The following is a 97,960-nucleotide window of genomic DNA, read 5'->3' as shown; positions in this document are numbered from 1 at the left end:
GCTATACCTGTCGGCTATACCTGTCGGCTATACCTGTCGGCTATACCTGTCGGCTATACCTGTCGGCTATACCTGTCGGCTATACCTGTCGGCTATACCTGTCGGCTAATACTCAAAAGCTTGGCTAGTTTTTTTTGTTACGATTCACCCACTCTTTTTTGGTAAAGCCTTTAGAGCCAAATAAACTACCAGCCCCAAAATCATTATTCCCAATGTCTATTAATTCTCCTCGAAAGCCGCTACCAAGAATAAATTTGACCTTTAAACCGAAGACTGTTGCAAGTTCCAAAGCATTATCAGGGAAGTTAAAGACAATCTCATTAATAAAGTGATTGTCCTTAAATGTATCGTCTATTCCCTCTAGTTGAATGTCTTTTACACCATGTAATTTGAGTAAAGATATTTTGCCACCAAAGGTGGTGCTTGACCAAAATAAGAATTTCTTCCTTTTTACATTCTCAAAGCATCGTCTTTCTAGTTTAAGCTCAATCGGGCTATCTATACTTAACTTTTCAAGGTCTTCGAACTCAACACTAGCGTCAAAGATTAAGTGGTTTAAGCTTTCTAAATCTTGCAAGTCAATTTGGTAAACCATTTCTATACTTTTATTACCATCTCTTCTCTTCTCAGCTATACCTTACTGATACTGAATATAAAGTGGCTTCGGGTCTAGCTTGAGTATCTCCTCGGGTGTCATCAGGCGGGAGTTGTTGCGCGTGTCGTTCTTGTAAAATACTTTGAAACCTGTAAACTGCACTGGCTCTTTGACGATAAAGCGGCGGTAAGTGTCTCTTTTAAGCGCCGGCGGTCCCCAGCCATCCATGTGCATCACTACCTGTACTTCGGGTCTTAATTTAATGTCTTGGGAGTTCTGAATCATGCGCTGTGTAAAGCGATGCACGATCAGCAATTTAGGTGGCAGGTTATGCTCCTTGGCAATGTCAGCCAGCAGGCCGGTGGCGTAGTTGATATCCTCTGCGTCAAAGCTACCGATCTTCTTGCCGGGTACTTCGCCCTCTTTCATCGCAAATTCGGCGTCTATACCCAAGTGCACGTTCGGAAGCTTCAGAAACTGTGTCAGGCGAGGAAGTTCCTCAGGCAGGGTGCTGCGGCCTACCTGCACATCCAGAAACACAATGGCATCGCGCTGCCTGGCCATCTCCAGCACATCCTCAATCATTTTGTCGGTCATGCGCAGGCGGTATTTGTCGCCACGGCCCGGGTGGCCCTGCGCGGTTACCACAATGGCATGCAGGGCGGGTTGTACAGGCGTCAGCGAGTCGGCTTTGGCCCAGTTGGCTACTTCCTCATCCAGACGGTTTAGCATTTCCTCCACCGGATACTCGCCCAGTATACCCATGCGCTTGGACAGCGGGTTGCCGTAATAGGCCAGTATGCGCTTGTGTGGCAGGATGGCGCCAGGTAGCGGCTCAGGCCCCGGGTATACGGTGGGTGCTTCAGTGGCAGGAGTTAGCGTCGGTTCAGCTGTTGGTGCCTGTGTTGCTACTGTGTCGGCAGAGGCGGTGCTGGTGCTGTCAGTTGACTGCCCTGGCAATTCGTAGTTCTCTGTCGTGGCTGGCAGTGTAGCGGAGTGAGCTTCTTTGTCCTGGGTGCAGGAAGCGGAGCCCAGCAGCAGTACAGCCGCCAGTACGGCAGTAGCGGGTTTCAGGCTTTTTTTGAGGTAGTAGGGTGATAAGTTCTTCAGCATGAAGCTTTTGATCGCTTCATGTGTGCGGGGTAAAAAGGAGTTCATGGCCAGGTATGGGTATTCGGTGTAATACAGTCTATGAAAGTATGGATATTTCGTGAGGATACAGCGCCTGAGCCTCCTTTTTTAGTAAAAAACTTATTCGTGCGTATAGTGGCGCTTCAGCCATTGGCTTAGTCCCTGTAATCCTGGGAAGAGCACCCGCTCGGTGATGTTGGCCTGGTCCAGCTTATCCCGGATCTCCCACTTCAGTCCGGCCGGTATAATGACTTTGAAAAACAGTTCCGGATGCTGCTCCAACCATTGGCTCATATTGGCCTGCGCATTCGACATAAGCGAAAAAAGGGCATACTGGTGCACAATGCGCTCATCCAGCGATGGCGGCTCCAGAAACACCACAAATTCCTCGTTCTGCAGCAAGGAGAGCTCTTTAAGGGATGAGCAGACCGGCTGCAGAATCTCGGGTGTAAACACGTTGGAGCCTTCTTCCTTGATAGCGGTCTGAAGTTTTAACGGCAGGAAGTCATTCGCTTTTACGTAATCCACGCACCAGATTGCCCCGTCTTCGTTGTAGCTGGCCAGGTTTTGAGTGGCAAAGTGCAGTGCTACATAAGGGGAGTAGGTCCAGTCCAGCAGACGGGTCGGGAGGCCATGGTGCTGCGCCACGGCCAGCCAGTTCCATACCGAGTCGCCGGGCGCGGCATTGCTGTGTGCGTACTTCCGGAAGTTGCGCAGAATATGGGGTTCCAGTTCGTAATAGCGGCTCCCGAGTCGGGTTAGGCTGGTGCTCAGGTCATACTCCTTGCTCCAACTGCCGCGGTAAACGTGAGAGGAGCGAAACCGCTTGATGTTCTCGTTCCAGCTATGGTCAAACAAAGCCGACTGTACCTCAGCCCAACTGTTTACTGTAATATCGTTTCCGTGTTCCATGCAATCGTTTTGCTGTCGTGAAATAGCAGGCGGCGGGGTGTCGTAAATGTATACCTGACGTACGGTTTAAATGTTATACCCCTCAATAATAGCGAGGGCACATTGTAATTACAAGTACATCGGGCTATACTTTTGTGGTAATTTGCTTATCTGTCCATTTGGTAAGATACAGATCATGTTATCTTCAACTTTTAAAAGAGGTTCATCTGTATACCTGCCCTGGTACAGAAGTGCTTATAGTTGTAGGGTTTCATGCTGCGGCCGGCCATATAGCGGTTGTGGCTCATCCGGAAAAGTTTGTTGATGGCCTCTGCAAATTTGCCCTCGCCGCGCATGCGTGTGCCAAACCGACTGTCGTTGAGCCGACCTCCATGGCAGTCAGCAATCTGGCTCAGCACTTTGTCGGCGCGGTCGGGAAAAGCTTCTCTGATCCAGTCTTCGAAGATGGGACCGATGCTGCCGTTGAGTCGCACAATGGTATAGGCCGCGCTACTGGCGCCCGCCTCAGCAGCACTTTTGATGATGGCCGGAATTTCGGAGTCGTTGAGGCCAGGTATAATGGGGGCCACCATCACATTGACAGGTATACCTACCTCTGTCAGCTGCTTCACCACCTGCAGGCGTCTGGCTCCCGTGGCGGTGCGGGGTTCCAGCTTCTGGCGTAGTTTCTCATCGAGGGTGGTGATGCTGATGTTCACGTGCACCAGATCCAGTTTGTTGAGCTGTTGCAAGAGGTCTAGGTCGCGCAAAATAAGAGCGTTCTTGGTAATGATGCTGACCGGGTGGCGGTACTCCAACAACACCTCCAGCATGCGGCGGGTGAGTTGTTTCTTTGCCTCAATGGGCTGGTAACAGTCGGTATTGCCGGCCAGCATGATGGGCATTACCTGCCAGTTCTTGCTTTCCAGTTGCCGGGCCAGCACCTCAGGGGCGTTTTCTTTAATAATGATCTTGCGCTCAAAATCCAGGCCGGCGCCGTAGCCCCAATATTGGTGCGTGTTGCGGGCATAGCAGTACACGCAGCCGTGCTCACAGCCCTGATACGGGTTCATGGAGTAGGATAAACCCAGATCCGGGCTATCGATCTTGTTTACAATTTTCCTGGGGTGCTCGGCAAAAAACTCGGTTTTGGTGTTGGAGAGCATCGCTTCATCCAGCCCCTCGATGTGCTCAGCCACATACTCCTGCTTCAGGTAGGGGTTGGCGGGGTTGTACTGTGCGCCGCGGCCTTTCAAAAATTCTTCTGCTTTCATAGTCTTAAAATACTTTTCCTGTTATGTCGAACGCTGGTGAAAATCTAGGTTAGCTGCCTGGCGCTTTGGTAATCTGTGTTGTTTCATAGCTTCGCCTGTGCGGCGGGCAAGTGGTATTGCTGCTGCCGTTGCAGGTATAGCGGCCTGTCTTATTTCATAGCTTGCCCTGGCCGGGCGGGCCCTACTTTTTTCCTTGATGAAAAGGAGGAGGGCCCCTACCCCCAGTAGGCAAAAAAATCAAGACGCTCCAAACTCGCTGACCGCTCAAACACAAAATCGTCGTTTTTGCATCTGGCCGGTGTGATTTGTTCCATCGCTTCCGGGGCAAGTTACTCTTGCTATACCTGCCAGGGATATGTGACAGTAACTACAACGCCTATATCTGTAAAGTAGTAGCTTCAGATTCCCCGCCTTAGACAAGGAGGGGTTAGGGGTGGTTGGACCCGGTATAGAAACTGAAACTACAGCGCTTGTACCTGTGAAATGACAACTGCTGAAACTCCCCTCTGGGGGTAGGGGCCCTCTTTGAAGTGAGGGGCAGAGGTGTGTTACAGCAACTGCCTGCCCTCCCTTCAACCAGGATCCTTTCAGGATGACAGAAAGAATAAGATATAGCAGAGTCCCCTTCGAAGGGGGCGGGGGGATGACAATCGTTCCCCAATTCCCCTCCTCTAAAAGGAGACAGCGAGGAGGTGCCTACCCAATACATAGCAATTCCTCCAACTGCGTAGTATAGCAGGGCGACTTTTTCTCGCACTTGAGCTGCCAGGGGCGGGTAGTGCCCTGGGCGGCACTAGTGACCGTATCGCGGCCCCATGCGCTGTTGAGTTTGTCCATAATCTGCATCAGGCGCTGGTGCTTGTCGCGGTCTACGGTGTCGAGGAGGCTGGTCTGTACCTGGTTCTGGGGTCGCAACTCCGACACGATCACGCCGCTCTTTTTGTAGCGGTAGCCTTCGCGGTAGAGCGCCTGCATGGCCAGGCTGGCATAGTGCAGCAGTTCCAGGGTGCTGTTGGTGGCCGTGGGAAGCGCGATGGTCTTGCTGTTGAAGTATTGTGCGTCCGTTTCCCGGAAACGGTTTGTCTCCAGAAACACTGTAATGGCGCCCGCACAGCTTTTCTGGCGCCGCAGCTTGGCCGCGCAACGCGAAGCATAATTGGCGGTAGCCTCCTGCAACTGCGACAGTGACGTGACGGCATACCCAAAAGAGCGGGAAGTACAGATATGCTGCTTATTGGGCGCTATCATTTCCAGATCCTGGCAAGGCTCCCCGCGCAGCTCCCGCACGGTACGCAGGCCCACCACAGTCAGGTGCTGTTTCACGAAGGCATCGGAAGCGTTGCGCAGATCCAGGGCGGTATGGATGCCAAAGCCGGCCAGCTTGCGGGCATAGCGCCGACCAATGCCCCACACATCACCTACCTCGGTGCGCCGCAGTGCCTCCTGTATGTGTCGCTCGTCAGTTAGTACCAGTACGCCATCCGCTTTCTTCGATTTTTTAGAAAGCCGGTTCGCCAGTTTAGCCAGTGTCTTGGTCGGGGCCACACCCACCGACACAGGTATACCTGTCCAGATCCTGACGGTGTTCCGAAGCTCTCCGGCGTACTGGTTCAGGTCGCGGCCATAGAAGTTACCTAAATCCAGAAAAGCCTCGTCGATAGAGTATACCTCCAGGTTGGGTGTGAACTGCGCCAGCGTCTGCATCACCCGTGCCGACATATCGCCATACAAGGTATAGTTGCTGCTGAAGACGTGCACGTTATGCTGCTCTACTATATCTTTTACTTTAAAGGCTGGTTCACCCATTTGTATACCTAGTGCCTTGGCCTCGTTGGACCGTGCGATGATGCAGCCATCGTTGTTGGAGAGCACCACAATGGGCTTTCCTTCCAGCTTTGGATCGAAGACCCGCTCGCAGGAGGCGTAGAAGTTGTTGCAGTCCACGAGGGCGAAAAGGCTAGTCATGGCCGCCGTTTACTTTATGAAGCGACCATACCACGACGCCCCAGGGTTTAAAATCCATCTCTTCCGTGATCTCCACGGGCGGGTAGAGTTCGTTGGCCGGCTGCAGGTATAGCCGGGGGCCTTTTTGCAGCAGCCGTTTTACTGTGAACTCGCCATCTACCACACCAATGATGATGTGCCCGTGGCCGGGCTTGAGGGAGCGGTCTACTACGATTATGTCGCCGTCGTGCAGGCGGGCATCGCGCATCGACTCACCCCGCACCCGCAGCAGGTAAGTGGCGGTCGGGTTCCGGATCAGGACCTGCTGCAGGTTAATCTTGTCTTCTAAATAATCCTCTGCCGGCGATGGGAAACCTGCCGCTACGTAACTCTGGCTGATCGGGAGTTCCAGCAGATCGGGTAAGTCCAGCGGCACAATCTCCAGGTGGTCGGGCAGGGTGTTCAAGGTATAGGCTTTTTTCATAGTGCTGTTTCGTAAAATATCGCTCAAATATATATAGTATTTGCTAATATAGTTGTCATTTGTACTAATTTTTTTAGCATTTGGTTGTGCCCGGAGGTTAAATGCTCAAGGCAGTTATCAGTAACAGGCTGGAGGTCAGGTGATGATTAGGCAGTGGGATAGCGTGATGTCAGTCGATTAGGATATCCTGTGTTGTATGATTCAGGTGAAGTGTTGCGCTCTGTTAAGAGCAACTGGATGGAGAAATACCTGGACAAACCCGGCGGTATCATTCTGAAGCAGGCTGCCATCCCGGCGCCCGGCAAAAGTGCCTACACGGCACAATACCTAGCGGGCATTGAGGAAAAGTGCCGCACCGAGTACACCCCGCCTGATACGATCGCGGTCTATTTCTTCTTTGCCGACAGCAGGTATGCAGAGGATACCAACAACAGCAAGGTGCTGGGGGTGGCTTACCGCAATACGTCCATGGCCTTGTTTGAGCATACGATCTGCGGTATGTCAGGGGGTATCGGCCAGCCAGACAGAACAAAGCTTGAGAGTGTTGTGATGCAGCATGAGTTGGGGCATATCCTGGGCCTGGTAAATGCCGGCACACCCATACAGCAGAACCACCAGGACGCGCCGCACGGGTGGCATTGCGATAATAGCAAATGCCTGATGCACTATACTGTGGAGACCGGTAGCGTGGTGCAGAATCTGCTGGGTGGCTATACCCCGGTACTGGACCAGAACTGTATCAATGATCTGAAAACCAGTGGGTAAAAGTGATTTTAGTGAAGTATGGCTCCAAGTACGACCCCTGACTTATGCACAGGAGCCGTACTTGTTTTCAGGCCTCTGGGAAGAGGGTAATATCCTGCCCACCCGCAATTATTCAACTGGTAGATACACCCATATTTTTTAAGGAGACTCCTGGCTTGGAATACCGGACGAACTCTTAAATTTGAGAAAATTTAAGCGATTATGATACAACGCAGCACGCGGCTCGATGCGGTTCATTACGAACTGTGCGGGCCCATATACGAGAAGGCAAAAGAACTGGAGTTGGAGGGGCACCGTATCACGAAGCTCAACATCGGCAATCCGGCTCCCTTTGGCTTTGACGCACCCGAGGCGGTCACCCGAAGCATTATGGATAACCTGCGCTATGCCCAAGGCTATTCCGACCACAAAGGCATTCTGCCTGCCCGCGAAGCGATCCGGGACTACTACACGGCCAAGGGTATAGCCGGCATCCATACAGATGATATTTCACTCGGCAACGGGGTGAGCGAGCTGATCCTGCAGGCGGTGCAAGCGCTGCTCAACAACGGCGACGAGGTGCTGGTGCCTTCGCCGGACTACCCGCTCTGGACAGCGGCCGTGCGCTTTTCGGGCGGCAAAGCTGTGCACTACCTTTGCGACGAAGCCTCCGACTGGAATCCCGACCTGGCCGACATCAAAAATAAAATCACGAGCCGTACCAAGGCCATTGTCATCATCAATCCTAACAACCCGACTGGCGCGGTATACGCCCCGGAACTGCTGCAGGAGCTGGTAGAACTGGCCGCTGCACACAACCTGGTGGTTTTCTCAGACGAGATCTACGACAAGATACTGTACGATGAAGTGGAATACTGCTCTACGGCCACTTTTTCAGACGAGGTGCTGACCGTCACTTTCAGCGGGCTTTCCAAGAACTACCTGGTGGCCGGTTTCAGGGCGGGCTGGATGTTGGTGAGCGGCAACAAAGCCAAAGCCAGGAACTACATCGATGGGCTGAACACCATGGCCAGCCTGCGGGTGTGCAGCAACGTGCCGGCGCAGTACGGCATAAGGACGGCGCTGGAGGGGTATCAGGAGATGCAGGACCTGGTATTACCAACGGGCAGACTAAGGCAGCAGCGGGATATCTGCTACGAGAAACTGACGGCTATACCTGGTATTACCTGCGTGAAGCCAAAAGGCGCTTTCTATCTGTTTCCGAAAATTGATGTGAAGAAGTACGCCATTGCCGACGATCAGGCTTTTGTGCTGGATTTTCTGCAGGATCAATACGTGCTGCTGGTGCAGGGGAGCGGCTTTAACTGGCAGCAGCCCGACCATTTCCGCATCGTATACCTGCCAGAGCCACAGGAACTGAGCCAGACCATGGACAAACTGGCGCTGTTTCTGCAGCACTATAAAGGGACAAGTATAGCCGCTCCGCAGCAGCTAACGGAGTCGCTCTAGGTATAGCCGATTGATAGAAATCAGAAAAGGCTCCCGCTACAGGAGCCTTTTCTGATTTATGGGGTTACCTGTCAGGTATAGCGCGGAGGTAACTTGTCAGGTATAGCTTATTCTGCTAAGCAGGCTTCCTGCTGGTAGGCTTTCAAATCCGCGAGTAATGGGATCAGGCGATCAATAGTCACGTGGTCCATCACCACCACCTTATACCAATTGGCGTGATGGTGATTATCCGGCACAAGGCCATATTTGCTGGCGATGCCCCTGTTAAGGTACTCGCTGCGGATCGTGATGATGTTGGAGTATGGGTCGCGGTAGTAGGCTATACCTGACTTGTCGAGCTCAGCGGCCAGCCAGGCGGCGCGGTTGAGCAGGGTGGTGGTCTTCTCCTCCCAGCCGTAGCGTCCGTAGGTCATCAGGATCATCCAGACGGCAATGGCGTTGGCGCCGGAGCGACTACCGATCAGCGTAAAATCTTCTCCCTCCACGTAGCTGGCTTCCTTGGTATTTGCGTGTTGCATAAAGCCTTTCCGGATAAGAAAAATACCCGTGCCGTAGGGCGCCTGCACCATCTTGTGCGCATCCAGCGTCACGGAAGTGATGTGCTTGTTCTGGAAGTTAAGCGTGTTATTGGGGTTAGTGAAAGGGTAGATGAAGCCGCCGAAAGCCGCATCCACATGGATCATGAATTGACAGTTGTCGGCTTCAAGTGCTGCTGCATATAACTCAGCGTTATCTACTGATCCAAACATAGTTGTCATCATGTTAGCGATCACAATAAAGTGGCTTTTGCCTTTCGCTTTCTGAGTGGCGATCACTTCCTGTAGGTGCCCTTCGTCAATGGCGCGTGTGTCGCTGTCCACCTGCACTGTGGCGATGTCGAGGTCGAAGACGTTGGCAGCCTTGCTCATGGAGTAGTGGCTGTCGCGGGAGCACAGAATGCAGATGCTCTCGTTGCGCGCACCGTCGCGGTTGCGGAAGTAGTTGCGGTAAATCCAGATGGCCTGCAGGTTGGCCTCGGTGCCGCCGGCTGCTACATAGCCGTCGCAGCTGCCGGGCTCGGCTTTCAGGATCTGCTCAGCGCACAGACCTATCAGTTCGCGCTCGATCTGGTGCGTGCCCCTGAAAAAAGATTCGGAAGCGCCCAGGGTATGGCAGCCAATGTGGTTGGGGTTATGGATGAGCGCTGTCAGGAAGGGGGCGTCTTTCAGGAAAGGGGCATCCTGGTAAAATACTTTATTGTCGAGATGCGAGCCAGGTATACCCAGTATGTTCTCGTCATAGAAATTCACGTTCTCGGCCAGGGCGTTGAAGACAATCGTCTGAATGGTGTCCTTGCTGAGTTTGTTCCACTGTTGCATACTCGTAAGCGGGGTTTAATGATAAATAAAAGGGCTTTGCCGGTACACTGCTGCCCAATGGCAGAGGCAGGCAAATATACAACTCTCAACAGACATGCTTCCTGCGGGGCAGTACCGGCTCCTCCCTTCCAGATTGCGATTTACGAGTGTCTGCTCCTGAAAACAATGATATAAATCATACAGCCGGTAATAAAAATCACGAAAAAAACTGGCAACAGAAATGTGTGTGGCTTTACTTTGTAGTATTATAGTAAAACTATCGTATTAAGGTTATGAGCCTATACCTTAAACAGAATTTGCTATAATTACCGTTAATTACTATGTGGCGTAATGTCCGGTCTACCTCTGTCTCCCGGCACTATTGCCGCTTTCGCAGGGGGCATAATCGGCATCGGCAGTAATGGGTCCGTGCTCAGGCTATACCTGCGAGCAGGTATAGCCTGAGCACCTCCAGTTGGAAATTGCCGGGTTGTGCCCAGCTGCTTAGGCCCGGATATGCCCCCAACGGATTGAGAACTATAGAGAAATGACCGCAGCAAAGACAGCCACCTGAAAATAAAGGACACGACTGGGAGTGAAAAATTGAAATACGAAGAGAGGAAGTTCTAAAAACATCCGAACTTTGCCGGGCAGGTTGCTCGAAAGATTACCCAATGATTCAAAAAATAGTAAAACCCATGAGAACGCAAAACAGAGAAACACAGGCAGAGCTAACCCCACAGCGCGCAAAAGAGATTCTGTTGGAAGGCAACAAGCGCTTTGTGAGCAACCTGAAAGTGAACCGCAACCTGCTGCAGCAGGTCAACGAAACGTCAGAAGATCAGTTTCCGTTTGCCATCGTGTTGAGCTGCATCGACTCACGCACCTCAGCTGAGTTGATCTTTGACCAGGGCTTAGGTGATATCTTTAGTACCCGCGTTGCCGGCAATGTGGTGAACGAGGACATACTGGGGAGCATGGAGTTTGCCTGCAAAGTGGCCGGTTCCAAGCTGATCGTGGTGTTGGGACACAGCAGGTGCGGCGCCATAAAAGGAGCCTGCGACCACATAGAGATGGGCAACCTGAGCACACTGCTGCACAAGATAGCGCCAGCCGTAAACGCTGTGGAGTATGCCGGTGAGCGGAGCTCCAAAAACAACGAATTTGTAGAGAAAGTGGCCGAAACCAACGTGGTGTGGGCCATCGGTGAGATAAAGAAAAATAGCCCGATCCTTCGCGAAATGATAGAAAAAGGCGAGATTGGCATCGTAGGCGGAATGTATAACGTGGAAACCGGCGTGGTGAACTTTTACAATGACGCTGAAAACCTGACGGAGACACTTCATGAAGAACTTGCTGGCAAATATTAAGATCAAAGTAGAGGAGAAGGTATACCTCAAAGACCCGGAGGGATCCGAAAAAGGGCGTGACATCGTCAAGCACGGCATTCTCCTGATTGATGAACTGGGGCTGGAGGCCTTCACCTTTAAAAAACTGGCGGAGCGCATCAATAGTACGGAGGCAACCATCTACAGGTACTTCGACAGTAAACACATGTTGCTCTCGTACCTGATCTCGTGGTACTGGAACTGGCTGGAGTACAGGCTGGTGTTCGCTATTAACAACATTGAGTCGCCGGAGGAGCGCCTGCGCATTGCGATTAGCATCTTGTCAGGTAGAATCGAAAACGATATGGATTTTGAGCACATTGACGAGGTAACGCTGCAGCGCATTGTGGTGGCGGAGTCGGCCAAAGCTTACCTTACCAAGACGGTGGATGCCAACAACAAGGAGGGTTTCTTTTTGAGCTACAAGCGCCTTTGCAAGCGTATAGCCGGCATCGTGCACGAAATCAACCCGGATTATATGTACCCGGCCTCCCTGGTCTCCACAATAGCGGAGAGTGCGCATTACCAGAAGTTCTTTGCGCTGCATCTGCCCTCGCTGACGAACATACACGAAGACGGCAATGGCGAGCTGGAAGATTTTCTGACACACATGATATTTAAAACGATCGAGAAATAAGCAACAGTAGTACATCATAGTGAAGGATGCTATCGGCAACAGGGCCGGTAGCATCCTTTTTTCGTTTAAGGCCGCCTGATGCAAGTATAATTATAACCCACAGGGCCAATTTTGCATACACTAATAGGTATAACAAACATAGCCTATGAAAACCAGAAGCATTTTATTGAAAAGCCGTCCGCAGGGCATGCCTACGGAGGAGAACTTTGAGTTTAGAGAAGAAGAACTTCCCGGCTTGCAAGAGGGACAGCTGCTACTGAAGTCGCTCTACATATCGGTGGACCCCTACATGCGCGGCCGCATGAGTGATGCCAAATCTTATGTGGCGCCCTATAACCTGAACGAGCCCATAGCCGGGGGTGTGGTGGCGGAAGTAGTGGAAAGCCGCAACGAGAGGTATAAGTCAGGTGCCGTTGTGCTGGGCAACCTCCCCTGGCAAACTTACAGCATCTCCGACGGCAAGGGCCTCAATTCGCTGGATCCGGACCTGGCTCCGCTGAGTTACCACCTGGGTATACTGGGCATGCCGGGTATGACGGCCTACTGCGGTCTGCTATTCATCGGAGAGCCGAAGGAAGGAGAGACGGTTGTGGTGTCCGGCGCGGCGGGGGCGGTGGGTACCGTGGTCGGGCAGATCGCCAAACTGAAAGGCTGCCGCGTGGTAGGTATAGCCGGCTCTGACGATAAGACAGCGTATCTCAAAAACGAGCTTGGCTTTGACGAGGCCATCAACTACAAAACCACTTCCAACATGCGCGAGGCGCTGGCAACAGCCTGTCCTGATGGGGTGGACGTTTACTTCGACAATGTGGGTGGGGAGATTTCGGACGCTGTGTATAGCCTGTTAAACAAATTCGCCCGCATTGCGGTTTGCGGACAGATCGCGCTGTACAATGCCACCTCAGTACCGACTGGCCCACGGGTGGAGCCTGTCCTGCTCAAAAAGAGCGCCCTGATGAAAGGCTTTATCGTAAGCGACTATGCCGCCCGCTTTCCGGAAGCAGCAACTGAAATGGTAAGCTGGGTAAAGGCTGGTAAACTGCAGTACGAAGAGCACATTGTAGAAGGCTTTGATCAACTGCCACAGGCCTTCTTTGGGTTGTTCAGAGGCGAAAACACGGGCAAGCTACTTGTGAAAGAGGCAGATTATAACACCAATTAATTAGCAGAATTTAATTTATGAACAATTTCACTTTTTATAACCCCGTTAAGATCCTGTTCGGAAAGGGGCAGATCGCAGCCCTGGCTACTGAAGTACCGGCTAATGCAAGCGTGCTGATGGCTTATGGCGGCGGGAGTATTAAGAAAAACGGCGTATACGAACAGGTTATGGCCGCTTTAAAAGGGTATGAGGTGGTAGAGTTTGGCGGCATAGAGGCCAACCCGCGCTACGAAACTCTGATGAGGGCAGTAGACCTGGCAAAACAGGAGCAAGTGGATTACATCTTGGCCGTAGGCGGCGGCTCTGTCATCGACGGGGTTAAATTCATCGCAGCGGCTATACCTTTCGAAGGTGGCGATCCCTGGAAAATATGTTCCGAGAAAGTGCCCGTGACCAAAGCCATTCCTTTTGGAGCCGTGCTGACCTTGCCGGCCACAGGTTCTGAGATGAACTCCGGTTCTGTGATCACGCGGGAAGAAACCAGACAGAAACTTTCGTTCGGCTCGCCGCTTACGTTTCCTAAGTTTTCCATCCTTGATCCGGAGACTACTTTCTCGCTGCCTCTGCGCCAACTCAGTAATGGTGTGGTAGATGCCTTCACACATGTGCTGGAGCAGTACCTGACCTATCCGGTTAATGCGCCGCTGCAGGACCGTCTGGCGGAATCCATTTTGATCACGCTGAAGGAGGAGGGGCCGAAAGCGCTGCAAAACCCAACTGATTACGACACGGCTGCCAACATCATGTGGTGCGCGACTATGGCGCTAAACGGAGTGATCCGGGTAGGTGTCCCGACTGATTGGGCCACGCACATGATCGGTCACGAACTGACTGCCCTGCACGGCATCGACCATGCGCGCACCCTGGCCATTGTGTTACCGTCGTTGCTGCGCTACAAGCGCGATACGAAAAGAGAAAAGTTGCTGCAGTATGGTGAGCGGGTATGGGGCATCAGGCAGGGTAGTGAGGACGAGCGCATCGAAGCCACAGTGCAGGCCACCGTCGATTTCTTTGAGTCGCTGGGTATCCGTACCAGACTCAAGGACTACGAGGTAGACAAAAGCACAATCCAGCAAATTGTGAAACGTTTTGAAGAGCGCGGCGTGAAGAATCTGGGAGAGCGGGCCGATATTCAGGTGCCAGATGTAGAGCAGATTCTCACCATGAGCCTGTAGCAGGTATAGGTATACAGTCTGAAAAGAAAGAGCGCCTCTGTTTTTGCAGAGGCGCTCTTTTGGTTTTATAGCAATGCAAACAGGCTTAGGCAGCGATTTGCGGGCTTTTTGCTTGTTCCGCTTCCTCAAAAGACTTAGCCTTTTCAAAAAGCGAGTCGAGGCGGAGGAGGCGGAACAGGCGCTCGGTGGTAGCATTCATGTCGCAGAGCACCACCTTTACATCGTGTTTCCGGATCTTGAGCAGTTCGCTTACAAAAGAGCAGATGCTGCTATTGGTCAGGTGCAGGCGGCCTACGTGCGAGCAGTCGATCCAGAGTTCTTTCTTATGATCCGTTGGCGCTTCAGCAATTTTCTGGCGGATTTGATCAAGCGCCTGTTCTTTCACAAGGCCCTTTACAAAGAAGATATGACGATTATGGTGCGAGGTGTGGTTGGTTATTTCCATGGCGACGTCCCTTAAAAAGATTTAAAAAATAAAGGAGGGTGCTTTAATAGCGGGAAAGTCCTTTATTAAATTCCATAAAATTTAAAACAAGCTACTGGGTGATTATTGTATTTTTAAAGTACGAGGTAATTGGTATATAGTTATTTTGTTTTCAATTAAATTAGCTAAACAGTCAGAGAGCTATTTTTTTATTGGACTAAAGCTTACGATTACTTATAAAGGAATGTAGCTGTAATAGGATTCATCCTGTGCGCCTTTGTTCTGGTGGATTATTGTTAAAATGAAAAAATAGTGTGGTGTGTTGTTGCAGGTTGCTAAGAAATGTACCTGAACATGCGTAACTAATGCTGAAAGGGCTTTTGGCAATCAGGCATAAGAATATACTATTTTTAGTATATTGATAGGGAATTGACCCCACCGCTATGCTAAAACAACTACTGCTGCTTGCCTGTATTTTCTTGTGTTCCGTGCCTGCCTTCGCGCAGGGGCGTCTGGCTAACTCTCAGCTGCGCAGTCCTTATACCTATATCTATAAAATTACCGACGAGCAGGCCCTCAGTATTTATGAAAAGGGGCCGGATGTGGTGAAAAACAACTTCTTCCACACCGTCATCGATTCATTTGCGATCGGGAAGTCCTACACAAAGCCGCTGCCTCACGGTCACTACCTCTACATGCACGCCCAAGGTCCCGATCTGATTTACTGGCTCGAGACAAAGAGCCCACTGCAGGCGAAGCTCCTGCATCTGCAACCGGAACTTGCCCTGCTGGTGCACGACAGTCTGGGACAGCTGGTAACGAATGCAACAGTAATGGCCGGTAAAAAGCGCGTGCCCTTCGATAGCAAAACAAACACTTACCGGCTGAAGAAAGGACCCAAGAAGGGAATTATTAGCGTAAGCCACCAGGACCATACCTTTTATGAAGAACTCGCGCAGCAGCAGCATCAGTATCATTACAAACCAAAGTGGTGGCAACGACTGATCAACACCTGGCCGATCCGCTATACTTGGCAGCCCTTTCGGGATGTGTACAGAACCATTCAATGGGGGCATCCGGAAGGCTGGATCCGCAGTGTGGCTGCTATTTTTGACGAAGACTATCGTCGCGAGAAACCTGAAAAATACAAAGGCTACCTGGTCACCAATAAGCCACTATATCTACCCGGTGATACGGTCAGGTATAAGGCGTATGTGGTGAACAGGAATGGCAAGCCGGTACCGTACGAGGCGCAGCTGATACTGTATGGTTATGATAGCAAGCGAAAAAAACTGGGGGAGCTCAAGCCTTACCGCAAAAGAGCATACGAAGGTTGGTTTGTGTTGCACGACAGCCTGAACCTGCGGCTGGATGCCACCTATAACTTATTGCTGGAAAGAACCAATAAGCGGGAGGATGTGCTGGTACGCCACTCGTTCACCTACGAAGACTATGAGCTAAAGGAAAACAAGTATACCCTGCGACTGGCGCACGAGGAGCACCAGGCTGGTGTGGAGAACCAGGTACACGTGCGCGGCACCGACGCCAACGGACTCAATCTGCTCGACGCCCGGGTGGAAGTTGTGGTGCTTACCCGGCAGGTGTTCGGGTCGCGGGAGCAGCAGGTGTTCGTGCCCGACACGCTTTGGAAGTACAGTCTGCCGCTGGAAGCTACCGGCGAAACAAGCATTTCCATACCTGCCACTTCTTTCCCGAAAGCCTCCTTGCGCTATCAGGTGAGGGCTGATTTTCTGAACAGCAGCAACGAACGCAGTTTCCAGTCCGCTGAGGCCAGCTATACCTATACCCCGGGGCAGCTGAAACTCTCGCTCTCGCAGGATAGTCTGCTGGCTAAGTATCTGGAAGGGGACAAGCCCGTGTCGCAAAAGGCGCAGCTGATTGCCGTAGACGCAAAAGACAACAAAGTGCTGGAGCAGCAGGTGCAGTTGCCTTACCTTTTGCCTGTGAACCCCTATGTGCGACGTTACATTCTGCAGACTCCGGAGCAGGAGGCATCACTTGCCCTCAATACCGAAAATGCACAGCTACAGGCCTATACCGACCGAAGCAAGGACTCGCTTTACTTTGTGCTCGACAATCCGCGCAAGCTGCCTTACTGGTATTTTGTGTATCGGGGAGATAAGCTGGTGGAGCAGGGCAAAGGGCAGGAGCGGGAACTGCGCTATACCCGCGCACTCCGAAGCAACGATCCTTATTTTGTGACGTTGCGCTACATGTGGGGCGGTGAGATCCGTTCAGATGAAAAAGTGGCTCCGCACCGCAGGTATACCCTGAACCTGGAAGTGGAAGCGCCACAGGTTGTCTACCCGGGCCAGCAGAGCGACCTGACCGTGACCGTGCGTGATGCCAAAGGCAAGCCAGTACCCAACGCTGACCTCACTGCCTATGCCATCACCTCCAAATTCACGGCGCAGGGTGTGCCCACACTGCCGTCATGGGACAGGTATAAAGGGCGCAAATCATACCAGAAACTGAAGCTTAACAACGAGGCCAAAGCTACCTCGCAGCTGATGGACTGGCAGGTATGGAGCCGCCGCATGGGGCTGGACAGCATAGCCTACTACAATTTCCTATACCCGAAGCAGGGCATTTTTAAAGAATACAGCCTTTCCCGCGACAGCCTCACGCAATTCTCGCCTTTTGTAGTGGACTCCGGCCGTGTGGTCCCGGTGCATGTGGTATACCTGGATCGGGTGCCGGTGTATTTCTCCGGGACGGACGTGATGCCCGCCTATTCCTTTGCGGCTGATAGTGGCTATCATACCATCATGATGCGCACGGCCGACAAGCTGATCAAACTGGACAGCATATACCTGCGACCTTATCACAAACTGGTGCTGAGTGCCGACATTACAAAGTCTGATATACCCTATGCGGCAAAAGCTGAAAAAGAACATGCGCTCTCAACCCGGGAGCGCAACAACCTGCACGGCTACCTGCTGCAGGTGGAGGAAAACTTCGGCAGCGATCTGGCTTACCTGAAGCAGGGCCGCCGGGTGTTGCGCATTCAGGACAACCCTGCCCGGAACAACCATTATTACTCGTCTACAAAGTCCCTGCTGGCGGGGCCGTTCTCTCCCGGATTTTTGCAGTTTACAAGGTATAACCGCTTCAACACCACCTTCGACATGGAGCCGGGCTATACCTATACCTTTGAGCGGGAGCTGCTCAAAATGCGTGAGCGTCAGCTCCTGCCCGAGCATGTTCATCTTGGCAACTGGAACAAGAAGGAGCGCAATGCGGTGCCACTTTATGATAAAGCCTCAACTGAACAACAACTGCAGCAGGAGTGGGAGGATTTGAACCGGGAATTCTGGTTACAGAAAGCCTTGGGTAATAATCCGCGCTACGACGACTACCTCCCCAAAGGCCGTGCAGGCTGGCGACTTGACAGCGCCTTTACACAAAGGCCTACCATTGCCCTACTGCACAAGGCCGGTCAACCCGACTCCGCGCGCCTCTACAGCGGCAACACACTGCTGGTGTCAGGTATACCGGTTGGCAAATACCAGCTAACACTACTGTTCCCGGACAGCAGCTACGTTACTACCGACCTGCAGGTGCAGGCAAACGGACAGGTGCAGCTATACCTGACACCAGCCGCTCAGAAACATGCCGACAGGTATAGCCAGACGCTGCAGCAGTTGATCAACAGAAGAATCAGAGAAGCTCAGCGTAGTGTAAGTATCGAGGTGCAGCAGCAGGTGATCCGGCAGATGCGCAATGACAACTATACCTCTGGTCTGAACGAATACAGTACTACTGTATCAGGTATAGTCGTGGATGCAGGGTCGGGCGAGCCGCTGCCGGGTGTGGCCGTGCTGGTGAAGGGAACACACATTGGAACGGCTACCGATGCGAACGGCTATTACCAGCTTGGTGTGCCCTCTAATGCTGTGCTGGTATTCCGCTTTCTCGGGTTTGCAACCTCCGAAGTTCCTACAGAGGGCAGGAGAGTGGTAGACACCTCTTTGAGTCCGGATATGAAACAACTCTCAGAAGTAGTGGTGGTAGGCTATGGGGCGCAGCGGAAAAGTGAGGTGACTTATGCTAATCAGTTAGCTGGAATTGCTCCGGGAGTCCAAATAGCGCATGATGGAGTCATACGCATCAGAGGTAACGCCTCCATCCAAAGCGCCAGTTCGCCGCTTATTATAGTGAACGGCATGCCTTACAGCGGTGAACTAGCCGACCTGGATCCGGCTTTGGTCGCTTCGATGACGAAGCTGGACGCAGCGGCTGGGATAGCGATTTATGGCTCCGTTGCGGCGGGTGGTGTGATCATCATCGGTGGCAAAACTGGTCCCGGAGGGCTCACCGCAGAGTTGCCGGTAGATGAGGCAGGTGCCATCCGCGAGAACTTCTCGGACTTCGCCTTCTGGCAGCCACGCCTGCTCACCGACCGCAAAGGCCAGGCAACCTTCCCGGTCACTTTCCCGGGCGATATTACCAGCTGGAACACCTACGTACTAGGCATGGATGGCAGGAAACGCACGGGCATCTACAGCACCAGCATCAAATCCTTTAAAGCAGTGATGGCCACGCTGGCGATGCCGCGCTTTTTGGTGGAGGGCGACAAAACGCAGGTTATCGGCAAGGCGCTCAATTACCTGCCGGATTCCGCCAACGTCAGCACCCGCTTCGAAGTGGCAGGCAAGCAGGTACGTGAAAGCCAGATTTTGCTCAAGCGCGCCTATACTGATACCCTCACTTTTACGGCTCCGTCTGTGGCTCCTGACTCAGTGGAAGTGCTCTTTGCCTTGCGGTCAGCTGAAGGTATGGCCGACGGCGAGCGACGCCACATCCGGGTATACCCGAAAGGCACCGAAGAAACTACCGGCCACTTTCTGGCTTTGCACGCTGACACGACTTTGACGCTGGACTTCGACCCGGCCAAAGGCCCTGTGAAGCTGCATGCAAAAGGCAATTTGCTGGAGGTGATGCTCGAGGAAATCGACTACCTGCATAAATATGAATACTGGTGCAGCGAGCAGGCAGCCTCCAAACTCAAGGCGCTACTGCTGGAGAAACGCATACGGGAGCAGCTAGGCGAAAAATTCACACACGAACGTATGGTTCGCCGGTTGGTACGTCATCTCGAAAAGACACAGTTGCCGGAAGGCGCCTGGACCTGGTGGCAGTCTGGTCCGGCCTATACCTGGATCACGAGTCACGTAGTAGAAGCGCTGTCGCTGGCCAAAGCGGAAGGTTACGCACCGAAATACGACGAGCAGAAGCTGCAGGATTTTATGGTCTACCGGCTGGAACAGGCCCGCTTCACGGACAAACTGCTGATGCTCGAAACGCTACACAAACTACAAGCCAGGGTTGACTACAATCGCTACGTGCAAGAGCTCTCGAAGCGGGAGGGCTTATCTTTAGAAGAACAGCTGCGCCTCACGCGCATGCGGCAGTTGCTCAAACTGGAGGCCCCGCTCGATACGTTGCAGAAATATAAGAAAGTAACCACGCTCGGGGGGCTGCACTGGGGCGAGAACAGGTATAGCCTCTTTAATAACCACATTTCCAATACCCTGCTGGCCTATGACATTCTGAAAGCAGCTGGTGGTCACGGGCAGGAACTGGCCAGTATCCGCGCCTATTTATTGAGCGAGCGCCGCAACGGTCACTGGCGCAATACTTATGAGTCGGCCCGCATACTGGAAACGCTACTGCCTGACCTGCTTAATAAGAAAGAAGGCGATCAGCCACTCCAAAACACCCTGCAATTGACGGGGCCCTTGCGATTGGAAGCAAGTAAATTTCCGGTAGATACCACGTTTCTGCCGGGCCAGCCGCTGGTCATCCATAAAACCGGTAAGTTGCCGCTATACCTGACTGCCTACCAGACTCACTGGAACGCCAGCCCGGAGCCGGTACAGAAAGATTTTATCGTGACAACCTCCTTTAAAGGTATAGTAGACCAAGCCGTTTTAACAGCTGGCAAGCCAATTGAACTGGTAATAGAAGTAGAGGCCAAAACCGATGCCGACTATGTGCTGATTGAAGTGCCTATACCTGCCGGCTGCTCTTACGACGAGAAAACAGGCAGGGGTGCTTACGAGGTTCACCGGGAATATTTCCGGCACAAAGTCGGCATTTTCGCTGACCGTCTGCCTAAAGGCAGGCATACCTATACCATTAAACTATTGCCGCGCTACAGCGGCGTGTACACAGTAAATCCTGCTAAGGCAGAACTGATGTATTTTCCGGTGTATTATGGCCGCACCGGGCTGAAGGATGTGAGAATCAGATAAGTTAAATAAATGCGCTGCAATGGCTTGTTTTTTTTCGGGATAAGGCAGGTTTTGATTTGGTCCTTTCGGAATACAAGTAGCTAGTTATGAAGATCTTATCATTTATAAATGCTTTATTCAGGCCCCGAAAAAGCCATTTTGTTGTACTGTTAATATATTGTTAAATATTTTTACAACAATTATTGTGATTTAAAAGAATGTCGCCTAAATTGCACTATGCTGTTTAAATATAAACACATATATAATTCTATCCTGACATAAAAAACACACAACCTGATTTGAACTAAAATGTGTACTTTTCGGCTTTATACCCTGAATGCTACACTTCTTGGGAAGAATCAAAAACCAACATTTAACTTTTAGCCAATGTTAGATATCATCAATTTTATTGCGCTTGCCGGCATCTTTAATATCTGTTTTTTCTGGTATGCATCTACCAAAATGAAGACAAAGCCTGATCCGGTTAAGACGCTTGTTGTGTCTTTTGTATTCTCTATCCCACTTAGCTTTTTGTTGATTGCCGTTTACACAACCATGCTGCTTTATGCGGCGAAGATCGGCGCCAGCGAAGACGCCATGTGGGAATACATGGAGCAGGAAGAATTGCAGTAACACCTACAGGTATAGCAACAGCTAACCTGTTCTCTTAAACGCATCGCGGGCACTTGTCAGAAACAGGTGCCCGCGATGCATTTGTAGCTTATAGGTTTTTCTGACTTCGATTCCCGGCAAAATGAAGGAAGTTATGATAAAAAAGAGAAACACTACACAGGTAGATTGCTGTCTCGTTAAGCAAAATTGAGAAAAGCGGAAACCTATTAAGGTATAGACTACAGGCCTCCCGCTTAAAGCTTAACTCAAAATCCGTAACTCGTCACGCTTGATGAGCGGAGAGCCTGCATAGCGGTCTTCACGTGGGCCATTCTCCAATTTCAGCACACCACGCGGACAAACGTGTGCGCAAATGCCGCAGCCCACACACGAAGCCCGGATGATCGGCTCACCCTGCTGCGCATACCAGCGCACATCGATGCCCATTTCGCAGTAAGTAGAACAGTTGCCGCAGGAGATGCACTGTCCGCCATTGGTGCTGATGCGAAAGCGGGAGAAATGCTTTTGCAGCAAACCCAGGTATGCCGCCATCGGACAGCCAAAACGGCACCACACCCGGTTGCCCATCAGCGGGTAGAAGCCCACGCCAACTACGCCAGAGAACATCGCCCCGATAAAAAAGCCATACGTACTGGCAAAGCCTCCGGACAAATCACCCAGCAAACGGCCTTCGCTCCACGAGTTGATCCAGAGAAAAAGCGTTGTAAGAATGACAAATCCCAGGATCGGGTAGATGATGGCCACTTCCCAGCGCCAGGCTTTGCGGCTCTTGTCGGAGAGGTGCCTGTAGGGATCGCCGGCAGTTTCGGCTAGTCCGCCGCAGCCGCATACCCAGGAGCAGTACCAGCGCTTGCCATAGAAATAAGTGAGCACCGGCGTAGCCAGAAAAGAGAAAATGGCTCCCCAGAACACCATAAATACGCCCAACGCGGCGCCGTCGCGCACCAGATAGTCTATGGTGCCCGGGAAAAGATAATCGTACTTGAGTGGCCAGAAGTAACTGAAGTAGTATTCTGGTTTGTTAAGCATGAGCAGCAGGCCCGGCAGCAGAAAGGCAAAACCCAACTGGAAAAACATGACCGAGATGGTCCGAATGATGTGGTAGCGGCTGTTGCGGTACTTGAGCAGGGCGTATACCCCCATAACGAGAATGGCCAGGGTATAGAAAGTGCCATACAGGAACCACTGATCGCTTGGTCTGCCGCGTAGCCACTGACTCAGGGGCTCCGTGGCCTGAATCAATCCTTGCAATGTGTCCGGGAACCAGTAGAGCAGCACGTAAAAACCGGTGAGCACAAAGCCAATGACCCAGGCCGAAGGCCCTCGGGAGGTGGCCTCCTGTTGCCAGCGTCCGTGGTTTTGCTCGGCAGGTGATTTGTACCACCTGCTTTGCCAGATGTAAAGCAAAGCGCCAATCGTTAAGACAAGCGTACCACCCAGTCCGGTGAGAACAGGGGAGATATAATTAGCGCCTACGGCAGCCACGAGTATACCCAATAGCCCGATACTGATAAGCAGCAGACTCACCATCTTAAGCACATTTTGTGAAGTGTTGGAAGTCGTGGAGGCAGTTTCGGAAATGACGGCAGTTTGCATCAGTATGGTCGGTAATTAACAGGAAGTAGAATCAGAAAACAGCCCGAAGCGCTTGCGCAGCTCCCACCAGTTGCTGTGTTTAACTGGCGGTTGCCGGTCCGGGAAGCGGGTATAGTACTGGTGAAGAAGCTCTTCTTCGTAGCGCTGGAAAAACTCGGGATCGAAGTTGACGGCTGGCAGCTCCTGCAAGGCCGCGTGTAAGGTATAGCCTTGCTGCAACCAGTGGTGACACAAGTCGTGGCGGTAGCGGATGCCAAGTAGATTTATACCTAACAGCTTGTCTGTCCCCTTTTCGTAGAGGAAGCGGATTGCCTTTGTCGCCTCTTTATTCTGCCAGTAAAGTGATTCCTGCTGCTCCGTGAATTGCGCGGGAACGGTGCCATAAGTCTGATATTCAATATCGAAGAACTTGGCTGAGTTGAACCAGGGACCCCGTTGGTAAGCCTTACGATTACCGAGCAGGGTAGAAGCCAGCGCCTCGGCGTGCAGCCGACCGGTATACCAGAGTTGCTCCATCATCGGCTGGCCCGGCGCCGGATTTCGGAACTGGGTGCAGTCGCTGAGAGCGTATACATTGGGTTGGTTAGTTTCGAAAAACTCGTTTACCAGGATGCCCCGGTCGATGTCTATACCTGAACCTTTTAGGAAATCCACGTTCGGCTTCACGCCGGTGGTGATGCCCACAAACTGGCAGGACAACTCTTTGCCGGCGCGCGTCCGTATACCGCGCACCCTACCTGCGTCATCAGCCAAAATCTCCTGCAGTTCTTCCTGTAACAACAGTTCGATGCCGTGTTGTCGGATGTGGTCAGTCACGAGTTGGGCCTCTTGCTGGGGCAGCACGTTGTGCCAGTACAGCTTGTCTCGGATTAGCATGGTCACGACTATGCCACGACTCCGGAGCATCTCAGCCATCTCCACACCGATCAATCCTCCACCTACGATCACTGCCTGTGCTATACCTGCGGTGTTGGTTTCCATCATCTCCAGATCCTGCAGCGAGACAAGGCCCTGCACACCTTTCAGTGCTTGACCGGGCCAGTCGTAATAGGCGGCGCTAGATCCGGTAGCCAGCACCAGTTTATCGTAGGGCAGAGGAGCGCCATCACGCAACACCAGCTTTTTGTCGCTCGTATCCACCCGTTCCACAAAGTCATGCACCAGCTCGATCTGCTGTTCCTGCCAGTACCAGTCGGCATAGGGCACGATGTCCTGAAAGCGCATATGGCCCATATACACGTACATGAGGGCTGTGCGGGAAAAATGCAACGGCGACTCTGCCGACACCATCGTAATGCGGCAGTCGCTCCCTTGCCGCACGCGCTGCGCCAAAGTAACGCCCGCAATGCCGTTGCCGATAATGACTAAGTGCTCCTGTGAGTTGATCTTCTCCATTGAAAAAGCCTGTACCGAGTAAACGGCTATACCTGTTATACTTTACTGTGGCAAACAAGGTATAGCCAAATATACGAAATAAGGGCAGGCATAAAAAAGAAGGCCGGGTCATCCCCAGCCTTCCTCTTTGCAAATCCATTTAAATGTTAGCGGCTGCCAGCACTGCTGCCGACATCCTGTCCGCCGTCTTCCACACTTTTACCGCCCTGACGTCCGCCGCTGCGGGGCTCGTTGCCCATACTGCGACCGGCCTGGTCACTCTCCTCTGAACGGGAGATTTGCTCCGAGGAATCCTTTCTGGCAGTAGGGTGAATGTTCGGTACTTTGTTTCCCTCGTTTATTTTGCTTTTGTTTTGATCTTTGTTCTGGTCTTTATTCTTATCTGCGTTCATCTTTTAGCTGTTTTAGTTGTCTTAAGTTTTACTCTGTATTAGCTTCAGGGTTATGGCTATACCTTAATAGCGGTCATAATCCGGATTGGAAGCGGTGTTATCCGGTGGACCATAGCGGCGTGGCTGCCGCTGCTCGTAGCTGCCCTGGCGTTGGCGCAACTCACCGGTCAGGGGATTGTAACGACGGTTATAGTCCGGATCGGAGTTGTAGCCGCCGTCGTAGCCGTAGCTCAGGGAGCCGGCCATGTTGCCATAGTTCTCGCCAGGATGATGCTGGAAATGGTCAGGACGGTAGTCGGCGTCGAAGTTGCTGGAATGGTGGCTGTAATAATCACCGTTCTGCTGATCGCTACCACGCATACGCCCGCTGCTGTAGTCTGATCGGCTGTCGCGCATACCTGCGCTGCCACCATAGCGTCCACCAAAGTCATTTTCAATTCCTTGTCGTGAACTTCCACCGCGGTAGCTTTGCTGGTACTGGCGCTCGGTATAGCCATCGTTGTCCTGCAGGTTGCGGCTGCGGCGGTATACGTAGTCACCTCCGTGGTTATCGTGGTTGCGGTCTCTCTCACCCAGGTCGCCATGGCGGGAGCGGTTGTAGGTGGTGTAGTGACTGTCTTCGTCTAAGCGGTAGGCGCCCCTGTACTGCGATTCGTCTAATCGACGGTTGTCGTGTGTGCGATCATCGCGTCGGTCCTGCCAGTTATTATGTCTGTCCATAGTTTTATCTTGATTGGTACACCCTCTATTAACGCACAATCCGGTTGGGAGTTTAGTACTTGTCATTAACCCAAAGCGGGGGCATGCCCGTAAACAGTAGCTGAATTATGTAGGAACTAAAACACAACGCTATGAGAAACAACCGAGAAGAAAACCGTGAAAATCGTAACGTAGAGCCACGCTGGGCGCACAGCCACCACCATGGCGAGAACTCAGACCGCGGCAACTACACCGTGGATTCGCGCTTCAACAGCGGCTACGGTGCGCAGGAAGACGACTACTATGACACCAGATCTTTCAACACCAACATTGACCACGAATACGGCTCAAGGCAGGGACGCTTTCAGCCGGGCGGGGCTCAATACAGCGGCGAAGATTATACTTCGAGCAGACGCAGAAGAAACGACAACCCCTATGGCATGAGTTATGTGCCAAACGACGATTACAACTCAGACCGACACTACGATCCGCAGGCCGACTACAGCAACCGCGACTATGACGACCTGCGTCGTCCGGGCAGCTCATGGACACGTACGGGTTTGGGTGATGAACGCTTTGGACATGATGTAGGCCGAGGAGATCGTAATTTCCAGGGCCACTCTTCCATAGGAGACTATGAGTCATATCGTCGCTACGAGTTGGACAACCGGATGTATGACAACGATTACAGCGGTGGTTTTGCCGGACGTAACCACACCGAGGGCCGCGACCACTTTGGTGAGGACAGCCATTACAGCAACCTCGGCCGGTGGGGACAGGAGAGCCGCACGCAGCGCCGCTCTGAAGATCGACACAACCGACACTAATTTGTAAAACCATGCGGCCGCAGGAGAGTGCTCTTCTGCGGCTGTCATTTAAGAGATATAACTATGAGAAACTACAGAGATCAAAATTATAATGATTACAGCCGCCAGTACGAGCAGGAGTATCCGCGCCAGCAGTACTACCGCGAGGAGCGCCACGACTGGGACAGAAGACCAGAAGACGAGGGGGCTGGCCGGCAGTACCGCGCAAGGTATGAGAAGCCACGCATGCCCGAAGGCAACTACCGCGGTGACATGGAGGATTACTACAACACCACCTATGAAACCAACACCTATAGTGGTGTGCCTAGACATGAAGAGTACGGCTTGCCGCACGGTTCCGAAAACGATCTGGGAAGAGTAAGCCGGGGTAATCCGCAATTCTACAACCCCGACAGCTTCGAGAGGACCCGCTACCGCTACAGTTCAGGGTATAATCCGAATTACGACAACCCCGAGGAAGGTGACCTGTACCGCAACTTCGACAGCAGGGGAAACCATGGCTATCGCCACGACGCTTCTTACGGCACGGCCGATGAGTTCCGCGATTTCGGCGATGATCACTATGGCTCGTCTGAGCAAAGTGGCAGGTACTATTAAGAGCGGCCCGGCGAAATGATATTACGCGCTTGTATACTTTTTTTAACTCTTGCGTATAAGTCACTATACATTAGTATTGAATTTCCATCTGAGAAAGGCCACAGCGTAACAGCTGTGGTTTTTTTCATTTCTTACGACATTTTGAAAATTGTATTAAATTAATTTGGATTGATAAGAATTTACGTTTACCATAAACTTATATGCATGTATTAAAATCTTTACTGCTAGGAGCCGCCACGTTAATCGCTATTCTGGGCATCATTTCGATTAGCCTGCCCCGTCAGATCCATTTGCAACGCGATATCATCATTGATGCCCCTGCTGAAGTGGCTTTTGAGCAACTCAGTGATTTGCGTAACTGGCCAAAATGGCTGCCAGGACACCACCTTGACCCAGCTGAGGAGCTTAATGCCGGCCCGGCCATAGGCGCGCGCTACAACTGGAAGAGCCAGCGGAGGAGCATTGGGCAGAGCGTGGTTACGATTGTAGAAGTCGAGCCACCAAGCCGGCTTGTCACCAACCTCGAATTCGAAGAAAACGATAAAGCAAACAGCACCTTTGTATTAGAAGAGACAGAAGAGGGCACGAAACTTACCTGGCATTTTGAACAATACATAGGAGACAACCCAGTCCGGAAGTTTTCGAGTCTGCTGATTGATAGTACTGTAGGAGAGGAGTTTGAGGATGGCCTCAATAATATCAAAAAAGAAGTGGAGTCCAGGTATGCGCTGACCGACAACTAAGCAAGAAACCTACACACTGTATACCAGTAGGTATAGCAAGGTATAGCCTGAAAAAGCTATATCTTTTTTTATTTCCTTCTTTTACTGTTCTTTCGGGATGATGGTGATCCTGCCGTCTTTTTCCAGAATGGCGTACTTGATCTGATCAAGCCGTTGCAGCCCTTGCAGATCCCGTGCCGACTCCATGATATCTGCCTCGTCTACCCGCACTTTCTTCAGCCGGTCGTGCAGCAGTTTGCCATCGTCCAGGAGAATGACCGGCACGCCGTCCAGCACCTTTCCAAAGTATTTGAATTTCTGCTTCAGAAGCGAAAGGCTGATGTCGGTAAGCAAAAGCGTAACGATCAGCAAAAAGCTATTGGTAATAGACTTGTCCTCGCCACCGAGCGCCTGCTCTGCCGTTTCGGCAATGATCAGCAAGAGCACAAAGTCAAAGACCGTAGCCTCGTACAGGGTTCTTTTACCGCTTATCCTGAAAATAATCATCAGGAACACATACAAGATTAATCCTCTGATAACGGTTTCCATAGCGTAGACTTAAGGGTATATGAATGGTGTGATACGAACAGCCTTTTCGGAAGTCGAGAATTGCAAAGGCAGGGAGCCCATGCCATCAGGCTTCACGTAAAAGATGACTAAAAACGGCTGGTTTGCGGAAGCAAAACGATACGTAATGCCCTGCTCGTGGGTAAATTGCTCCGAAGGTTCAGGAAGGATCCTTTCTACATGGAATTTCTCGTAAAAATCTTTGTTGAGTCGCAGGTCCATGAGGGAGTCTCCGCCGGAGGGGACCAGGTTTACTTTGATTTCGGCCGGGGCACCGCGTCTCAGGAACCGTTCATATTCGATCTCAAGCCCATCGGCACTGCTGCCGGCTTTTAATCTCTGTAGGTTGCCAATGCCACCATTGCCGGTAAAACCTAGCAAAGCGGCAATTACGACTAAGACCATCAGGACCCAGGCTACCCGCTGGACTTTCCAGTTGGCGCTTTCCAGTTTAATATCCTCGTCTATTTCGAGTTCACCCTTGTGTTTTTTCACGGCTATACCTTGCTTTTGCAGGTATATAACGCTTGCACAACTTTATGGTTTTACCAGGCTGTCAGGACTGGCGATTTCGGGGTAGGCTTCTGTTTTAAAATCGGCCACTTGCTTGTAAAGTTTCCCTTTATCGGCGAGAGAAGACAGGAAAAGCGTAACCTTAGTGGCGTTAAAGTGGTTGGACAGATCGGCCAGCAGATCAGGTATACCATCGCGGTCCAAATCGCCTACCCAGAGGAGCACATAAATGGCACTCTCAAAATTCTCATCAGATGCCAGTTCCTGCGAAATCCTGCGTCCGTTCTTAGTACCTGACACCGTCCACTTATAGTTCTGCACCGAGTAGGATTCGGATCCTTCCTGCTGTATGCTGTCGCCGCTGGCCGACAGGGTATAGGTCTCGCCTTTATATCGGAGGTCGATGGCTGTATTCGGCAAAATGACCTGATTGGAGTAGCCCACTGTGTCTATTTCACTCTCCTGTAGTTTGGCTATACCTGTCACGAAGAAAAGTGTATTCTGGTGTTCACCTCGCACTTCACGACCGGATTGTACCTGCCGTCCTTTGTCATAAACCGGATCGAAAAAAGTAGTGACCTGCAGGTGACTGGGCTGCAGCCGGAAAATACTGTCTTGCTGCACCAGCGCCATCCAGGACTTTTGCTCCGCACCCTGCCATACCTCATGCTTATGGAAACGCCCCTCGATCATGATCTTAGCGGCCGTGTTGGGTTCAGGGCTTAAATCGGCTGTGTCGGGGATATAGTGCTGCAGTTCCTCGTCGTGGGGCAACTTAGCGGAGTCGGGTGCCTCTGCCAGGCTGGTGTCGGTTTCCACCAGATGCGCATGATCCGTTTTATCGGCCTGTGACTGGTCCGGAGAGCTATTGCATGCCACCATGCTCAGGGCTAGAAACAGGATCGCAGGTATGCGCATTGTGGTAGGGTATTAGGATAGAAGAAAACGAATATAGCGAAAATATCTTTGTTCGAACAAAAAAGGAAGGCTGACCATCGCCAACCTTCCTGCTCTGTTTGCTATACCTTGCGCAGCTGACTACAGTTGCTTGTAAAGTCTGTCTTTGAGACCGGCAGAAGCCTCCACCAACGGAAGACGCACCGCGCCGCCGCATACGCCAAAGCGCTCCAGCAATGCTTTTACGCCCACCGGATTACTTTCTTCATACATCATCGGGTTGATATCCACGAAATCGAAAAGCAAGTCAGATGCTTCTTTGAATTGATTGGATAAGCCAAGACGGACCATGTTGCTGAATTTCTCAGGGAATGCGTTCGCTAGCACGGAAATCACGCCCACGGCACCGAAAGCGATCATCGGCAGCGTAAGCATATCGTCGCCACTGATCAGCAAAAAGTCGGCTGGCTTGTGCTTGGCAATGTACATGCACTGTTCCAGGTTGCCGGAAGCTTCTTTAATGCCGATGATGTTCTTATGTGCAGCCAATCGCACGGTGGTTTCAGGGGACATATTGCTGCCCGTGCGGCCCGGCACATTGTATAGGATCACCGGCACAGGGCAGGCGTCGGCTATCTGGGTATAGTGCTGGATAATACCCTGTTGCGAAGGCTTGTTGTAGTAGGGACTCACCGAAAGCATGGCAGCTATACCTTCCAAGTCTGTTTTCTGGATCGCGTCGAGCACCTCCCGTGTGTTGTTGCCACCCAAACCGTATACCAGCGGTACACGGCCGTTGACATGCTTCTTTACGAAGGCCAGAATTCCGGCTTTCTCTTCAGTTGTAGTAGTCACGGACTCACCCGTGGTTCCGTTCACCACGAGGTACTCCACGCCACCTTCTATGGTGAAATCGAGCAACTGACGCAGCCCATCATAGTCCACGTCCTGGTTACTGGCAAAAGGCGTTATCAGGGCAACACCTGTTCCTTTAAATGTATCTTGTATCATGCGCTGTTTTTCTAAAGCACGAAGTTCGAATTATCCGATGGATTCTGCAAGTGTTGTGGCCTAGCACGACTTCTGGTGATTAGGGTAAATTTGTTTGACAAAAAACAGGAGATGGAATAGGTATAGCGTAAGCATTTTTCGAAAAGACCTTTATCCATTGTAGAGCAGTCCTTTGTACAATCATCTCTAAAGAAGTCGTGATACGTAAATGTGCTATACAAAAAACTTACTGTATATTATTTTCCTCCACCCAATGCAGAAAGTGGTCTTTGTATACCTCACCGATCGGGATTTCTTTGTTGCCGATGCGGATACGGCCTTTTTCGATGCTGTCGATCTTGTGCAGGGCCACGATAAAGGAGCGGTGTACGCGCATGAACTTTGACTCCGGGAGTTTCTCCATGGCCTTGTTCATGCTTAGGAGGGTGATGATCTTTTGGTCTTTGGTCTGGATAATGATGTAGTCCTTCAAACCTTCTATCCAGAGGATGTCGGCAAAGCCGACGCGGACGGTCTTGTAGTCTGCCTTCACGAACATGAAATCTTGCTCGGGTGCTTGTGGAGCAGGGGCGGTTACCTGAGCCTCCGGTGCTTTGTTGCTGCGCTGCAGACGTTCCTGCGCCTTGTTCACAGCTTTCAGAAAACGGTCGAAGGGAATTGGCTTGAGGAGGTAGTCCACGGCGTCGTGGTTAAAACCCTCCAGCGCATAATTTGGGTAGGCCGTCGTGAAGATGATGAGCGGCTGGTGTTTGAGTATGTTCAGAAACTGTATACCTGTCAGTTCGGGCATTTCAATGTCCAGAAACATCAGGTCGATGTGCTCTTGCTGCAATACCTGCATGGCCTCGGTGGCGCTGGAGCAGGTTTTCACAAGTTGAAGAAAAGGCAATTTGCTTACATAGCTCTCAATAATATCGAGGGCTAGCGGTTCGTCGTCAACGGCAAGGCAGCGGATGGTCATAGGTTTATTTTTTTGGTTGGAAATACAGTTTCAGCGAGGCAAAAAAAGTATCGTCTTTATCTTCCAGGTGAAGTTCGTGTTGGTGGGCGTAGAGCAAGTTAAGGCGTTGCTTTAGATTTTGCAAACCAATGCCGCCAAAGTCCTTTTTTTTGTGACTACTGCTGTTGTTCACCGTCGAGAATTGCAGCCATTCGTCCGTCACGACCAGGTTGAGCGTGATGCCCACCTCGTTGCGACTCACCAGTCCGTGTTTAAACGCATTCTCCACCAACGTCATCAGCAGCATCGGAGCGATCTGTTTTCCGGTCAGGTCGCCTTCTGCGTTCAGCCGGATGCTGGTTTGCTCGCGCAGGCGCAACTTCTGCAGGTCAATAAAGTTCTGGATGTGCTCCACTTCCTTCTCCAGACTCACCAGCGTGTCGTTACTTTCATACAGCATGTAGCGCATCAGGAGTGAGAGTTTCATGATGGCGTCCGGCGTTTCAGGCGACTGCTTGTATGCCAGCGAGTAAATGTTGTTGAGCGTGTTGAAAAGAAAATGCGGATTCACCTGCGACTTCAGGAAATTTAGTTCAGCTGCCAGTTTCTGGTTCTCGAGCTCTTTGTTGCGCCGCTCATTGCGGATGTAGTTGCCGGTTACCTTCAATGCCGAGCTGATAAACACGACAATCAAACCGGCCAGTACATAGTTGAGAATGCGGTCCGAGGAGTAGAGCACCTTCATACCCGGGTTGAACTCCCGGAACACATAAAAGTCGAGCGGGGAGCGTACTAGCGCTACCACTGTGAGTGTGAGTAAAACAACCCCGAGGTAGGCAAAAATCCGGTTTTTGGCCAGAAACCGGGGAATCAGTACATACCAGTTCAGGTAGAAGATCATCATGGCAAAACTCAGTCCCACCAGCGAGTCAACCGCCTTGTTGAAGGTAAGGCCGCGCTGAAACTGGATGTAGAAGATCCAGGCCCCAAAAAATGCCCAGGCTGCCACGTGTATGGCTAATTTGTACCGCTTCTTCATGGTAAATGGTGGTAGGGCTATCAAGTTCAAGGCTGTGTTGGGAATGGGTCGAGAATGCAAGAGTAATATCTGTCTTTTACTGAAGTTAAGCAATATTACGACGCGCTCATATAAACACAGCCATATACTATACAGAAGGGCAAGCCTGCCCCATCAATTCCGCTTTTTAAAAGATCAAACCTGAAAAGGAAGGGAAACGGTTGTTCGTATATCCTTTTCGGCTGTTCGTCTATTTCATTTTTTTTTGTCCACTTAATTGACTCCATTTGCAGCATGCTTCCTGGCTTTCAAGCTGTGTCGGGAAGAAGGGCCTTGCGGCCTATACCCAAGTTTAATTGTTTTATTGTTTGTTTGTAAATCAATAAGCGCCGGCCTCTTGTAGACCGGCGCTTATTTTTTTGTAATATGTTCTGATTAGATACTTACCATACCTAAGAACTCGTCTTCAGAAAGAATGGTGATGCCGAGCTTGTTGGCTTTCTCGAGTTTGGAAGGCCCCATTTTATCGCCGGCTACCAGGTATGAGAGCTTGGCTGAAATAGAGCTCACCACCTTGCCGCCGTGGCTGATGATGATACGCTGCAACTCGTCGCGGCTCACGCTTTCAAATACGCCCGAAATAACAAAGGTCTTACCCTCTAACTTATCGCTTTCCATTTCAGGCACTGTGTTCTCAGATTTGAACTGAAGACCAGCTGCTTTCAGGCGCTCGATCAGTTCCTGGTGCTCGGCTCTGCTGAAATAATGGATCAGCGACTGCGCAATGCGGTCACCGATCTCGTTCACGGCAATCAACTCTTCGTACAGGGCACCACGCAACGCTTCGATATCCGGGAACTGCTCAGCCAGTTTTCTAGCCACGGTGCTGCCCACGTAGCGTATTCCCAGCGCAAAGAGCACGCGGTCGTAAGGAGTCTGCTTCGATTTTTCCAGACTATTGAGAATGTTGTTGGCCGATTTCTCGCCCATGCGCTCCAGGTTTACCAGATGCTCAAATTTGAGATCATAAAGATCGGCTACATTGTGCACCAGTCCGGCTTTGTACAACTGCTCGATCGTCTTGGGGCCGAGCTCATCGATGTTCATGGCTTTGCGGGAAATGAAGTGCTCCAGCTTGGCCTGGATCTGCGGCGCACAGCCTTCTTCATTCGGACAGTAAAAGTTCGCTTCGCCTTCGGTGCGCACCAACTCAGAGCCGCAGGCAGGGCAGTGGCTCGGGTAAATGATCGGCATGGAGTCGGCAGGACGCTGACTGATGTCCACACCCGTGATCTTAGGTATAATTTCGCCGCCTTTTTCTACGTGCACAATATCACCCAAGCGTAAGTCGAGGCGCTGGATCTCGTTGGCATTGTGTACCGAGGCGCGTTTCACAACGGTTCCGGCCAGGAGCACTGGCTCCATGATAGCGACAGGCGTAACAGCTCCGGTGCGGCCGATCTGGTACTGAATTTCGAGCAGGCGGCTCATAGCGCTCATGGCCGGATACTTGTAGGCAATTGCCCAGCGCGGGCTTTTAGAGGTATAGCCGAGCTCTTCCTGCAGGGCATAGCTGTTCACTTTCACTACCACACCGTCGGTCGCGATGGGCAGTTCGTGGCGTTTCTGTTCCCACTCGTTGATGTAGTCGAGCACGGTATCGATGGAACTGCATTTACGCCAGGTGTCAGATACTTTAAAACCCCATTTCTGAATGGCCTGTAGGCTTTCGGAGTGCGTGTCAAACGGACTGGAGGAGCTCATGAAACCATAGGAAAAACAACCTAACTTGCGGCTGGCAACAATGGCCGAGTCCTGCTGCTTGAGCGTTCCGGAAGCGGCATTGCGTGGATTGGCTAAGAGCTGTTCACCTGCTTCTTCGCGGTCGGCATTGAGTTGCTCAAACACCTGCAGGGGCAGAAAGACCTCGCCACGTACCTCAAAGCTATCCGGGTAATCTTTGCCGTGTACCTGCAACGGAATATCCCGGATCGTACGCACGTTGGCAGTGATATCATCGCCCCGTGTACCATCGCCGCGGGTGGCGCCCTGCACAAACTCGCCGTTCTCGTAAGTCAGGCTGATGGCTACGCCGTCGAACTTCTGCTCGCACACATACTCCACTTCGTCGCCCACGATCTTGCGCACACGCCTGTCAAACTCGCGCAGGTCCTCCTCCGAGTAAGTGTTGCTGAGCGAAAGCATCGGGAATTTGTGGTATACCGTCTTGAAACTCTTGGTCACCGTACCGCCCACGCGCTGGGTAGGGGAGTTGGGCTGACGCAGTTCCGGGTGCTGCTGCTCCAGTTGCTGTAGCCGCTCGAGCATCATGTCAAACTCGTAGTCAGAGACTTCGGAGACGCTATTCTGGTAGTATTGGTAGTTGAGGTAGTTGATGCGTTGGGTGAGCTCCTGAATCTCAGTGGCCGGATCGTGTGCTAAGTCCATAGGGTATTTTGTTTGGTCTGTAAAAATACAGAACGGACCGCAGCTTGCCAAGATACATCAGCGCATATACCTGCGAAGATGCCTGATAAATCACAAGTCGGAGTTTTATGTATCAGACAACCTGGCACATTGCTTCTGGCGGGAGGCAAAGCGGTTTGATCAGGTATAGGGTAGGTATAGCAGCGGAAAACAAAGCGGCTGTTCTTCCGGAAAAACAGCCGCTCAGGTAAAGGTATAGCGTAATCGTCTATTTCAGTTTCACGCCGTCGGCCACGAAGCGCAACTCTTCTCTTGGCTCGGTGATGGCGGCAATCTCCTCAGCAGACTTCCCTGCATCCTCGGCAAAATGGCGCTGGTCTTCTACCGAGATCACTTCATGCTTGGCTATACCTGTAAACACGGCCGTTTTGCCAGACAGATCTTCTACCGGCAGGAAAAAACCGTAGTCACGGAAAGTCACTTTCATCGTGCTACCATCTTCCAGCTTCACATCCATCCAGCAACCCTTTGACTGGCAGCTTTCCGCAATTTCAGCAGCAACGGTAGCCTGTATGGAATCATTACCACTAACAGCTTGCTGCAATTGACCAGCTGAGAGTACGTTTTGCTCTTCGAAGGAAGCGCCATATGCGTTAGTTTCAGCAATAGTTTCAGTGGTTTCCTGAGCTTCAGTTGTGGCGTTATTTTGTGAGCAGGCCTGCAGCACAGCGGCAGTCAATAGCAATGCAAATAGTTTTTTCATGGAGGTATAGACTTTTCGTGATTTCAAATATAGAGATTATCCACTAAGTGCAAAAGTATAACGAACCGTTCCTGTCAAAAAGCAGGTATACGCCGCCAGACAGATTATAAAGCACTGCCCACTTACTCCAGCGCTCGGTTCTGAAACAGCAGGAATCCCAGGTGAAAAAGCACGCCCCATTCCTTGGACTTATCGTTGTAATAATTCAGGCTCAGTGCAGCGGGACCCAGTATGCCATGGTAGACGACAGCTGCTGTGGCCGCCACACCTGTGCCAGTGAGTTTTTTTCCGTAATAGGCCTGCTGTCTGTCATTTTGCAGGATCGGCCGGTAGGGCTGGAACAGGTAACCCTCTGTGCGAGCCTCCAGCCGGGGAGTAATCAGGTAGACGTATTGCAAGCCTCCGGCTACAAATTCGTGTGCACGGAAGCGATCGAGGAACAGCGTACGGCTATCTGAAAGCGGATGAAATGCCGGTGCCATGGTGAGGGTAGAGCGGTAATTGCTGAAAAAGGGCTGCGTCGAGATCACGCCTTCGAGCCTGTAGCCGAACCGGTGACTGCCATTACCCAGAAAATCCTCAAAAGCCAGCCGGCCATAAAACCAGCTGTGATCCGCTGAAAGGTTCTGGGATTCAATAGCCGTTGAGCCGGGCCTATACCTTTCTGTTGCGTTTACCATACGGCCTGTGACTGCAAACGAGCGCCCGCCGGAAGGATATTGCTTTCGGTTGAGCCTCCCGCGTCTAAAAGTAGCGCCCACCGTCAGCCCGCTCGTGGCGGTGCGGTCGAGGGTGTCAGAACGCTGTATCTCCAGGCGGTTGCTATACCTGTCGATGTGCTGCGCATAGGCTGCGCTGAGCACCAGCCTGCCTTTGTAAGTGTTGGTAAAGCCCAGGTTGAGGCCAAAATTACGGTCGGTCTGCTCCAGTAGGGGCAGATTATTGCGCTCTAGCAGCAAGCCGGTGGTGGAAAGAAAATTCCAGTGATTGTACGTGAAGGCAGGCTCAATGTAATAAGGCAGACTGGCAGGCACGTCGATGCGGGTGCGAAGCTGAGCACCCTGGTAAAACCGGCCCGTCTGAAAGCTTCCGGCAAAGGTATAGAGCTGCCGACCAAGCACGCTGTACTCCATACCGGCGTAGATGTTGTCGATCGGGCGCGAAGCGATTACGCCGCCCAACGCTATTTTCAGGCCGTCTTCTTTTTTCACGTTCAGGAGCAGGTCGTAGGTCTTCGCCTTGGCATCGTAGCGCATGGTCGGGTACAGGCTGCGGAAATTGTCGATCGCGGCCAGGCGGTAGTAGCCGGTTTTTACATCCTGCATAGTATAGCCTTCTTCCTGCTCGCTCCTGAAAAAGCGCTGCACAAAGTCCTGCTGATTTTTTTTCAGCCCCTGAATTTCCACCTTGCGGAAAGCGTGAGGCTGAAACCCACCTCTGAATTTCTCCCGCTTGGACCCAAGCACCTCGGCACTCACCCTGCGCTTTATTTTTCCCTGAATCTGATCCATGTTGTCATTCGTCACCTTATACCCAGCCGCGAAAAAGTCTTCCACGTTTTTGAAATCCAGCGAATTGAGGTTGCCCAGGTCAGGCTGCAGGTATACGTCCTTATCTGTCAGGGCTGTGGAGTCTGAGTTTGACATCATGGCGTAGAGCAGTGTATAGGCCAGGTCAAAGTCATCGTTGTCGTAGGGGTATTCGCTGTAGGTTTTAGAAGACACGTTCACCCCGATGATGATGTCCGGGTTAAAGTCTTTGCGGGCGACATCCACCGGAAAGTTGTTGTACAGACCACCGTCAAACAGTAGTCGCTTCTCAATCCTGATAGGCTTGTAGAAGAGCGGTACCGTGAGTGTGGCCCGCACGGCGTCTGCCAACTGTCCTTTGCGGAGAATCACCTGCTGCTGCGTGAAGATGTCGGCAGCAACGCAGCGGTAAGGCACCATCAGCTTGTCGAAGTCGTAGCCGGCGTGCGCAGCAGGCTGGGAGAGGAGCTGCGCAAGGGCAAAATTGAGCGAAGCATCGTTCACCAGGTTGGAAGTGAGCTTGGCCTGGAAAGCCGAGTCAAGCGCCACATGCAGCTTGAGCAGGGCAGGGTTGGGGTCAGGCGACGCAAAGTTATAGGTATAGTTCTGCTCCGGCTTGCCGGTGGCCCAAGCCTGAAAAGCTTCGGTATGTATCAGATACTCGATTTCGGCAGGTGAATAGCCGGCTGCGTACAGCGCCCCAACGATGCCTCCCATGGAGGTGCCAACGATATAGTCGATCGGGATGTTGTTTTCTTCCAGTGCTTTGAGTACGCCCACATGCGCTATACCTTTTGCACCGCCACCGCTGAGCACGAGCGCCACTTTTTGGGCATAGCTCACCCCGGACCCGCTGAGCAGCAGGACGAGCAGGAGCAGGTAGGTGCGGGTGTTTCGGTATACCTGTATGTGTAAAAGATGGCGGGCAGCCTGCAATAGGCGCATAACTTGTGTTTTATCAGTTTCTAAGGTCAGCCCAGCGCGCACTGTGTATCGTGAACAGCATGCGACCCGTCAGCCTGGACGTGTAGCGGGCTGGTACCCGCAGGCGCAGATCCTGCAGCATCAGTTCAAAACTGGTGCTAAAGGTGATCGCGTTACGATCGGGCGTGAAAGTGACCGGGATAACCATTTCCTTGATGATGCCTTGTATGTTAACGAAAACCCTGCTGTTGAGCGTCTGTCTGTTTCTATTCCTGGCATTGATCTGTTCAATCGGCGCTTCGATCTCAATATACAGCTCTGGGTAACGGGATGCAAAAAAGATGTCCTGCACCATGGCTACCGGACTTGAATCGTTGGCTGGCAGCAGGTTTTCGATGGGCAGGAGGCACTCTATTTTGCGGGTATTCTGATCGTAGCGCACCAGCATCTTGATTGACTGAAAATCGTAGGTGCTGCGCGCCCCCTCCAGGCTGATCTGCATGCTGTTATTGGCCGTGTAAGGTGTCCGGTTCTGCTGGGCTTGCACCGGTACAGCCATCAGTAAAAAACAAAGTACAGGCAGTAGAAATTTAATCATAATGGGGCATGTAGTAGCGTGTACTCCTGCTAACGCAAATCAGGGGTGAAAGGTAAAGTAGCGGCTAAGCTTTTATGCAAGGAAGCTTTCCTGAAATAAGCTGCATGCTGTCCTTCACAGGTCAAAACTGTCCCAAGTGATAAATAAGACCGGTAAATCTTATTTTTTGTGAGGCATTTACAAAACTATAACCCCCACTAGTTGGTATACAGAATAAGATAAATTACCCGCAATTCAATTGAATAGAGGAGGCCCGTAGCCATAAGCCGGGAATGCTCGGGGGATGACTCGACATGAACCAGGACAGAAAGAATAAGGTAGGCGCACGCCAGGGCTCAGCGTTTGGCAAGATCGAGCATCTGCACCCGATCCGGATGCTGCTATACCTGAGTATGGTCGGTATTGGCGTGCTGTTCTTTGTGCTGGTGGTGGCTTTTGTTCGGACAGGCGGTTTCGGCAGCGAACAATTCTCGCTTCCAAAGTTCTTCAGCGTCAGTACCCTTATCCTGCTTTTCAGCAGCTATACCATCAGCAAGGTTCCCCGCATCTACAAAAAAGACAAACTCCGCAAAATGACCCGCTACCTGGCTTTTACTTTCATGCTGGGAGTAGCCTTTATCGGGGCACAGATTCTGGGCTGGCGCGAACTGACACTATCCGGTGCTTACTTTACCGGCAAGGCCTCGGGAAGCTACCTATACCTGATCACAGCGCTGCACCTGCTGCACTTGCTGGGCGGTATGATTTTTCTGGCTTTCCTGCTCATCAAAACGGCCCACATGGCTAACGATGGGGTGCGAAGTCTGATCTTTATCCGCGACCCGTACCGCCGCCTGCAGCTGGCCATGCTCAACACTTACTGGCACTTCCTGGGAGCCCTATGGCTCATGCTATACCTGGTGATCCTCTTTATGGCCTAAGCCACTAGCGCACCAGCGTCACGGAGCCCCTGAACTTATCCGCTCCGTAATCGATCACGTAGTAATACACGCCGTCATTAACGTCCTTGCCATCCCACTTAAAGTTGTGGGCTGTGCTTGAGAACACCTCTTTGCCCCAGCGGTTGTAGATGCGGATGTGCTGAAAAGCACTCGTGCAGACGTCTGCCGGCATACCTGGAATTTCAAAAAAATCATTCAGGCCATCGGCGTTTGGTGTAAAAATATTCGGAGGGATGAAATTCTTGTAATCGGGCACCTTTACCTTAAACTCCATGGTGATCTGCTGCGGAGGGGAAGGAGCACAGGCATCTTCCTGTAAGATAAAATCGACCCGTAACACACCCTGCTGAAAGGCATCGCAGTTGGCCGTCCAGTTAAACTTGCCTGCAGCTGTACCCGATCCACCGGTGGACGTGAAGGCCATGCCTAAACTGGCCAGGTCGAAATTCTCGCCCCTCGCCTGCATGCTCAGCAGGTGTTTATCCAGGTCGGTGCCCGTAAAGTTGGCCTCAAAAGGTTCGTTCAGATCCAACTCAAATACCAGTACCTGCTTGTCTGTTGTGAGCACTGGCGGCTGATTCGGATAGTCCGTCCTGACCTCAATGACTTCTGTCATTGTCGACTCCTTTCCGCATACCATAGACGTGGCCGTGAATTCAATTTGATAGGAATCCTGCCGGAGCGTTTCGCAGTCAATCAGCCAACGGAAAGGGGACTGTACCTGCCCGATGCCGCTGCTGTTCTGGAAATTGATCGGCACAGAATTGATATCGAAGTTCAGCCCTTTAGCAGAAATGGTCACCTCATCGTTGTCGGCGTCAAAGCCGAGCACGTTAAAGTCAATCACATCGCCCTCCATGACAGTATACACCTTGTCAGGACGAGAGAGTTGGATGGAGGGAGGTTCGTTGGGGATGGGGTCAATGACGAAACTCACCTGCAGTGTATCCTGCCTTGGCAGGCTGCAGCCATTGTCTTTTACGATCAGGTTCAGTTTAAAGACTTGGCCCTCCGTGTCGAAACACTCATCAAAGCAGACATTAGCTGTTAGCGATTCCTGTCCTCCTGGAGTGTTTACTACGCCGGTGGTCGTGCCGGTGAAGGTATAGAGGTCGCTGCTGAAATTAACAGGGCGTGCATAGAGCGTAATCCTGGAGTTAGGGTCCGGGTCTGTGAACTCCACGTTCAGGCAGCGGGCATCCGTCGGGCTGATCCGGATTACCTCGCCTTGCTTGTAGTTGGTGGTCTGGCCGTTTACTTTTGCTTGTACAACCGGACTTTCGTTGCGCGGACAGTCTTTTACAAGAAGCTGAAAGTCTCGTCGAACCTCCCCGAGCTTCACACCGCCTCGGTATTCCTGCACGCGCACAGCAAACACAAAGAGGCCTACGCGGTCAGGCCTTACTGTTAGTCTACCCGTCTGCTTTTCAATGATGATCGGTGGAGATCCCTGTATCTGATTGTCGCGGTTATATCCGGGTAGCCATCTGACTTCGGGGTATGGCGCAGGTCTAGCGATCGGTGCGGCATTGGTCGGATCTGCGGTGGCATAGCCATTCAGTGGGGTCACCATATCATACACCAGGGAGTCGCCGTCGGCGTCAGTACCACTAAAATCGTAGTAAAACAGCTCATTGGCGCAGGCATAGTCGCTCAGCGGTGGAAACAGGCGGGGAGAGGAATTGACAAACTGAATTCCGTTTTTGGTGACAGGTGGAAACTCCATGTAAAAGACCTGTCCGGCCGCGTCCGGCATCACAATGTTGTTGATCGTGCGGTTGCGGCAGCAGCGCTCCCAGGCCATGTAGTAGCCCTGCTGGTTGTTAAACACGTTAGGGGACAGGACAACATCCTGAGAGTACACAATGCGGCGGGTGCGCAGCTCCCCGATCGTGCAGGCGATATCGGTGTAGTTCACAAAGGTATCACTACGCAGGGGCAGCTGCACGTCCATCATAAAGCGGTTGTTCCCCTTATCGAAAATCCGGATATTGGCAGAGGGGTCGCGTGCGCCAGGTGTGCCGTTCACGTCATCGAAGTAGAGGTTCATCGTGATGCGGTAGGTATAGCCCGAGCGGTGCTCTATTTCGAGTTCGCCACCTACAATGTGTGAGGCTTTAGCCTGCAGGCAAAACACCAGAAGGGACATCAAAAGAAGTAAAGCGTGTTTCATGAAAGGCGGCGTTTTGGGGTTTCCTTCAAATTCCGGTGGTACAGCATGCGTAGTGGGGTATAAGTTACACGAAATCCTGAAACTTCGCTATATAGCCCAAAACTTTATAGTTATTGTAGCCAACATTCGGGCAAGTTCTGCGTTATATGGCTTCTGGGAATCAGCTTAATATTTCAATCGCGAGTAAAAATATTACTGTTTATACGCAGCCAGAACAATCCACGCCCATTGGAGTTATAAGCAGGAACAGAATTTTTTGTGCCCTTCTAAATTGATCGTTTACCGGATAATGTATATACCATGATGACGCTAACACAAGAACTAGAACTGAAGAAAAAACTGCTGCAGGAGTCTACCAAACTACTTAACAGGCAAATTCAGGCAGCCAAAGAGGCCATGGACGAGGCGCAGGAGAGTGCCAACGAGCACCACGGCGCCATTGAGGACAAATTTGAATCCTTCAGGGAGGCCTGCCAGATACAGCGCGACATGTATGCGCGGCAACTGGACGAACTGATGACCACCATGGGCGTGCTGAAAAGGGTGAATTCTACGAAGGAGAATAAGGAAGTGTCGTTTGGGGCGGTAGTGATGACGGAGCTCCAGAACTATTTTATAGGTGTGAGCCTGGGCGAGATCAAAATCGACGGAGAGTCGTTCTATGCCATTTCAGGCTTGTCGCCACTATACAAAGCAATGGAAGGCAAAAGCAGTGAAGAGAGCTTTGAGTTTCGTGGCAAATCTTATAAAGTACTGCAAGTATTTTAATACTGACCAACAGTATAGTAAACCTTTTGCCAAAAAATCAGTTTAATAAAACAGTAAAGGGTTGAAAACATAAAAGGTTGGCTTTAGGGCCAACCTTTTATGCTATATAGGCGAAGTGACAACACTTACTCTACACGCGTCCAGTTCTGCGTTCTACCTATCAGGGAAATACCAATGTAGCCTTTAACTTCCATTTTGTCTTTGCCTGTCATTTTCATGTAGCAGGAGTAGGTTTTGCCGCTTTCCGGATCGTAGATGGTCCCATCATCCCACTTGTTACTGCCATCGTACTTAAAGTCCTTCATGAACACCATGCCCTGCAACGGACGGTTGCGCATTTTCTTTTCCGGGTTGTTCTCGTCCAGTTTTGGTTTTCCATTTCTGAGCGGCTCCTTCAATTGCACGATCTTACCATACAGTTTATCGCCTGACTGGTAAATCTCAAAACGAGCTTTGCCTTCTTCGTTGGTCCACATTCCAATAGGAGAAAGTTTCTGAGCCCACGCTACGGTAGAAAACAGCATTAGCGCTACAAGGGTTAGCAGGTGTTTTTTCATGATTAGGTTTTTGTTTGATAAGATTAGTAACGAAATATAGCTAAAATAATTCATTTTTCAACTAAAATACGGCACGGGTCGATTTTAAGGCCAGGACAGCGTATTTATGCTTATTTTTCAGCGAAAATAACAGAAGGCGCTTGGTTTACTTATACCAGAACACAACCTGTTCAGAAATAGCACTTGCTTTATTTTGAGCGACTTAAGAATACAGTATGCAATTTAGGGTCCATAATGTATGCTCCGAAAAGAAAAGATGACAAAATAAGTGCAGAACCTTGTGAACTAATCGGCGTTATTTTAACTTTATAAATCAGTGAAAGCGGCGAGTGCTGCGGCTTTGCGTATGACTGCTCCGTGCAGCGGCGCAAGGTTTATGTCGGACTAAAGAGAAAGGAGGTGCTATGTCTAATCCATCAGTCGTCTTAGTAAGCCTTGGTAATAGTGTTCACCTCAACGGTGAGCAGGCTTAGTAAGCAGTGAGTATCTACTGCTTGCGCAGTAAATATTACCTTTGGTCTTGAGTGATGGTGCTGCTGCAAAACAGGGCGCCGCTTGTTAAGATTTGAAGGATTCTTAAGGCGCTTGGTGTAACTTGACGGGCTACACCAAGCGCTTTTTCTTTTTACCCACCTCTATGATCTGTTCGGCAGAAGTCTACAGGTCGTCTTTGTAAATGGTATTATTGCGCAGCCTGCGTTCCCGTAAAAAAGAAGCAACAAAGGAGAATACCGCCAAGAAGCAGCTTATACCCATTAGTAAGGTAAAGAAATGTCTGGCGTCCCACACAAAGGTATCCGGATCAATTTGCAGAATCAGCAGGAAGCCGGCCAATAGGGTGAGGGCAGTAACAGTGTGAAACACAAACCGATTATGGCGCTTTAGATGATACGTGGTAGCAAGTAACAAAATTCCCAACATCGGAGCCAGCAGAGCGACTAGTGGACGGGAGGGAGATAGAAAATAAACTGCAATACCGGCGAGGATCAATACCAGGGCGTTGATGGAGTTGGCTATGTAGGGATGCACCATATCTATTTCTTTTAGCTGAAAATTGCCCGACCAGCGAATGCCAGTCGGGCTATATAGTGTGTCTTACGTAATTACCGCGATTTTATGTTTAGCCTATACCTTACATTACGCGTCTAACATCCAGGAAACGGACATCATACCCTGTGCCTTCTACCTGGCTGATTTTAACACCGCCGTTAGAAGAGGAGTGCACAAAACTAATGGTGTCCCCTGGTTCAGAGATAACAATACCCACATGACCTGGTTCACGTACCTTCGGATCTGTACCCGTAAATATAACCAGATCTCCCGGTCGCGCCTCATCCCTCGATACCGATTGACCATCCTCAGACTGTGTAGTTGAAGAACGCGTCACCAGCACATCAAACTCCTGGTAAACATGCGATGTAAAACCGGAGCAGTCAAAACCGCTGTCGCTTGTGCCGCCATATTTATAAGGGGTTCCCATTAAGGTCAAGGCATAAGCGATTAAGTCATCTGTCGGGGTGGTGCCACGTGCGTTTATCCACTCAGCTTCAGTAGCTTTCTTCGATGAAGTTCTTTCAGCTTTGATAGCTGCAATAGGCTCTACTGAACTAGCGTTATTTATTCCGGGTTCTGGTTTGTCAGTTCTTACACTGGCAAAATGCATCCGGTTTGTTTCTTCAGTTGGAGATGCTGCCCGATCACCATCCGCTGACATGAGAATCAACAATAGTACGACTGGGGCAAGCATTAAGGCAAATATCTTTTTCATAGCAGTAGGGTTTAGGTTTCTTAACATAACCTATGGAAATATCGTGCCATAATTCCCGGATAGTTGATGGTAACAGCCTCGTAGACATGAGCTAAACTTATCATAGTCAAGCAGTCATGCTGATTTAACAGGAAATTAAAGGCCGTTAATCGGCTAATTTAGGCTATTCATATAATAAAGATCTCTTAATAAAAACATTTTGGTATAATTGTTTTAAAAATTATAATATAATTAATAATATTGTAGACAGTTTAAATCTTAGAGGATGGAATTGTTTAAGGCGGATACTTGTGAAGTAAGATTTGTAGCAGACAGGTTGGAGTTACGGTTCGACCGGAATATGCAGTCACAGGATTTTAGGGGGGGATTGCTCAAGGCGTTGCAGTTTGCCAAGGATCATCGGATCAAGTTATGGTTATTTGACCTTCGCAGCATTGGAAAGCTTAGCGAAGAAGAGGAAACCTGGTTGCAGGTGCAGATTTTTCCCCAGATCATGATGCACTTGGGCACAGACAATCATGTAGCCTTGGTGGTAGACGAGCGTTGTTACGGTGACATGATCAGAGAATCGGGGCTGTTGGGGCTGAAAAGCTATAATTCCTTCATTATCATGAATACTTTTTGCGACTTGCAGGGGGCCATCGAATGGCTCGATCATCGCCAGTCGGAGTGTGCCTAAGCCGATCAGTCGGGCTATACCTGGATTATGCGGATTTTGAAAAGCAGGCTTTTTATCGTAAAATGCCGGATAGCTTTTAAACATCAATCCAACTAAACCGCATGTATCACCCAAGGCATTCTATCCTATACCTTTTCTTATCCTTCTGCTTCTTTTTCATAACCGTTCTCCCGGCACTCGCAGCCGACCTGCGCTATACCTTGTCGATGCCGGAGCCGTATACCCATTATTTTGAGGTAGAGGTGGAGCTAAGCGGTGCCCGACTAAATTACATCGATTATAAAATGCCGGTTTGGGCTCCGGGCTCATACCTGGTGCGGGAGTTCGCTAAAAATGTGGAGGGCTTCAGCGCCACTGACAAATCAGGTAAGGCACTGCGGCACGAGAAGATCAGCAAAAACACCTGGCGTGTGTACAGCAATAAGGCGGATGCCGTGCGGGTGCACTATAAGGTATACGCTTTTGAGATGAGTGTGCGTACCAGTTTTCTGGATGCATCCCATGGCTATGTGAACGGTACCAGCATGTTCATGTACCCGGAAGGCTATCAAAAGCAACAGGGCACACTCGTGGTGCAACCTTATAAAGACTGGAAAACTGTTTCTACTGGCCTCAAGAGTACCGGCAACTTTACCTATACCTTTCCTGACTACGACGTGCTGGCTGACTCTCCGCTGGAGATTGGCAACCATGAAGTTCTGCGTTTTGAAGCGGGTGGTGTGCCCCACGAAGTAGCCATGTACGGCGAAGGCAACTACGAGCCAGCGCGTTTGCTGGCCGACATGAAAAAAGTGGTGGAGGAGTGCATCAGCCTGATGGGCAAGCTGCCTGTTGACCGCTACGTGTTCATTGTGCATAACCTGCACCGCGGAGGCGGCGGACTGGAACACCTCAATTCTACTACACTACAGACAAGCCGTTGGAACTATGGCACCGAGCAGGGCTATACCGGATTTATGGCGCTGGTTGCCCACGAATACTTCCACCTCTGGAATGTGAAGCGTATGCGTCCGGCCCCGCTTGGCCCCTTCGATTACGACAAAGAAAACTATACCCGTTTGTTATGGGTTTCTGAGGGCATTACCAGCTATTACGACGATCTGCTCACCCAGCGGGCCGGACTGATGAGTACACAACGCTACCTGGATGTAGTGGCGGGCAGCATCACCTCAGTGGAGAACATGCCGGGCAACCAGGTACAGACAGTGGCAGAATCCAGCTTCGATGCCTGGATCAAGTACTACCGACGCAATGAGAACACGAACAATGCAGAAGTATCCTATTATACCAAAGGCGGTGTGCTTGGGCAGTTGCTCAACATGGAGATCATGAAAAATACCAAAGGTGACAAGAGCCTGGACGATGTGATGCGCTACATGTACGACCGCTACTACACGAAGCTGAACCGTGGCTTTACCGAGCAGGAATTTAAAGAGGCGCTGGAACGCTTTGCAGGTCGCAAGCTGGATGATTTCTTCCAGAATTATGTACACGGCACCAAAACACCCGATTACAATCAGTATTTCGAGGCAGCCGGTCTGCGCCTTGTCAACCAAAATGAAGGCGTGCTCAACCTGAACTGGGGCGCCGGTACAGCCTTGGAAAACGGCCGCACTATTGTAAAAACCGTGGCTCGCAGCAGCAGTACCTATGAGGGCGGCCTGAACGTAAACGACGAGCTGATCGCTATTGACGGATACAGAGTGGAAAGCGACATTTCTCCGTTGATCAGTGGGCGCGCGATTGGTGATCAAGTACCGGTAACTGTTGTGCGCGATGGGAAGCTGCTGGAGCTGCAAATTCCGATCTTGGCAGACAAAAGCGTTCGCTATAAATTTGAGCGGATGGAGAAACCAACAGCCCTGCAACAAAAAATCTACAATAAGTGGCTGAAGCAGGGTTAAGCTTCTAAAGTCTTCAAGTACTTTAAAAAGGCGACGCTTTATAACGAGCGTCGCCTTTTAATTAGATATCTGTCACAGTGTTGCCTCAGTCAGGTGAAGCTAATTTACACTTCCGGAGAAGCTAGTGGCATCATCCGCTTAAGTGAATAGCAGGAACAGGTTAAGTGAGATTTGTGGAAAAAGAATATAAATATGGCAATTCCATTATGGATAATTAAAATAGCATCATTTTCGAGGAATATGTCAGAGTTGAAATAGGACTGGTATTAGTAAATTTTTAAGGGTTAGTAGTTGCACAGAATTAAATAACATATTATATTTCGAATATAAATACCAGAAACCAAGCAGTTTACTCTATGGTTATCAGTGATTCGTCCTATGCATTTGTTCACTATTCGAAGGAAGCCAACGTACTGTGCATAAGTTGGAAATTGAATCCGGGTATGGAGCAGTTCAGAAATCTATACTGGCAGGTGCTGCAATTTGTAAAGACCAATCCAAAGATCTGCTATTATACCACTGACATATCACGCATTGGTCCTCTGGATGCGGAGCAGGAGGCCTGGCTGAGCCGTGAGTACTACCCGCAGGTATCCGACATAATCGGCGAAGACATCTACGCAGCCGTTATCTTCTCAGAATGTCATTTTAAGGCGCTGGTCAACAACTACATCGCATCGCCGCTGCTACCGGTGCATGATTTCATTCACTTCAATTACTTCACGGACAAGGAGGAAGCGATGGATTGGTTGATGTATATGCAAAAAGGCCAGGACCTTGTCATAGCGACAAAATCCTGACCTCTGGTTCTGCGTTTACGCTAACCTGATTAAGGGAAAATTCCGAGTGCTTCGTAGCTTACCCCAATCTTTTCGATAGCGGAAAGGAAAGCGGCCGTCCGCATGTCTTCAATGTCTTTTCTGTTCATCACCCCTCTGATCTCGTGATAGGCGTTGATCATGGTGTCCTCCAGTCCGGAGCGCACCAGGCTGATCTCGTCAGAGCCCTGTATAAGCAGGTTGCGCTCGTGTGTTGACATGCTCTTACCGGAGGCGCTTTCAATCGCGTTAACCAATCGGCGGTGGCTGGCTTCTTCTGCCCGCTTGCCCATACGCCCAAAGCGCACGTTTGACAGGTTCTTGAGCCACTCGAAGTAAGAAACCGTTACGCCGCCCGCATTGATGTACAGGTCAGGTATAATGATGATGCCTTTCTGAAGCAAAATTTTCTCAGCATCGCGGGTAACGGGTCCGTTAGCACCTTCCGCCACTATTTTGGCTTTGATGCGGGCGGCATTGTTCGCGTTGATCTGGTTTTCAAGCGCAGCAGGCAGCAGCACGTCGCACTCTTCTTCCAGCAAATCGGCAGAGTTTTCGAAGTTCTTGCACTGTCCGAAGTTCAGGATAGAGCCCGTTTCGCTACGATGTTTAAAGGCCTCGGCCACATCAATGCCATTGGAGTTATAAATGCCCCCTTCGCGCTCGGCTATACCGATGATGATGGCGCCGTCCTGCTGGCAGAAATTGGCAGCATTGTAGCCCACATTGCCCAGGCCTTGCACAATAATGCGCTTGCCTTCCATGGTATTGCCTTCTATACCTGCTTTTTTCATCAGGTCCGTATCGCTGAAAGCTTCGCGTATACCATAGAATATACCTAAGCCAGTGGCTTCTGCACGACCACGTATACCTCCCTGCCCAACGGGTTTACCTGTTACGCAGCCTAGCGCATTGGTTTCGCCATACTTGAGAGCCTGGTATGTATCAGCGATCCAGGCCATTTCACGGCTACCCGTGCCATAGTCAGGAGCCGGCACGTCCATACCTGGTCCGATCAGGTTTCTTTTGATTAGTTCAGCAGCATAACGGCGTGTTACCTTCTCAAGTGTTTTCACAGAGCTGGTGCGCGGGTTGATCTTAACGCCACCTTTGGCACCACCAAAGGGAACGTCTACTACGGCGCACTTAAATGTCATGATAGTTGCAAGTGCCTTCACCTCGTCCTCATCTACCTGCATGCTAAATCGGATACCGCCTTTAGACGGAAGCTTGTGGTGGCTGTGCTGTACCCTGATGCCTTCGAACACTTCTACACGGCCGTCAATCTCTACCGGAAACGACACTTTATAAACGCTGTTGCAGGTCTTGATCTGTGCCAGAATACCAGGATCTAGTTTTGAATAACTGGCAGCGTGGTCGAAGAACTGGTGCACGCTCTCCAGAAATTTTCTGCCCTCATTGTCGGTGTTTGCCATACGAGTATATGTTTTTTGGTGAATGCATTAAATGTGTTTAGAACGTCTGCCGGGGTAATTTGTTTGCTTAAAGGCTTTTGTTTCAGTATCCGGTTATGATTAAGGCAAAATAATTTAGTGGTTTAGCTACTTGTTAATAAGCCAGTTAGACAAGTCTACTATATGAATCCAATAAAATATTTAACTATATTTTGTTAATGATATATAAATATTACATCTTTGTTTATAATATAATCCTTGTCAGCTGGGTTTCGTTAAATTAATTCACTCATGCTTACTACTTAATGGCCAATCGCCGCATAACCTGATCCTACCATGTACAGAGACAATTTGATTGGTGCCAATGCTTTTAGCAGACATTTTTCGGTAAAGGACAAGAGCCGGCGTGTGTTGCAGGAGCAGCTTGTACTTAAGTACAATCATGAAGAGCAAACACTTTATATTAAGTGGGAAGGAGAGGTAAGCTCCAATGAGCTGCGTCAGGGATACGCCCACATCATGTACATGGTCCTGACCTACAAGCCCCAAAAGTGGATTATGGACCTCCAAAACAGGCTATCCATCGAAAAAGAGGATCAGCAGTGGGTGTTCAAGTATATTTTTCCGCAGGTGCTGCGCGCTGTAAACAAAAATGTGTTCGTGGCGATCGTGATGCCGGTGTTTGCTTACAACAGCCTGGTAAATGAAATAAACGGAGACGAGTTGATAGACGGTGATAACTTTATGATCATCCACCATTTTCTGTACCAGGAGGAGAGTCGACGCTGGCTGCACGAGATGGCGGAAACGGATCTGAAGACGGCCTAGGTATAGCGTAATCTAAAAAAGAAGAGGTCCGGCAGTGCGTTTATCACGCGGCCGGACCTCTTTATTATTATATGCCCTGCAAGGACTAGTGTACGGAGATCAGTTCCACGTCAAAAATAAGGGTTGTGTTTGGCCCGATGGCTTCACCGGCACCTTGTGACCCGTAGGCCAGTTCCGATGGAATGAACAGTCTCCACTTGGCACCTTCTTTCATCAGTTGAAGTGCCTCTGTCCAGCCTGCGATCACGCCATTTACCGGGAAGGTAGCCGGCTGTCCGCGCTCGTAGCTTGAGTCGAACACGGTGCCGTCAATCAAAGTGCCATGATAATGCGTCGTTACTTTGTCGGAGGCAGCTGGCGACTTGCCCGTGCCTTCCTCCAGCACCTGGTACTGCAGACCGCTTGGCAGTGTCTTGATACCTTCCTTGTTTTTATTTTCAGCTAAAAAGGCCTCACCGGTTTTCTGGTTCTCACCGCCTTTGGCACCCTGTTTCTGTTGCATTTCCTGCTGCAGCGCCATCATGGCCATCTGAATTTCCTGATCAGACAAAGAGGAAGGCTGGCCGGCAATGACTTCTTTCAGGCCTTTCATGAATGCCTCCGCTTCGATCTCGATACCCTGTTTTTTAAGGTTGGCAGCCATGTCGCGGCCAATAATGTAGCTTATTTTTTCGTGTTGTATCATGTACAATGGTATAAATGATAGGATTTATTTTCGGGTGCTAAAGGTACGCGTAATGGGGCGATTAACCTACTGGAACTGTACGATGATAAAAAAGCAGGTCGTAAAACCTGCTTTGTAATTTATCAAAACAATAGTCGCAAGTCTAGAGATACAGGTGTATGTCTTCTTCGTGGAGGTCCATTTGGAGTTGCTCCGGTGACATCCAGCCTTTCATGAAAAAGCCAAATGTGGTACCGATAAGCAGGAGAGAGGAGATTTTCGTAAAGCGCATCATGTTTGTTAGCCTGAAGAGTTAAACTTAAGTTTCTTAACGCTATATAGAGATTAAGGTTATACCCGTTATAGGCTTATGAATTGTATTTTAGAAATAAAACGTAAAGTTGGTTCGTTGTCCTGCAATTGGAGCCAAAATACGGCGACTTATAATTATTAGTGGCTGATTTTTGTGTTTTCTCCTTTTCTTTCCGCTAACTTTGCAGTATCAATCATAAAGATTATGAGGCCATCTGGCAGATACCTTTCTTTTTGGCTTGCTATACCTGCTTCGGGACTTGTAGCAGCTTCTCATCATGTCGCAATGTGTGATGAATTGAACGGCTATTGCCTTAACTTTCTTTCCTCCCCCAAGGCCTTTAACTAGTAAGCCGGAGCTTACAGCTCTGGCCTCCTGCAAACAAAACTGGCAATTATATATTTCTGGTTTAACAAATTCCCTTTATTTAACTCATTTTCACTTATTTTTTATCATGGCAAGTAAGGTCAGTGTAAGGCAGTCCATGGGATATGCCTTTTTATCAGCTTATCTGATTACCTTGTTTTTATCGGTATTCGAACGGCAGTACCTGTGGCTATTGGTGGCCATATTACCGCTTCACATGCTATACCTGGCTAACGTCCGACAGGGCAGGCATTCTATTCTGCGCAACTACCCGCTAGTGGGGTACCTGCGCTATTTCTTTGAGAGCATCCGCCCGGAAATCCGGCAGTATTTCTTTGAGTCCGACCTGGATGGAAAGCCTTTCAGCCGACGGCAGCGCTCCATTGTGTACCAGCGTGCTAAAAACGTGCGCCAAACGGTGCCATTCGGGATGCAGGCCAACAGCCAGGAAGCCGGTTTTGAGTGGATCGCCCATACCATGTTCCCGGCGCATGTGCAGGCCCAGGACCTGCGCGTGACGGTAGGGGGTAGCCGCTGCAAGCAGCCCTACAGCGCCTCTATTTATAACATTTCGGCCATGAGTTACGGTTCGTTGAGCAAAACTGCCGTGACTGCCCTGAGTGCTGGTGCCAAACTGGGCGGCTTTGCACATAACACCGGCGAGGGTGGCGTAAGTCCCTTCCACATAGAGGGAGGCGGTGACCTGATCTGGCAGATCGGTACAGGCTATTTCGGCTGCCGCGACAAAGAAGGTAACTTCTCTGAAAAGCTGTTTCAGGAGCAGGTGTCCCATCCGCACATCAAAATGGTGGAGATTAAGTTGTCGCAGGGTGCCAAGCCAGGGCACGGCGGTATACTGCCGGCCGCTAAAAACACGCCTGAGATTGCGGCCATCCGCAAGGTGGAGCCTCATACGACGGTAGCTTCTCCGCCGGCGCACTCTGCTTTCAGCGACCAGTTCACCATGTTGCTCTTTATCGAGCAATTGCGTGTACTGTCAGAGGGTAAACCTATTGGCATCAAGCTCTGTATAGGAAATAAGCAGGAGTTTGAGCTATTGTGCATGGAGATGAAGCACAACCGCATCTACCCGGACTTCATCACGATTGACGGGGCAGAGGGTGGCACCGGCGCGGCGCCGCTGGAGTTTACCGACAGCCTGGGCATGCCGCTTTACGATGCGCTGGCTTACGTGCAGCACATGCTGGAGGTATACGGACTGCGTGACGAGATCAAGTTGATCGCGGCGGGCAAGATCATCACGGGGGTGGATATTATTAAGGCCATTTCATTGGGAGCCGATATATGTTACAGTGCCCGCGGCATGATGTTCGCGCTGGGCTGTATACAAGCCCTGCAGTGCGACTCCGGTCGCTGCCCGGTAGGTATAGCCACACAGGATAAGAACCTGTATCAGGGGCTGGACGTAGCTGATAAAAAAGTGCGTGTGGCCAACTTCCACGGCAACACCATTAAGTCGACTATCGAGGTGATGGAGGCCTGTGGATTTGCTGCGCTGGAAGGCATTACACCTGACAAAATATTCAGACGAGTGGAGCAGGGACAAACAAAGAGTTTCCGGGATATTTATTTTCCGAAACAGCCTTCATCCAGTCCTATCAGCAAAAATTACGTACTAAATTGATATGGAAAATGTGATCTATCTTACGGAGCAGGACTACAAGCGCCTGATTGAACTGGTGCAGCAGCAGCGGCAGGGGCCAGGTATGCAGGCAAACATTGCCAAGCTGGGAGAAGAACTGAAGCGAGCCAAAAGAGTCGCTTCGAATGAGATCCCGGCTGAGGTGGTGACCATGAACTCCAGTGTACTGCTGCGGGACATGAAAAGCGGCAAGGAGATGGAAATCACGCTGGTATACCCGAAGGACGCCGATGTGAATGCACGAAAGATCTCGATCTTTGCACCGGTAGGCACCGCCATTATCGGCTGCAAAGAAGGCGATGAGGTAGAGTGGCCAGTACCATCCGGCACCATCAACTATAAGATAGAGAAAGTAACTTTCCAACCGGAGGCATCCGGCAACTTCGCATTATAAGGATAAGCTATACCTGTAAAAAAAGCCAGTTCGCAACCTGACAAGGTATAGCGGACTGGCTTTTTGTTATTTATCTTTAGAGCTAATTCAATCTATTATAGACGACCTATACCTATACCTGTACCTGATCAGGCGTAATTGCTGACGTCTTCGTCCCAAAGATCAAAATTGATGTCATCTTCTTCGATCCGTGTGCTAAGGTATACATAAGTGGCCAGGCCTAAAAATAGGAGAGCAGAGCCAACCAGCATAAATGGGAAATCTTCTAAGTCTTTGTTTTTTGTTTTCATAAATGCGTTGCTTGTTTGTTGTCCTATAATACCTTGCAAAGCAGCAATTAGTTGTCAAGTTGCTTACTGTCAGCAGGTATAAAAAAGGAAGGCCGGACAATTGTCGGGCCTTCCTTTTTTATTAACGCCAGCAGGAGCGGGCATCTTATAATTCAGTGCTTACATATTTCTGCGGTACTGTCCGCCTACCTCAAACAGGGCATTGGTGATCTGGCCTAGCGAGCAGTATTTAACGGCTTCCATCATCTCTTCGAAAATGTTGCCGTTGGCGATGGCCACTTGCTGGAGGCGCTTCAACATCTCAGGCGTTCTGTCAGCATTGCGCTGCTGTAAGGTCTGCAGCATCGCGATCTGGTACTGCTTTTCTTCTTCTGTCGCCCGGATCACTTCGGTAGGCAGCACGGTAGGAGAGCCGGTAGACGACAGGAAGGTATTCACGCCGATGATCGGGTACTCGCCCGTGTGCTTCAGCGTTTCGTAGTACAGACTTTCTTCCTGAATCTTGCCGCGCTGATACATCGTCTCCATGGCACCCAACACGCCGCCACGCTCCGTAATGCGGTCAAACTCCAGCAATACAGCTTCTTCCACCAAATCCGTCAGCTCTTCGATGATGAAGGATCCCTGCAGCGGGTTCTCGTTTTTGGCCAGACCCAGCTCACGGTTGATGATCAACTGAATCGCCATGGCACGACGAACTGAAGCCTCTGTAGGGGTTGTGATCGCCTCGTCGTAAGCGTTGGTGTGCAGCGAGTTACAGTTGTCGTAGATCGCGTATAGTGCCTGCAACGTGGTGCGGATGTCGTTGAAATCGATCTCTTGGGCGTGCAGCGAACGGCCGGACGTCTGGATGTGGTACTTTAACATCTGTGAACGGGCATCGGCATTGTACTTGTGCTTCATCGCCTTCGCCCAGATTCTGCGGGCCACACGACCAATCACCGCGTACTCTGGATCGATGCCGTTGGAGAAGAAGAAGCTCAGGTTCGGGGCAAACTTGTTGATGTCCATGCCGCGGCTCACGTAGTACTCCACAAACGTAAAACCGTTGGCCAGCGTGAAGGCCAGCTGCGAAATAGGATTGGCACCTGCCTCTGCAATGTGGTAACCGGAGATGGACACCGAATAGAAGTTACGCACGTTCTTATCGATGAAGTAGGCCTGCACGTCACCCATCAAACGCAGTGAAAACTCTGTGGAGAAGATGCAGGTGTTCTGCGCCTGGTCTTCTTTCAGGATGTCGGCCTGCACCGTACCGCGCACTGCTGCCAGCGTGCGGGTCTTGATTGGCTCGTACACCTCAGCCGGCAACACCTGGTCACCGGTCACGCCAAGTAGCATCAGGCCAAGGCCGTCGTTGCCCTGTGGCAGTTCGCCCTGGTACTGCGGACGCTCTATACCTTTCTCTTGGTAGATGGCTTCAATTTTCTGATTCACCTCATCTTCCAGTCCGTGCTCTTTAATATAAAGCTCACACTGCTGATCAATCGCAGCATTCATAAAGAAGCCGGTCAGGATCGCAGCTGGTCCGTTGATGGTCATGGAAACTGACGTCATCGGGTCGGCCAGGTTGAAACCGGAGTACAGTTTCTTGGCATCATCGAGGCAGCAGATACTCACGCCAGAGTTACCAATTTTACCATAAATATCTGGTCTGAAATCCGGGTCTTCACCGTAGAGCGTAACCGAGTCGAAGGCTGTTGACAGACGCTTAGCTGGCATACCTAGGCTTACATAATGGAAGCGACGGTTCGTACGCTCCGGTCCGCCTTCACCGGCAAACATACGGGTTGGATCTTCGCCTTCGCGCTTGAACGGGAATACACCCGCGGTGTAAGGGAACTCGCCCGGCACGTTCTCCTGCAGGTTCCACTTCAATAGATCACCCCATGCTTCGTAGCGCGGCGTCGATACTTTCGGTATCTGCAGGTGTGACAGCGACTCGGTGTGCGTCTTTATTTTGAGTTCTTTGTCACGCACCTTGAAGACGTAGAACTCATTCTTGTAGGCCTGTACTTTGTCTTTCCAGTTCTCAAGAATTTTCTTGTTCTGCCCGTCCAAACTCAGCTCCACCTCGGCATAAGCCTGCTCAAGCTGTTTGATCAAACGATCTTTGTCTTCAACCTCTATACCTCGCACCGCCTCAATCGACTTCTTTATGCCGTAGAGTTTTTGAGCAATCTCGCCCTGATCCTTCGTCCACTTGTCGTAGATGCGGATGGTCTCGGAGATCTCAGACAGGTAGCGGGTGCGGGCAGGAGGGATGATGTATACCTTCTCAGACATCTCTTTGGAAGTCTGCAGGTTGGAGTCGAATGCTATACCTGTTTTCTCCGACAGCTTGGCCATCACGGCACGGTATAGCTGGTTCATGCCCGGGTCGTTGAACTGTGAAGCGATAGTGCCGAACACCGGAATCTCATCGTCGCTCACATCCCAGAGCTGGTGGTTGCGCTTGTATTGTTTTTTCACGTCACGCAGCGCGTCAAGGGCACCGCGCTTGTCAAATTTGTTCAAGGCGATCACGTCGGCAAAGTCGAGCATGTCAATTTTCTCGAGCTGCGTGGCGGCACCATACTCCGGCGTCATCACATACAAACTCATATCAGAGTGCTCAATGATCTCGGTGTCGGACTGGCCTATACCTGAGGTCTCCAGGATGATCATGTCAAAATCAGCCGCCTTCACGATGTCCACCGCGTCCTGCACGTATTTGCTCAGGGCGAGGTTGCTTTGGCGGGTAGCCAGCGAGCGCATGTATACCCGCTCGTTCGAGATCGAGTTCATGCGAATGCGGTCACCTAACAGAGCGCCGCCTGTCTTACGCTTCGACGGGTCTACGGAGATGATGGCAATCTTCTTTTGAGGGAAGTCGATCAGGAAACGACGCACCAGTTCGTCCACGAGGGAAGATTTACCGGCTCCACCTGTACCGGTTATACCCAGCACCGGCGTTTTTACTTCTTTGGCGTGCTCTCTCACTTCGTTCAGGATGCTGCGGGCTTCCTCCGGGAAGTTCTCGGCCGCCGAGATCAGGCGGGCGATGGCTTTCGGATCCTTGTCACGCAGGTGTTTGGCCTCGCCGTTCAGGTCTTTGCCGGTCGGGAAGTCGCATTTCTCCAGCATGTCGTTGATCATACCTTGCAGACCCATGGCGCGTCCATCGTCCGGGGAGTAGATGCGGGCAACCCCGTATTCGTGCAGTTCCTCGATCTCAGTAGGCAGAATTACCCCGCCGCCGCCGCCGAAAATACGGATATGGCCACAGCCGCGCTCGTTGAGCAGGTCGTACATGTATTTGAAGTACTCCAGGTGTCCACCCTGGTACGAGGTAATGGCGATGGCCTGCGCATCTTCCTGCACGGCGCAATCCACGATTTCCTGCACGGAGCGGTTGTGGCCCAGGTGAATAACCTCGGCGCCGGAGGCCTGTATGATGCGGCGCATGATGTTAATCGAAGCGTCATGCCCGTCGAACAGCGAGGCTGCCGTCACGATACGAATATGGTTAACGGGCTTATATGGCTCTATTTTAGTAACTTGCATAATTTACTAACAAGGATTTTTCAAATTTGATGCGAATATAGTCATTTTCGCGCAGGATTGACAGGGTTGAGCATACACTGGAAGTCCAAACCGGTATTCGCTTCAACGGAAGGAAATGGATTCTGTTATCCACTCTGACGGGCCTTGTGGCCAATAGCGATCTGGCCTGAATAAGCGTATTGGCCGGCTTTTAAAAAAGGGACTGCTAGTAAGTGCTATATCAGATCGAAAGCACGTGCGTATTGGGCCAGTTCGTAAGATGTTGTGGCATTTAACTTGGCTTTGATGTTGCGCCGGTGGGTTTCGACGGTGGATGTGGCAATGAATAACTCATCGGCAATCTCGGAGGAGCTTTTGCCCAGCGCAGTCAGCTTTAGGATATCCCGTTCGCGCCCGGACAGTTGGGAGAAGGTAGACATGTTTTTTCGAAGGAACATATTTTCTTCCAGTAGTTTGCCCACCTTCGGCGTTACATGGTGATCCGGATCCACAGGTATAGACACCGTGATAGACAACAGGGGCATGCCTTCCTCGTCCCGCATAAAAATTTTGGAACTGCTCAAATGCCACACATAATCCTGCTGCTGCAACAGCCGCACCTGCTGGAAGTAAGTGACAAACTCATTTATATCATTGCGCTTTATCAATCCGAGTAGCTTGGGTACATAGTATTCAGCATCTTCGGGGTTGAAGTATCTTTTGTAGTAATCCAGGCCCATCGCCTTTATTTCTTCCTGGGTAGTGCCTAATGCTTTTGCTCCTCGTTCAGATAAATATTCCACCAGTCCGCTGTCGAGCCAGTGAATAATGACCACCCCCGGTATTTCTTCGTTCAGCGCCTCTACTTCCTTAATTTTCTCTCTTACTTTCTCGTGGATGCTGTTGTTGCCGGTCATTGTGTTGTTTTATATAGACATATATAGACTTTTACAATATAGTATGTTCTGAAGATGAAAGCAACTCCGGGACTCACACTAAAGAGAAAAAAATTGTACTGTAGTTCAGGCATATAGCTGTGGGAAGTATGCTTGGGCTTGCAATTAAACGCTGAGAACCAATGTCGGGATGAGAACTGTGGAAACGGAGCTGGAGGGTTTCAAGACGAGTTTGCTGACGTGTATAACAGATTTAGTTCGTGCTGTCAGCACTTAGTTGAATTAAATTGACAGGAATATTATTAACTTTGTTCTCGTATTAAACTTATATGAAGAACATTCGCAATTTCTGCATCATCGCCCACATCGACCATGGTAAAAGTACCCTGGCTGACCGCCTGTTAGAGTTTACCTCGACGGTGGCAGAGCGTGAAATGCAAAACCAGCTGCTCGACAACATGGACCTGGAGCGGGAGCGCGGCATCACCATCAAGAGCCACGCCATCCAGATGAACTACCGTTACAAGGGAGAAGACTATGTGCTGAACTTGATCGACACTCCTGGCCACGTCGACTTTTCCTATGAAGTGTCCCGTTCTATTGCCGCTTGCGAGGGTGCGCTGCTGATCGTGGACTCTTCGCAAGGTATAGAGGCGCAGACGATTTCGAACCTATACCTGGCCATCGGCTCTGACCTGGAGATTATACCTGTGCTGAACAAGATCGACCTGCCGCACGCCATGCCAGAGGAGGTAAGTGACCAGATCATCGACCTGATCGGCTGCGACAGAGAGGACATAATTCATGCCTCAGGTAAGGCAGGCATCGGTATAGAGGATATACTGAGCGCCATTTGCGATCGCGTGCCGGCTCCGAAAGGAGACCCTGCCGCTCCACTGCAGGCCCTCATCTTCGACTCGGTTTTCAACTCCTATAGAGGTATTGAGGTATATTTCCGAATTTATAATGGAACACTCAAGAAGGGGGAGAAGGTAAAGTTCATCAACACCGGCAAGACCTACGAAGCAGACGAAATCGGGGTGCTGAAACTTAACCAGGAACCGCGCCAGGAGATGGCTGCCGGCAACGTGGGCTACCTGATCTCAGGCATCAAGAATGCAAAAGAGGTAAAAGTTGGCGATACGATTACGCACGTCGACCGTCCCGCAGTAGGTATACAGGGCTTCGAAGACGTGAAACCGATGGTATTTGCCGGTATATACCCAGTAGAGACTAGCGAGTACGAAGAACTGCGAGCCTCTATGGAGAAGCTACAGCTGAACGACGCTTCATTGGTATGGGAGCCGGAAACATCCGCCGCCCTCGGCTTTGGTTTCCGTTGCGGCTTCCTGGGAATGCTGCACATGGAAATCGTGCAGGAGCGTCTGGAGCGTGAGTTCGACATGACGGTGATCACCACGGTGCCGTCGGTGCAGTTCCACGCCTATTCTACCAAGGGCGAGTTGCTGAAGGTGAATGCCCCTTCCGAAATGCCGGAGCCGAACTACATCGACCGCATCGAGGAACCATTCATCAAGGCACAGATCATTTCGAAGGCCGAGTATGTGGGTCCGATTATCTCGCTCTGCATGGACAAACGCGGTATTCTGAAGAACCAGACCTACCTGACCAGCGACCGCGTAGAGCTTTCGTTTGAAATGCCGCTTGCTGAGATCGTGTTCGACTTTTTTGATAAACTGAAGACTATTTCCAGAGGCTACGCCTCGCTTGACTACGAGCTGATCGGTTTCCGTCAGTCGAACATGGTGAAGCTTGACGTAATGCTGAACGGCGAGAAGGTGGATGCCTTGAGTGCCATTGTGCACCGTGACAAGGCTTACGACTGGGGCAAACGCCTCTGCGAAAAGCTACGGGAGCTGCTACCGCGTCAGATGTTCGAGATCGCTATACAGGCGGCTATTGGGCAGAAAATCATTGCCCGTGAGACAGTAAAGGCTTTGCGCAAGAACGTATTGGCTAAGTGCTACGGCGGTGATATTTCCCGTAAACGCAAGCTCCTCGAGAAACAGAAGAAAGGTAAGAAACGCATGCGCCAGGTAGGCAACGTGGAAATTCCACAAGAAGCCTTCTTAGCCGTGCTCAAACTCGACTAACATTAGCAAGCCCCGACGTGCCTCCGCGCGCCGGGGCTTGTCGCTTAAAATGCATAGACCAAAGACATATTGACAAAAGACATATTGACAAAAGACAAATGACTTCATGATGATGAATCGATTTTGTATTTAGTCCAAATTGCCTTTGTCAAAAAAACTCAGAACGCTTAACTCATAACTTTTAACTATAACCATGATTCTGCTCGACGGTAAAAAAACATCCGAAGCCATTCAGCAAGAAATTGCTGCTGAAGTTGCCGAAATTAAAGCCCATGGTGGCAAGGTGCCGCACCTGGCGGCCATATTGGTAGGCAATGACGGTGGTTCTGTTACGTACGTGAACAACAAGGTGCTGGCCTGCGACCGTGTTGGTTTCGGCTCTACCCTGGTGCGCTACGAGGACGATGTAACCGAGGAAGAACTGCTTAACAAGATACAGGAGCTGAACGAGAGCGAAGAAGTGGATGGCTTTATTGTGCAACTGCCGCTGCCAAAACACATTAATACCCAGAAAGTACTGGAAGCGGTAGACCCGAAGAAGGACGTGGATGGCTTTCACCCGGCGAACGTGGGCCGCATGGTGGCCGGCCTGACTTCTTTCCTGCCTGCCACCCCATATGGCATCCTGCAACTGATTGAACGCTACGGCATCGAAACAAGCGGCAGACACTGTGTGGTGATCGGCCGCAGCAACATTGTGGGCTCCCCCATGAGTATCCTGATGGCCAAAGCCGCTTACCCGGGCAATGCCACAGTGACCCTCTGCCACCGCAACACCTACGATCTGGCTTACCATACCCGGCAGGCGGATATCATCATCGCCGCTGTAGGTATACCTGGTCTTATAACAGCCGACATGGTAAAAGAAGGGGCTGTGGTGATCGATGTGGGCACAACCCGTGTACCGGACCCTACCCGCAAGTCTGGCTACAGACTGCGCGGCGACGTAGATTTTGACAATGTGGCACCAAAATGCAGCTACATTACGCCGGTTCCAGGTGGTGTTGGTCCATTGACGATTGCCATGCTACTGAAAAACACGCTGAGAGCGGCAAGAAAAGAAGTATACGCGTAAACTATCGTTTGCCCTCTACCTTAATGAAGGCCCCTTGCCCCTCCAAAACGGGCAGGGGGCTTTTTTAGAATTAGATCAGCTGTTTCTTGCTTATAAGCATATTGCGACCTACTCTATGGAGGCTTTCAATTGATCATATAGCAGGTTCGGTTATACCTTTCTCTGAATCACAACAGAGGGTGCCTGTTCTCAGCTGTGATAAGTCTGCATACAAACGAAATCCACACACGGGGATGTGGACATCCCCAATAGATGGCTTTCGGACACGGATGTCCGAAAGAGCGTTTACTTAACTTTACCTGAAATAGCCGGCACTTCTTCAATCTCCAATCTGCAAGTTCTTTCGCACGTTTCGGACAGGTCGCGACCTGTCCCTACAACTGCCTGACTACAGAAGTTTATGTTCCTCTAAGGTATAGCGGAACATAAGTTGATCTCTACCTTGTTGCTTTTTTAACTAACTTTGCAAGTTCGGTAACGCTTACACTTTGTGTAGGTATAGCCGGGCTTTAATTTAATGAAGGTCTATACCTGAGTGATCAGGTAAAGCCGATGGAATACAGAATTGGAAACGACAAAAGCATACAAGACTGCCTCGATTCATACAGTGCCTAAAGATGGCAGTGAACTTCCGTTGATGGAAGCTTTTTATACCATACAGGGGGAGGGTGGCAACACCGGCACGGCCGCTTACTTTATCAGGTTGGGAGGCTGCGATGTGGGCTGCCATTGGTGCGATGTGAAGGAGAGCTGGGACGCTGAACAGCATCCGCTCACGCCTGTACCTGAGATCGTGGATACTGCCAAAACCTTTCCGGGCAAAACCGTCGTAGTAACAGGAGGCGAACCTTTGCTGTACAATCTCCACCCGTTAACAGCCGGATTGCAGGAGGCAGGTATACGCACCATGATCGAAACTTCCGGGGCTTACCCGCTGAGCGGTTACTGGGATTGGGTGTGTTTGTCTCCTAAAAAATTCAAGGCACCAGATGCTTCTGTATATCCTTTTGCAGATGAGCTAAAAGTCATTATATTTAACAAATCGGATTTTGCGTGGGCAGAAGAGCATGCGGAAAGGGTAGGGACCAGTTGTAAGCTATACCTGCAACCAGAGTGGAGCAAAGCCGGGCAGTTAATGCCGCTTATTGTCGAATACGTTAAAAACAACCCCCAATGGCGTGTGTCCTTACAGACGCACAAGTACATGGATATTCCGTAAAGCTATGCTTAAGCCGCTGCTTCTTCTGACTCTGATTACCCTTAGTATAGCAACCACTTGCCTGGCACAGGACAGACCAGCCTCCAATTCCAGAAAAGCAGTAACACTTTACTACAAAGCCGAAGAAGCAGCTCAGGCACGTGATTTTAACAAGGCACTCACTTACCTTGATGAGGCTATTGAACGTGACCCAAAATATGCTGACGCTTACCTGAAAATTGCGAGTCTGCACCGGGCCATGGGCAACAAGCCCGAGGTGTTTGAAAACCTGCAGAAAGGCTTGACCCTCAAGCCTTTTAACGCCGGACTGATGAACAGCTATTTTGATCTGGCAGACCTGTATTTTGAACGGGGTGATTATGAGAATGCCCGCAAGAACTTTGAGCTTTTCCTGCGCGGTAAGCCCCGCAACGGCCGCATGACAGACTTTGCCCGTCAGCAGATCCAGTCCGCTGAGTTTGCTGCCGAGGCCATGAAGAAACCGGTGAGCTTCAACCCGGTCAGACTACCAGGCAACGTCAACCGGTTCGAACTGCAGTACTTTCCATCCACTACTGCCGATCAGCGCCACCTGATCTTTACCGCAAGGGCCGGCCACCGCCCTGATCAGGACGAAAACATATTTGTCAGCCAGTACCGCGACAACCAGTGGAGTCCACCAAACTCTATCTCACCATCCATCAACACGACGGCCAACGAAGGAGCCGCTACCATTTCCGGTGACGGCAAAACCATTGTGTTCACCTCCTGCAACCGCTCTGACAGCCAGGGCGATTGCGATCTGTACATATCGTTCAGGAGCGGGGATGAATGGAGCAAACCCAAGAACATGGGTACGGTTGTGAACTCCAAAGCATGGGACTCTCAACCTAGCCTTTCAGCTGATGGGCGCACCTTATACTTCACGTCCACACGGCCGGGAGGTATAGGCAAAGAAGACATCTGGGTGACCCGGCTGAATGAAGACGGCTCGTGGCAGAAGCCTGAGAACATGGGCGAGTCCGTGAATTCAAAAGGCCGTGATATGGCGCCTTTCATCCACGTGAGTGGGAGTACGCTTTATTTTGTAAGCGACGGGCACCTGGGCATGGGCGGCCTCGATGTTTTTATGACTTCGCAGGATAACAAAAGCAAATGGAGTGCACCCGAAAACATGGGGTATCCGCTTAACACCCACGCCGATGAAGGCTCGCTCTTCATCACAGCCGACAATAAAAAAGGCTATTACTCCCGCCAGGAAATGACGGAAGCTGGCGCCGCCACGATCCAACTGTACGAGCTGGACGTGCCTGAAAACTGGCGCAGCAAAGTAAAAAGTACTTATGCCCAGGGCCGAGTATTTCACGCCGATACAAAAAAGCCAATTGCTGCGGTCGTGCAGCTCTACGACGTAAGCGCCGACTCGCTGGTACAGCAGGTGAACTCCGACCAGGTGTCGGGCGAGTATACCATTGTGTTATCAGAAGGGCAGCAGTATGCACTCTACGTATCAGCGCCCGGTTTCCTGATGAACAGCCTGAGCTTTGACTATACCTCACGCAAGTCGCTTGACCCGGTGGCGCTCGACGTATACCTGAAACCGATCAAGTCCGGAGCGGCGATTGTGCTCAATAACCTGTTTTTCGACACGGGGCAGTATAAGCTGGAGCGTGAGTCGAAAACAGAGCTCGATAAGCTCATCACTTTCATGCAGCAAAACCATGCTATTAAGATCGAGATCTCGGGCCACACCGATGATGTTGGTTCTGATGCTGATAACAAGGTGCTCTCCGAGCGGCGCGCCCGTTCCGTAGCTGAATACCTGCGCAGCAACAAAGTGCCGAAGGAACGCATCACCTCCGTAGGTCATGGCGAGAACCGCCCTGTTAAGCCAAACTCTTCAGACGAAAACCGCAGCCAGAACCGCCGCATCGAAATGCGCGTGCTTTAGGAGGGAAGCTCGTGCCACTGCCACTGATCAGGTATAACTACTGTAGCTGCGGTTTCATATGCACGATTAACATCCCCCTGCCCCCTTCAAAGGGGGACTTTTCCTCAACTGCCTGAATCAGGTATAAGCTCTGTCGTTACTCTAAAATATCACTGACAGTTATAACAAGACTAGCTTGCCCCTTCAGCAATGAAACAGATCACTTCAGCCGGGTGCACTTAAATGACTACCCACTGTCTGAGCGTTCAGCGAGTGGGGGTAGGGGCCCTCGAGTTTGGGGAGTCATGACTTTTTTGCTTACTGGGGGTAGGGGGCCTCGATTTTTGTGTCAAGACAAAAAGTGAGTGCCCGCCGCACAGGCAAAGCTATAAAACATTACAGTTTGTTATACCTGTATTTGCAGTTGCTAGAAAACAACAGTAAGCTATACCTATACCACCAGCCCCACTAAACCTGACACGAGTGAAGCTACTCGCGCTATACCTGCAAATGCAATAAAACAAAACGGCCTGCAACTTTACAGTAGCAGGCCGTTCCCTTAAATAACATTATAATATTATCTCTTCTCGATATCGATGTAGTTACGCTCTGTTTCGCCAGTGTAGATCTGACGCGGACGGCCGATCGGCTCTTTCTGCTCGCGCATTTCTTTCCATTGTGCGATCCAGCCTGGCAGACGGCCAAGGGCGAACATTACCGTGAACATGTCGGTTGGGATGCCGAGCGCACGGTAGATGATACCGGAGTAGAAGTCTACGTTCGGGTATAGCTTGCGCTCCACGAAATACGGATCGTTCAGTGCTGCTTCTTCAAGTTCCATTGCGATGGTCAGGATCGGGTCGTTGATGCCAAGAGCAGTTAGTACCTCGTCAGCAGCTTTCTTGATGATGCGGGCACGTGGGTCGAAGTTCTTGTAAACGCGGTGACCAAAGCCCATCAGGCGGAAAGGATCGTCTTTGTCTTTTGCTTTAGCGATGAATTTCTTCGAGTCGCCACCATCCGCTTTTATCTGCTCCAGCATTTCAATTACGGCCTGATTAGCACCACCGTGCAGCGGACCCCACAGGGCACTGATACCGGCAGACACAGAAGAGTAGAGGCTGGCGTTGGCAGAACCTACCAGACGTACAGTAGACGTAGAGCAGTTTTGCTCGTGGTCAGCGTGCAGGATAAGTAGTTTGTTGATCGCATCTACTACCACCGGGTTGATCTCGTAATCCTCCGTTGGGAAGGCGAACATCATATGGAGGAAGTTAGAGCAATAGTCCAGCTTGTTTTTAGGGTAGTTTACCGGATGCCCTACCGAGTTTTTATAAGACCAGGCGGCAATAGTAGAAATCTTGGCCATCACGCGAATGATAGACAGGTCCATCTCTTCTTTTGACTGGTTTGGATTAAGCGACTCCGGATAAAAAGCTGTCAGGGAGCTGATCATGGCAGAAAGGATACCCATTGGGTGTGCCGTGGACGGGAAGCCGTCCAAAATCTTGCGCATGTCCTCATTCACGAGGGTGTGCATTTTGATCTTACCACTGAAGTCCTCCAGTTCCTGAGCGGTTGGCAATGCGCCGTAGATCAGCAGGTAGGCTACTTCAATAAAGTTTGACTTCTCAGCCAGTTGCTCGATCGGGTAACCTCTGTAGTGCAGAATACCTTGCTCTCCGTCCAGGAAAGTGATGGCACTTTTAGTGGCACCCGTATTTTTATAACCGGAGTCCAGGGTGATGTAGCCTGACTCCGAACGCAAAGCAGCTATATCGATTGCTTTCTCATTCTCGGTACCTGTTACAACCGGGAACTTGTAGGACTTCCCCTCTAAAATTATTTCAGCGTGTTCTGACATGCCTGTATTTTTTATATGTCCGTGAATAGTCTCTTAACGAAGCGAAATTATAGAAAAATGTATTTAAAACGAAATGGAATGATGCGATATATGGTAAATTAACAATGTTTTAACCCACTTTTGAATCCGCCATTTGTATAAACGACATTCTGTCAAAATGTTTCGGAATATTATGCAGTGTCTTGTACTAATCCATCCTTCGCTGCTCACCATGGAGAAGCGCTGTCATCAGCCTCGGAGGACGCGCCTCCGAAACCATGGCGCGGGGTATACGGGGTGCCTTTGCCCTCCAAGTGGTTCTGCATGTCCAGGTGCAGCTTAATGCGATCCAACTTAATGAACTCTTCCCAAATCTTCTGGTCACTATCCGACATGCGGTTTATCAGGTCTGTTAGCTGCAACCCGTCTTCCGATTTCTGAAGATCCCGGATGTATGGATCGGAGTCGACCATGCCCTGTATTTTTATCCGGAAGTAGGTGTTCAGTTCCATGTATCTGTCTTCATCCCAGTATTCCATTTCCTGCGCCATAATCTGCTTCGTTTATCATTTATACTCATTCCAGTGCATAAGGCTACATTCTTCTATCACAATCCATCCAATCCGCGATCCGGATCGGGGTCATCAGGCTGCACGCCGGGCGGATTGAAAAGGCCCCAGCGATCCACGGCGTAGTTCCAGGCGTCAAACGTTTTCACCCATTCTACAAACAACAGGCGGTACTCTTCCAGCGCGTCCCTGATCAGGTGCAGGTAGTGGATGTGCTCAAAGCCAAACATGATCAGCGTGTTGCAGTGGTTCTGCAGGTCGCGGGCTGCCTTGCGGATCAGTGTGGCGCATTCCATTCGGATGTCATACAGGTCGCCACCCTCAGCACCAGCCACTTTAACACTCAGCAATGCCGCATCTTCCAGCATGAAAGCCTTGCTGCCGGAGAGCCGGTGGTCATCTTCAGGTATAAGATCTGCGATCTTGACGGTGAGTTCGTAGATTTCACGACCCTTCCGGAAAATCGGCATCTGACGCGGGTTGAAGTTATCTTCTTGCATATCTGTGTGTTGGGTCAATACTGCTATACCTACAACAACAGGTATAGGGATAGACAATTTTGTACAAAATACGTATAGATGTGAAGTTATAAAATATTGCCGATTTTGAATTTAAAATACGGGGGCACTGTTTTGCAGATAAGAGGGGCTCTAACCCAACTACATAAGTATAAAATCTACGTATAGCATAACATAGGGCACAGGGGACAGCCCATTTTGTCGCCGAGCCACTCTTCCCCTGTTCCGGGCAATGGAAAGCAGCGCCCTGCTTCATGTGTACGCGTACACATTTCCTGCCCGCATACCTGTGCGTGAGCGTAGAGCCTCAGAACCAACCAAGGGCCTGGTCATGGCACGGTATCAGACAAGCAAACATAGCGGCATTCCTTGCATAGAAGGCGTGCAGACCATAAAATAACTCAAATGATGACACATTCAGCCGACAGGCAGTAAACGGGCTACCCATCACGAGGCCACTGCTTATTGCTCTCAGGTTTTAAAATGATTCTCTAAAAATACGCCCAATGAATATTTTAGAAAAGATCAAGACCAATTACAGTGCCTCCACGAACGAGATGACAGTAGCTGCCTATCTTGAGGAGTGCCGGAAAGACCCGAAAATGTACGCCAAGCCTGCGGAGCGTATCCTCGACGCCATCGGCGAGCCCGAGATGCTCGACACGCGGCAGGACCCTAAACTGAGCCGCATTTTCTCCAACAAGAAAATCAAGATCTACCCTGCCTTTCGCGATTTCTATGGCATGGAGAGCACCATCGAGCAGATCGTGTCCTACTTCCGGCACTCGGCGCAGGGGCTAGAAGAGAAAAAGCAGATCCTATACCTGATGGGTCCGGTGGGAGGCGGCAAAAGCTCCCTGGCCGAAAAGCTGAAGCACCTGATGCAGCAAAACCCGATCTACGTGCTCAAGGCAGACGAACAGATCAGTCCGGTGTTTGAGAGTCCCCTTGGGCTGTTCGCTGATTATGCTGAAGAACTGGAAGAAGAGTACGCTATACCTGCCCGCTACATACCCGGCTGCATGAGCCCCTGGGCCTCCAAGCGACTGCGTGAGTTTGACGGTGACATCAACCGTTTCAAGGTGGTGCGGCTTTTCCCGTCCATTCAGGAGCAGGTCGCGATTTCCAAGACTGAACCCGGTGACGAAAACAACCAGGACATTTCCACCCTGGTGGGCAAAGTCGACATCCGCAAACTGGCCGATTACCAGCAGAGCGATCCGGACGCCTACTCGTATACCGGTGGTCTGTGCCTCGCCAACCAGGGTTTGCTGGAGTTTGTGGAGATGTTCAAGGCCCCGATCAAGGTACTCAATCCGCTACTCACCGCCACCCAGGAAAAGAACTATAAAGGCACCGAACCGATCGGCGCTATACCTTTCGACGGTATTATTCTGGCGCACTCCAACGAGTCGGAGTGGGCCAAATTTCTCAACGACAAAAAGAACGAAGCCTTCCTCGACCGTATCTACAAGGTACAGGTGCCTTACTGTCTGCGCGTGAGCGAGGAGATCAAGATCTACGAAAAGCTCATCCGTGAAAGCTCCCTCAAAGAAGCGCCTTGTGCTCCGAAAACCATCGAGTTGCTTGCGGAATTCTCTGTCATGTCGCGCCTCAAGGAGCCGGAAAACTCCAGCATCTACTCCAAGATGCGGGTGTATAACGGCGAGACCCTTCGCGAAACTGATCCGAACGCCAAGTCCATACAGGAATACCGCGACGATGCCGGTATAAACGAGGGTATGCAAGGTATATCGACCCGATTTGCCTTCAAGATTCTTTCCAAGGTATTCAATTTCGATAGCGAGGAGATTGCCGCTAACCCGGTGCACCTGCTGTATGTGCTGGAGCAGGAAGTGATTAAGATGATGCTGCCGCCAGAAACCGAAACCAAGTACCTGCACCTGATCAAGTCGGTGCTGGCCAGCAAGTATGCCGAGTTTATTTCAGATGAAATTCAGAAGGCTTACATCGAATCCTACAGCTCTTATGGCCAGAACATCTTTGAAAAATATGTAGTATACGCCGACCACTGGATGCAGAACAACGATTACCGCGACCCAGACTCTGGAGAGATCTTCGACCGTAGCATTTTGAACGAGGAACTCGAGAAGATCGAGAAGCCGGCAGGTATAGCCAACCCGAAAGACTTCCGCTCCGAGGTGACCAACTTCTTCCTGCGCTTTAAGGCCAACCATGGCGGACAAAGCCCACGCTGGGACTCCTATGAGAAGATCAAGAACGTGATCGAGAAGAAGATCTTCACCAACACTGAGGACCTGTTGCCGGTCGTTTCCTTCAATGTGAAAACAAACGAGGAAGACGAGAAGAAGCACCGCGACTTTACCCGCCGCATGCGCGACCGCGGCTACACCGATAAGCAGATCCGCATCCTGGTAGACTGGTTCATGCGCGTGCGCAAGACGATGGCGTAGATGGAGTTAGTGAATGAGCGATTGAGTGGATGAGTGATTGGTTTTGATTTTTGAATGGACTTTTATTGAATGATGGATTTAATTTCTTGATGATGTACTGATGATTCATCCTTTAGAGAAAACCCTCCACTTTCAGACTTTTCGTTTTTCACAAAATCAAAACCAATCACTCATTCACTCAATCACTAACTCACTCAATCAATAAAAAACTCACTCATTCACTCAATCCCATGAGCCACATCATCGACAGACGGAAGAACGACAAGGGGAAGTCTACTGGTAACCGGCAGAAGTTTTTGAAGCGGGTGGAAAACCAGATCAAGAAGGCTATACCTGACATCATTTCACAGGAGAGTATCAAGGACAGCAGTACTGGTGGTAGTGTGAAAGTGCCCGTGCGCGGACTCGAAGAGCCTACTTTTCACCACGACCCCAAAACCGGCAAGAAGCAAAGCGTGCGGCCCGGTAACGATAAGTATAGCGAAGGCGACCGCGTGCCCAAACCCAAAGGGGGAGGTGGCGGTGGCGGACGGGGCAAGGGCTCCAACAGTCCGGAGGTGACGGAGGATGAGTTTACCGTGGTGCTTTCGCGGGAGGAGTTTCTGAAGTATTTTTTTGACGACCTGGCGCTGCCCAACATGGTGAAAAAGCTGATGGACAGCACCGATAATTTTGAAATGCGACGAGCCGGTTATACCCGCGACAGCGTTCCTTCCCGCCTCAACATCAAGACCAGCTACCAACAGTCGCTTGGGCGTCGACTGGCCCTCAAGGGTGTACTGGACAAGAAGTTGGCGCTACTGGAGGAGCAGCTGTCGCTGGCGACCGACCCGCAGCTGAAAACAGAGCTTGCCGAAGAGGCAGAGAAGGTACGGCGACAGGCCAACACCCTGCCATTCTTCGAGGACATCGACCTACGCTACAACAATTTTGAGCGGGTGCCTATACCTATTACTTCAGCCGTGATGTTCTGTATCATGGACGTATCGGCCTCCATGGGGCAACATGAGAAAGACGTGGCCAAGCGCTTTTTTACACTCCTCTACATCTTCCTGACACGGCAATACAAAAACGTGGAGCTAGTCTTTATCCGGCACCACACCGAAGCCAAGGAAGTGTCTGAAGAGGAGTTCTTTAACTCGAGAGAAAGTGGAGGTACAGTGGTAGCGCCCTCGCTCAAGTTGATGGAGCAGATCATGCGCACCCGCTACGACGAGAACTGGAACGTGTATTGCTGCCAGGCCTCCGACGGCGATGTGTGGTCGAAGCAGGACGCGACCGAATGCAAGCAGCTTGTGCTGGAGAATATTCTCCCCGTCATTCAGTTCATGGCCTACATTGAAATCAGCAACAGTCCACGCGAGAGTGACCTGTGGCAGGCCTACAACCGCATCAGCGACGACGACTCTTTTTCGATCCGGCAGGTATACGAGCCGTTCGAGATCTGGCCTGTTTTCCAGGGACTGTTCAGGAAGCGGAGCACTGTCTGAATCAGGATTACCTAGATATTAGTATTGGTATTATTCGATATCTTCAACTCTAATCTTATCTATTTATGTCATTTCGACCCTTGGGAGAAATCTGAATAATTGCCATTACCCTAAATTAATTCATATCTCTCCTTGCATTCGAGATGACAGTTTGTGGTCACAGCTCTTTCAGTTAAGCCTATGCTACTTGCTACCATGATCCTTTCAGGATGACAAAGGGTTAGACAAATTTAACTCTGTTTTCTCAGGGAAGGGAGAAACTATAGGGCCGAAGATAGAGCATTCATTTCCAGGTAAAAGTTATCTCAAAACGAACTACCATGACAGACAAAGAAAAATACCGGGCGATGTTTTGTGATCCGAACTGGGATTATGAAACGCTGCAGGCTGCCGATGAAGTGATCAGCCGAATAGGGAAGGAGTACCTCAAGCTGAAAATTTACCCAAACCAGATCGAGGTCGTAACGTCGGAGCAGATGCTGGATGCTTATGCGCTCACCGGACTGCCCACTTCGTACCCGCACTGGAAGTTTGGGAAGGACTTCGTGCTCAACCAGAGCAACTACAGCAAGGGCCGCATGGGGCTCTCGTACGAACTGGTCATCAACTCCAATCCCTGCATCAGCTACAACATGGAGAACAACTCCACCTGTATGATGCTGCTCGTGATCGCCCACGCCTGCCAGGGCCACAATGCCTTTTTTGCCAACAACTACATGTTCCTCGACTGGACCTCGGCCGACTCGATTGTCGACTACATGGCTTTTGCGCGGGAGTATGTGCTACGCTGCGAAGAGGAGCACGGAGAAGAGGAGGTGGAGAAGGTGCTGGACGCGGCGCATGCGCTCATGAACTATGGGGTCGATAAGTACAGAAAACCGTCTAAACTGTCGGCATTGGAAGAGAACGAGCGCTTGAAGAAACTCACTTTGATCCGGCACGAAAACTACAATGAACTGTGGCGCACGCTACCCAAAAGCACAGCTGAACTGGATACAGGTACCTTGGACGAAGGGCGCTTCCCCAAAGAGCCTGAAGACAATATCCTTTATTTTATTGAGAAATACGCCCCGGCACTACCAGCCTGGAAGCGTGAACTGGTGCGCATTGTCCGCAAAGTGTCGCAGTACTTTTACCCGCAGGGGGCCACCAAAGTCATGAACGAGGGCTTTGCAACTTTTGTGCACTACCACATCATCAACAAGATGTTCGAGGAGGGCTTCCTCAACGACGGCTTCATGCTGGAGTTCATCAAGAGCCACAGCGGCGTGCTCTATCAACCGGAGTATAACAGCAAGTTCTACTCCGGACTCAACCCCTATACCCTGGGTTTCAATATCTTCATGGACATCAAGCGCATTTGTCAGGAGCCGACCGAGGAGGACAAGGCCTGGTTCCCGGATTTGATCGGCAAAGACTGGCTGGACCAGGTGCTGTATGTGATGGAGAACTTCCGCGATGACAGTTTTATTATGCAGTACCTTTCCCCGAAAGTGATCCGGGACATGAAACTCTTCACGATCATCGACAACGAAGGCGAGACGGAGTTTGAGATCGGGGCCATACACAATGAGCGGGGCTACCGACGGGTGCGCGAGCAGTTGGCGGCACAGTACGACCGTTCCAGCCACATCCCCAACATCCAGGTTACCCGCGTAGACCGTCACCAGACCAGCAAGCTGTATCTGACGCACTACATGCAGCGGGACCGCAAACTCGAAACCAAAAGCGCCCGGCAAACCATGGCGCACCTCCGCTACCTGTGGGGTTTCCCGGTGGAGCTGCACTCCAAAAATAAGTTGGGAATCAATGAGAGTTCTTTTGAGATAAAGTAGAAGATAGCGGCAATTGCTTATCCACTTTAACTGCCCATGTGTAAGTCCTGCCTGTAAAACTAAAAAGCGCTGAGGGAACATGTCCTTCAGCGCTTTTTAATTTATGTCTAGCTTGTACTATCCACAAAAGTGCGGGATAGCAGTCCGACAGTTGTGCTTTATAGATCCACAACAGCGGATGGCATGATGACGGAGTCGAGCACGTGAATCCTGCCGTTAGAGGCTTCAACATCCGTCTTGATCAACTGTGCATTTCCGACTGAGGTGATGGTACCACTGTTATCGGTACTCACAGGGAGGTAACTTTGATCTGTCATCCGAATTCTGGTATTGCTCTGCAATTGCCCCGAGCCTACCTCCGAAGGTAAAATGTGTGCCTGCATCATGGCGGAAAGTATGGCTCTGTTGTCAGTTAGCAACAGCTTGGCGAGCTTATCTTCCGGCAATTTGGCAAAGGCTTCGTTTGTTGGCGCGAAAAACGTCATTTTATCCAAACGCTCCAGGTCGTTCTCCAGGCCGGCCTGCTCGATCAACTTCACAAACGTAGAGAGGTTGGGACTTTTTCTGGCCAGTTCCATGACCGTATACTGCTCTGTATCGTCAATGTCATCAAACATATCATCAATCGGAACGGGGTTTTCCAGAGCCAGCGATGTAACGGCAATCGTTCCGACTGGCACCATGGCCTTTTCCTCTACAACCAGCACATCCAATATCTGGCCTTCCTCATCGGTAGTACTTCCCGCCATACGCTCGGTTTCACTGTAAGTGGCCTCTTGTTCCATAGCAGTTGCTTCGGTTGTTTCGGCGGAGCTGGCGCAACCATACAGCACAAAAGTCGATAGTGTCATCACGGCAACCGGCTTCAAAATATTCTTCATCATCATAGCTTTCTGAGTTAATAGTTACAAAATATAAAAATCTCGACCTGGCTTCTTTTTTGATCAAGCGACAAGTCTTATAAATTTCTACTCTTTTAAAGTAATGATGTTTCAATGTTTGTACATTAAATACCCCGATGTTAAACACTTAACTAAAATTATCAGGCTGTTTGCAAGAGAATTAGCTTCGTTCGGATGAAAAAAACCCATGCTTTGCTAAAATATGGCAAAGCATGGGTTTTCGTTAGCTGCTAAAAGAATTTAGAGGACTGGTGCCTATGTGCGAGACCCTTGAAATTGTGAATTTATAAGGTCGGGCTAGTGAATGAATGATTTGTCAACTTGATACGCCAGGCTTATCATAAACTTAAGGCCGGAGCAATTTTAAGTCGTTTATTATGTTCAGTGAGTGGCCATAAACTCCTTCAACCCCTTCTCAAACAGCGCTACTTCCTCCATCGTGTTATAGGGAGCCAGGCCGATCCTGATCCAGCCGCCCATGGGGTTTACACCGAGTTTGTCGGCCATAGTGGAGGCGTAGAAGTGGCCGTCGGCGATGCACATGTTGTAGTGCCCGGCAAACCAGCTCGTCACTTCGCGGGCCTTTATACCTGGCAGCGTAAAAGCGAAGGTTGGGGTTTTGTAGGTGCCTTCAGCCGCACGGTATAGCTTCAGGTTTGGTACCTGGCGCAGGAAACTGTCTAGGCGATCCGTGAGCTGCTGCTCGTGTTCTTCTATCCGCTGCATTCCCGATACTAACCGCGCTCTTCGGTTGTTTCCTTCTCCCAACTGCTCTATAAAAGTGATAGCTCCGATCAGACCGGCAATGGCTTCGTGGTTTTGTGTTCCTGTTTCGAGCTTGTCGGGAATCTGCTGCGGGGCGGGCGCCAGTTTGTATACCTGCAGTTTCTCGAAAAGCGAAGCCGCGATCACGGCGATACCGATGTGCGGACCGAAAAACTTATAAGCAGAGCAAAGCAGGATGTCGCAGCCCAGTCCCTGGAAGTCGATGGGCAGGTGCGGTGCGGTATGCACGGCATCCAGCACCACGATCGCATTTACCTCTTTGGCGCGCGCAATCACCCGCCTGACATCTGTCACCGTCCCCGTCACATTCGACGACATCCCGACAGCTACCAATTTTGTCTTTTCTGTGATCAGCTCGTCGAGCTTGTCCAGGTTCAGGGTATAGGTATCGGGGTTGAGTTCCAGGAATCTGACTTGAGCACCTTTGTCTTTGGCCAGCGTTACCCAGGGATCCACGTTGGCGCGGTGGTCCATTTCGGTCACTACCACTTCATCTTCAGCAGACAAAAAGCTGCCTAAGCTGCGGGCAATGCTGAAAGCCAGCGTGGTCATGTTCTGCCCGAAAGCTACTTCTTCAGGAGCGCAGTGCAGCAGGTCTGCCACCGCTTTACGACCTTCGAGCAGCAGGTTGTCGGTACCCACGCTGGTCGGGAAAGCACCGTGCAGGTTGGCCATACCGCCTGTAATGTAGGCCAGCATACCGTCAATAGCCTGTTGCGCCATTTGGGTACCGCCGGGTCCGTCGAAATAAATAAAGGGTTTTTTGTCACCCAACTCCTGCAGGGCAGGGAAGGCTGCACGGAGGTTTGCTACTGCTGAAGAACTCATAAATTGTATAGCTGGATGGCCTGCCAAAAGGCCGGTTAATCGTTAAAGTGATACAGGAACGTGACCACGCCGGTATAAGCGGGTTTACGGCTGTTTTCGATTTCGAGGGTGACTTCGATCTGCGTTTTGGCGATGCCGCGCAGGTTTTTTACCGAAAGCATTTTGGCGCGCAGTCGCACCCGGCTGTTCACGGTTACCGCCTGGTTAAAGCGAAGGCTTTCTATCTCGTAGTTCACCTGCATCTTCACATTCCCGATCTTCACGATCTGTCCCCACAGGTAAGGTAGCAGCGACACCGTCAGGTAGCCGTGCGCGATCGTTGACCGGAATGGCGTTTCGATAGTAGCGCGGTTTTCGTCCAGGTGAATCCACTGGTGATCGAGGGTGGCGTCTGCAAATTTTTTGATCTGCTCCTGCGTGATGGTGTGGTACTCCGATACACCCAGTTCTTTCCCCTGGTACGACTCCAGTTCTTCGAGGCTGTTGATGGTGATTTGGCTCATGTTAGGTTTAGTTGTTTGTGTTGGTGGTATAAACTTACGTTTTATTCTGGAAAATTAGTTGTTTCCTATGTTTAAGTGATGGCGGGAGCGTGTGCTGTCGTATGTCCTCTGGTATAGGTATATTTGCTTTGTAGCAACAGTAGCTACAGGTATAGCCATTCGTTTGTTTCATAGCTTCGCCTGTGCGGCAGGCACTCACTTTTTTCCTTGATGAAAAAAGTAAGAAAAAAAATCAAGACGATTTTGAACTCGCTGACCGCTCAAACAAAAAATCGTCATCGGTGCACATGGCTAATGCTATACCTTCGTTGGTTCAGGGGCAAGTTACTCTTGCTACACCTGCCAGTGGTCATGTGCTACAAAGCTTATACCTGTTGAATGGCAATAGCATAAAGTCCTCCTTTGAAGGGGGCAGGGTGATATTAATCATGCACATGAAACCGCAATTATAACGCTTATACCTGTGTGATGGCAATGACAGACTCCTTCACCTGTTTGTAGGGGAAGGCTGGGATGGGGTGATAGTGGATGTTAATCGTACATAGAAAGTCCAGTCAATCCTTAGGGTAAAGAATTTATGATTTCGCCGTTGCCAACCCAAATCGAGTACATCCCAACCTTCTCGCTTCAGGCACGCTATAGTTAATTTCCACGCTAAACATCTGCCATGAACTACAATCAACTTGGGAAATCAAACCTTCGGGTAAGTGAAATTGCCTTTGGATGTATGTCGCTGGGCAGCGACCATGCGGCCAATGCCAGGCTCCTGCACCGGGCGCTGGAGCAAGGTGTAAATTTCTTTGATACGGCCGATTTGTATGACAAAGGAGCGAACGAAGAAACAGTCGGGAAAGCGTTTGCCGGGATGCGTGAAAAAGTGATCATCGCAACTAAAGTCGGTAATCAGTGGCGGGCAGATGGCAGTGGCTGGGACTGGAACCCTACTAAAAGTCACATCCTGCAAGCCGTGGAAGAGAGTCTCCGGCGACTGCAGACCGACTACATCGACCTGTACCAGCTGCATGGCGGCACCATCGACGACCCGATTGACGAAACCATCGAAGCATTTGAACTACTCAAGCAACAGGGTAAAATCCGAAATTACGGTATCTCGTCTATCCGGCCCAACGTGATTCGGGAGTATGTGAAGCGCTCCAATATCGTGAGCGTAATGTTGCAGTATAGTTTGCTCGACCGCAGACCTGAGGAAGATGTGCTGGAACTGTTGCAGGAGCAAGGTATAGGCGTGCTGGTCCGAGGCAGTCTGGCACAGGGGCTGCTGGCCGGAAAAACTGCCAAGCCATATCTCGGCTATACCTTAGAGGAAGTGCAGAAAGCGGCGGCGGCTCTACAGCATGTAGCAGGTAATGAACGCAAGTCAGTTGAGGTTGCGGTTCGCTATACCTTGCAACATCCTGCGGTGACTACGGCGGTGCTGGGTATCCGCACCGAGGAGCAGCTGGAGGAGGCGTTGCTAGCCAGCAAGAGTGCATCGATAACAGCAGCAGAAATCAAAGCGCTGCAGCAAACATTGCAGGCGAACAGGTATGAGCAGCACCGTTGAGAGCCTACCGGACGATGGGGATAGAGACAGCTACATTGACGCGCAGGCCGCTCCAGCCGGGTTGTATCGTTTTGTTGTTGCTATTAATGACAAGTTGCTGTTTTGGCTCGCCCGGCACATGGAAGGGATAGTTCGTATCCACAAAGTAGCCTAAAGAGAGGGTAGTCGGGAATTGCATCAATGGGTACTGCAGGCCCACAAAGGGCTTAAAGCCCAAACCATAGGAGTTAAACTTATCTTCACTGCTTTCGGTCGAGCTGTTTATCTTGGTATAGGCCTGCAGCTTCATGTTCGTCATCAGCATATGCAATTCTGCCCCCGCCACATAACTTAACTTGCTTTCTTTAATGGCCTGGTGGTGATAAAACAAACCGCCGAAGGCATTGTAATTGAGCGGGGTGTCCAGTAAAAACTCACCGGAGTAGTCTGCGTAAGCCACCCGGCCACCGGTAGACCCGTGCTCAATAAAAAATCCTATGCGGGATTGCTCCCCTATATCGGACACGACATTGAGGCCAAACTGAAAGTAAGAGCCATAGGTATCGGTCGCTTTGGCATTCAGGCCGGTGTTGGCGATCATAACGCGCTGCAGCCCCTTCATCGATTGCATCCGGAAAGTCCCAAAGCCTAGCCGCGGCTCCAGGTATACGGTAGACTGGGCTATGGCTGTGCTGGCAGTTAGCAGCAGACAGGCTGCCAGCAGGAAAGTTTTCGGGTATAACATAGCCTTACAATTTAAGATAACGAGTGCCGGAATAGAGCGTGTTGTTGTAAAGGAAAACCAAGGTACCATCCGCTAAATCAACTTTGTTGACCAGCTGGCCTGTACTGCTGTTGTAAATAAAGAGCTGGTTATAACTGCTGCCATAGAGATGGCCCGTCACCGGATCCGTATCGATCGGGTATAGCTCCCTTTCTGTCTGAAGCGTTGACTGCAAGGTGCCATCCGAGGTGGAGTAAAAGGAGATGGTCGTGCCTTTGGTGGTAAAGAACAGCGGGCTGGCGGTATGAAACTTCAGGCTATTCGCCTCCTGTCTTGTCATAAGCAGTTTTTTCCAGCTGCCTTTGGATTGCTCTACATACACCTGGTCCGAAGCATTAATAGTCTTCCCATCCGGGCTGATCAGGGCATAACTATAATTCAGGTCGGCCTCAACGGCTGTGATCACCTTTTTCTGGTCCATGTCAATCACATAGGCCATGTCTTTATCATCCGGATCGTACTCTGCGTTGCGGGCCCGCAGAATCAGGCGGTTGGTGTTGCTCACCCCATCCAGCATACTGAAATGATAGAACTCACCCGGCAGTAGTTCGTTCAGTTCATAGCGCTCCAGTGTTTGTAGTGTAAGCGGGTCCAGCTTGTGGATGGCATAGTTGATGATGCTGTATAGGAGCTTGCCATCCTGCGAGATCACATCCTGCTTCTCGCTGCCGATCTGGTCGTACATGACATTTCGCTCCTGCAAGACATGGCGGGTGTCTGCATCCACGACCTTGATATAGCCCCGGTCAGCAAAGTAAAGCTTTCCGGAAGTGGTTTTCCCGAACAGCCTGTCTACGTCCTGTGGCCCCCAGGGAGCGCCTATACCTTCCAGTATGGCATAGTTCAGTACAGACCTGGAGCCGGGGCTGAGGTAGGACCTGGAGTAAGTAGCCAGGGAGGCATGCAACTCCTCCCCAAATATATTGGCAGGTATGGTAACAACGGTGTCCTTCGGATCGGTCAGGCGGATGACCTTGCTGGAATTTAGTGTCAGTTCATAATTGCCAAAATTCCGGTAGAAGGGAGTGGAGCTGAACGTGATTTTAAGCTCTTTAGCTGGGCTGATGGTACTGCTTAGTACCTGGGGTTTCGGGTAAAAGAAAGGGATCGAGTTGCTGAGCAGGTCATAGTAGTACCCGTTTACCCGCGTGACGACCCGGTAGGAAACCTGCTCTCCCAGGTATTCGTAGTCGAACCAGGTGGTCTGGTTCGGATCTGTAATCGTGGCAGCAACCATACCATGATTATACTGGCCCGGGTAATGCCGCAGAATCTCGTACTTCTGGAAGCCCGTTCCCCTGTACTTTTTCCATTCCAGCTTCAGGCTGCCATCTTCGGCTATTACACTGGTGAGCGTGACAGGTTTTGGCATTGTGTTGTCGATGTACACCACCCAGGTTCTGTATACCTGAACGCCCTCGACGCCCGACTTGTCTGCCAGACTGCCGGTACCCGAGTTGCCCAGCACATTGAGCTGTAGGGTATAGTAACCGTCGGCATATTCGGTCGTCTGGAGCTGACGCCCCCCTGTGGCAGACGAAGTCGCGCCCAGCGAGTTTTTCCCCAGTAATAGCTCGACAGTGTAGATGGTGCGCCTTGGAAGGGAAACACTGAATTTCAGATTGACCGATCCCCGCAGCATCAGGGTGTCCTGCGACGGATAATTGTCCAGTTCAATATCGCCTATCACTTCGACCTGAGGGCTTACCTCCTCAAAGTGGCTTCCGGATGGACTGTAGTCGCAGGCAAGAAAAAGGCCCGGAACGATCCCGAGCAGCAGGCGTAAAAGTTGCTTCATAGGAGAAGGGCGGATATTAACACAAGGTATAGGAGAAAGCAAATATACAGATTGTCTGGTATTTGCACTATACCCGAAGCACAAATTGGAAGGTATACCTGGTTGTTTTTGACGCTACTTTCAGGTATACCTTCCAGACTTGCATTGGCCTATTTGCAGTTCTTCTTCCTTATTTTTCCTTCTTTGGTGAGGTATACGGTCTGGCCGTCCTTTTTCAGTTCAATGCAGTTGTCAGAAGCGTAGAACATAACGGGTCTGTCGAAAACAGGGCCTGTAATGTCCTTCCCCGACTTATCAACATAACCAAATTTATAAACATCTCCGGAAGGCGGATCCTGGCGGTAGTAGTAGAATTGCTTGCTGATGTCGTCTGTAATGTAATCGTACCAGGCGGTAAACTGTTTCCCTTCCGCTGTAAAAAGCGCCTCCTTCTGAGCTGTGTTTCTGACATTGAAGATCTTGTTGTCGCTTCCCGAACTGATCTTTTCGTACTCAAAAGGGATCACGGTATTCCCCTGCTCGTCCATCACACCCGCTTTGCCTTTCAGCACCAGGATGACCAGGCCGTTTCTGAAATAAGTGTACTTGTCGTCATAGATAAGCGGCACGAGTACTTCATGTGTTTTTTTGTCGATGAAGCCGCATTTACCATTCTGACAAACCCAGTAGCGCGGCCCCTGGCTGTCCACACTATCGTAAATTGGTTTGAGGAGGTAGGCGCCGCTTTCACCGTCTATCAGGGCATCTTTGCCGTTGATATTTACCATGATCTCAGCGCCATGGTAGCCCTGTAATACGGCCCCTGCAGGCAGGATGCTGCTCCCTGTTTCCGTGATGATATCCGTTTTGCGCTTCCCTTCTTCCTGGTACTCGGCATAATACACATCGGTGCGCTGAAAGAATACTTCCAGTTTGCTGCACCGGATCGGGAGAAGGAGTTTCTGCTCCGTATCCATGAGGCCGAATTTGCCGTCCAGTTCTACCCTAATGTAAGGCTCATATCCTTTGTACTCCACAGAGGTATACAGGGCGGGCACGACGATCTTCCCATCGTAATCAGCGAGGCCAAACTTCCCTTTCTCTTCAATGAGCTTGTAGAATACTTCCAGCTACTGCTGCTGCGGTGGCATTTCATCCAGTTCTTCAATTACCTGTGCGGAGGCGGGGGCGGAAAGGAGGAAAAGCGAAAAGATGAGTAGTAAAAGTTTCTTCATAAACTGGAAAGTTACAGGTGATTGATACAAATATTAAAGGTATACTATATACCTGAGCGATGCAATTTTAAGGTATAGCGTCAGGAAACAAAAAAGCAGCAAACTGTTTGGTCTGCTGCTTTTCAAAATAGCGTGGGTATACCTGCCTATTGCGACAGGACTTATACGTTAGTCGTAGCTTTTCTTTTTCTTTTCGAGTTTAGCCGCCTGCTTTTCCTTTGGAGTTTTGGCCGGCTTTTTCTTTACATCCTTTTTTGCGTCTTGTGACTTTGCCATAGGTATAGATTTAAGGTATAAGATAAAGGTACGTAATTTTTCTATTCGTAATGCACCTCCAGCTCATCTTCCGCCAGTCCGAAGGCAATGCCCCGCATCAGGATCTGGGCGTTAGGGTGAGAGGAATCCTGCAGGTCCTGCTCTATTTCGCTGATGCTCATGCCCTGGCTATCGCCTCCAAAAATGCGGATTCGCAGCGAGCGGGTGCTTTCAATATCATCTTCGTCCTCGTTTTCCTCGTCGGCATCTGCCTGAAGCTGCAGTTCCATTTCCTGCAAACGCCCGATCAGGGTGTCGCGGTCTATTTCCTGGTCCAGGAACTGGCCGAACAACTGCCGGGCCATGGGGGAGTAATGGGGTTGGTGGGGCATGGTAAATTGTTTGTTGATGATTATACTGCAAGGTAGAACCACCAGTTTGGTTAGTAGCAATATTATTTGCTGATTGGGTAAACAGATACTTAGTGGAGAAGTCGATGTTCTTTCAGCCAATCGAAAATGATCTGGTCAACGGGCGACACGGTCTCTCTGTCCTCATAGGTAAGCCACACCACTTCTTCTATTTCACTAGCTGCGGCTATCGTGCCCGTGTAGTCGCCGGTATAGCAGGTCATTTGCACCTGCACCCCATCCGGATGCCTATCGGCCTGCGCCTGAAATATACCCATGAATCGGGTGCTGTCTTCGATCAGGGAAATGCTGAGCTCTTCGTGTATTTCACGCGACAGCACCTCGAAGTCGCTCTCGCCCGCTTCGCGTTTCCCGCCAGGGAAATAGTATTTGGTTCTGCCCTTGCTGCGGGTGCTCAGTATTTTACCGTCTCGGATTTCGATCCAAGCGAGTTTGTCGATGATGTGCATGGACGGTATTATACTTTGGCTTTCATTAGCTCAGTTAAAGAAACAGCAAATGGTAAGGCAGAACCTCTCCCTTTACTATGTTTTTCTAAGAGCCTGATATCCCATTTCATATTATCAAATTCTAGAGCACGTACCTTCTCTATTTCATAAACCAGATAAAAGGGCTGTGAAGGATTGGGGTAATTTCTTTTCATCATAGCCTTTTTTGAAAAAACACGTGGTCCTTTCCCTTTAATTCTCCACATCTCTCCAGTTGTAAGTTGAGCTTTTGTATGCAAAAGCAAATACCTGGCTCCAGCCTCAGAAGGACCCAAATGCAAAGAACCTCTATCGCTGTCTATTCTTGCATTATATAGCTGTTGCTCGTTAATCCAATTTAGATGTTTAGTATCCTTAAAGTAACCGACAAGAACATGTATATCATTTGGAGGTGGTGTTCTTTCATTACCATATTTTTCAGGTATAGATTCCTGTAAAATATCAGACGGTCCGTCTTTATGAATATTATATGTTCTATAAGATAGTTGCTCTTTCTGAGAAGCTCGGTTGAGAATCTGGTTTATAATCTCAGATATGAAAGCTTTTAAATCAGAAATTCCATTCTTATCCCTAGAGGGGCTGACAGGAAATGCTCCAAGGCCAGGTATTATTTCATGGAAACCAGATTTATTGAAAAGCTGTGAGCCCGGATACAGGATATAAGCACCTCCGGTTCTTCTGATTGCATCCCGATAGGCATGCATTTTTAAAAGGTCTTCTCGCTTATAATTCCCTTTTTTCTGTTCCTCTTTTTCCTCACTCAGATTCAGGTTGTCTTCACCTACTATTTCTGTCAGGTGAGATACCTTATACTTTGCATCAAAATGAACATGGGTAATTAGCTCCTGTTCCTCTGCATCATTGCGTTTTATACCTTCAGGCCAGATACTCAATGTATAGTCAGGACGCATAGCTTTTGTCCAGCTTCCTCCGGAAGGGTAGGGTTGATCTCCCCTGAAAGTACGGTTATAGCTAAATTGTACCCTTAATTTCCGTCCTCCAGCCTCGAATATCCCTTGGAAAGGAATAAACTTGCCAGCTTTAAGTTGAAGCCCAAGACCGTCCGCAGTAGGTTTTATTAGTTTTTCTAAAGTAGATGGCTCTACTTTAAATAGCTCTTTAAAAATATCCAGTAGAGTAAAGAAGAGCCAGTATTCATAAAGTGTAGCTACATCACGTTTACCTGCATCATAAACATCGTCGCCACCTTTCCAGATTAGTTTAGCGGCCATGTCAAACATGAGCCAGGCACGCAGTACTTCTCTGTACCCTTCTTTTCTTTGAAGAACAGGGCTATTTAAATTTAAAGAAATTAGAGGGGATACATCTTTGAAGACAGAATGGCTTAAAAAGTTTTCCAGAACTTCTTCAAGGTGTACAACTTCTTGGTAGGCGCGACTATCTTCTGAAAACTGTATCCGAATTTCGGTACAGAACTGAGTGAAACTAGTTAGTGCATGTTTTATAAATCTATTCTCCGGTGTATCTACCGTTTCGTGCTTGTTTCTAATTCTCAGTTTAGCAGGAATTGAAGCTAGACGACCATGAAGTGGATGATTAGGCGGTAATTCTAGTCTGCTTGAGCTGGTTATAAATTGACGCATTGTAGCGTTATTTATACGTCTGGCTCTTCTAATGTCTCTCTCTTCTTCTTTCTCAGCCCAGGATGTTACAGGAGAGGATACAATACGATGTACAGCTTCCTTGAAATCTGAAGATTCTATCAAAGATTTTACGAAAGCAAACCGCTGATACAGTGTTTGGGGATCTCGATTGAAATCTACTGTAAAATGCTGTGATACTGGTGAGGTATACTGCATTAGCAAATCAGTACATTTCTCCGTAATGTCTTCCAGCATAAATCTGTAATCCTGCCGGTAAGAAGTCTTTATAGACCTGACCTCTATCGTAATAGATCCCTTGTTTAAGGAGGTGTCCTTATCGAGAACATCTAGTACAAGAGAACCCACATAGACACTAGGGGTGATGCGCCCTGATGATATATTGGCGCGTGAAGGGGTAACAATCTTTGGCACTTCCTGCAGCCTATAGTTGCCCTCTATCTGGTACTCATAGGAAAAGCCTTCCATGAGTTGTAATGGAGCTTCTCCATTATCTGCAGCTTCTGCAGCATCTATTAGTTGTAGCGAGGCTTCTACATCAGATTCAGAAAATATGATAAGTGTGACGAAGCTGCCATCTGTCAAAGCAAATGCTACAGATTGGGAGGGATTTGCCATATTTAAACTTATTAAGCTTCCGCAAAACTGGTAAATCCATCCTGTACCACAGCTTTGTGCATTCTGATAATTTTCTCAAGCGATATCGGGAATCTTACTTTTGCGACATCCTTAAAATCAATAGTTTCAGGTGCGTTTAAAAGTTTAGTAGCATCTTCTTGTTGAGCAAGGCAAAGGCTGGCAAGTGCCTTTAGACTAGGTTCTATTTTACGTCGTGAGCCATGTAGTTTAGGAAGCAGCTTCTGCATAATTGCTGCATCAATAATATCATTAGTATTCCATCCTGCGTCAAGTGAATGAATCACTTCTGAAAATCTTTTAATTTCTGAAGCTGTTCTGTAGCCAAACTCTGCGCCCACCTTTTTGAGCTCACTAAAGAACAGTAGCAGGGCTGTATTCACTGTTTCAGAATCACTAAAACCATTAACTTCTGACCTAGCTTTAAGAACAAAGTCTGATGCCATATCGGCACCTTTGGCTTTCAACCTATCCAAGTCTAGCTTAACTGCATTATTGAGGAAATTTTCCATTTCGTCTTCAGTTACCCTGAACTCAATGGCGTTTGCTCTGTCTAACACCTTTGGACTAAACATATAGGTTGTCTCGTCAATGTTGACAGTACCAATTATGAAAAGGTTTTTAGGTAACTTAATACTACTTGGTACATCATCTATGCCTGGTTCAGCATGGAGCGGAATAGGTTCATGTGATTCCATAGCGCTAAGAAAATCCGCGAAATAACGTTCTACGTGGCTAAGGTTCATCTCATCCAAAATAAGAAAATAGGGCTTATTAAGATTCTCGTTAGCATTTATAAGAAGCTGTAAAGCTCCATTTTCTGGAATAGAATACTTAGTGGGGTCCAATGCATTTGGGAAGCCTAACAAGGGTTCTCGATTGGTCCAGTCAGCACCGATAGGTACTATACACACCTGATTTTCATCTTCCGAAATCCATTGTGAGAAAGCCTGTGCTAACTTCGTTTTGCCTGAACCGGCAAGCCCTGTTAAAATAACAAATGGTTTAGTGCATAGAGAAGAAATAAAGCGGATGACTAGCTTATCTGTGAACCTCAGTCCGGCTTCTTTAGCATATTTACAGAAACTTCTGTAATCAAAGTTTATTTGTTCTTTATTGATTTCTTGACCTGGAGCCACCTCCTTGTTTGATTCCTTGTTAGCTATGCCTAAAGGGAGATTGTTGTATACTTCTATAACTTCCGCTAAATCTTTATCAATTTGATTAGGATCTAATCCGAAGTTTGGAGCGTCTGAATCAATGAGATAATAACTATGTACAAAGGAGTTCCCGTATCTTGCAGGCTTAGTTTCAAATGTATTAGTAAAGAGTTCTGAAATTGTTTGTTTAGAAGAATTTAAGTTCCAGCTATCTCTAGAGGCTTGAGTTTCACTCAAACCATATGCTAAAATTAGTAATTGTACTTCCTTGTAATATAAGAATACTGGATAAATTCCATTAGAAACAGACTGGTCAGCTCTCAGAAACGCAAACCATGGAATACGGGCCGGGACCCCTTGCCCAAAACTAACTCTGCAATTAAAGTTTTTATAAGCTTTAGGGTAAGAGCTTGTTTTCAAATCATTTGTTAATGCTTGTCTAACAAAGCTGATAATAGTATTGCCTAATAATTCTGGTGCATTGTTATCAATTGATTTGATTTCTTCTCCTTTCTCTATAATCTTGAATCCATTCTTTTCTAATAAATTAAAACACTCTGTGTTCCTGCCACCACTGAAAGAGCTACGCTGTAGCTCATAGCCATTTGCTGCTATGTTAGCATAAGAGACTATAAGTTTAGGAGGGTAAGCCCGCCCATTGTGTAGCACATCATAGTATTGAGAATTACCATAAGTTGGTATACCTTCTTTGTCTATTTTATCAATAGCTCTAAGTAGGTGCTCCTTTGTTATATTTGAAGGAATTGACATTAAAAATTAGGGCGTAAAATTAGCGGAAGTACTAATCTGCTATGGCAGCGTCTGCAACATTAATTCCTACTGTTTGGGCACCCTTGGGACCAAAAGTTTTTATTTTAAATTTTATATTCGAACCTGGAGCTAAATAGTCATAAATAACTTTTCTATCATTACCTAAAAGAGTTTCTGTTTTACTATAGTATCTTATATCAAGTACTACATCTTTATATTTCGCTAAAGTAGCTTTACTATTTATTTTGCCCTCAAGAACCCACTCACCAATAAAATTCTTTCTGTAAGTGCCATCCACATCAAGAAAATTTAGAGGGTAAAGCTTTTCGTTTTGTTCAATTGTGAGTTTGGCTTCTTCATAAGTTAATGTACTGCTATCCGCATAACCTGAATCGCAACTAATTAAACTAATGGAAAAAAAGAGAATAATATTAATAGATAACTTAATTTTCATCATTTTTTGTCAAGAATATGCTACACTACACAATAAGTGATCGTTAACTAATTTAAATATTTTTAGTGAATTTAATCTATCAGTTAACTCATGGTAAAGCTATACCTGTTGTAAGTATAACAAATATGTAATTTACTTAAAAGCATTATATATAAATTTCCTAATATAAATACTGTAAACTGTTTTATACTCCTGCAGACACACCCACACGTGCCAGCCATGCCCGAAAGCTACACCTACTTGCAAAAGACATTCAAATTATGATTGAAAAGAGCCGCCTTCCATACCTGAAAGAGCGGCTCTTTTGCTTTTATGATTTCTGTTAGAAATTACTTCTGATCGCAGTTGAACATCCAGTGGACTCCGAATTTGTCTTCGCAACTGCCGTAGTAGTCGCCCCAGAACATATCCTGCAGTTCCTGTTCTACTTTGCCGCCCTCGGATAGTGCCTTGAACAGGCGCTCCGTTTCCTCGCGGGAGTCAGGGTGCAGGGTAATGTACACATTGTTGCCCTTCGTGAGCCGGAAACCCATCGATTCAGGCGCATCCGTTCCCATGAGCAAGTGCCCGCCCAGTATCGGCAAACCGATGTTCATGATCAGATTTTTGTCGGCTTCAGGTATAGGAGGCATGTCCTTGGAAGGAGGGATGTCGCTAAAGCGGGAAATGTTTCCGATAAACTCGGTTCCGAAAACCGATTTGTAGAAAAGGAAAGCTTCCTCGGTCTGGTTCGTGAAGTTGAGGTAAGTGCTTACTGTTGGCATAATTTTATTTTGTGTTTTAGAAGGTTAAGACCCGGCTTCGCTCATTTCCTTTATTTTCTGCAGCGCCTTAGGCCAGGTTTCTGAAAAGTGGGCTTCGTACTCCTGGTTCGTGTCCACGTCAATGGCCAATACCGTTTCACCTTGCTTTTCGGTAAAGGTATAGTTCTCCAGCGCACCTGTCCATTCGGCTACTTCCGGTCCGCTCGTGATTTCGGTGTCGCCCTGCACCAGGCCCAGGTGCTCGATGCTGATAAACTGGTTCGGAATATTCTCATTTATCCGGCTGACCATGCCGCCGGCAACGCCCTGCTCATCCAGACCCAGGAACTGGATTTTAGCGCCTTTTTCCCAGGAGCCTTTGTAATGCGATGTCGGGTGAAAAACAGCGGTCCAGATCTTATATTTTTCCTCGTCGAGCATGGTGCGGTAAACCTTTTCGGCAGGGGCAGAAATGATTATTTCGTAATGCAGCGTGCGGGACTTTGCAGCGGCCTCCACATACTTTTTGAAGTTATCCAGAATAGCCTGCCAGCCCGCCTGTTGCATCTCCACCGAATGGCTTGGGTCTGCGTCAAAGGTCTCCGTGACGCGGGTTTCATCCCCATTTGGCTCGAATTTGATCTCGACTTTCCGGCCGTCCTCCAGGGTATAGGCAATACGCTCGTGCTGCTGCACATCGGTGTAAGTTCCGTTGAAGTCGAAGCCCGTGCTGCCTTCCCTGGCCTCCATCCTGGAGAGGAACGTGCCGCCCACCCGGAGGTCATTTTCTGCCCGTGGGGTATGCCAGTCATCGGAGGCATTGTTCCACCTGGTGATGTGCTGCGGCTCAGTCCAGCATTGCCAGACCTTTGTGACCGGTGCTTTTATGTTGGCACTGATGGTGACGGTCGCTGAATTTTTTTCCATAGTAATACAGTTAGTGTGAGAGAATAGGTCATTTACTCAGGTGTAAACCATACCTAAATTACACATTAATTATAATTTCTGGTAGAATACAGCTTTCTTTTAACTAAAAATTATAAGCCGAAATCGCTATACCCTGGCAATTTTACTTCCCATACGCGCGTCGAATTCTTCTTCTGAGCAGGTGCCCGTCAGGTCGAGGGCCTTTAGCGAGAGCCGGGCGCAGGCATCGGCGTCGGAGGCGGCGCGGTGATGCAAGAAATCGATGCGGTGCATGTTACAGAGCGTTTTGAGGTCGTACTTGTGCATCCCTTTCCAGATGTTCTTCGAAAACTTCAGGCTGCAGGTATAGCGCGCTTCCGGCAGCGGAATGCCATAGGTAGCGAGCGTTTTGCGCAGCACGCTCATGTCGAAGCTCGCATTGTGGGCGATCAGCAATTGGTTTTCGAGGTAGGGTTTTAGCTGCGGCCAAAGCTCTGCAAAATCAGGCTGGTCTTTCACGTCGGCCGCCCGGATGCCGTGCACGGCGATGTTAAAGGAATTGAAGTTGGGGTAATACAATGGCTTGATCAGCCAGGACCGCGTTTCGACAATCCGTCTGTCACGCACCACGGTTATACCTATCTCACAAGGACTGTCACGTTGCGGTGTGGCCGTTTCAAAATCAAGCGCAATAAAATCCATCAGGCGGGCAAATTTAAATACAAGGTATAGAAAAGCGAGGGTGCAATTTAGTCAATTTGCTGAAACCATGTGGAGGTGATCTCAGCCTCTTCTGTCATCTCGACGATAGGAGAGATCTGGGTTATTTATATGTCCGCTCGATGCTTCAGATTTTTCCTATTGTCGAAATGACATAGGAATTCTAACAGTTAATGGAATGTGTAAAGCAACCGCTCACTGCTCTTCAGGATTTCTCAAGTGCTCTTCGGGACATCCATGTCCCGAAGATTTCTGTTGGGGATGTCCACATCCCCGTGTGCCGACACACGCGGGTCTGGAGACCCGCAACAGTTGGGGGTAGGGACCTTCGATTAGGATTCGGATTGATAAATCCGAATCAGCTATACTAGATAATTAAGCTGATGGCAATGGAGGGCAGGGGCCAAATTCGGGAAAATCCGAAATATTTTCATACATCTAAAATGTTCCAGATCTCTCCATCCTGTCGAGATGACACGTTGAGTAATAAATATCTTGAGTTAAAAGCATCATACAAAGCAAGGGACTATATTTTAAAAATAACCCTTAACTTTAAACACGTCATCCTAACCTGATTTCCGAACCGACAGCCCATTCTATGAGAAGTATAGCCTTTTCCATTCTCCTGTTTATACCTATTCTGGCCTTCGCCCAGAAGAAGTCCTCAACACCTGACCTGGTGAAGTATGTCAACCCCATGATCGGCACCGCCAAAATGGGCCATACCTATCCGGGTGCCACGGTGCCCTTTGGAATGGTGCAGCTGAGTCCGGATACCGATACGATACCCTACGAGGTGAATGGCAGGTATAATAAGGACGTGTACAAGTACTGCGCCGGCTACCAGTACGACGATAAAACGATTGTCGGTTTCAGCCACACCCACTTCAGCGGCACCGGCCACTCCGATCTCGGCGACTTCCTGATCGCACCGACTACCGGTAAGCTGCAACTCAATCCCGGCACGGCCGACAAACCGGAAAGTGGCTACCGCTCCGCTTTTTCGCATAAAAATGAAGTAGCAGAACCGGCTTACTACAAAGTGAAGCTCGACGACCACAACATCCTGGCAGAGCTCACGGCCAGCAACCGCGTGGGCATGCACCAGTATACCTTCCCGAAGTCAGACGAAGCGCACATCATCCTCGACTTGATGTCGGGCATCTACAACTACGACGGCAAAACCACCTGGACTTTTGTGCGGGTGGAGAACGATACCCTGATCACCGGCTACCGCCAGACCAACGGCTGGGCCCGCACCCGCACGGTTTACTTTGCGATGTCCTTCAGCAAGCCTTTTTACCAGTATGGCAACAAAGACTACTCGGAGGCCCAGGTATACAAAGGCTTCTGGCGCAAGTTCAATCAGACCAAAAACTTCCCCGAGTTTGCCGGCAAAAAGATCCGCGCATACTTCGATTTTAAGACTGAAGAAGGAGAGAAGATCAAGATAAAGTTTGCGCTCTCGCCGGTGAGTACCGAAGGCGCTCTGGCCAACATGAAAGCTGAGATTCCGCACTGGGATTTTGAGCGGGTGAAGAGCGAAGGACAAGCTGCCTGGAACAAGGAGCTCAGCAAAGTAGTGGTGGATGCCGGCAAAGACGACTTGGTGAACTTCTACACCGCCATGTACCACGCCTTCCTGGGGCCGACCACTTACATGGACGTGGACGCCAGGTATAGAGGCCTCGACATGAACGTGCACCAGGCTGATGGTTTTACTAACTACACCAGCTTCTCGCTTTGGGATACCTACCGGGCGCTGCACCCGCTCTTCAACATTCTGCAGCCCGCCCGCAACAACGACATGATCAAATCCATGCTGGCTCACTATGATCAGAGCGTACACAAAATGCTGCCCGTGTGGTCGCACTACGCTAACGAAAACTGGTGCATGATCGGCTACCACTCCGTGCCGGTGATCGCGGATGCCGTGATGAAAGGAAACGGTAACTTTGATGCGAACCGTGCGCTGGATGCCTGCGTGCAGACCGCCCGCACCCGCTATTACGACGGACTGGAATATTACATGGAGATGGGATATGTACCCGAGGATAAGAACGGTTCTTCCGTATCAAAAACACTGGAGTACGCCTACGACGACTGGTGCATTGCCCAAATGGCGAAGAAGTTGAACCGACAGGACATCTACGAGGAATTCAGCAAGCGTGCCCAGAACTACAAGAACGTATACGACGCCAAATCGGGCTTCATGCGCCCAAAACTGAGCGATGGTACCTGGAAAAAGGAGTTTGACCCGCTGGACACGCACGGACAGGGCTTCATTGAAGGCAACTCCTGGAACTACAGCCTCTACGTGCCACACGATCCGGCCCAGATGATCGCGATGATGGGAGGGAAGATCCGCTTTGCCCAGCGCCTGGACTCGCTCTTCACGATGGAGCTGCCGGATAAGTACTTCGAGAACACCGAAGACATAACCCGCGAAGGCATCATCGGTAACTACGTGCACGGCAACGAGCCTTCACATCACGTGCCTTTCCTCTACAACTGGACCGACCAACCCTGGAAAACACAGCAGCGCACCCGGATGGTACTCAAAGCCATGTACAAGCCAACAGTCGACGGCCTGGGCGGCAACGACGACTTCGGCCAGATGAGTGCCTGGTACATCTTCAGTGCCCTGGGCTTTTACCCGGTTGCCCCCGGCTCCGACCAGTATGCTATTACGAGTCCAGCCATCAGATCAGCCACTATCAACCTGGAGAACGGCAAGACCTTCACCATCGACGTGAAGAGCCAGAGCGATAAGAATGTGTATGTGCAGAAGATGGAGTTGAATGGGAAGCCGGTGCATCGCGCTTTCCTGACGCATGGCGAGATCATGAATGGCGGGAAGATTATCTTTTTCATGGGGAGTAAGCCTAATAGGAAGCTTTTCGCTGTAGCGCCTTGATTAGGTATAGCAACCATTACTGTTTTATAGCTTGCCCTGGCCGGGCGGGCCTCACTTTTTTCCTTGATGAAAAGAAAGAGGGCCCCTACCCCCAGTATGCAAAAAAACAAGACGATTTTAAACTCGCTGACCGCTCAAACACAAAATCGTCATTGGTGCACCGGGCACCGTTTTCTGCTTCGTAGTGAGAGTGCAAGTAAGTCTTGCTAAACCTGCCGGTGGTCTTGACAGATGCGACGAAGCCTATACCTTTAGCTATGGTAGTATCAGACTCCGCGCCTTAGACAAGGAGGGGTCGGGGGAGGTTAAATCATTAGGAGCCTAAACGGCGTTTGCCACTATGCTGTAGCTGTTTAATGGTAATGGCCAAAAGTCCCCCTTTGAAGGGGGCAGGGGGATGTCAATCGTGCATGAAAATCCTGTAAATCCGTGGGGGTAGGGGCCCTCTGTAAATCCTAATTCAGACAAAAAAAGACCGCAGGTTTACCTGCGGTCTTTTTCTCAATGTGCATTATCAGGGCCCTATACCTTAACTTCCTTCACTTTATACCCAACAAAGCCATAATAGACAATATAAGCGTAGCAGATCATCGGGATGATGAAGGAAAGCTGCAGATCGCCGGTTAGGTCGGCGAAAAGACCTTGCAGCGGGGGCACGATGGCACCGCCTACGATGGCCATTACCAGGAGGGAAGAACCCTGGCTGGTATGGCGGCCGAGTCCTTTAATGGCCAGGTCAAAGATGGTTGGGAACATGATGGAGTTGAACAGACCGATGGCGATGATCGCCCACATAGCCAGCGAACCTTCCGCCAACACGCCAATCAGCAGCAAGCCGATCACGGCCATGGCAAACAGACCTACGGTGCGGTTAGGTATAAAGCGGGCAAGCAAGAGCACCAGCACGTTTACTGCAATCAATCCGAGAATGATCAGCGCTTCGTTGAGGTCATACAGCACGTACACTGTAAAAAAAGTGACCAGAGCGATCAAGCCGATCACAGCATACTTGCCGGTTTGCTTCAGGGTGCTCAAGGCGACAGCCCCGAAAAAGCGACCGATCATGGCACCTCCCCAATAGAAGGCCAGGTAATGCTTCGCCTCCGATTCGGTCAGGCCTGTGATCTGCGGTAGTTTAATGTAGTTGATCAGGGCACTGCCTATGCTTACTTCACCGCCCACATACATGAAGATACAGATAATGCCCAACACCAGATGCGGATGCTTCATAGCCACAGCGCCGGTTTCAATTTTACCGCTGCCTTCCAGGCGGGGAAGTCTTGCCACCTTAATTAACAGAGCCAACAGCAATAAAAGCGCGGCAAGTCCCAGGTAGGGGAGTTTCACGGAGTCCGCCGTATCAATCTGAGCAGAAGCCACCTGGTCGAAGATCAGGTAACCACCGATGATGGGAGCGATAGTGGTGCCGAAGGAATTAAGTGCCTGTGACAGGTTCATACGGCTGGACGAGGTTTCGGGCGGACCCAGAATCGCTACATAAGGGTTGGCCGTGATCTGCAGTACCGTAATACCGGAAGCCAGTACAAACAAAGCCATCAGGAAAAGACCATAGCTATGAAACTCGGCTGCCGGGTAAAAGAGGGTGCAGCCCAGGGCTGCCACGATCAGACCGATGATGATGCCATTCTTATACCCGATCTTCTGGATAGGATCGCCCTTAACGATGGAAGTTATAAAGTAGAGGAACGACACAATGAAGTAGGCCCCAAAGAAGGCTGTCTGGATCAGCATGGCCTGCCAGAGCTGCAGCGTAAACACCTCCTGCAGTTTCGGGATCAGGATGTCGTTCATACAGGTAATGAAGCCCCACATAAAGAAGAGGAGCGTAACGACGATCAGCGGAGAGGTATAATTTCTATAGTCCCGCGTTGATTCTGTAGACTGTGAAGCAGCTTCGTCGGTCTTAATAGGCGTGATGGATGGCATCAGGGTATAGTTTAGTGTTAAGGTTCGTATTGCGTATAAGGTATGACAATATAATGCTTTTCTGGATTTACCGGATTGCTTTCGTTTTGTTTTTACTCACTACCACTCGTAGAGCAGCTCATTCCCTCTTTTTCCGACTACCACAATCGCATCCATTTTACGTAGGCAGTAGGTGATCTGCCTGCAGCGGTGCGTGGGCAGACCGGTAGCCTTTGCCAGGCATTTGTTCGAAAAGGGCTGGGTCAGGGTAGGAGGCAGAAACTCCAGAAAATCGGTACTCTTGCTGAACACCCTGGACGAGACCACACTAACCAACCTTCTGTCTTTCAGGCTTTCGCGCTTGCGGCGTTTGCTGCCTTTGCCGTCTTTGCAGCGCACTTCCTCTTCCTGTATCAGCGGGAATTCAATGGAAAAGTTGGCATTGGTCATTAATTCCGGCAGTCGTACGAGCTCTTCGAACAGGTCGGTCAGCGCTCCCTTCGTAGTTGACTTTCGCCTTGACAAAATTGAACCACCGGACTTGTCTACCTGCACAATCCATTTCTCGAGCGTGATCGGGTGCAGCATGTGTACGCGGTGCTCTTGTACAAGGGTTTGCAGTTTTGGCCGGATGGCGGTGAAATTTCGCGTCTGTATCTCGACCAACTGCTCTCCGCGCACCAGGTCAATCACAAATCCGCTAACAGGTACTTCAAAGCAATCGCCGGGCTGGGCATACCATTGCTTCAGGGCGGCATGCAGCGACCGTTCGTTGCGTATGCCGATGCCATTACCCCTTATCCCTTCTTTGTCTGCCACTTGTGAATCAGCCATACCTGCTACCTGCTTTTTCTAATTTGCAAAATAGGCATTCTGTTGTAAAATCAGCCTATCGGGCACCTGTAAATTCCTTAGTAGCAGAAAGTAGGTATAAAGCATGTAAGAATTAAGTGTATAAACCAGTGGAAATACGTGTAATTTCTTGAGTTGATTGACCTCAATTTACGTAGTAAGTAAAACTTGTCTCATCAGGCTGGTAATTCGTGTTGCTAACCTGTAGCCTGGCCATAAGTCTCTTAAAAAACGCTATGTTTAAAACAAACTCTGAATCAAATGCGCCGGAATCAGTCGGCGAGGACAATACAAGTGTGGTTTCTGACAGAGAAACTGTATCACACAAAAAACCGGCTGGAGGGACAGCACTTGCAAATGGCTTTCAAGGCTTGCCAGATGTGGTCTGCCTGTCGCACCTGCGCTGGGATTTTGTCTACCAGCGGCCACAGCACCTGCTCTCGCGCTTTGCCAGGCATGCGCGTGTCTTCTTCGTGGAAGAGCCCCTGTTCACTGACTGCCAGGAGCCATACCTGCAGGTGGCTGAGCGCGAAGGTCATGTACAACTCGTCGTGCCGCACATGCCCTATGGTTTTTCCGTGGAAGCTGTGGTGACTGCACAACGCAATCTACTGAACCAGCTATTCGTCAAACATCAACTGACGCACTACCTTTTCTGGTACTATACACCAATGGCCCTCGGCTTTACGGCGCACTTTTCGCCGGTGCTCACCGTGTACGACTGTATGGATGAGCTATCGGCTTTCAGATTTGCGCCCGCACAACTCAAAGAACTGGAACGCGCGCTCTTTCAGAAAGCAGACCTTGTTTTTACAGGAGGCCAAAGCCTGTACGAGGCCAAGAAAAAGCAGCACCCACAGGTTCATGCCTTTCCAAGCAGCATCGACAAGGCACACTTTTCCAGGGCGCGCACCCGATTGCCAGAGCCCGCTGATCAGGCCAGTATACCGGGGCCCCGCATTGGTTTCTTTGGGGTGATAGATGAACGCATGGACCTCGGACTACTGGAAGCCCTGGCAACTGCCCGACCGGATTGGCACCTGATCATGATCGGACCGGTGGTAAAGATCGATCCGGCTACACTGCCCCGTCACGCCAACATTCACTATTTGGGAGGCAAGTCCTATAAGGAACTGCCGGCCTACCTGAGTGGCTGGGATGTGGCGCTCCTTCCTTTCGCCATCAATGAGTCCACCGAATTTATCAGCCCGACTAAAACACCCGAGTACCTGGCAGCCGGCAAGCCTGTGGTGTCAACTCCGATCCGGGATGTAGTCCGCCCTTATGGGGAGGTCGGTCTGGTGCACATTGCCGACACCTCTGATTCCTTCATCACGGCTGTGGAGCACGCCCTGACACAGCAGGAGGATAAACAATGGCTGGCCGCAGTAGATGGTTTCATGGCCGACCTGTCCTGGGACAACACCTGGAGCAGTATGACCAGACTGATCGTGGGTGCCCTGGAGTTGAAAAAGCAGCAGGCCTGATCAGGAGTAATCACTTATATCATAATTCAATACCATATGTTCGACTACCTGATCGTAGGAGCGGGGTTCGCCGGCAGTGTGCTAGCTGAACGCCTGGCCTCTCAGCTGCATAAAAGAGTACTCATTATTGATAAGCGTCCGCATATCGCCGGCAACGCCTTCGATCATTATAACGAAGACGGCATACTGGTGCACAAATACGGGCCGCACATTTTCCATACTAACTCAAAGGAGGTGTTCGACTACCTGTCGCTCTTCACGGCCTGGCGCCCTTATGAGCACCGGGTGCTCGCAAGCGTAGACG

General features: G+C 50.1%; 83 protein-coding genes (1 of these 83 only partly in view). 32 read left to right on the top strand and 51 right to left on the bottom strand.

What is annotated here, in order from left to right; translation table 11 throughout:
- Positions 1 to 124 precede the first annotated feature (124 nt).
- From L1278_RS15930 to L1278_RS15905, 6 genes are all read right to left on the bottom strand, one after another.
- On the bottom strand, positions 125 to 577 hold the full coding sequence (locus L1278_RS15930; protein WP_253406010.1) for a hypothetical protein: 453 nt from the start codon (positions 575 to 577) through the stop codon (positions 125 to 127).
- A 60-nt stretch (positions 578 to 637) separates the two neighbouring features.
- Positions 638 to 1,753, bottom strand: coding sequence for a hypothetical protein (locus L1278_RS15925; RefSeq protein WP_253406009.1), 1,116 nt, complete (start codon positions 1,751 to 1,753; stop codon positions 638 to 640).
- A gap of 93 nt (positions 1,754 to 1,846) precedes the next feature.
- Positions 1,847 to 2,638, bottom strand: a complete 792-nt coding sequence (locus L1278_RS15920; protein ID WP_253406008.1) for an FRG domain-containing protein — start codon at positions 2,636 to 2,638, stop codon at positions 1,847 to 1,849.
- 191 nt (positions 2,639 to 2,829) lie between these two features.
- Positions 2,830 to 3,891, bottom strand: a complete 1,062-nt coding sequence (locus tag L1278_RS15915) for a PA0069 family radical SAM protein (RefSeq protein ID WP_253406007.1) — start codon at positions 3,889 to 3,891, stop codon at positions 2,830 to 2,832.
- Positions 3,892 to 4,587: 696 nt separating this feature from the next.
- Entirely contained in the window at positions 4,588 to 5,856 is a 1,269-nt protein-coding gene (locus tag L1278_RS15910) for a Y-family DNA polymerase (protein WP_253406006.1), read from the bottom strand.
- Complete coding sequence (locus L1278_RS15905; RefSeq protein ID WP_253406005.1) at positions 5,849 to 6,319, bottom strand: LexA family transcriptional regulator; 471 nt, start codon at positions 6,317 to 6,319, stop codon at positions 5,849 to 5,851. The genes L1278_RS15910 and L1278_RS15905 overlap by 8 nt, the downstream gene beginning before the upstream one ends.
- Positions 6,320 to 6,556: 237 nt before the next feature.
- Here L1278_RS15905 and L1278_RS15900 point away from each other — a divergent pair, with 237 nt between their 5' ends.
- Both L1278_RS15900 and L1278_RS15895 read left to right on the top strand, forming a co-directional pair.
- Positions 6,557 to 7,084: a hypothetical protein gene (locus L1278_RS15900; protein ID WP_253406004.1), complete on the top strand. Its 528-nt coding sequence runs from the start codon at positions 6,557 to 6,559 to the stop codon at positions 7,082 to 7,084.
- A gap of 201 nt (positions 7,085 to 7,285) precedes the next feature.
- Positions 7,286 to 8,533: a pyridoxal phosphate-dependent aminotransferase gene (locus L1278_RS15895; protein ID WP_253406003.1), complete on the top strand. Its 1,248-nt coding sequence runs from the start codon at positions 7,286 to 7,288 to the stop codon at positions 8,531 to 8,533.
- A gap of 107 nt (positions 8,534 to 8,640) precedes the next feature.
- On the opposite strand, the gene L1278_RS15890 is transcribed toward L1278_RS15895, so the two are convergent.
- Entirely contained in the window at positions 8,641 to 9,891 is a 1,251-nt protein-coding gene (locus L1278_RS15890) for a pyridoxal-dependent decarboxylase (protein WP_253406002.1), read from the bottom strand.
- A gap of 677 nt (positions 9,892 to 10,568) precedes the next feature.
- Between L1278_RS15890 and L1278_RS15885 the strand changes: the two genes are divergently transcribed.
- The 4 genes from L1278_RS15885 (at position 10,569) to L1278_RS15870 (ending at position 14,232) form a co-directional block, all read left to right on the top strand.
- Complete coding sequence (locus L1278_RS15885; protein WP_253406001.1) at positions 10,569 to 11,240, top strand: carbonic anhydrase family protein; 672 nt, start codon at positions 10,569 to 10,571, stop codon at positions 11,238 to 11,240.
- Positions 11,215 to 11,895, top strand: a complete 681-nt coding sequence (locus L1278_RS15880) for a TetR/AcrR family transcriptional regulator (RefSeq protein WP_253406000.1) — start codon at positions 11,215 to 11,217, stop codon at positions 11,893 to 11,895. Before L1278_RS15885 ends, L1278_RS15880 begins: the two co-directional genes overlap by 26 nt.
- Positions 11,896 to 12,040: 145 nt before the next feature.
- A complete protein-coding gene (locus tag L1278_RS15875) occupies positions 12,041 to 13,057 on the top strand; it encodes an NADP-dependent oxidoreductase (RefSeq protein ID WP_253405999.1) in 1,017 nt (338 codons plus the stop codon).
- Between the two features lie 17 nt (positions 13,058 to 13,074).
- On the top strand, positions 13,075 to 14,232 hold the full coding sequence (locus L1278_RS15870; protein ID WP_253405998.1) for an iron-containing alcohol dehydrogenase: 1,158 nt from the start codon (positions 13,075 to 13,077) through the stop codon (positions 14,230 to 14,232).
- Positions 14,233 to 14,317: 85 nt separating this feature from the next.
- On the opposite strand, the gene L1278_RS15865 is transcribed toward L1278_RS15870, so the two are convergent.
- Complete coding sequence (locus L1278_RS15865; RefSeq protein ID WP_253405997.1) at positions 14,318 to 14,677, bottom strand: STAS domain-containing protein; 360 nt, start codon at positions 14,675 to 14,677, stop codon at positions 14,318 to 14,320.
- 422 nt (positions 14,678 to 15,099) lie between these two features.
- On the opposite strand from L1278_RS15865, the gene L1278_RS15860 reads away from it, so the two are divergent.
- Both L1278_RS15860 and L1278_RS15855 read left to right on the top strand, forming a co-directional pair.
- The gene (locus L1278_RS15860; protein WP_253405996.1) at positions 15,100 to 20,934 is read left to right on the top strand and encodes a carboxypeptidase-like regulatory domain-containing protein; all 5,835 of its coding nucleotides are present in this window, start codon (positions 15,100 to 15,102) and stop codon (positions 20,932 to 20,934) included.
- 366 nt (positions 20,935 to 21,300) lie between these two features.
- Complete coding sequence (locus L1278_RS15855) at positions 21,301 to 21,546, top strand: hypothetical protein (RefSeq protein WP_007652719.1); 246 nt, start codon at positions 21,301 to 21,303, stop codon at positions 21,544 to 21,546.
- A 240-nt stretch (positions 21,547 to 21,786) separates the two neighbouring features.
- Here L1278_RS15855 and L1278_RS15850 read toward each other — a convergent pair whose 3' ends face one another.
- The 4 genes from L1278_RS15850 to L1278_RS15835 form a co-directional block, all read right to left on the bottom strand.
- Entirely contained in the window at positions 21,787 to 23,142 is a 1,356-nt protein-coding gene (locus tag L1278_RS15850) for a 4Fe-4S binding protein (RefSeq protein WP_253405995.1), read from the bottom strand.
- 15 nt (positions 23,143 to 23,157) lie between these two features.
- Complete coding sequence (locus L1278_RS15845; RefSeq protein ID WP_253405994.1) at positions 23,158 to 24,537, bottom strand: NAD(P)/FAD-dependent oxidoreductase; 1,380 nt, start codon at positions 24,535 to 24,537, stop codon at positions 23,158 to 23,160.
- A 146-nt stretch (positions 24,538 to 24,683) separates the two neighbouring features.
- A complete protein-coding gene (locus L1278_RS15840) occupies positions 24,684 to 24,929 on the bottom strand; it encodes a hypothetical protein (RefSeq protein WP_253405993.1) in 246 nt (81 codons plus the stop codon).
- A gap of 63 nt (positions 24,930 to 24,992) precedes the next feature.
- Positions 24,993 to 25,649: a hypothetical protein gene (locus L1278_RS15835; protein WP_253405992.1), complete on the bottom strand. Its 657-nt coding sequence runs from the start codon at positions 25,647 to 25,649 to the stop codon at positions 24,993 to 24,995.
- A 131-nt stretch (positions 25,650 to 25,780) separates the two neighbouring features.
- Between L1278_RS15835 and L1278_RS15830 the strand changes: the two genes are divergently transcribed.
- The 3 genes from L1278_RS15830 (at position 25,781) to L1278_RS15820 (ending at position 27,795) form a co-directional block, all read left to right on the top strand.
- The gene (locus L1278_RS15830; RefSeq protein WP_253405991.1) at positions 25,781 to 26,455 is read left to right on the top strand and encodes a hypothetical protein; all 675 of its coding nucleotides are present in this window, start codon (positions 25,781 to 25,783) and stop codon (positions 26,453 to 26,455) included.
- Positions 26,456 to 26,518: 63 nt separating this feature from the next.
- On the top strand, positions 26,519 to 27,052 hold the full coding sequence (locus L1278_RS15825) for a hypothetical protein (RefSeq protein WP_253405990.1): 534 nt from the start codon (positions 26,519 to 26,521) through the stop codon (positions 27,050 to 27,052).
- Positions 27,053 to 27,252: 200 nt separating this feature from the next.
- Positions 27,253 to 27,795 (top strand): SRPBCC family protein, encoded by a 543-nt coding sequence (locus tag L1278_RS15820; protein WP_253405989.1) that lies wholly within the window; start codon positions 27,253 to 27,255, stop codon positions 27,793 to 27,795.
- Between the two features lie 81 nt (positions 27,796 to 27,876).
- Here the strand turns inward: L1278_RS15820 and L1278_RS15815 are convergent, their stop codons facing one another.
- From L1278_RS15815 to ligA, 7 genes are all read right to left on the bottom strand, one after another.
- Positions 27,877 to 28,323, bottom strand: coding sequence for a DUF421 domain-containing protein (locus L1278_RS15815; RefSeq protein WP_253405988.1), 447 nt, complete (start codon positions 28,321 to 28,323; stop codon positions 27,877 to 27,879).
- A 9-nt stretch (positions 28,324 to 28,332) separates the two neighbouring features.
- Positions 28,333 to 28,836, bottom strand: coding sequence for a hypothetical protein (locus L1278_RS15810; RefSeq protein WP_253405987.1), 504 nt, complete (start codon positions 28,834 to 28,836; stop codon positions 28,333 to 28,335).
- Between the two features lie 42 nt (positions 28,837 to 28,878).
- Positions 28,879 to 29,772 carry a hypothetical protein gene (locus L1278_RS15805; RefSeq protein ID WP_253405986.1) on the bottom strand — a complete coding sequence of 298 codons (894 nt, stop codon included), beginning with the start codon at positions 29,770 to 29,772 and terminating at the stop codon, positions 28,879 to 28,881.
- A gap of 120 nt (positions 29,773 to 29,892) precedes the next feature.
- A complete protein-coding gene (dapA, locus tag L1278_RS15800; RefSeq protein ID WP_253405985.1) occupies positions 29,893 to 30,762 on the bottom strand; it encodes a 4-hydroxy-tetrahydrodipicolinate synthase in 870 nt (289 codons plus the stop codon).
- A 226-nt stretch (positions 30,763 to 30,988) separates the two neighbouring features.
- On the bottom strand, positions 30,989 to 31,723 hold the full coding sequence (locus L1278_RS15795) for a LytTR family DNA-binding domain-containing protein (protein ID WP_253405984.1): 735 nt from the start codon (positions 31,721 to 31,723) through the stop codon (positions 30,989 to 30,991).
- Positions 31,724 to 31,727: 4 nt separating this feature from the next.
- The gene (locus L1278_RS15790; protein ID WP_253405983.1) at positions 31,728 to 32,741 is read right to left on the bottom strand and encodes a sensor histidine kinase; all 1,014 of its coding nucleotides are present in this window, start codon (positions 32,739 to 32,741) and stop codon (positions 31,728 to 31,730) included.
- Positions 32,742 to 33,155: 414 nt separating this feature from the next.
- Positions 33,156 to 35,168 (bottom strand): NAD-dependent DNA ligase LigA, encoded by a 2,013-nt coding sequence (ligA, locus tag L1278_RS15785; RefSeq protein WP_253405982.1) that lies wholly within the window; start codon positions 35,166 to 35,168, stop codon positions 33,156 to 33,158.
- 107 nt (positions 35,169 to 35,275) lie between these two features.
- On the opposite strand from ligA, the gene L1278_RS19570 reads away from it, so the two are divergent.
- A complete protein-coding gene (locus tag L1278_RS19570) occupies positions 35,276 to 35,398 on the top strand; it encodes a hypothetical protein (RefSeq protein WP_256488665.1) in 123 nt (40 codons plus the stop codon).
- Positions 35,399 to 35,415: 17 nt separating this feature from the next.
- Here the strand turns inward: L1278_RS19570 and L1278_RS15780 are convergent, their stop codons facing one another.
- The 3 genes from L1278_RS15780 to L1278_RS15770 form a co-directional block, all read right to left on the bottom strand.
- The gene (locus L1278_RS15780) at positions 35,416 to 35,910 is read right to left on the bottom strand and encodes a DUF4920 domain-containing protein (protein ID WP_253405981.1); all 495 of its coding nucleotides are present in this window, start codon (positions 35,908 to 35,910) and stop codon (positions 35,416 to 35,418) included.
- Positions 35,911 to 36,032: 122 nt separating this feature from the next.
- Entirely contained in the window at positions 36,033 to 38,384 is a 2,352-nt protein-coding gene (locus L1278_RS15775; RefSeq protein WP_253405980.1) for a patatin-like phospholipase family protein, read from the bottom strand.
- Positions 38,385 to 38,397: 13 nt separating this feature from the next.
- Positions 38,398 to 38,961, bottom strand: coding sequence for a hypothetical protein (locus tag L1278_RS15770; RefSeq protein WP_253405979.1), 564 nt, complete (start codon positions 38,959 to 38,961; stop codon positions 38,398 to 38,400).
- Positions 38,962 to 39,254: 293 nt separating this feature from the next.
- Here L1278_RS15770 and L1278_RS15765 point away from each other — a divergent pair, with 293 nt between their 5' ends.
- A complete protein-coding gene (locus L1278_RS15765) occupies positions 39,255 to 39,881 on the top strand; it encodes a cytochrome c oxidase subunit 3 (RefSeq protein ID WP_253405978.1) in 627 nt (208 codons plus the stop codon).
- A gap of 4 nt (positions 39,882 to 39,885) precedes the next feature.
- On the opposite strand, the gene L1278_RS15760 is transcribed toward L1278_RS15765, so the two are convergent.
- Complete coding sequence (locus L1278_RS15760; protein WP_253405977.1) at positions 39,886 to 42,075, bottom strand: gliding motility-associated C-terminal domain-containing protein; 2,190 nt, start codon at positions 42,073 to 42,075, stop codon at positions 39,886 to 39,888.
- Positions 42,076 to 42,375: 300 nt separating this feature from the next.
- Here L1278_RS15760 and L1278_RS15755 point away from each other — a divergent pair, with 300 nt between their 5' ends.
- Positions 42,376 to 42,843: a hypothetical protein gene (locus L1278_RS15755; protein ID WP_253405976.1), complete on the top strand. Its 468-nt coding sequence runs from the start codon at positions 42,376 to 42,378 to the stop codon at positions 42,841 to 42,843.
- A gap of 125 nt (positions 42,844 to 42,968) precedes the next feature.
- On the opposite strand, the gene L1278_RS15750 is transcribed toward L1278_RS15755, so the two are convergent.
- From L1278_RS15750 to L1278_RS15740, 3 genes are all read right to left on the bottom strand, one after another.
- On the bottom strand, positions 42,969 to 43,400 hold the full coding sequence (locus tag L1278_RS15750; protein WP_253405975.1) for a DUF2147 domain-containing protein: 432 nt from the start codon (positions 43,398 to 43,400) through the stop codon (positions 42,969 to 42,971).
- A gap of 657 nt (positions 43,401 to 44,057) precedes the next feature.
- On the bottom strand, positions 44,058 to 44,432 hold the full coding sequence (locus tag L1278_RS15745; RefSeq protein ID WP_253405974.1) for a hypothetical protein: 375 nt from the start codon (positions 44,430 to 44,432) through the stop codon (positions 44,058 to 44,060).
- Between the two features lie 100 nt (positions 44,433 to 44,532).
- Entirely contained in the window at positions 44,533 to 45,168 is a 636-nt protein-coding gene (locus L1278_RS15740) for a C40 family peptidase (RefSeq protein WP_253405973.1), read from the bottom strand.
- 265 nt (positions 45,169 to 45,433) lie between these two features.
- On the opposite strand from L1278_RS15740, the gene L1278_RS15735 reads away from it, so the two are divergent.
- The 3 genes from L1278_RS15735 to L1278_RS15725 all read left to right on the top strand — a co-directional run bounded on the left by L1278_RS15735 (position 45,434) and on the right by L1278_RS15725 (position 48,551).
- Positions 45,434 to 45,847, top strand: coding sequence for a hypothetical protein (locus L1278_RS15735; protein ID WP_253405972.1), 414 nt, complete (start codon positions 45,434 to 45,436; stop codon positions 45,845 to 45,847).
- Between the two features lie 101 nt (positions 45,848 to 45,948).
- Positions 45,949 to 47,751, top strand: a complete 1,803-nt coding sequence (locus L1278_RS15730; RefSeq protein ID WP_253405971.1) for a M61 family metallopeptidase — start codon at positions 45,949 to 45,951, stop codon at positions 47,749 to 47,751.
- 443 nt (positions 47,752 to 48,194) lie between these two features.
- On the top strand, positions 48,195 to 48,551 hold the full coding sequence (locus L1278_RS15725) for a hypothetical protein (RefSeq protein ID WP_253405970.1): 357 nt from the start codon (positions 48,195 to 48,197) through the stop codon (positions 48,549 to 48,551).
- A 29-nt stretch (positions 48,552 to 48,580) separates the two neighbouring features.
- Here the strand turns inward: L1278_RS15725 and L1278_RS15720 are convergent, their stop codons facing one another.
- Entirely contained in the window at positions 48,581 to 50,005 is a 1,425-nt protein-coding gene (locus L1278_RS15720; protein ID WP_253405969.1) for a Glu/Leu/Phe/Val dehydrogenase, read from the bottom strand.
- Between the two features lie 315 nt (positions 50,006 to 50,320).
- Here L1278_RS15720 and L1278_RS15715 point away from each other — a divergent pair, with 315 nt between their 5' ends.
- Positions 50,321 to 50,812, top strand: coding sequence for a hypothetical protein (locus L1278_RS15715; protein WP_253405968.1), 492 nt, complete (start codon positions 50,321 to 50,323; stop codon positions 50,810 to 50,812).
- A gap of 85 nt (positions 50,813 to 50,897) precedes the next feature.
- Here the strand turns inward: L1278_RS15715 and L1278_RS15710 are convergent, their stop codons facing one another.
- Both L1278_RS15710 and L1278_RS19565 read right to left on the bottom strand, forming a co-directional pair.
- Positions 50,898 to 51,497 (bottom strand): FKBP-type peptidyl-prolyl cis-trans isomerase, encoded by a 600-nt coding sequence (locus L1278_RS15710; RefSeq protein ID WP_253405967.1) that lies wholly within the window; start codon positions 51,495 to 51,497, stop codon positions 50,898 to 50,900.
- A 142-nt stretch (positions 51,498 to 51,639) separates the two neighbouring features.
- Complete coding sequence (locus L1278_RS19565) at positions 51,640 to 51,771, bottom strand: hypothetical protein (RefSeq protein WP_256488664.1); 132 nt, start codon at positions 51,769 to 51,771, stop codon at positions 51,640 to 51,642.
- A gap of 472 nt (positions 51,772 to 52,243) precedes the next feature.
- On the opposite strand from L1278_RS19565, the gene L1278_RS15705 reads away from it, so the two are divergent.
- Together L1278_RS15705 and rnk are read left to right on the top strand one after the other, a co-directional pair.
- Positions 52,244 to 53,800: an FMN-binding glutamate synthase family protein gene (locus L1278_RS15705; protein ID WP_253405966.1), complete on the top strand. Its 1,557-nt coding sequence runs from the start codon at positions 52,244 to 52,246 to the stop codon at positions 53,798 to 53,800.
- A 1-nt stretch (position 53,801) separates the two neighbouring features.
- Complete coding sequence (gene rnk / locus L1278_RS15700; protein WP_253405965.1) at positions 53,802 to 54,212, top strand: nucleoside diphosphate kinase regulator; 411 nt, start codon at positions 53,802 to 53,804, stop codon at positions 54,210 to 54,212.
- A 128-nt stretch (positions 54,213 to 54,340) separates the two neighbouring features.
- On the opposite strand, the gene L1278_RS15695 is transcribed toward rnk, so the two are convergent.
- The 3 genes from L1278_RS15695 to L1278_RS15685 all read right to left on the bottom strand — a co-directional run bounded on the left by L1278_RS15695 (position 54,341) and on the right by L1278_RS15685 (position 58,944).
- Entirely contained in the window at positions 54,341 to 54,502 is a 162-nt protein-coding gene (locus tag L1278_RS15695) for a hypothetical protein (RefSeq protein WP_253405964.1), read from the bottom strand.
- 159 nt (positions 54,503 to 54,661) lie between these two features.
- Positions 54,662 to 58,048 carry a methylmalonyl-CoA mutase family protein gene (locus L1278_RS15690; protein ID WP_253405963.1) on the bottom strand — a complete coding sequence of 1,129 codons (3,387 nt, stop codon included), beginning with the start codon at positions 58,046 to 58,048 and terminating at the stop codon, positions 54,662 to 54,664.
- A gap of 215 nt (positions 58,049 to 58,263) precedes the next feature.
- Positions 58,264 to 58,944, bottom strand: a complete 681-nt coding sequence (locus L1278_RS15685) for a LuxR C-terminal-related transcriptional regulator (RefSeq protein ID WP_253405962.1) — start codon at positions 58,942 to 58,944, stop codon at positions 58,264 to 58,266.
- Positions 58,945 to 59,252: 308 nt separating this feature from the next.
- On the opposite strand from L1278_RS15685, the gene lepA reads away from it, so the two are divergent.
- The 4 genes from lepA (at position 59,253) to L1278_RS15665 (ending at position 65,261) form a co-directional block, all read left to right on the top strand.
- Positions 59,253 to 61,037, top strand: a complete 1,785-nt coding sequence (gene lepA, locus L1278_RS15680; RefSeq protein ID WP_253405961.1) for a translation elongation factor 4 — start codon at positions 59,253 to 59,255, stop codon at positions 61,035 to 61,037.
- 193 nt (positions 61,038 to 61,230) lie between these two features.
- Positions 61,231 to 62,112, top strand: coding sequence for a bifunctional 5,10-methylenetetrahydrofolate dehydrogenase/5,10-methenyltetrahydrofolate cyclohydrolase (locus L1278_RS15675; protein WP_253405960.1), 882 nt, complete (start codon positions 61,231 to 61,233; stop codon positions 62,110 to 62,112).
- Positions 62,113 to 62,677: 565 nt separating this feature from the next.
- Positions 62,678 to 63,331 (top strand): 7-carboxy-7-deazaguanine synthase QueE, encoded by a 654-nt coding sequence (locus L1278_RS15670; protein WP_253405959.1) that lies wholly within the window; start codon positions 62,678 to 62,680, stop codon positions 63,329 to 63,331.
- 4 nt (positions 63,332 to 63,335) lie between these two features.
- On the top strand, positions 63,336 to 65,261 hold the full coding sequence (locus tag L1278_RS15665; protein WP_253405958.1) for an OmpA family protein: 1,926 nt from the start codon (positions 63,336 to 63,338) through the stop codon (positions 65,259 to 65,261).
- A 556-nt stretch (positions 65,262 to 65,817) separates the two neighbouring features.
- Here the strand turns inward: L1278_RS15665 and L1278_RS15660 are convergent.
- The 3 genes from L1278_RS15660 to L1278_RS15650 form a co-directional block, all read right to left on the bottom strand.
- On the bottom strand, positions 65,818 to 67,104 hold the full coding sequence (locus L1278_RS15660; RefSeq protein WP_253405957.1) for a citrate synthase: 1,287 nt from the start codon (positions 67,102 to 67,104) through the stop codon (positions 65,818 to 65,820).
- Positions 67,105 to 67,310: 206 nt separating this feature from the next.
- Positions 67,311 to 67,634: a hypothetical protein gene (locus L1278_RS15655; protein ID WP_253405956.1), complete on the bottom strand. Its 324-nt coding sequence runs from the start codon at positions 67,632 to 67,634 to the stop codon at positions 67,311 to 67,313.
- 56 nt (positions 67,635 to 67,690) lie between these two features.
- Complete coding sequence (locus tag L1278_RS15650; protein WP_253405955.1) at positions 67,691 to 68,152, bottom strand: hypothetical protein; 462 nt, start codon at positions 68,150 to 68,152, stop codon at positions 67,691 to 67,693.
- A gap of 524 nt (positions 68,153 to 68,676) precedes the next feature.
- On the opposite strand from L1278_RS15650, the gene L1278_RS15645 reads away from it, so the two are divergent.
- The 3 genes from L1278_RS15645 (at position 68,677) to L1278_RS15635 (ending at position 73,930) form a co-directional block, all read left to right on the top strand.
- Positions 68,677 to 70,605: a PrkA family serine protein kinase gene (locus L1278_RS15645; RefSeq protein WP_253405954.1), complete on the top strand. Its 1,929-nt coding sequence runs from the start codon at positions 68,677 to 68,679 to the stop codon at positions 70,603 to 70,605.
- A 230-nt stretch (positions 70,606 to 70,835) separates the two neighbouring features.
- A complete protein-coding gene (locus L1278_RS15640; RefSeq protein WP_253405953.1) occupies positions 70,836 to 72,095 on the top strand; it encodes a YeaH/YhbH family protein in 1,260 nt (419 codons plus the stop codon).
- A 320-nt stretch (positions 72,096 to 72,415) separates the two neighbouring features.
- Positions 72,416 to 73,930 carry a SpoVR family protein gene (locus L1278_RS15635; RefSeq protein WP_253405952.1) on the top strand — a complete coding sequence of 505 codons (1,515 nt, stop codon included), beginning with the start codon at positions 72,416 to 72,418 and terminating at the stop codon, positions 73,928 to 73,930.
- 158 nt (positions 73,931 to 74,088) lie between these two features.
- Here the strand turns inward: L1278_RS15635 and L1278_RS15630 are convergent, their stop codons facing one another.
- The 3 genes from L1278_RS15630 to L1278_RS15620 form a co-directional block, all read right to left on the bottom strand.
- Positions 74,089 to 74,817, bottom strand: a complete 729-nt coding sequence (locus L1278_RS15630) for a fasciclin domain-containing protein (protein WP_253405951.1) — start codon at positions 74,815 to 74,817, stop codon at positions 74,089 to 74,091.
- Between the two features lie 396 nt (positions 74,818 to 75,213).
- A complete protein-coding gene (locus tag L1278_RS15625; RefSeq protein WP_253405950.1) occupies positions 75,214 to 76,446 on the bottom strand; it encodes a cysteine desulfurase-like protein in 1,233 nt (410 codons plus the stop codon).
- 35 nt (positions 76,447 to 76,481) lie between these two features.
- Positions 76,482 to 76,949: a MaoC family dehydratase gene (locus L1278_RS15620; protein ID WP_220625343.1), complete on the bottom strand. Its 468-nt coding sequence runs from the start codon at positions 76,947 to 76,949 to the stop codon at positions 76,482 to 76,484.
- A gap of 182 nt (positions 76,950 to 77,131) precedes the next feature.
- On the opposite strand from L1278_RS15620, the gene L1278_RS15615 reads away from it, so the two are divergent.
- Together L1278_RS15615 and L1278_RS15610 are read left to right on the top strand one after the other, a co-directional pair.
- Positions 77,132 to 77,401: a hypothetical protein gene (locus L1278_RS15615; protein ID WP_253405949.1), complete on the top strand. Its 270-nt coding sequence runs from the start codon at positions 77,132 to 77,134 to the stop codon at positions 77,399 to 77,401.
- 215 nt (positions 77,402 to 77,616) lie between these two features.
- Positions 77,617 to 78,513: an aldo/keto reductase gene (locus L1278_RS15610; RefSeq protein ID WP_253405948.1), complete on the top strand. Its 897-nt coding sequence runs from the start codon at positions 77,617 to 77,619 to the stop codon at positions 78,511 to 78,513.
- A gap of 4 nt (positions 78,514 to 78,517) precedes the next feature.
- Here L1278_RS15610 and L1278_RS15605 read toward each other — a convergent pair whose 3' ends face one another.
- The 11 genes from L1278_RS15605 to L1278_RS15550 all read right to left on the bottom strand — a co-directional run bounded on the left by L1278_RS15605 (position 78,518) and on the right by L1278_RS15550 (position 90,456).
- Complete coding sequence (locus tag L1278_RS15605; protein WP_253405947.1) at positions 78,518 to 79,237, bottom strand: hypothetical protein; 720 nt, start codon at positions 79,235 to 79,237, stop codon at positions 78,518 to 78,520.
- Positions 79,238 to 79,241: 4 nt separating this feature from the next.
- Entirely contained in the window at positions 79,242 to 81,074 is a 1,833-nt protein-coding gene (locus L1278_RS15600) for a hypothetical protein (RefSeq protein ID WP_253405946.1), read from the bottom strand.
- Positions 81,075 to 81,223: 149 nt separating this feature from the next.
- Positions 81,224 to 82,162: a WG repeat-containing protein gene (locus tag L1278_RS15595; RefSeq protein WP_371927367.1), complete on the bottom strand. Its 939-nt coding sequence runs from the start codon at positions 82,160 to 82,162 to the stop codon at positions 81,224 to 81,226.
- Between the two features lie 443 nt (positions 82,163 to 82,605).
- Positions 82,606 to 82,935 carry a hypothetical protein gene (locus tag L1278_RS15590; RefSeq protein ID WP_253405944.1) on the bottom strand — a complete coding sequence of 110 codons (330 nt, stop codon included), beginning with the start codon at positions 82,933 to 82,935 and terminating at the stop codon, positions 82,606 to 82,608.
- An 89-nt stretch (positions 82,936 to 83,024) separates the two neighbouring features.
- Positions 83,025 to 83,423: an NUDIX domain-containing protein gene (locus L1278_RS15585; protein WP_253405943.1), complete on the bottom strand. Its 399-nt coding sequence runs from the start codon at positions 83,421 to 83,423 to the stop codon at positions 83,025 to 83,027.
- Between the two features lie 8 nt (positions 83,424 to 83,431).
- A complete protein-coding gene (locus L1278_RS15580) occupies positions 83,432 to 85,702 on the bottom strand; it encodes a DUF2357 domain-containing protein (RefSeq protein ID WP_253405942.1) in 2,271 nt (756 codons plus the stop codon).
- Positions 85,703 to 85,713: 11 nt separating this feature from the next.
- Positions 85,714 to 87,651 carry an McrB family protein gene (locus L1278_RS15575; RefSeq protein WP_253405941.1) on the bottom strand — a complete coding sequence of 646 codons (1,938 nt, stop codon included), beginning with the start codon at positions 87,649 to 87,651 and terminating at the stop codon, positions 85,714 to 85,716.
- Positions 87,652 to 87,682: 31 nt separating this feature from the next.
- Positions 87,683 to 88,108, bottom strand: coding sequence for a hypothetical protein (locus L1278_RS15570; RefSeq protein ID WP_253405940.1), 426 nt, complete (start codon positions 88,106 to 88,108; stop codon positions 87,683 to 87,685).
- 326 nt (positions 88,109 to 88,434) lie between these two features.
- Positions 88,435 to 88,869: a VOC family protein gene (locus L1278_RS15565; RefSeq protein ID WP_253405939.1), complete on the bottom strand. Its 435-nt coding sequence runs from the start codon at positions 88,867 to 88,869 to the stop codon at positions 88,435 to 88,437.
- Between the two features lie 24 nt (positions 88,870 to 88,893).
- Positions 88,894 to 89,775, bottom strand: coding sequence for an SRPBCC family protein (locus L1278_RS19690; protein WP_371927366.1), 882 nt, complete (start codon positions 89,773 to 89,775; stop codon positions 88,894 to 88,896).
- Between the two features lie 126 nt (positions 89,776 to 89,901).
- Complete coding sequence (locus L1278_RS15550; protein ID WP_253405938.1) at positions 89,902 to 90,456, bottom strand: 3'-5' exonuclease; 555 nt, start codon at positions 90,454 to 90,456, stop codon at positions 89,902 to 89,904.
- Positions 90,457 to 91,072: 616 nt separating this feature from the next.
- On the opposite strand from L1278_RS15550, the gene L1278_RS15545 reads away from it, so the two are divergent.
- A complete protein-coding gene (locus L1278_RS15545) occupies positions 91,073 to 93,391 on the top strand; it encodes a GH92 family glycosyl hydrolase (RefSeq protein ID WP_253405937.1) in 2,319 nt (772 codons plus the stop codon).
- A gap of 522 nt (positions 93,392 to 93,913) precedes the next feature.
- Here L1278_RS15545 and L1278_RS15540 read toward each other — a convergent pair.
- Positions 93,914 to 95,338, bottom strand: coding sequence for a sugar MFS transporter (locus L1278_RS15540; protein WP_253405936.1), 1,425 nt, complete (start codon positions 95,336 to 95,338; stop codon positions 93,914 to 93,916).
- Positions 95,339 to 95,437: 99 nt separating this feature from the next.
- Positions 95,438 to 96,151: a hypothetical protein gene (locus L1278_RS15535; RefSeq protein ID WP_253405935.1), complete on the bottom strand. Its 714-nt coding sequence runs from the start codon at positions 96,149 to 96,151 to the stop codon at positions 95,438 to 95,440.
- A 254-nt stretch (positions 96,152 to 96,405) separates the two neighbouring features.
- On the opposite strand from L1278_RS15535, the gene L1278_RS15530 reads away from it, so the two are divergent.
- On the top strand, positions 96,406 to 97,656 hold the full coding sequence (locus L1278_RS15530) for a glycosyltransferase family 1 protein (protein WP_253405934.1): 1,251 nt from the start codon (positions 96,406 to 96,408) through the stop codon (positions 97,654 to 97,656).
- A 36-nt stretch (positions 97,657 to 97,692) separates the two neighbouring features.
- Positions 97,693 to 97,960 carry the start of a UDP-galactopyranose mutase gene (gene glf, locus L1278_RS15525; protein WP_253405933.1) on the top strand. The gene runs 935 nt beyond the window's last position, so only the first 268 of its 1,203 coding nucleotides appear in the window; it begins with the start codon at positions 97,693 to 97,695; its stop codon lies beyond the right edge, outside the window.

This window comes from Pontibacter sp. HSC-36F09 (assembly GCF_024171605.1).
Lineage (GTDB): Bacteria > Bacteroidota > Bacteroidia > Cytophagales > Hymenobacteraceae > Pontibacter.
Note: the sequence above shows the minus strand (reverse complement) of the source record. Positions and strands in the feature narration are given on the sequence as shown.

Excerpts from the sequence above, each read along its gene's own strand:
- L1278_RS15530 (WP_253405934.1), top strand. The coding sequence starts at position 96,406 with ATGTTTAAAACAAACTCTGAATCAAATGCGCCGGAATCAGTCGGCGAG.
- L1278_RS15660 (WP_253405957.1), bottom strand. The coding sequence starts at position 67,104 with ATGTCAGAACACGCTGAAATAATTTTAGAGGGGAAGTCCTACAAGTTC.
- L1278_RS15685 (WP_253405962.1), bottom strand. The coding sequence starts at position 58,944 with ATGACCGGCAACAACAGCATCCACGAGAAAGTAAGAGAGAAAATTAAG.
- L1278_RS15590 (WP_253405944.1), bottom strand. The coding sequence starts at position 82,935 with ATGCCCCACCAACCCCATTACTCCCCCATGGCCCGGCAGTTGTTCGGC.
- L1278_RS15720 (WP_253405969.1), bottom strand. The coding sequence starts at position 50,005 with ATGGCAAACACCGACAATGAGGGCAGAAAATTTCTGGAGAGCGTGCAC.
- L1278_RS19570 (WP_256488665.1), top strand. The coding sequence starts at position 35,276 with ATGTATCAGACAACCTGGCACATTGCTTCTGGCGGGAGGCAAAGCGGT.
- L1278_RS15865 (WP_253405997.1), bottom strand. The coding sequence starts at position 14,677 with ATGGAAATAACCAACCACACCTCGCACCATAATCGTCATATCTTCTTT.
- L1278_RS15630 (WP_253405951.1), bottom strand. The coding sequence starts at position 74,817 with ATGATGATGAAGAATATTTTGAAGCCGGTTGCCGTGATGACACTATCG.
- L1278_RS15795 (WP_253405984.1), bottom strand. The coding sequence starts at position 31,723 with ATGACCATCCGCTGCCTTGCCGTTGACGACGAACCGCTAGCCCTCGAT.
- L1278_RS15715 (WP_253405968.1), top strand. The coding sequence starts at position 50,321 with ATGTACAGAGACAATTTGATTGGTGCCAATGCTTTTAGCAGACATTTT.
- L1278_RS15745 (WP_253405974.1), bottom strand. The coding sequence starts at position 44,432 with ATGGTGCATCCCTACATAGCCAACTCCATCAACGCCCTGGTATTGATC.
- L1278_RS15625 (WP_253405950.1), bottom strand. The coding sequence starts at position 76,446 with ATGAGTTCTTCAGCAGTAGCAAACCTCCGTGCAGCCTTCCCTGCCCTG.
- L1278_RS15640 (WP_253405953.1), top strand. The coding sequence starts at position 70,836 with ATGAGCCACATCATCGACAGACGGAAGAACGACAAGGGGAAGTCTACT.
- L1278_RS15570 (WP_253405940.1), bottom strand. The coding sequence starts at position 88,108 with ATGATGAAAATTAAGTTATCTATTAATATTATTCTCTTTTTTTCCATT.
- L1278_RS15650 (WP_253405955.1), bottom strand. The coding sequence starts at position 68,152 with ATGCAAGAAGATAACTTCAACCCGCGTCAGATGCCGATTTTCCGGAAG.
- L1278_RS15755 (WP_253405976.1), top strand. The coding sequence starts at position 42,376 with ATGATGACGCTAACACAAGAACTAGAACTGAAGAAAAAACTGCTGCAG.
- L1278_RS15750 (WP_253405975.1), bottom strand. The coding sequence starts at position 43,400 with ATGAAAAAACACCTGCTAACCCTTGTAGCGCTAATGCTGTTTTCTACC.
- L1278_RS15835 (WP_253405992.1), bottom strand. The coding sequence starts at position 25,649 with ATGGACAGACATAATAACTGGCAGGACCGACGCGATGATCGCACACAC.
- L1278_RS15915 (WP_253406007.1), bottom strand. The coding sequence starts at position 3,891 with ATGAAAGCAGAAGAATTTTTGAAAGGCCGCGGCGCACAGTACAACCCC.
- L1278_RS15605 (WP_253405947.1), bottom strand. The coding sequence starts at position 79,237 with ATGTTATACCCGAAAACTTTCCTGCTGGCAGCCTGTCTGCTGCTAACT.
- L1278_RS15620 (WP_220625343.1), bottom strand. The coding sequence starts at position 76,949 with ATGAGCCAAATCACCATCAACAGCCTCGAAGAACTGGAGTCGTACCAG.
- L1278_RS15705 (WP_253405966.1), top strand. The coding sequence starts at position 52,244 with ATGGCAAGTAAGGTCAGTGTAAGGCAGTCCATGGGATATGCCTTTTTA.
- L1278_RS15840 (WP_253405993.1), bottom strand. The coding sequence starts at position 24,929 with ATGAACGCAGATAAGAATAAAGACCAGAACAAAGATCAAAACAAAAGC.
- L1278_RS15585 (WP_253405943.1), bottom strand. The coding sequence starts at position 83,423 with ATGCACATCATCGACAAACTCGCTTGGATCGAAATCCGAGACGGTAAA.
- L1278_RS15580 (WP_253405942.1), bottom strand. The coding sequence starts at position 85,702 with ATGGCAAATCCCTCCCAATCTGTAGCATTTGCTTTGACAGATGGCAGC.
- dapA (WP_253405985.1), bottom strand. The coding sequence starts at position 30,762 with ATGATACAAGATACATTTAAAGGAACAGGTGTTGCCCTGATAACGCCT.
- L1278_RS15690 (WP_253405963.1), bottom strand. The coding sequence starts at position 58,048 with ATGCAAGTTACTAAAATAGAGCCATATAAGCCCGTTAACCATATTCGT.
- L1278_RS15920 (WP_253406008.1), bottom strand. The coding sequence starts at position 2,638 with ATGGAACACGGAAACGATATTACAGTAAACAGTTGGGCTGAGGTACAG.
- L1278_RS15575 (WP_253405941.1), bottom strand. The coding sequence starts at position 87,651 with ATGTCAATTCCTTCAAATATAACAAAGGAGCACCTACTTAGAGCTATT.
- L1278_RS15870 (WP_253405998.1), top strand. The coding sequence starts at position 13,075 with ATGAACAATTTCACTTTTTATAACCCCGTTAAGATCCTGTTCGGAAAG.
- lepA (WP_253405961.1), top strand. The coding sequence starts at position 59,253 with ATGAAGAACATTCGCAATTTCTGCATCATCGCCCACATCGACCATGGT.
- L1278_RS15880 (WP_253406000.1), top strand. The coding sequence starts at position 11,215 with ATGAAGAACTTGCTGGCAAATATTAAGATCAAAGTAGAGGAGAAGGTA.
- L1278_RS15565 (WP_253405939.1), bottom strand. The coding sequence starts at position 88,869 with ATGCCAACAGTAAGCACTTACCTCAACTTCACGAACCAGACCGAGGAA.
- L1278_RS15710 (WP_253405967.1), bottom strand. The coding sequence starts at position 51,497 with ATGATACAACACGAAAAAATAAGCTACATTATTGGCCGCGACATGGCT.
- L1278_RS15665 (WP_253405958.1), top strand. The coding sequence starts at position 63,336 with ATGCTTAAGCCGCTGCTTCTTCTGACTCTGATTACCCTTAGTATAGCA.
- L1278_RS15655 (WP_253405956.1), bottom strand. The coding sequence starts at position 67,634 with ATGGCGCAGGAAATGGAATACTGGGATGAAGACAGATACATGGAACTG.
- L1278_RS15760 (WP_253405977.1), bottom strand. The coding sequence starts at position 42,075 with ATGAAACACGCTTTACTTCTTTTGATGTCCCTTCTGGTGTTTTGCCTG.
- L1278_RS15895 (WP_253406003.1), top strand. The coding sequence starts at position 7,286 with ATGATACAACGCAGCACGCGGCTCGATGCGGTTCATTACGAACTGTGC.
- L1278_RS15885 (WP_253406001.1), top strand. The coding sequence starts at position 10,569 with ATGAGAACGCAAAACAGAGAAACACAGGCAGAGCTAACCCCACAGCGC.
- L1278_RS19565 (WP_256488664.1), bottom strand. The coding sequence starts at position 51,771 with ATGATGCGCTTTACGAAAATCTCCTCTCTCCTGCTTATCGGTACCACA.
- L1278_RS15675 (WP_253405960.1), top strand. The coding sequence starts at position 61,231 with ATGATTCTGCTCGACGGTAAAAAAACATCCGAAGCCATTCAGCAAGAA.
- L1278_RS15805 (WP_253405986.1), bottom strand. The coding sequence starts at position 29,772 with ATGCGCATACCTGCGATCCTGTTTCTAGCCCTGAGCATGGTGGCATGC.
- L1278_RS15825 (WP_253405990.1), top strand. The coding sequence starts at position 26,519 with ATGAGAAACTACAGAGATCAAAATTATAATGATTACAGCCGCCAGTAC.
- L1278_RS15645 (WP_253405954.1), top strand. The coding sequence starts at position 68,677 with ATGAATATTTTAGAAAAGATCAAGACCAATTACAGTGCCTCCACGAAC.
- ligA (WP_253405982.1), bottom strand. The coding sequence starts at position 35,168 with ATGGACTTAGCACACGATCCGGCCACTGAGATTCAGGAGCTCACCCAA.
- L1278_RS15770 (WP_253405979.1), bottom strand. The coding sequence starts at position 38,961 with ATGATTAAATTTCTACTGCCTGTACTTTGTTTTTTACTGATGGCTGTA.
- L1278_RS15900 (WP_253406004.1), top strand. The coding sequence starts at position 6,557 with ATGGAGAAATACCTGGACAAACCCGGCGGTATCATTCTGAAGCAGGCT.
- L1278_RS15845 (WP_253405994.1), bottom strand. The coding sequence starts at position 24,537 with ATGGAGAAGATCAACTCACAGGAGCACTTAGTCATTATCGGCAACGGC.
- L1278_RS15875 (WP_253405999.1), top strand. The coding sequence starts at position 12,041 with ATGAAAACCAGAAGCATTTTATTGAAAAGCCGTCCGCAGGGCATGCCT.
- L1278_RS15850 (WP_253405995.1), bottom strand. The coding sequence starts at position 23,142 with ATGCAAACTGCCGTCATTTCCGAAACTGCCTCCACGACTTCCAACACT.
- L1278_RS15910 (WP_253406006.1), bottom strand. The coding sequence starts at position 5,856 with ATGACTAGCCTTTTCGCCCTCGTGGACTGCAACAACTTCTACGCCTCC.
- L1278_RS15830 (WP_253405991.1), top strand. The coding sequence starts at position 25,781 with ATGAGAAACAACCGAGAAGAAAACCGTGAAAATCGTAACGTAGAGCCA.
- L1278_RS15695 (WP_253405964.1), bottom strand. The coding sequence starts at position 54,502 with ATGAAAACAAAAAACAAAGACTTAGAAGATTTCCCATTTATGCTGGTT.
- L1278_RS15780 (WP_253405981.1), bottom strand. The coding sequence starts at position 35,910 with ATGAAAAAACTATTTGCATTGCTATTGACTGCCGCTGTGCTGCAGGCC.
- L1278_RS15855 (WP_007652719.1), top strand. The coding sequence starts at position 21,301 with ATGTTAGATATCATCAATTTTATTGCGCTTGCCGGCATCTTTAATATC.
- L1278_RS15725 (WP_253405970.1), top strand. The coding sequence starts at position 48,195 with ATGGAGCAGTTCAGAAATCTATACTGGCAGGTGCTGCAATTTGTAAAG.
- L1278_RS15735 (WP_253405972.1), top strand. The coding sequence starts at position 45,434 with ATGGAATTGTTTAAGGCGGATACTTGTGAAGTAAGATTTGTAGCAGAC.
- L1278_RS15860 (WP_253405996.1), top strand. The coding sequence starts at position 15,100 with ATGCTAAAACAACTACTGCTGCTTGCCTGTATTTTCTTGTGTTCCGTG.
- L1278_RS15740 (WP_253405973.1), bottom strand. The coding sequence starts at position 45,168 with ATGAAAAAGATATTTGCCTTAATGCTTGCCCCAGTCGTACTATTGTTG.
- L1278_RS15535 (WP_253405935.1), bottom strand. The coding sequence starts at position 96,151 with ATGGCTGATTCACAAGTGGCAGACAAAGAAGGGATAAGGGGTAATGGC.
- L1278_RS15765 (WP_253405978.1), top strand. The coding sequence starts at position 39,255 with ATGAACCAGGACAGAAAGAATAAGGTAGGCGCACGCCAGGGCTCAGCG.
- L1278_RS15550 (WP_253405938.1), bottom strand. The coding sequence starts at position 90,456 with ATGGATTTTATTGCGCTTGATTTTGAAACGGCCACACCGCAACGTGAC.
- L1278_RS15730 (WP_253405971.1), top strand. The coding sequence starts at position 45,949 with ATGTATCACCCAAGGCATTCTATCCTATACCTTTTCTTATCCTTCTGC.
- L1278_RS15905 (WP_253406005.1), bottom strand. The coding sequence starts at position 6,319 with ATGAAAAAAGCCTATACCTTGAACACCCTGCCCGACCACCTGGAGATT.
- L1278_RS15600 (WP_253405946.1), bottom strand. The coding sequence starts at position 81,074 with ATGAAGCAACTTTTACGCCTGCTGCTCGGGATCGTTCCGGGCCTTTTT.
- rnk (WP_253405965.1), top strand. The coding sequence starts at position 53,802 with ATGGAAAATGTGATCTATCTTACGGAGCAGGACTACAAGCGCCTGATT.
- L1278_RS19690 (WP_371927366.1), bottom strand. The coding sequence starts at position 89,775 with ATGGAAAAAAATTCAGCGACCGTCACCATCAGTGCCAACATAAAAGCA.
- L1278_RS15820 (WP_253405989.1), top strand. The coding sequence starts at position 27,253 with ATGCATGTATTAAAATCTTTACTGCTAGGAGCCGCCACGTTAATCGCT.
- L1278_RS15790 (WP_253405983.1), bottom strand. The coding sequence starts at position 32,741 with ATGAAGAAGCGGTACAAATTAGCCATACACGTGGCAGCCTGGGCATTT.
- L1278_RS15890 (WP_253406002.1), bottom strand. The coding sequence starts at position 9,891 with ATGCAACAGTGGAACAAACTCAGCAAGGACACCATTCAGACGATTGTC.
- L1278_RS15925 (WP_253406009.1), bottom strand. The coding sequence starts at position 1,753 with ATGAACTCCTTTTTACCCCGCACACATGAAGCGATCAAAAGCTTCATG.
- L1278_RS15775 (WP_253405980.1), bottom strand. The coding sequence starts at position 38,384 with ATGCGCCTATTGCAGGCTGCCCGCCATCTTTTACACATACAGGTATAC.
- L1278_RS15545 (WP_253405937.1), top strand. The coding sequence starts at position 91,073 with ATGAGAAGTATAGCCTTTTCCATTCTCCTGTTTATACCTATTCTGGCC.
- L1278_RS15540 (WP_253405936.1), bottom strand. The coding sequence starts at position 95,338 with ATGCCATCCATCACGCCTATTAAGACCGACGAAGCTGCTTCACAGTCT.
- L1278_RS15815 (WP_253405988.1), bottom strand. The coding sequence starts at position 28,323 with ATGGAAACCGTTATCAGAGGATTAATCTTGTATGTGTTCCTGATGATT.
- L1278_RS15635 (WP_253405952.1), top strand. The coding sequence starts at position 72,416 with ATGACAGACAAAGAAAAATACCGGGCGATGTTTTGTGATCCGAACTGG.
- L1278_RS15610 (WP_253405948.1), top strand. The coding sequence starts at position 77,617 with ATGAACTACAATCAACTTGGGAAATCAAACCTTCGGGTAAGTGAAATT.